Source organism: Stieleria mannarensis, from assembly GCF_014154935.1.
Lineage (GTDB): Bacteria > Planctomycetota > Planctomycetia > Pirellulales > Pirellulaceae > Stieleria > Stieleria mannarensis.
In genome coordinates this window covers 1-115343 of record NZ_JACEHH010000007.1, presented here as the reverse complement: position 1 = coordinate 115343, position 115343 = coordinate 1, and the positions used below count along the sequence as shown (strand labels likewise).

Genomic DNA, 115343 nt, shown 5'->3' with positions numbered 1-115343 from the left:
AGCTGGCCCCACCGACCACGACGACGTTGCAGGGGGACCTGGGGGCTGCGGCGACGTTCAGCGGACGAGCGACCGTTGCAAGCCTTGCCGCCGGAGAGACCAAGGCATATGCGTTTAGCGTCCGGCAAAGCGAAATCGATTCGACACCAACCGGCGAAGTCCTGGTCCGCGTGGTCGCCACGGGAACGCCCGGGATGTCGATCGACGTGCCTGAGATTGTCGGACTGACCCCACGATCGACATCGGTGGTCGATGATCGCAGCGAAGCAATTTACGCCGTTTCCCGAGAAGGGCTTTACCAGGTTCGCGTTCGTGAGGACGGCGCGGCCGGTGGTCAGGCCACAATTGAACTGATGGTTGCCGGCGATGCCAATTCCGACGGCAAGGTCGACGGCCTCGATAGCGATCTCGTCGCGTCTTTGTCGGGCATCGCGATCGGCCAGGCGGGATACGATGTTCGTGCCGACGTCGATGGTTCCGGCGTGATCGATCTGGCGGATCGTCAACTGCTTGTTCGTAACGGCGGGTTCCTGGCCAATCTCGCTCCCCAGGCCAACCCTGTCTTCGCCAACCAAATGACGCACGTCGATTTGGCGCTCCAGTTCGAACTCGATGCAGCGGTCGTTGATCCCGATGGGGACGATGTTTTCTATCGCATTGATTCGACCTCTGGCGGCGTGGCATCGCTCAGCCGCGATGGCCGGTTGGTGACGTTCACGCCGGATGCCGGTTACGTCGGACCGGCTTCCGTCTCGATCCTGGCCGACGACGGTTTCAATCAATCCGAGATCATCACGCTCGGCATCAGCGTCTCCGACGCGGAACTGTTGGGAATCGAGATCGTGAGCCGTCAGCCGGTGTATCAGGTCGGCGAGCGGGCGAAGTTGTTGGTGCTCGGTGACTTTGCCGACCAGCAAGACGTGCCGTTGATCGGCGACTACCTGACGTACCTGTCGACACCGTCGGGCGTGTTGTCGGTCGATGCGCAAGGCGAGTTGACTGCGGTTGCCGAAGGCTATTCAGCGGTCACGGTGTCCCGAGGATTCTTTGCCGCGGCGACGGCGGTGACCGTCGGCGATCCGGACGATGCACTGGCGCGGCAAGACGGCATCTTTGTTTATCCCTCGGCGGTCACGTTGCCGTTGTCGGCCGGCCAGCGTCAATACGTGGTGCAAACGCTCGACGGCGCGGTTGACTTGTCCGCGGCGATCGACGGAGCGGTTTACGTACTCAGCGATTCGAGAGTCGTCGACATTACCGAGGATGGATTTGCGACCAGCGCGGCACTGGGCGAGGTGGAGCTGACGATCATCAGTGGACCGGCCGAGCAGCACGTCACGATTCGCGTGGTTGAGCCTCAGATCGGCACCGCGACCTTCGGCGTCGAAGGCGGTCTGCTGCAAAGTGACGACGGGTCGATTCTGCAGCTTGCCCCGGGCGCCCTTCCCGGTGACGTGGAAGTTTCGATGCAGGAGATTCCGCTTCCACCGGCCGAGGAACTGCCGAACGATTTGGTGTTCAATTCCGGCAAGTTGCTTGAGCTGGATTTTGGCGGTGCAACACTTGCCGAACCGGCACAAATGATCGTGCCGTTGGGGGGCGATTTCGTCGAAGGCGATGAAGTCTTCTTTTTCAAGAAAGAACAGTTCCGGCTTGAAGACGGCACACTGCACGATTTGTGGTTGTTGTTGGAAGTCGGCAGGGTTGATGCCGACGGAAACGCGCGAACCACGTCGCCGCCCTATCCGGGGCTGAGCGCCGGCGGACAGTACCTGGCGGCCAAGGCGGATCAGCCGGAGGCGCTGGCGCGGATCGGAATCAATGCCCCGGATCATGTGGGCTACAGTTTCGGGATCGATTTCAATCTGGGCATCGCCAGCGTGATCGGCGGCGGTCTGATTCCGATCTTTCCTTCGATTTCGTTCGGGATCACGATTCCCTATTATCGAAGCGATCCCGATGACATCCCGTACGCCGCGCAAAGCGTCAACGTTGCCGACGTGGTGCCCGGTGAGTTGTTCCAGCCGACGATCACGCCGCCGCTGGTCGATCCGGCCGGCCTGCGACCGGTGATCGGCAACGTCGAGCTTGCCGCGCTCAATCCGCCGCGTATCCTGCTCTCGGGGCTGCGGATGGCCGACAGCGAAGTCATCTTTGTCCAAGGTGATCAGGAATATCCGGCCGACGGTGGCGTGGGCGACAGCTCGGCGTTGGTGAACGTTCCTCGCGGCGTCATTCTGGGGGCCGCGGAAATCATCCTCAGGCATCCGGACTTTGGCGATTCCAATTCAGTCGGATTGACGCCCGCCGGCGGGCTGGGCGCGGTCGGTGGCATCGGCGGCGGCATCGCGGTCTTTGACACCAACGGCAACAGCAACGAGATTCTAAAGAAGCTGACGGATGTCGAGTTCGGCAGCGACACGTACTTCTCGCCGGACAACACACGGTTGTTCGCCGCGTCGCGAACGGCCGTTGCCGTGTTCGACACGATGACGCTCGAACCGATCGACACGGATCCGTCGACTCCGGAAATCGACAAGATCTCGATTCCCTACGACACCTTCATTCACCAAATCACGATCGATCCGGCCGGCAATTTCCTGTACGCGACCGGGTTCGCCGGGACGGTTTGGGTGATCGACATCCGGCCGGATTCGCCGACGCTGCATCAAACGATTCGCTCGATCGCGTTGCCGCGAGAACGGCACAGTATTTCGGGGGCGTCGGTGACCGCCGACGGCAAGCAGTTGCTGGTCGGAACCGGTCAAGGATGGGAAGACGGCTACCTGACGGTGATCAATCTGGACTCGGACGAACTTCCCAGTGCAGAGAACTTGGAACCGGAAGGTTGGGGAGAGATCACCAACGATGTCGCCTTGGATGGCGTGCCCAACTACGTCAACACCACCAGCAACGCGGACTACGCGACGTTCTCCTATCGCTATCGCGTGTCGTCGTTTACCCCGTGGGGTAACTCGTTCCCCGTCCAGCCGAACCTGATGCGTTTCGGCACGGTCGATTTGAGTTCCGGTTCGCCGGTGATCGATACCGTCGGGACCCGAGTGGTCGGCGGCAACTTGAATCCGATTCAACAGCGATTCTATACCGGTTACTACCAGAGCGTTTTGACGCCGCGTGAAGTCGTCGTTTCGCCGGACTTGGAATACGCCTACATCGGCGAATGGCAGTTGTTCCTGGTGTTCGGCTATGGCGGGACGTACGGGGACAAGGTGGGCATCGTCAAAGACCCCTTCGGCACGCCGACGTATCTGGGGGCGACGACGCCGATCGACGGCGGGTACGTGACCAACGTCGCGCTCAATCACGACGGCTCGCGACTGCTGGCATCCTACGGCGGCTTCGGTGAAGTCTTGGTGATGGATACCGCGGCGTTGCAACAAGCCGGGGAGAGTTTGTCACCGTCAGAGCGTGAACGAGAACCGCTCGATCAGGTCAACCCCGGCGTTCACATCACGCCGATCACCGTCCAGGGGCTCCTGCAAGGCGTCTCGGCACAGCAAGCATCGATCGACACGGAATTGATTGGGGTCGATCGTTGGTGGGCCTATCCCGAAGAAGAGTTCTCGGTCGACGTCAAGATTCTGACCACCGAAGTCGGGCCGGTGACGCTGAACATCGAATTCGAAAACGGTGGTGACGGCTGGTCGCTCAGCGATGGTGCCTACGCGACACTCGACGGAGGCAGCGAACAATTCTCCTTCACCGGAACCGAGGTGCTGATCCCGAACATCGAAGATCCAAACACCGAGCACACGATCACCATTTATAACCTGATCGCCCCGGATGAACGTTCGCTCGAAAAGATCGATTTCCAGCTGAACGAAGGTTTCGGCAAAGAAAGCCAAACGACGATTTTCATCGTCGACCGCGAACCGATTTCAGCGGGCGGCCTTTCGATCTCGGTGCCCGGGGCGGAGAACGCTCTGTCGTTCGGAAGCATCGAGGACCTGGCCGCGGCGTTCTCGCCGACGATCTATTACAATCGCGCCGAAAAGTATCCACGACCGGTTTCCACTGCCGTCTCGATCAACGACGGCGTACTGCTTGACAAATTCGGATTCCCGATCACCAACCCGTCGACGATCGGGGAAGTCTCCAATGCGGATGCCCAAATCGACTTGCCGGGCGAGTCCACCGCCGACTATCCGTCCGGAAACTCCAGCCCCACCGTGTACGCGTCCGTCATCGGCGACGGCGAAGACGGATCGTTCGAGAACTTTGCGATCAATTACTGGTTCCATTACCCGTACAGCAATTGGAAAGATCACTCCGGATCCAACACGCACGAGGGCGACTGGGAAAGCATCACCGTGTTCTTCGAACCCGGTGACGGCGGTTACGTGCCGACCAAGGTCGGTTACGCCCAGCACGAACAACACAGCGGAATCCACAGTCAGCTTGACGGCGGGCAACTGGTTCCCTGGTCGGTGGCGACCTCCGGGCCCGGCGACGATCCGGACAATCCGATCACCAGCCCCAACGTGTACGTCGGTCTGGGCGCGCACGCCAGTTTCTTCTGGCCGGGCGTCTCCGAATGGTTTGGACTATCCGATCCGGGATCGATCCTGCCGATCGGAACGAGCGACGAACAGCACTTCGGAAATGGATTGAAACTTGAACCGGTCGACTATGACTTGACGACCATCGGACGGGTTCCCGAAGTTGCCGACGACGGCGATCCGAACAACGACTGGGTGCTGTTTGCCGGTCGCTGGGGACAAATGGATTTGCCCGGCGGCGAATTCATTAACCTGTCCGGTATCGTCGACGCGGCCAACGGCATCAGCCCGTTCCCGGACATCGAACTCGATGACATGACGCTGGGCAACGATGCCCCTCGCGGGCCGGCGTTCAGCAGCGGCGATCGCTGGTACGATCCCTGGACGTGGGCGGGGTTGTTTGACGAAGTGTCACTCGAAGACGTCGGTTGCACGGTCGAAGACGTCACCTGTGGCCCGGACGGCACAGGGCTGGAAGCCGACCACTGGACGGTGATTGTGCACGGATTGTCGACCGATCCATATGAGGATTTGATCGACATCGATAGCGGCGAAGAACTCGATGGCGGCTGGATGTGGCGGATGGCCGAACGCTTGGACGTCGCGTCCGGGAACGTCGTCGTCCACAGTGTCGAAATCATCGACGGCGCCGGGAATCCGACGCCCTTTGATCAAATCATCCGCCCCGGATTCAAACGCGATGAAGCGACCGGCGAGTGGCAAGACGAGGGCATCTCGATCGACGATGCAAACTACCACCACGTCTTACTCTTCGATTGGGCTGAAGTCTCCAATTACGGCGATTTCCCGGTCAATGCCTTCGTCTTGGAGACTCCACCCGACGGTGCATCCGGGGACGACGGGTACGCCGAAGGCTCGGGTGATTTTCTGTTCGCACTGTTGCACGGAGCGGAGATCGCCGAGCGGACCGATGCGTTCATCGGATACAGCCGCGGGGCGATCGTGACCAGCGAGGCGGCGCAGCGATTGTTGCTCGATGAAAGTCCGGAAACCGGCATCGATCAGATCGCATTCCTGGACGGGGAAGGCGGGCACTTTGGCGGATTGCTGTACCAGGATTACCAGTTCCACGCCTGGCAGAACATCCGTACCGACAACTACTACAAATTTCCGGCCGATCCGTTGGGGGCCCATTCCAAAGACGGTGCTCGCAACCATAACGACGGCTATGAATACAGCCACGCCGCGTTCCCACAATACTTCACCGGCATCGATTCGCCCAAGAACGGCCAATTCGACGGCGTGTTCATCGAAGGCGGCTTGTTGGCGACGCTTGATACACCGGATGAGATCGATGGCGATCCCGCCGATCCCAGCGAAGTCGATCCGCCACAGCCGCGTGAAATCTTCAACGGCGACTTTGAATTCAACAGCACCGCGGGATGGTGGTATCACGGTGCCGGGACCAATCCAACCGACCTGGGAATCGTCGAAAACGGGCACCTCGTGTTGGAAACCGGACAGTACCGGATGCACAATTGGGCTTACGCGCCCGAGGATGCCAGCGGCGTCGAATTCGATCTTGAATTGGTCGCGTTTGAGCCGACATCGTTCCTGGTCGTCCAGTGGCTGCGTAGCGACGGCACGTTCGACTCCGTTCAACTCAAGTTGGCGGACTACGAGAACAATACCGATCCGATCAAAGTCGCGATTCCTGAAGTCGGCGAGAAGGTCGGCCGCGTCCGGTTCGAAGTGACGGCGGCAAGCGGAAATGCGAAGGTCCACATCGACAACGTCAAGTGGCTCGCGCCGACTGTCGCGCTGCACGCGTTCGGCTCGGGGGATGATTTAGAGACGGTTCGTTTGGACTATGAGATCGCAACGCCTGACGACGAGCCGCTTGAAAACCCGCTGCGAATCAAGTTCACCGGCCAGCCCGTTGACGGTTCGGATCCGCAGTTCCTGGGAGAGATTCCAATCTCCCCGGCTGCGATCGGCGCGGGGATGCAACTCGGACTCGCCGACGGCGAGCCGGCCGAGGACGCGTTGAAGCCGGGACGCCATGTGCTGTTTCTCAACCCGGCCGCCGGGGGCGGGTATCTGCGATCGGCTCTGGAGGATGAAGCATTTGATGCGGTGATCGCCGAGGTCGTGCACTCGCTTGCCGACGGTGTCGATTCGGACAAAGGATTTGCCGGCTACTATCAAGCCGGATCGGGGACCAGGGCCGTCATGCGAAGTGGCGACGACGCGCAAGACAAAGTCGAAATCGATCCCGACAACACGATCCACTGGGATTCGGGCGGCTACTATCCCGACGGTCCGTACTCATTTGACTCGGTTCAGTTCTCTGACCCGGCCGACATCCTGGTCGCCACGGGCGACGAGCAGGATACGATCGAAGCGACCGAATCGCACGATTTGAAAACGGAAAAGCCGCTGTTCCTGCTCGGCGGAGCCGGGCCGGATACGATCGTCGGAGGACGAGGAGATGACTACCTGCATGCGGGCAAGGATACCGAAATCTTCGCCGCAAACGTCGTCGTGGGAATGGGCGGAAGTGATGAACTGCTCGGCGGCGACGGAATCGACGTGCTGTTCGGCGACGGATTCGATTTCGATTTTTCAACGCTGCAAGACATCGCAACCGATTTGCAGCAGCAACGCTTCCGAGCTTCAATCAACCTGGAACCGGTCGGGGCCGGTGACGATACGATCAAGGGCGGTGACGGGATCGACATCATCCTGGGCGGCCACGGCAGCGACGAACTTGAATCGGGGAAAGGCGCCGGAGGCGTGTTGATCGGCGACGCGTTCCGATTTGCCGCCGGAACGGACATCGACTTTAAACCGCTCTACGAGGCCACGCTGGATAATTTCCTGGCCGATCTGGCGACCTTTGCCACCTCGTTGGATGCCTTCTTTGAGTTTGAATTTGTCGGTGCCGGCGATGACGTTATCAAGGGCGGGTCACTGTTGGATCTGTTCTATGGCGACGAAGGCGAAGACCAAATCGACGTCAGTGGCAGCTTCGCGGCGATCGGACTCGGCGGACTCGGAAACGACACCATTGTGGGCGCTGGATATCGCAGCCTGATCTGGGGCGACGATCTGCTTGCCGATGCCAACTGCGGTGCGGACTGTGGAAACGACACCATCGAATTGGTCGAAGATTCACTGACCGGGGTCGTGATCGCCGGCGAGGGCGATGATACCGTGACCGGAGGAGCCCGACTGGATATCCTGGTCGGTGACGGGTTCAATCTGAAATTCGGCGACTCGCTGAAGTTCGCACAGAATTTGGAAGAGGGCAAGATTGGAGTTCCGATCCAGCTTTCGATGGTCGGAAAGGGTGCCGATCGGATCGACGGCAATACGGCAGCCGGCGTCGGTTTGGACGTGATCGTCGGCGGTCATGGCAGCGACAACCTGACGGGGACCGGATTGATCATCGGGTCGGGATTCAACTTGGAACCGATCGAGATCGAATTTTCGTTGCTGAGTTTCCTGGGCAAGAAGGACGACGCGAGTAATCAGTCCAGTCCGGATGACGTCAACAAGGCGGCCAAGAACAGCAAAAAGTTGTTGTCGGTCAGCGTCGGGTTTAACTTCGATAGTGATCCGGCCGACCAGGATGTGATTCAGACCGGCGGGGTGTTGAACCTGGTCTTCGGCGGCAAAGGCAACGACACCATCACCGGCGGCGGTTGGGGCGACATCGTCCTGTCCGGCGAAGGCGATGACACGGTCGATACGAGTGCCTCGATCCTCAGCTATATCGAAGGCGGCGACGGCACCGACACGCTGACCGGTCCGAATCGCAGCGCCGCGATCGGCAGCATCATCATCGGAGACCAAATCGATTACCCGAGTTTGAATCCCGCAGCCAACGTGAGTTTCGGGATCGATTTCAATTGGCAAACGCAGCTGCTGAAAATCACCGCGGGGGCAAGCCTGCTGGCGTTCCGTGGAACCGGCAACGACACGATCAAGACCGGCAACGGGATCTTCAATCTGGCCGTGGGCGGAGAAGGCGACGACACGATCACGGGCAGCGGCGGAGTCGACTTTATCCTGGCCGATGAATTCAACGTTGCAGCCGATATCGAGTGGGAATTCAGTTTTAAGGACTGGCAGACGAAGAAGCTGGAATTCAATCTGCCGGGTCTGCACGGCGCCGGGAACGACCGAGTCTACGCCCACGGCTGGATGGACTATGTCGTCACCGGTGACGGCGACGATCACATCACCGGAAATGACGAAGGTGTCCTGGATGTCATCTTCGCCGGCAAAGGGACCGACACGGTCGTTGGCGGAACCAACGGATTCAATGTTTTGTCCGGCGGCGACGGCAGCGACACGTTGACCGGTTCCGATCACGGCAACGTCATCCTTGGTGACACCTATTCGCTGGCAACGGGCAACCCACTCAATGACATCGACGCCCTGTTCAACGGTGAACTTCGCGCCGCCTTTGGGCTGATCCCCGAAGGAACCGGCGCCGACACAATCGTCGGCGGCGATGGGTTTGATTTCATCATCGGCGGTGATGGCAACGACCAGATCACCGCCAAGAATGGCCTGAACGTCGTCCTGGGAGATGAATTGAATCTGGCGCTCGGGTCGGCGATCGACATGAATCAATTGCTGACCGAACCGGACAAGGCGGGCGAGATCTTTGTGCCCTTCACGCTTCGTGGTTCTGGCAGGGACACGATCACCGGCGGCAGTGGGACCGACGTGGTCTTTGCCGGCGAAGACGACGACAACGTCCAAACGTTTGGCGGCCCACTGGACGTGGTCTTCGGCGGCGACGGCCAGGATGTGATCGATGGCGGTGCGGGTTTCAACGTCTTGCTCGGCGGTGACGGATCGGACCAAATCACCGGCGGCAATGACGGCAACTTGCTCTGGGGTGACGGTTTCTCCATCGGCGGAACCCTGCAGGCACGCCTGCCCGTCAGTATCACAGACATCCGCAACTTCCGCATCAAGGGCAGCGTCGACTTCAATCCCGCCGGGTCCGGCGCCGACACGATCGTCGGCGGAAACGGTCTGGATGTGATCGTCGGTGGTTATGGTAGCGACTTGATCGACGCCGGCGACGGATTCAATTTCGTCCTCGGCGACGCGTTCCGGATCAGTGTCGGCGGCGAGATCGACCTGCAGGGGCTGCGGAGCACGCTGCGATCGGTCATCAATTTCTTTGACGTCGAATTGACGCTGCTCGGGTTGGGCAGCGACCGCATCGACGGCGGGCTCGGTACCGACATCGTCGTCGGCGGTGGCGGCGCCGACGTGATCGTCGGCGATGCGTCCGATGACTACCTGTTCGGAAACGACGGCAACGATTGGATTTGTGGTCACGGCGGCGAAGACTGGCTGTTCGGCGGTGCCGACCAAGACACGTTGTGTGGCGGTGCCGGTGAGGACGTCCTGTTCGGCGGCGACGGGAATGACCTGGTCGACGGCGGGCCCAGCAACGATGTGATGCGCGGAGGCGATGGCGCCGACGAGTTTTACTTTACCGACACCTCGGCCGAACGAAGCGGCTGGTTCTCCTTGGCCGCATGGGCAAACGACTACGACACCGGCGAAGGCGACTACACCGGCCCCGGCACCTCATCCGGTCAGTGCGTCGCCCCGCCGTCGCCACTGAATCTTGCCCCGACCGGCCAGTTTGGAACGCCGGGCACGCCGACCATCGATCCGGGCCACACCACTGCGGGCAATCGTCATCAAGACGCAGTGGGCTCTCCATTGACTCTGGAGGTCGTCACTGAAATCGCCCAAGCGGCCGCTGAACGCTGGTTGCGAGTCCTCCCCGATCCCAAGCCGGATGTGCTGGCCGGTGTCGAATTGGCGATTGCGAACCTGCCGGGGACGTACTTGGGCACAGCGACCGAACGAGCCGACGGAACGCATCTGATCACCATCGATTCGGACGCGGTGGGCTATGCGTGGTTCGTCGATTTAACTCCGTATGATGATGTCGAGTTCGACGCCGTTTCAGAGATCACGATGCAGGCCGCACAGGATTCGCCTGCGCGAGGAAGCGTCGACCTGTTGACCGTCGTGACGCACGAATTGGGGCACGTCCTGGGCTTGCCCGATTTGAGCGACGAAATCGAAAGTCTGATGGCACGCACCTTGTCGCTGTCCAAGCGTAAGCTTCCCACCGCCGATGACCCGGCCTGGAACGCGGTCGTTGAGGGGGTCTACGGAGACGGCAATCACGTTCACGCGTTGCACTTGGATCCGCCACGTCAGGTGATCGATGGCGGGTTTGACGGGGCGTCGGGGGATCCGGATTTCGGCTGGATGACGCTGGGATCGGCATCGATCGAAGGCGGTGTCGGGGTCTTGCGCGAGCATGCGACCTTCAATAGTCGGCTTTCGCAAACGATTGAAATTCCCGCCAACGCGACAGCGCTGCGTTTCACGATGACCGCGGATCTGCCACCGGTTGAAAACGAAGTACCCGATGCGTTCGAATTCGCTCTGCTGGACACGCACACGGGGCTGCCGATCGCGGGCACCGCCGACGGAATCGGCGAAACCGATGCCCTGCTGAACGTGCAAACCGATGGCGTTACTTACTTCGGGCCGAAGATTGACGCCCCCGGTCTTTCAACCACCGGAGAGCCGATCGATCTCGGTCGATCCCACACCTTCTCGATTGATTTGACCGATCTGACCGAGGACACCGTCGCGACGCTGTATTTTGACCTGCTCGGTTTCGGTGAGTTTGACAGCACGGTCCGGATCGACGACGTCGCTTTGGTGGTTCCCGGAACACCGACGCTGAGCATTGCCCTGGACCCGGCATTTGATACCGGGACTCCCGGCGACGACTTGACCAGCCTTCAGCAGGTCGATCTGATCGGAGTGACCGATCCGGGCCAGGTCGTTTTGCTTGATGTGGATGGGGATGGATTTGACGACGCTGCAACGACGGCCGACGGTGCGGGCGAGTATCGATTCAGTACGCTGACACTGGTCGAAGGCACCAACGTGTTCCGAGTCCAGGCCAGCAACTCCGACGGCGACACGGTGCGAGAGATCGAAGTCGGCTTGGATTCGGTTCGTCCGACAGGGACGCTCGCCGATCCGCTTGCGGGTTCGATTTCGGCATCCCAGAGCGGATACATCGATTTGGTTTGGAGCGATCTTGGCGGGCAAGGCGACCTTGGATCGGGGATTGACCCGGCAAGCATTGATCCGTCGGACATCTCGGTCGCGGGGCTGACCTTCACCGGTGCGGCCCCCCACACCGGACCGGGGATCGCTGACGGAACGGTCCGGTACACGTACACCGGAAATCTGCCCGAGGGCGTGATTGTGGTCGAGGCGTCCGCCGGAGCGGTGATGGACATCGCTGGCAACGACAGTCTGCCGATTTCGGATTCGATTGTCATCGATCGAATCGGTCCGGCGGTCGAGATGCTGAGCCCGGTGGCAGGATCCACGATCACAAGTGACCCGGGCTACGTCGACATTGATTGGACCGACATCGGTTTAGCAGGCATCGATGTCGCCTCCATCGGCGTCGACGATTTGGACGTCGGCGGGCTTTCGGTGGACGAGGTGGAAACGCTGCCCGGAGGCGCGATTCGCTACTGGTACAACCGCGACAATCAACAACTGACGCCGGGACCGGTGACGGTCTCCGTCAACGCGTCAACGGTCATCGACACGGTCGGCAATCCGAATGCTGCGGCGAGCTTCACCTTCGAGTTTGCACCGCCGACCAACGAACCACAGGACGTGACCGACAAGGTCCATGTCCAGGTTTCGGGGCTCCGGATCAACCCCTTCACGCGAGCGTTCGACTTCTTCGTCACGGTCGAAAACACCTCGACCGATGTGCTCCAGGGGCCAATTCATTTGTTCTTCGAGAACTTGACCCCGGCTGGCGCTGTCGTGTTGGGAGCCGAGATTACCGGTGATGGTGTTCCGTACGTTGATCTGATCGATCGATTGGGTGATGGAAAATTAGAACCGGGGGAAACCTCACTGGCGCTTCCGCTCAGTATTCGCAGCGCGGGCTTCTTTGATTTTGATCCTCGGGTCACTGCGATGATCCCCCCGCCACCGGCGCCATTGATTCAGAGCATCAAGCGATTCGAGCCGCTCAGCGAAATGACGAGTGCTGACGAGTTGGCGTTCCATGTGACATTTGATGGTGAACCGGCCGAACTGGCCCCATCGCAGTTCTCGGTGACCGGCGGATCGACCGCCGGCGTCGAGCAGGTGACGCCGGTCCAGGGCACGGGAGAAGCGACCTTCCACGTTGTCGTCAGCGGTGGGGACTTGGCGGAATTCAACGGAACCGTTGGTTTGGAATTCATCGCTCCGAATCAACCCGCCGCAGCGACTCTGCTGGCACCTGCGGCGCCACTGCAGGCGACGTTCGAGTCGTTTATCGTCGATAACGTGGCACCCCGGGTCAGCATGCTTCCAGCAGACGATGGGGGAAGCAGCGTCGTCCGTTCGCTGACGGTTGAATTCAATGAAGTGGTGGTGATCGATGCGGGCGCGTTTGAACTGAGACGAGAGTCTGGCGATCTCGTCGAACTTTCGGTAAGCACCGCCCAAGTCAATGGAAAGACACAAGCATCAATTCGCTTTGACGGGCCGCTGGTTGATGAGAGCGGATCATTGACCGACGGTCGCTATGTGCTGACGACGTTGGACACTCACGTTACAGATGCGGCAGGTAACGCGATCGACGGGGACCACGACAACGCCAATGGCGGCGATGCGGTGGACGAGGTGTTTCGTCTGTTCGGGGATGCCGATGGCGACGGCGATGTCGACGGCCAAGACTACGGTCGGTTCGGATTGTCTCTCATGAAACGCGAGGGGCAGCCCGGATTCAACGCCGCGTTTGATTTCGATGACGACGGCGATGTCGATGGCCAGGACTACGGACGATTCGGCACACGTTTTTTAAAGAAACTTTAATGCGATGGAAATTTTAGTCGGATTCCGGGGGGGGAGTGCCGTGAGATGATTCACAAGACAGTACATCGGTTTACACTTAGACGGTCACTTGAAACGGGGAGACCGTCCATTCGAGGGAATCATGAGATTGACACAGAGATTCGTATTGCTTCTCGCTCTTGTCACGGTCGCGATCCGCAGCGATGCGGGAGTGATCACGAATGGTACGTTCGATGACGCAACGGATCTGGCGGGATTCACCGTAGTCGGCGAGGACTTCTTTTTCGCGCCGATTTCTGCCGGAACGGTCAGCGAACCCGGAGGTTCGTTCGCCCAGTTGCAGAACGACAATGCGACATTCCTACTACAGCTACAGCAGGAATTCACCGTACCGAGTGTGGCGTCAACGTTGTCGTTTGACTTTGCATTTTCGACCGAGGGATCTCCCAGTACCGTCGGGCCAGTTATCGACGCCTTCTCGGTGAATCTGAAATCCAGATCGGGATTGGATGACCTGTTGGATATCCTGGTGGTCGATGCAGTTGTGGGAGTCAAGATTGATCCTGCTGACGGCAGTGAAATCCCACCGAAGCGGGCGATTGATGTTTCTCTGGAAAGTGTCGCATTTGATCCGGGTTTCAGCGGGTTCACCGGTGGGACAGACTTTTTCGGACGAGTGTCGGTTGACTTGCCAAGCGAAGTCTTGGGAGACGAGGTGACGCTTTCGTTCAATCTGATCGATGTCGATGGACCGGGGGGATTCGGCCTTCCAGATCCCTTTGCAACGATTGCTGCGGTGGACAATATCACGCTGACGTCGTCATCGAGTGTGATTCCCGAGCCGGCGAGCGTTGCGACGTGGAGTCTGATGCTGCTGGGGACCACGCTGCGCCGCCGACGACGCTGAACGACCGGATCGTGATTCATGCCGTCGCGACGGATTGTTTGGCTGAGCGACGGCACACGCCACGCTACAATCAAGGTGGTTCATGTGTCCGCACGGTTCGTCGGGAGAGAGTGCAAGATGAAGATTCATTTTTGGTTTGTGCTTGCGGGGGCCTGCCTTCTGGTTGCTGCCTTCGGTCGGATCCCGTCTTCGGTTTGGGCACAAACCGGGGCCGGCGGTGTGGATTCCGGCAGCGAAATCCCGAAGGCGGCTTTGATGACCGATCGGGGCACGGAACTTGCCCAACAGCTTCGTGTGCTGCGTTGGAATGAAGCTCGAATGGGGCCCAAACACCCGGCGTTGCCCGATGTGCGACAACAGATCGCGGACGTCGAAGAATTGCTCAAGGCGTGGCAGATCGCCCCCAACCCGTTCCGTCTGTCCGATGTGGCCGGCGCAGACGATCAGCTGGCCGGCAATGCGACGGCAATGAACGAGGCGGATTTGCAGCAGATCGTTTTGATTCTGGCCAAAGAGGTCCAGGATTTAAATCATCGTCTATCCGTCGTTAACCGACGCGTGGCCCAGCTCGAACGACAAGCCGCACGATGAGTCGCCGCCGATGGTGACCGATCGGTCCGAGCTGTTCATCCCAAAACTCTTTCGATCGGCTGTCCATCGTGAGCGACGGTGAACGGTCTGCGCGACGGTGAATAGATGGTTTTTTCAATCGGCAACCCGAGGGCGGTGGCGATGGTGGCGTTGAAATCGGGCACGGTCACCAGATCCTCTTCGACCTCTCGCCCCTCGCGATCGGTTCGCCCATAGACTTGACCACCACGGATGCCGCCGCCGGCCAACAGGCAGGTGAACGCGGCCGGGTAGTGATCGCGCCCGGTTTGCGGATTGATCCTCGGCGTGCGTCCGAATTCGGTCGCCAGTACAACGAGCGTGCTGGCCAACAACCCCCGCTCGGCGAGATCCGCCAACAGCGTCGCGAGGGCGCGGTCCAGGATCGCCGCTTTGCGTGCCACGGCGGAAAAATTATCGCTGTGCGTGTCCCATCCGCCGTCACCGACTTCGACAAACCGGACGTCGTGCTCCACCAGACGACGTGCCAACAACGTGGCTTGTCCAAGCCTGGTGTCGCCGTAACGTTCTCGCATCGCAGCCGGTTCCTTGGTCAGGTCAAACGCCTCGATGTCCCGGCTGTTCATCAAATTGACCGCCTCGTCATACATCTCCGTGTACGCTCGCGCCGACGCCGGTGCATCGCCGACGGCACGCAACTGGTTCATCAGTCGGACGTGCCGAATGCGGCGGGCGAATCGGTCATCCGAGATGTGTCGGGGAAGCTTGCTGTGCGGAAGCCCGGCCTGGGGATCGCCGATGGGCAAAGCCGCGTATTTGGACTCCAGAAAACCGGCGCCAAGTCCGGAACTGTTGCCGCCGATCTTGACGTTGGCCGGCAGCGTTGGATTCAACCGGGGCAACATCATCGCGGCATACGCGCCCAGTTCGGGGTGCTTGATCGAACGGAGTTGGAAATAGCTGGTGTGCATGTAGTAGCGGCCCTGCGCGTGTGCCCCCTGAGTCGTCGTCATCGAGTTGATGACCGCCACCTTGTCCATCTGGCGGGCCAAACGGCCGAAGTCGCTGGCCACCCTGACTCCGGGAACGTTGGTGTCGATCGCTTCGACCGGTCCCTGAGTCGCCGCTCCCGGCTTCAGGTCAAACGTGTCCAGATGGCTCATGCCTCCGCTCATATAAAAGTAGATGACGCGTTCGGCTTTGGCTGCCGCGTCAATTTTCTGGTCCGCGGCGAAGGCACCCAGCGTCGGTAGCGTGGTCACGCCGAGCAACGCCTGGGCCGCACGAGTGGCAAACTCTCGCCGGTTCGGAAACTCGGCGTCGGAGGTTCGGTCTTGCATCGTTGTGAACCTGGAAAAACGGGAAAGCGGGCTGAGATCCGTTCAGTGAATGAACAGGAATTCGGTCGTGTTGGCCAACGTCCAGACCAAGTCTTCGATCGCTTCCTTTCCAACTTGATCGCCTAAATCAAGCCAGATGGAACGTTCTTGCGGCGTCGGTCGACGGCTCAACATGCACAAGTAAACGACTTCCAAAGGATCCGAAGCGGTGGCGGTTTGGTACATCAGTGCTGTTTGCGGGTTGCTCAAGATCTGGCTTTCGATTTGACCGTTCATCAGTGTCAGGACCTGATTGACGGCGGGATCCGTGTGAGCGTTGTCGACCTGTTCGCGATCCGACTGACCAAACTGGCGTAAAAAATGTGACGCCGGTGCGGGCGACGACAACTCGCTGGCGCGAACAAGGCTGGGGCTGATTTGCGCCGGGATGTGATTGAGTCGTCGGGTCAGCTCGTGGATTTCCTTCAACCAATTTGATCGCGCCGGGTCACGCGGATTCAATGAGGCCTTCAACTTTAATTTCGCCACCCGCCGCTGCAGCTCATTCAATTCCTTCGCCGTCCGCTCACCGGGCTTTTGCATCGCCAGACTCCGCTTTCTGGCACGCTCCGGATCACGCAACTCGTTTTGAATGGCAAGTTCGTTTCGTGCGAATTCGAATAGCTGTTCCAACGAGAGGTCACGAACCTGTTCATAACCATCGTACAAGTCCTCTCCAAAAATGCCTCTCCTGGCCGCTTCGGTCGGGTTGCCCCGTTGATCGGGAGCCATCACGGCCAACGTGACAAGCGAGTCCCAGAGTTGTTCGGCCGACATGCGGCGCAGCAGCGGACCCTGGAAGTGGTAGCCATCGGTCGCAAGAGTCACCTCGTCTGTAGTGGCCCGCTGGTAGGTCTTGGAGTTGTAGACCGCACGCAGGAATTGCTTGATGTCATAGTCCAGGTCGACCATGCTTTGAGATAAGAACTCCAGCAATTCGGGATTGGATGCAGGGTTGTCGTCGGTGAAGTCGTCGACCGGATCGATCACACCACGCCCCATCGCTTTGCCCCACAGTCGGTTGGCAATGACCTTGGTGAATCGCGGATTTTCCGGCGATGTCACCCAACGTGCAAATGCAAAACGAGGGCCGGAGCGCAGGTCCCGGCGTTCGCTGGAACTGGTCGGGAACTGGTTCACCAAATCGCGTTTTCCAAAGAGAGTTTTCGCCGTGACAAACTCTTGCGAACTGTCACGACCGCTTTGAACATTGCCCGGTAAACGGACCGTTCCATCGCCACCGCCGTGCACCCCATAGGACATCTCACCGAGCAACTTCTTGACGTTGTTGACCAGTTGCCGATCCTCGGGGGCCGAAACCCGCGACAGGCCGTCACTCTGGTTCAACTTCGTCCGAGTCGTCAGACCGGCCGTGAAGGCAACCAGCTCGTAGAAATCTTGCTGCGTCCACGGTGCAAAAGGATGGTCATGGCATTGAGCACACTCCAGTCGTGTGCCGAGGAACACGCGGGCGGTGTTGGCCATGTTGTCTTCGGGCATGCCGCGGTCGCGAATGTAATAGCCGGTCGCGCCGTTGCCGCGGGCCAGCGCCGCACCTTCGGCGGCCAACATCTCGTACACGAACTGGTCATACGGTTTGTTGCGAGCGAGTGAATCCTTGACGAAGTCGATGTAGGGTTGTCCCGTGCCGCCGTTGGGATGGCGGCTGACGACGCGCAGCAGGTCCGCCCAGAAGTTGAAGTGATGGCTGACATAGCCGCGAGAATCCAACAGACGGTCGATCAACACCGCCCGCTTGTCGGCGTCTTTGGAATCCAAAAACTCTCTCGATTCGTCGAGAGTCGGAATCCGACCGACGATCGCCAAGTGCACCCGTCGCAGAAACGTTGCATCGTCGACCGGTGGGCGAGGGGCGAGATTCAGACGAGAGAGATGCGCGTCGACATGGCGATCGATCCCTCGACGGATCGCTTCGATCGTCTCGCGAGGCACTTCGGTGACCGAGCGGGCAAACGGACGGTCGGCAACGACGCACGTTGGCGGCAGCGTCACGACCAAGCACAACAGCAACATTCGCATCGCCGGTTCCTGTGGATTTGCAGGAAAGCATTGAAACGCGGGGCCACTTACAGTGTAACGAATCCCAGGGTGACGATGGGGACAAAACGATGGAGGTGCGGGAATGACAGAATGATTCGGGGCAGAATGATGTCATACAGGGATGCCGCGTGAGGGCAGATTCTCGACGCGATGACCAAACACACCCCCGAAATCATGACGTTAGCGATGGATCCGTCGGGTTTTCCAGTTGCTTGATCACGGCGTTGTTGCGAAAGATGCGTCCGAAGTCATCTTCATCGGGAAAGATCTCGTCTTGCAACGGCAAGAACACGCCGGCCTTCACCGAGGAATCATTGGCGACCACCATCACCGGACGCCCGCGAACGCGGCCGATACCCACAATCACTCCCGCCGCCGGCACCTCGCCCCACTGGTCGTACATCCGCCAGGCGGCCCAGATCCCCAGTTCAAAAAACGTGCTGCCGGAATCCACCAACACGCTGATTCGCTGGCGAACCGACAGCCGGTCTGCAAATCCTTGTTTACCGGCATCGATCGCCCCTCCGCTCGCTTCGCGGATCCGACGCTCTTCACGCATCAATGCTTCGGTTGCGCAGCGCAGGTCATTCATGATGACACCGTGAACAAGCCGTGGATTGTCGACGTGTCCAACACGTCGCCGGAATGTTTCATTATATCCCGCTGCGGCTCGATGACCGGCGAATCACGGATTCTGTCGCGGTCAAACAGGCCTACAGCGATGCGGACCTGTCGCAGGTCGACGTGCAACAGGACATCGGCAGTCCCGGACAACTTCCCTTCACGCGCGGAATTCACGAAACGATGTATCGGGGGCGCTTGTGGACCATGCGGCAGTTTGCCGGGTTCGGCACCGCGTCGGAAACGAACCATCGTTTTCGGGTCTTGCTAAACAATGGGCAAACAGGCCTTAGCACCGCGTTCGATCTGCCAACCCTGATGGCGCTCGACAGCGACGATCCCCAGTCCTGCGGCGAAGTCGGACGTCTGGGCGTCGCGATCGACACGCTAGATGACATGTTGCTGCTGTACGACGGCATCGACTTGGAAAAGCTCTCCGTCTCGATGACCATCAACGCTCCCGCTGCGATTCTGATGGCGTTTTATCTGACGGCCGCGAAAGAGCGAGGCTTTGATGTTCGCGAGTTGCGGGGCACGATCCAAAACGACATCCTAAAAGAGTTCGCCGGCACGTCGACCGCGTCTGTTTGCTGTTGCAACCGGAGTCTGGCGACGCGATTCAATGGGAAAAGGCTGGTTTGCTGGAAATCGCCGACATGATCGTGGTCAACAAGTGTGACCTTCCCGGCGCCGACCGATTGGAAACCGAACTGCGAGAGCAGATCAACCTGCCGGGGGCTCGCCGCGTGTCGGTCGTGCGAGCCGGACAAGGCGAACCAGCGGGCTGGGATGAGATCTGCCGTTACGCAATGGGAGAACGGTGATTGCTCCGTCAAATCGCGTCAGAGGCACCTCGCCGCCCCGCGTCGCTAGCGAAGACGACATCACGCGATGGAGCCAATCGGACCAATAGGACGTATGGGACGTATCTGTCCTGTGTATCCCTCTTGGTCCGATGTCACGACAGTTGCCGCGTTCGATGTCATGGACCACCGTTTCGCGGATCATCATGTCGGTCGTCGGGCTTGGCAATCACAGGGCGTTCGACTTCGATCCCCCAGGCCCTGAGTGTTTGGTAAGCATCATTGCGGACGCCGTCGTATTTCGATCGGTTCCCATCGCCGGCCCGCTGTTGGCTGTATCCCGCGTCCCCGAGCAGCGTACGCAAGCGGTCGATGTTGGCATCGGACTTGAAGTACCGCAGGATCTTGGCGCCTTCGGATCGCCTGGAATAACTCTCGGATGTCAGGAAGCCGATCGCACGCTGCTCCAGCCGCTCGTCAACCGGGACGATTAATTGTCCGTAGGGTCCCAGTTGGGTGTCCACGAGCACGTTCGGTGGAATCACCAGACGAACGGTTTGCAATTGTCGCACATGAGTTGGCGTGTGGCGGATGATCTCTTTGGCCGCACGGACGACGGCGTCAGGTTCGTGCAGGACGGTAAAGTCAGCCAGGAAGAGTTCGACCTTGCCCGCAGTCAAATCGATCAGCTTCGGCGAGGACTGGCAACAATCGCTGTGCGTGATCAAGAGGCGGCTCGAATGCTTTTCAAAAGCTTTGTATCTTGCCGTCGGGGGTTCGACGAACAGCCCCATTCTCTCATGACGTTGCTCGTACAGCGGGTACTTCAGCGTTTCTTCAACGGCGATCGTGATGCCGGGCATCTTCGAACCACCGGGGATCGGCTCGTCTCGGACGTCAACGATTTTTGCGATCCAAACGCGATCCGCATTCACGACCAGACTTTCCAGACTCTCTGGCGTGTCGACCAAGGGTTGAGCCGGTGCGTCACCTCCACCAATGAGCGCGATTCCCAACACGACGACAGAAATTCGGCAAATGCGGCGCATGCGTACCATCTCCTCGCGTGGGATTCTCAGTTGGAACCTAGACGACGCCGTCCTCCGTTTCGCCAATTGTATTCGTCAAGAGGGGCAGGGGCATCAAGGACCAATCGATGGCGATGACGCTTCCGACGGTGGAGTGTTTGGTGTTCAATCGAATTGCAGTTAGAGGCCCTTGTTCCGAACGTCCGCGTCATTGACCTTGTCCTCAAGCTCGTCGCGAAGCGCTTCGTTGTACAATCCGTGCTCGGCCAGCAACGTGGTGGGGGCGGCGACCATTTTCGATTCGAAGACCCTGCGTCGCGTGACGCTGGCACATCGACCATCGCCGCCTAGTACGCTTGTCGGGTGGCATCAAATCGAGACTATTCAGAATCACGGTTAGGTTCGTGGGAGAGTGAACCTTCGTGAACCGGAGCAGGGCACTCCGGCACCCGTCCATCCCATTGACGTACCATGCTCGATGACTGGCTGATGACTGTCCCCGTTTGGCTTGCTCTGGCCGGCTGGTTTGTCGGCAGCTTTGCCCGTCGCCGCGACGCTGGTGTCGGCAATCCGACGTGGCAGACCGTCTACTGTTTCGCATGGCTGTTCGGCAGTGTGATGATCGCGTTTCACATCCTGGCCAGCTACGGACTCGCGTATGGCTGGAGCCATGAGGCGGCGATCGAGGCGACGGCGGAGGAATCCGAGCAGGTCACCGGGATCCGCGCCGGCTGGGGCGTCTATGTCAATTTCGCCTTTGCCGCTGTCTGGCTGGGCTACTCGACCGCGATGGCGATCAGCGGGCGGCGATGGCCGGGGATCGACCCGATCGTCTTTTGGTTCACCGCGGCAATCATCGTCTCAGCGACGATCGTTTTCGAAACCGGCGCCGTGCGCTGGATATCGGTTGCTGGGATCATCGGTCTGATGATTTCGATTTTTTTGCCTCGAACATCGGCCGGCGATCACTGAACCCCACCGCCTTCCCGGTTTCGCCATGCCGATGCATGACATTACGGCTGAGACGATCAGGGCGGCACGGCGTTTCACTTGATCACCGTAAACATCGTCGCCACCTTTCTACCGCCCAAACCCCACCGAAACGACAAAACCCCGCGAAACGCTTGGTTTCACGGGGTTTTCGGGAGTGGGCGATACAGAATTCGAATCTGTGACCTCTACGATGTCAACGTAGCGCTCTAACCAACTGAGCTAATCGCCCGCTTGTTTTTGATCAGCGTTGGTGCGGTTGGCGGTGGCTGATCGGCGGTGGTAGGGATTCTGATCGGACGTCGGGGGCTGAAACTTCAACTTTCTCTGCCGATCAATCGGATGCGTAGTCTGTAGCGATCGCGACGTGCCGTCAAGATGCCTTGGCCAAAGCTCGAAAAAAGTTCGGACTTGTCCCGGCGAGCGCCGGTGCCTAAGAATGTCTGGCGGTCTTTTGACAACGTCCCCGGCCGGTTTCTCGTGATCCCGACCGGTCGCCCTTGCCCGCGAATTCCTTGCCCGCGAATTCCTTGCCCGCGAATTCCTTGCCCGCCAATCGGGGGCAGCGGGGAAAACGACTCCGCGGCCGCTGCGGCGGGGACGCGTTTTGACCGCCAGTTTCCCCTTTTTCGATGGCCGCCGTGATGTCTCGATTTTTTGCCGGAATGTTCTGTGGCGCGCTGCTGTTGTTCGTGGTCATGCACTACCACATCGTGCGGGGTAAAAACGGCGTCGTCCTGGTGCCAAAAATCAGCAACAACCTGCAGGGGATCTACACCGATATCCGCGCCTTTGACCTGCAGGACTGGCAGGCCCACAAGCCGCTGGCGGCCGCGATCATGCGCAGCAATCAAGCCGATTTGCTGGAAGATTCCGCTCACCGCAGTTTCGGCGACGCGATGCGGCGGGTGGTCGACGACGTCTTTGGTGGACAATAGCACCGGACCGTCCAGCGTTTTGCGATCACCTTTCGGTGTACGAGGGCCCTTCCGAACCGTCACCCGTGGGCATTGGAGCGACGACCTCGAAGGGACGTCGTACACCCCTCCGCCGAGCAACTCCTGCCCAAACGGTCGGATCGTTCTTAGTTAGCGCGATCGGCCTCAGCCCTTAACGGGACGGTCCCGCGCGCCAGGCGGCGCGGTCGGCACGATTGGTACGTCCGATTTGATCTTGGCGACCTGTCACTTGTCGATGGCGTTCACGGTCTGACGCGGGCGGTGCCGATGCTAATCAAACGGTTTGCCGCCTGATGTCTGGTCGCCATTGGCCGAGGCCTCCGGCGGGCCAAGCCGCTGGAATGTTGGACGCGGGGCTGATCGTCGGTCAGTACACGATTGTCTCTCCCAAGACGATTACCACAGAGCTCGATCTATGTCTTTCTATCGAAATCGCTATTTCCTGAGCGGTATTTTGCTGATCCTGCTGGGGCTGCAATTCCGTCGCGTCGAATCCTTCGTGCTCAACGAACGCACGACGCGGTTCGTTGCCAAGATGACCAACACACCGTTGGTCGACAATTCGACGACGCTGGGGGCGATCTTCGAACCGGTCACGCCCGCCCCCAAGAAACGCGTGACGCCGCCTCGTTGGTTGGGGCTTTCGATGATCGCGTTCGGATGTGTGATCACCTTTCACGCATTGGTGATCCCGAAACAGGGAGAGGGTTAGCTTGCCAGGGACATCGCCGTTGCTGCGCTTCGCAGCCGATCGTGGTGTGTGTTGTCCACCGGTGTGTCGCCAGGCGTTGACGCTCCCATGAAATCGTCGACACAAAGACCACAGCATCTGGCAGCCCGAATGAGATTCTCTCTCTCTGAGAGGGGCGCGGAGGAGTGAGCGACGACGCGGGGAGGGTTCGCTGTGGCTCGGAAGCACTCAAGTACCACCAATCGACCCTCCCCTCGCTACGCTCGAGCCTCCCTTCCAGAAAGGGTTTCGTCTTGATTTGATGCCTATACGCCTCGCCGCCAGGCCCCTCGCCGCCAGGGAGGGGGTCGCATCGCCTTTCCGAGATCGGTGCGTTGGTCGCACGTCGTCGGTGATTGCGAATCTTGCTCGCGCGTCGCCGCGGGTAAGTGGGCCGATTCCCCCGCTCACCGAGTCCTCTGCGGTGGATTGCCACGCTCAGAGAATTGGTGCCGAGAAGACGCGGTTTTGTTTGCCATGGTTCGGCGATTTTGGTATGCTTGCATCTGTTTGAGTGCGGAAAACAGCGGGTTTTCGCATCGCCATCGGGCCGGGGGGAATCTCTCGGGGATGGTCGAGGGTAGCATTTCCACCACAGCTGCGACGCTCGGTAAAGTTACTTTCCCTTACTCACCAGAGCACTCCTGATCGATGAGTAGTCCTTCGGCCGTTGAGATCCATTTCCACGACTCGGCGATGGTCGTGTCGCCTTCGCTAAAGGTGATCAACCGCCGAAAATCTGCCCAGCAAATCTCGTCCCGGGTGAGCGCCGAATTGGACCAGCCACGCGAGTGTCTGGTGACCGAGGTGGTGGTCGATCTCGGACGTGTGACCTGGATCAGCAGCGCGGGATTGAACGAGCTGATTCGCTTACAGGCCCAGTCGCGCGCCTGTGGCGTGAATCTGCGTCTGCGTTCGCTGAGCGAAGTGGTGCGTGACGTCTTTCGGATCACCCGGCTGGAACGAATCTTTGAGATCGAGGGGCTCGGCACCGATGATTCCGCCCTCGGTGCCCCGGCGGTCGACGCTGACCGTGCAACGCCCCAGGCCACGGTTTCGGTCTAGCGCGAAGTCACTCGGATGTCAACACGATGACATCGGCGGGCGATCGCAGGCGACGACAGGCTTGTTTGCGATGCTGCAAAGGCGTTAACGCGAGGAAGGCTGGGCGGTGGATCTTGACGCGGTGGATGCTGACCCGCTCTCTGGTTGTCCGATCAGTTTCCAATAGGTCTCGCGACCCAGGGGTCTGGGGACGAGTTGCGGGCGCTCGGTGGCCGGCAACCGATTGCGGACCAGCAGGTAGAGGTCGTGCAGCATCGACGGTGCATCGCCGTAATAGCTGTGACCGAGTAGGCTGAGATCGATCCCGCTGACATCAATCGTTTCGATTCCCGGGACGACCACGATGTCGTCGCCACTTTCGCCGGCGCGGGGGTAGCCATGGACCTGCTTGGAAGCGATCAATGCCTGGTCGTCTGAGGAGGCGTACAGGGTGACGTGGTCGGCGATGGAGGTCAGCGCCGGAGCCAAATCGCGGCGGAACCGATCGGCGTCGACGTCGGGAGCGGCCAGCACGACACGGTCGAACAGTTTGTCTTGGTCGCCGCCGGAGACGCGTTGCTGCCAGCCGATTTCGACCATCGCCCCGGTCGTCGGGCGGTTGCCCATGCTGTGGGCCACGACGTTGATCGAACGCGCGCCGCTTTCTTGGGCCAAATCCAGTAGGAACTGTTTTAAGTGGGACTGTGTCCAGGCGGCGTTGTTTTCGTCGACGGTGTAGCCCAACAGCGTGCCTTGGCTGGGCCAGCTGTAGCAGACCGGGACGCCTTCGAATGGCAGGTCGACGGCGATTTGAGCGGTTCGTCGGACCGCGGATTGAAAGTCGACGTTGTAGCCGTGAACGAAGACCAGCAAATCTTGTCCCGGCGACAGCGCCACCGTTTCGGACAACTGCCGATGGAATTCGGTTTCGGAAAGCTCCGTCGCGCTGGTCAGCACGATGTGATCTTGTTGGTCTTCGCGGACTTCGAAACGCAGCAAACTGGGACGCTCGACGACGCCGCGCTGGTGCGTGTCGGGCACCGTCACCTTGGCGATCCCTTTGACCAAGCTTCCCCGTTCGGCGTTGTAGGTCACGCCATGTTTTTCGATGTTCGCCGTTCCCGAGAGCAGAACCGCCGACGCGGCGACGAGCGATACTCCGCCAAAGGCGGCAAACCCGAGCGCGACTTGCGAGCGGCGGCGTAGAAGATTGACCCCCGATAGCGTCAGGAAGACGAGCGCCGATCCGCCCAGTAGCACCAAGGCGTCGCGGTTGCCGGTGATGTCATAGGCGGACAAGGGAACCGAATCACGCTGGCGGTCGGTGGCGTAGTACACGGCGACGGTGGCAAACGCCTGGCCGGCGTCATGCGTCGCGCCGGCCGGCAATGTGCCGAAAGGGCCGGTTTGGCGAGGCAGTGGTTCTGGAGCCGAGGGCGCCCGCGCGGTCATCGGGGGCGGCGGTGACTGGGCGCTCGACTTGGGCACCCGTTCGTTCGACGGGGCTTCCATGGCCATGGCCCGCGGGGGCGCTGGCAGGGGCGCCGGCAGGGGCGCCGGCAGGGGCGGCGTCCCCGGCAGGAAGGGCGCCAGGGGCTCAGGCAACTGGTCGGGTTGGGCGGCGCGATTCTGTGGCGACGTGGCTGGATCGGGGATCGCCGTGGCCACCTCGGTTTCTTGTTCGATCCGCTCGTCGATGGACTCGGTGTCTCCGTCCGGTTCTCGCATTGTCATTTCGCCGCGTTCGCCGGAGCAACCGCAGAGGACTAACAATGCCAGCAACGTGATCGATCGGCGGACGTTGCCGGCGGACGGGAAGGTGGGCTGCTGGGCTGGGCATTGTGCAAGGTGCATGTCGATAGGTCTCGCGCGTGCGGAGGGGCAAGTGGGTTATCGATACCCTGCCGAATCGGTCCAGGTCGATGCCAATTGCGCCAGATCAATCTTTACCCGTGTCCGCATGATGCTGTTTACTAAGCCAAATTCCCCTTCTATCGTCCCGCCAAAAAGTGTTGTCGAATGGATTCGCACCGCCTCACCCCCGTTGTCCCCGCTTCCATTTCTGCGTCGGTCATCATGACGACGTTTCGATCGCCCCAGTACCTGCACCAGGTGTTGCAGGGATTTGCCAATCAGTCGGTCCGGGAGTTTGAGATCGTGGTGGGCGAGGACGGCCGAACGGAGCAGACGCGGGCGGTGATCGATTCGTTTGCGACGCGAGCCGATTTCCGAATCCGCTACGTTTCCCAGACGCACCAGGGGTTCGGCAAAACACGGATCTTGAACCGTGCGATCGATGCGACCGAGAGTGATTATTTGATCTTTACCGATGGCGACTGTGTGCCGCGTCGCGATTTCGTCGCCCAGCACCTCCGCTTGGCCGCGCCGGGCCGATTCCTGTCCGGTGGTTGCTACCGGCTGAATCGCGAGTTGACCAACCGCATCCTGGCCGGCGACGTGGCCTACAACGACTTTACCGATCCGGGCTGGTTGAAGCAGCACGGCAACGACGTGCCGGCAAAGTGGTTGTGGATCCAAGGGCATCCGGGACTTGCCAAGGCGCTGGATTTGGCCACCACGACGCGACCGACGTTCAACGGGCACAATGCATCGGCTTGGAAATCGGACGTGGTGCGGGCCAACGGGTTCAACCACGAAATGCGTTACGGCGGATTGGACCGGGAATTGGGCGAACGTTTGGAGAACGCCGGTGTCTTGGGAATGCAGATTCGGCACCGTGCCGTCTGCTATCACTTGGACCATGACCGCGGCTATGTCAACGACCAGGATTGGCAACGCAACCGCGAAATCCGCCGACTGGTTCGTAAGACAGGGGTGACGCGGGCGGCGGAAGGGTTGGACCAGATCCGGGCTGCTTGAGAGGGGATGAAGGGAGGCGGAAGGATACGGGGCAGAATGATGGGGGCAAAACGATGGGGGCAAAACGATCAACGGCAGAATGATGGTGGGGCGGCATGATGGGATGGGCCGATGCGGTGACGCTTTGTGGCGGGGGTGTTCGTTTGGAGTTGCTTGACCGACGCCACCATGATCAGCTTGTCGAATCGACTCGCGATGGTCGTTTGTGGGAGCTTTGGTACACGAGCGTTCCCGCACCCGAAGCGATGGCCGACGAAATCTCGCGTCGATTGGAGTTGTACCGGCGGCGGTTGATGGTGCCGTTTGCGGTCATCGACCAGGCTTCGGGCGGGGCGGTCGGCATGACCACCTACATGAACATCGATGCGACGAATCGGCGATTGGAGATCGGGTCGACTTGGTATCGCGAGTCCGTGTGGCGTAGCGGGCTGAACACACGATGCAAACTGCTGTTGTTGTCCCATGCGTTTGAAACGATGGATTGCATCGCCGTCGAGTTTCGCACGCACTTCTTTAACCGCCGCAGCCGAACCGCGATCGAGCGATTGGGGGCGAAGCTGGACGGGGTGCTGCGGAGCCATCAGGTGTTGGCCGACGGAACGCTGCGAGACACCTGCGTGTATTCGATCATCGCTGCGGAATGGCCGACCGTGAAAACACACCTGACGTTTGAAGCCAATTGGGCCGGTGACGGATCAACCGATGGATCGGTGTTGGGATGATCTGCGGGTAGCCGATGCATTCAGAGAGTCGCCGTGTTCTCCGAACTCGGCGCCCCAAAAAGCGAAGCTTCGCCTCACGCCGACCTCGGAGAGGACGGCGACTGTCCAGCCCAACCGACAATCAAGCTTCGGTGGAGTGCGGGGGGGCGGGACTCTTGGGAGCCTGTTGATTGACGAGCCCGCAGCGTTAACAAGGCGCGGGCCTCGACGCGGTGTAACGCACCAACGAAACACGGCCTTTCCGGTGGGAAAGGCCGTGTGGCGTTTGTCACGGTGGATCGTGTCGTTTTACTCGGCGGATTCACCAAAAATCAGCATGCGAGGCATGTTCATCGCTTTGGCGGAGTTGTAGGTGTAGCCAGCTTTGAGTGCCTGCTCGATTCGCATCGAGACTTCGTGCAGGTGGGCCCGCGAATAGGCGTCCATCTTGTCTTCGCACTTCTTGATTCGGTGGTCGATCTTTTTCATCAGGTCGACCAGTTGCATGCGGGCCAGATCACCGATCGGTTTGTAGGCCGCCGCGCCGTCGTTCTTTTCCAGGATCAGGTCGATCAATCGTTGGACGTGTTCCTGTTGCAGGTTCCGTCGCAGGGAGCTGATCATCGGCTGGCGGTTGCTTCGGTTTTCGGGGCATTCCGAATCGAGTTCCTTCCAGGCGGCGTCGCTGATCGCGTTGAGCAGTTCGGGCAGCGTCAACGCATCGTCTTCGGCCGGCAGGCGGAGTTCGTTGTCGTAGACACGACGCAGCGTCGTCGGGCTCATCAACCAGGTCAGCGCGGAGGCTTGCAGCCCCAGCACTCGATCGTGGATCGGCCAAGTCGCTTCGCCGGAGGTGCCGAAGTGGGCACCGCCGTCGAGCCATTGGTCGCTGGTCATGCGTTCGAGCAATTTGGGAGTCAGGCCGAAGGCTTCGTCGTTGAAGGTCTGGTCGATCACAAACTGCATCGCTTTGCGTTGCTGTTCGGCGGGCACAACGACGACCGGCGGTCGATCGTTCGGGTCGCCTTTCTTGTCACGGTTGACGAATGCGCCGCCGACCCAGTTGGCCATCATGCTAGCCGCGCGGGTTTGGATCGACAGCGTCAATTCATAGCCTCGACGCGCCTTGGCCCAACTGTCGCCGTCTTTGACAAACTTGTCCAAGATCCGGTCGCGATAGACTTTGACCAGCTTCATCTGCTCTTGGGCGTAATCGAGCGGATTGGCGGAGAAGTCGTAGCGACGGGCCAGCGGATCGGGGCCGTTGGTGTCTTCGTCGGTCGCGTATTGCAGTTCCGGTTCGACGCAACGTTTCAGGATTTCCGGCAGGGCTTTGGAGTCGAAGGTGTAACCGTATTCGATGGCCCAGTAATCGTAGGGGCCGATGTCGATCATGGTGTAGTCGCCTTGGACCTTGCCGCTTTCGTAGCGGAAGTTGATCGGGATGTAGTCCATCACCGAGGCCGAGAAGACTTCTTTGCCCTTGAGTTCTTCGCTGTTGATTTTATCAAGCGAATGCAGCGCGGAGCCTTTGAAGTTGTGACGCAATCCGAGGGTGTGCCCGACTTCGTGGGCGACCAGATCCGAGAGCAGCGGTCCGACGAACCAATCGGGCATGCCGTCGAGCATGTCGACGTTGTCCTCTTTCTTTTCGTCCTCTTTCTTTTCGTCGCTGTCCTTTTCGTCGCTGTCCTTTTCGTCGCTGTCCTTTTCGTCGCTGTCCGCGTCTTCGTCCTTGTCCGCGTCGTCGTCCTTGTCTTCGTCTTCGTCCTTGTCCGCTTCGTCATCCTTCTCCGCGTCGTCTTTTTCCTCTTCGTCGTCCTTCTTTTCCTCTTCCTCAGCGGCCTTGGGTTTGTCGTCCATCATGGCCAGGGCCCAGTCCATGCGGGCGACGGCCAGGTCCAAGCTGCGTGCGTTGGCGGCCATGCACATGCCGTTCTTTTGGCTCAGGTGGCCGATCAGTCCGTCGAATTCATCGTCGCCGATCAGCGAGGCATCGGCCGCGGCCATGGAGAACCCGGCGTAGGGCTTTCGGGCGTCGCGGGCGATCTGCTCGCGCAATTGCGGGACTTTGGACGGCGAGGTCATGCGGATGCGAGGGTCCCAGGAAGGGTGTTCGCTGAGCCAGGCCAAGGTTTCGGGGCTGGCGCCTTCCATCGCCAACTTGGGCAGCAGGTCGTCGTACTGGTAGTTGTAATGACGGATCCAGCCGTCGGTCAGGATGATGTCGGCGTCCAAGATTTCACCGGTCATGGGATGGACGCGGCTGGGGCCGATGGCGGTTCCGATATCGTTGTTCAACCAGCGGATGAAGTTGTAGCGAACGTCCTCCGGGTCTTTTTCCATGTGGGCGCCGCTTTCGGCGTCTTGGTAACGGATCTCGATCGCGTCGACGATGCCGACTTTTTCAAAGGCCTTGTTCCAGTAGTCGACACCGGCGCGGATGAAGCGGCGATAGCGGACCGGGGCGGTGTGTTCGACGTAGAAGATGATCGGGTCTTTGGGCGGGCTGAGTTTCAGCTTCGAATCCCGCTTTTGCAGGTTCCAGCGGTTGATGTACCGGATGGTGGTTTCGTCGTCGGTGTACTTGCTGAGGTCGCTGTAGGTGGTGGTGAAGTATCCGACGCGTTGGTCGGCCAGCCGGGGTTTGAATCCGCTGGAGGGGCTGGGGACTTCGCTGAAGGAATAGTGCAGGGTTTGGAACCGCCCGGAGCTGCCGACGGTTTCCATGGCGACTTCGACGTTGGACGGAAAGACTTTGATCGAGTCGATTTTCTTGATGCGTGAATTGGAAATCCGCACGCTGCGTCCGAAGAAGGTGCTGGCGTTACCCAACAGCAGCGCGTCCAGGTCGATAACCGGGCCGCCCGAGCCGCCTTTGGCGAGGATCGGAATGTCCAACAGCACGCGATCGGTGAACAAGCGTTCGACCGAGGCCTTGGATTCCGGGTCGCCGGTGGCGCGGATCGACAGGTTCGGTGCGATCAGGGCCAAGCGGTCGTCATACTGACGCCATTTGACGACCAGTTCACCGGATTGCAGGCCGGCGTAGGTGTCACCGCTGCTAATCGTCAGCGCGATGAAGTAGCTTTTGGTCGCGAAATTCTTGGGCAATTCGGCCAGCAGCTGCGCGTCCTTGGTGCGTTGCCAGACGTCGAAAAAGCCCTTCCGCTTCTCTTGGTCGGAAACGGGGACTTTCTCGTAGCCCTCGGAAACTTTGTCGAAAGTCGGCAAATCGGCCGCGACAACGCGACGTTCAGCCGCACTCACACACAATAGAAAAACAAAACCGGCGACGGCGTATTTCATTCCAGGCACTCAAACATCAGGTGAAAATGGAAACGAAGCAAGCGTAGGTCACGCTTTGGCGGGGCATCGGCCAGGGCGGGGGGCGGGCAGTCAAAGGCGATCCCCGGTGGGACCGGCAAAAGCTGCCTAAACCAATCCGTCGATTGTACCCTTTTAACGATTCCTGTGGGACTCTTTTTACGATTCTGCGGGCCCGTTCGGTTCGCGGCGGGACGCGATCACGGTTCACTTAGGACTCGGCGAGGGGCCGGGGATCCTTTCTGCCAAGGATTGACGGGTATTCATTCCGCATCAACAATCCTTACTTAGAAGCTTCGTGTGAACGATTTGTTCCCGAATTCCAATTTCCAGGTTTTTCTCACCGCAAGGCCATGATGAATCCGCTCCAGCAACAAGACCCCCAGATTTGGGACGCCATCCAGGACGAAGCCCGCCGTCAGCGCGATGGCCTGGAAATGATTGCCAGCGAGAACTACACCAGCTACGCGGTGATGCAGGCCGCCGGCAGCGTCCTGACCAACAAGTACGCCGAAGGCTACCCGGGACGACGCTACTACGGCGGATGCGAACACGTCGATGTCGTCGAAACGCTGGCGATCGATCGGGCCAAGCAGTTGTTCGGCGCCGAAGTCGCCAATGTTCAACCGCATAGTGGGTCCCAGGCTAACACGGCGGTCTATCTGTCGTGCTTGAAACCCGGCGACAAGGTGCTGGGGTTGGATTTGGCCCAGGGCGGTCACTTGACCCACGGCATGAAGCTGAATATCAGTGGCCAGCTGTACGATTTCCACTCCTACGGCGTCACCCAAGACACGAACCGATTGGATTTCGACCAGATCGCCTCGCTGGCCCGGGAGCACAAGCCCAAGCTGATCGTCGCCGGGGCCAGCGCCTATCCCCGCGAGATCCCCCACGACAAGTTCGCCGAGATCGCCGAGGAAGTCGGCGCGCGGCTGATGGTCGACATGGCACACTACGCCGGACTGGTGGCCGCCAAAATCCACAACAGCCCCGTCGGACTGGCGGATTACGTGACCACGACGACGCACAAGACCCTGCGTGGCCCCCGCGGCGGGTTGATCCTGTGCAAGGAAGAACATCAAAAACTGATCAACCGAAACGTCTTTCCCGGAACCCAGGGCGGACCGCTGATGCACGTGATCGCCGGCAAAGCGGTGTGCTTCGGCGAAGCGTTGACCGATGAGTATCGCGGCTACGCTCAAGCGGTCGTCGACAACGCCAAGGTCCTGGCCGAAACGCTGGTCGCCGCCGGATTACCGCTGGTCAGCGGCGGCACCGACAACCACCTGATGTTGGTCGACGTGACGGCCGTCGGATTGGGCGGGAAAGTCGCCGAGTCGGTGTTGGACAGTTGTGGTATCACGGTCAACATGAACATGATCCCGTTCGACCAGCGAAAGCCGATGGATCCGTCCGGGATCCGGATCGGGACGCCGGCACTGACGACCCGCGGCATGGGCGAGACCGAAATGCGCCGCATCGGTGCCTGGATCCACAGCGCGTTGTCCAACCACGAAGACACCGCGCTGCACGAAAAAATTCGCGGCGAGATCCGCGAGATGTGTGCCAGCTTTCCCGTCCCCGCCGACCAAGAGTCCAGTGCGGTGATCGCTTAGGCGGTCGCCGCAAATCGGCTGCCCGCCCGCCGGTTTTCTTTCCTACCCATCGCCCCCTCATACTTCAGTACGTAGACCATGTCCGACTCGACACTGCCAGAGGGCACGCATCGCATCCTGATCGCCGACGACAACGTCGCCAATCGAGAGTTGCTTGAAGCCTACCTGGCAGAGATCGATTGTGAAATCGAAACCTCGGTCGATGGTCAAGACACGCTCGACAAGATCGCGTCCTTCGAACCCGATGTCGTGTTGTTGGACGTGATGATGCCCAAGCTGAGCGGGTTCGAGGTCTGTAAACAGATCAAGGACAACCCCGACACCTCGCACGTCATGGTGTTGATGGTCACGGCACTCAATGAACTCGGCGACATCGAACGCGCCGTCACCGCCGGGACCGACGACTTCATGAGCAAGCCCGTGCAAAAGGTCGAATTGCTGAAACGTGTCGAGAACATGCTGAAGCTGAAAGGCATGAACGACGAACTGAAGCGGCTGCAGCAGTACATCCAGGCGATGGAAGATGCCCAGCGGGCGTCGTGATCGTGGCCGCCTTGCGGTTGAGGCGGGAGGGGCAAAACGATAAGAGGCAGAATGATACGGGGCAGAATGATGGGGGCTGAGTGATGGGGGCTGAGTGATGGGGGCTGAGTGATGGGGGCTGAGTGATGGGGCGGATCGACCATCAACGGGCGTTTCCGCGAGTCGCAGATCATCCAACCTGTTTTCCGTCACCCCTTTCGCTGCCGCACTCGCCTTCCCCTGCGTATCATTCTGCCCCGTATCATTCTGCCTTCTTCTTCGCGACCACGGTCGCCCGAACCGGTCCCGGGTAGCCTTCGACCGTCTTACTCGGGTCGTCCGCGTCCAGAAAATCCGCCAGCGACTGGAACGTCATCCAGTCCGTTGAGCGTTGTTCACTGGTGTCGGTCGCGGTGATATCGACCGTCTGGATGTCTTCGAATCCGGTCCGGCGGATCCACCGACGCAGCATCGCCAGCGAAGGGATGAACCACACGTTCCGCATTTGCGCGTAGCGGTCTTCGGGGACCAGGACTCCGGGTGGGGCATTGTCGGGGTGGTCGTCGTCGATGATCAACGTTTCTAGGACCAGTTCACCCCCGGGGGCCAGGGCTCCGTTCAGGCTGCGGAGGTGATCGATCGGGCTGGTCCGGTGATACAATACGCCGGCCGAGAACACGACGTCGAACGCTCCCAGTTTCTCCGGCAAATCGGTGTCGACCATCGGCACGACAAAATTGTGGCGCGGCGTGGGCTGGTAGCGATTGAAGACTTCAAACTGCATCAGGAACCGCAAGATCGGGTCGATGCCCATCACGATCGACGCCCCCGCCTCCAGCATCCGCCAGCCGTAGTAGCCATTTCCGCAGCCGACATCCAGCACGGATTTGTCGCTCAGATCGATGGCGTGGGCGATGCGGTCCCATTTCCAATCCGAACGCCATTCGGTGTCGATCGTCAGGTCCAGGAAGTCAAACGGGCCTTTGCGCCAGGGGTGAAACGCCATCAGGGTCTCGCGCAGCGCTGTCGTTTCGGCGGCCGGTCCGACCACAGCGACACGGCCGTCTCGGCACACCAGTTGGCGCCCCTCTGCCGACGGCAATGCCTCCAACGCACTGACCCAGCGTTTCAGATCGCCGTTGGTCGGTTGGTGCAGTCGCCGCGCGCAGATCTCGGTGACCGAGTCGGCGAAGGCGTCATGTCCGCGCTGACGAAGCCACTGGTCCAGGGGCCGGCGGTCGAACCAATTCGGGATCGCAGGAGTGGTGTGGGGCATGGGATTGCGAGCGTTTACTTCACGGCCAGGATGGACGCAAAATTGAAGCACTGGAACCAGGGCGCGACGACGCGGAAGCCGATCTCGGTCAGCCGACTTGAGTGCGCGGCGATCGATTCCGGGACCAAGGTGTTTTCCAGCGAGGTTCGTTTCTGGGCGATCTCCAGCTCGCTGTAACCGCAGGCGCGTTTGAAATCCAGGTGCAGTTCGGTCAGCAGTTCCTGTTGTCCGGGATCGTCGAAGCAGACTTTTTCGCTGATCAACAAACCGCCGCCGGGCAGCAGCGCGTCGAAGCAGGTCTGCAACAACCGGCGTCGCTTTTCCGCGGGCACGAATTGCAGGGTGAAATTCAGCACGATCATCGATGCGTCGTGCATCGCGACGTCGCAGATGTCGGCCAAGTGCAGTCGGATGTCGCAGGTGTCCGGGGCATCGGGTTCGGTGTCCAATCTGTCACGCAGCCGGTCGATCATCGCGGCGGAGTTGTCGATCGCGTGAATGGTGACGTCCGCTGGTGCCTGGTTGCGGATCAGCAGCGTGGCGGCACCGAGTGAGCAGCCGAGGTCGTAGACGTGGGTGCCGGGGCGGACGAAGCGTCCGGCCAATTGCTCGATCACCGCAAGGATCGAGGCGTAACCGGGGACGGAGCGCGAGATCATGTCGGGGAAGACGTTGGCGACATCGGCGTCAAATTGGAATTGGCCGACACGCTCACGCGGCAGAGAGTAGAGGTTGTCGCGAGACATCAGTTATCGCCAGTGGCGCTAGTCATCGCCACTGGCGCTCGGGGGCTTGAAGGAAATTTCCTGCCATTTGATGCCCTTGTCCATCGGTTCGATCTGCATCTTCAGGAATCCGTTTTGGTACAGTCGCACGGTCCCGGTGGATTGGCTGACGACGATGGCGACGGCCTTGGTGCGGCGAGTGATCGCGGCGGCGGCCCAGTGGCGTGACCCCAGGCCCTTGGACATGTTCAGGTCTTCGTGCAGGACTTCCAGCATTTGCCGACTGCGTTCGATCGTCCCGTCGGCGGTGATCAAGAAGGCGCCGTCCAGCTGGGAAAGTTCTTTGGCGTCTTCCTGGACCTTGGCGTCGAACAGGTTGCGGGCTTTCTTGTTGTATCCGCGGAACGGGTCGACGCCACTGTCGCTGGCGTGCCGGAGGACGTTGCGGGTATCGCCGACGACGAACAGCGCCCCGACCGGTTTGCCTTCGCGGCCTTCGACACCGATCTGGACGGCCAGGTCAACGACCACCTTCATCGTCTTCAGCGGAACGCTGCTTTCCAGGGATTGCAGATCGCGCGTCGTCAATCGACGCATGCGTTCGTCCAGTTTCAGGTGGCTGATCGAATCGAGCCGTCCGGAGGTGAAACCGCCATAGATCGCGACGACTTCGTCATTGGGCTTGATGAATTCGTCGGCCGCGGCTTCCAGCAAGGCGTGCTGCAACCGCTCGAGCAGCGGGGCCTTTTCTTTGTTGAGCGCGACCGGTTTCAGTCCGGCCTCGGCCGCCCCGTCCAATTCTTCGATCGAGTCGACCGCGACGATCAACGGTTTTTCGAACTTGTGCTTGTTGGCCAGCTCGGCCAACCGCTGCCAATCGGTCGCCCCTTCCAGCAGCAGCACGATCGCATCGGCGGAAATCGCGTCGACCAACGTCATCGCCGATGCCAGCATCGCCGTGTTGTGTTTGGTCAAGCGGAGAGTTGCCATAGCGCCGGTGGGTTGATCAATGAGCGAGAAACGTTGTCCCTAAACTGTAGCTCACCGTTAAAATCCCGCCCAGTGATGCGGGCCTGTTCGAGCCTGTTTTTTTGTGATCCAACGGCCGATCGGAGCCTCTGTTGGGGACGCCGGTTCGCAGTGGCGATGATGTTTGCAGTCGGACTCCCCAAAGCGTAGACTCGCGATGATGAGCACCGCCCCAAAACACGACCGCATTTCCATCCAAGACGACTTGGCCGGAGAGACGCTTTCGGATCAGCGTCACGAGTACGTCGCCGGGATCGTTTACGCACAGGGCGGCGGTTCGAACCGCCACAATGCGGTCGCGACCAACGTGATCGTTGCGCTGGCGAATCAGCTTCGCGGGCGACCGTGTCGGGCATTCAACTCGGATACAAAGGTGAGGATCCGCAACGCCCGCGAAACTCGGTTCAAGGGGTTCCAGCGGTCGATTGTGCGTGGGATGGATCAGACGATCGAGCTGCAGCAGCTTTCGCGGCGTTTGCCGCTGCGGGAGTTTTATGACGATGTGCAACTGGACGAATCGGACGCCTCGGACCAGTGATGACTGAGCACCTTCGCAACCGCAGATGGCGCCGCACCATCGTGACCCTGTCAGCGTGCTTTCCCCTGTTGCTGCTCTTGTCAGCGGGCGCGTGTCGTCGTCCGTCGCCGGAGCAAACGTCGACGGCATCGGTGGACGAATCGGCGACGTCGGAAATCGGCTTTGCTGAGCAACTTTCCGGCGGACGGTCGGGGCAAGCAGATCGAATCAAACTATCGCAAACGTCGGTCGATGACGCGGACTTGAGTGCCGTGGAACCCAGTGACGAGTGGCTGGAAGTGATTCAGTTGGATGCGGGGGCGGTCACCGACGCGGGGGCGGAGGCGATTGCCGCGCTGCCAAGTCTGGTGCATCTGCGGCTGCGGCTCTCGCCGCTGACCGATCGGGGGCTGAAGGCGATCGCCGGTTGCCGGTCGATTCAGATTCTGAACCTGCCGCACTGCGATGCCACCGCGGCGGGTGTCACCGAGCTGGCGGCATTGCCCCAGCTGCGGAACTTGCGTCTGGGCGGGCCGCGACTGGGGGCGGAGACGGCCGCGGCGGTGGCGGGGATCGACAGCCTGAGAAATGTTCACCTGATCGGTGTCCCGATCGATGACCTGGGATTGCGGCAGATCGCTTCGCTGCCCAAACTCCAGTCGCTCTATTTGGACGATAGCGCGGTGACGCAATCGGGGTGGGATTGGTTGTTTGACACTCACCCGGATCTGCACGTTCACGTCAACCAGAAACACCCCGATCGTGTGAAACCACATCACCCATGAACGACAGAATCCGAAAACTGAGTAGCCAGCTTGCGACGATCGAGGCGGACGCGTTTTTGGTGACCAATGAAATCAACGTGACTTACTTGACCGGGTTTACCGGCGACAGTTCGTCCCTGTTGGTGCATTCGACCGGTCAAACGATGCTCAGCGATGGGCGTTACACCGAACAGCTGGAAGAAGAGTGTCCGGGGTTGGCCGTAGCGATCAAATCGCCGTCGGAAAAGCCGATCGATTTTTTCGCCGAGGTGGTCGGCGGGGTCGGCGCGAACCGGATCGCGATCGAAGCCGATCAGGTGACGGTATCGCAGGTCCGCCAATTCAAAGAGCGGCTGCCCGAGGTCCAGTGGGTCGAGACGACGGGCGTTGTCAGCGGGCAGCGGATGATCAAGGACGCCGAAGAGATCGATATCTTGCGGAGCGCGGTGCGGATCAACGAGCGGGCGCTGCAGTCGATCCTGGCGAAATTGGGGCCGGACTGGACGGAGCAGGAGATCGCCTATGAATTGGAGGCGACGATCCGGCGGATGGGGGCGACCGGGTTCAGTTTCGAGCCGATCATCGGTGCGGGGCCCGGAGGGGCGAAGCCACATTATCGCAGCAGTCTGGCGGTGGTCGGCGATTATCCGACGCTGTTGGTCGACTGGGGCACCAAATTGGGGGGCTATGCGAGTGACATGACCCGCAGTTTTCATTTCGGCAATCCGCCGGCGCGCTTCCTGTCGGCCTATGAAGCCGTTTTAGAATCTCAGCTCGCAGCGATTGATGCGATTCGTCCTGGCGTGGATGCGTCAAAAGTGGACGCAGCGGCTCGAAATGTGCTGAAAAACGCTGGCTTGGGGGAATACTTTGTGCACGGACTGGGCCACGGCGTGGGACTGGAAATTCATGAGATGCCGCGGCTTTCGGCGGTCAGTGAGGATGTTCTGGCTCCCGGCATGGTGATCACGGTCGAGCCGGGGGTGTATTTTGGTGGCGAATTCGGAATCCGCATCGAGGATGACGTTTTGGTGACGGAGACTGGGCACGAGGTTCTCAGTCAAATGCCAAAGGGCCTCGATGATTGTGGGTTGATCCTGTAAAACCTCGCCCAATCTTTTTTTTTCGCGATCGAGATAGGCATGAGCAAAGGCAAACAAGCGGGCGACAACGTCTTCGATTTAGAACGCATCCGTGACATCGTGAAGCTGATGGAAGAGCACGAGTTGACGGAGGTGGATTTGCAGCAGGGCGACGACCGAATCAAGCTCGGTCGCGGTGGTACGGCGTTGGTTGCCCCCGCGGCAGCCGCCCCGCAGCCGGCCCCTGCGGCGGCGCCTCCGGCAGCGACCGCCTCATCGGCGGTCGATGACGGAACGATCACGATCAATGCCCCGATGGTCGGAACGTTTTATTCCAAAGCGAACCCTGAATCGGAACCGTTCGTCCAAGTCGGACAGATGGTCAGCCCCGACACGATCGTCTGCATCGTCGAGGCGATGAAGGTGTTCAACGAGATCCCCGCCGAATGTAGCGGCAAGGTCGTGGAGGTCTTGGTGGCCGATCAGCAGGCGGTCGATTTCGGAAAGCCGATGTTCCGAATTCAACCCAACCCCTAATCACCCATCCGGCCCCGATCCACCACGTCGCGACCACGTCGGCGAGCGGCCGATCGCCAGATCCCCTGCGGCCGCCATGCCGGGCGCGGCCGCGCCGCATCATTACCGGGTACGTCAGAGAGAGCTGTGTTTCAAAAAGTACTGATCGCCAACCGCGGCGAAATTGCGGTCCGAATCATCCGCGCCTGTCGCGAGATGGGTATCCAAAGCGTCGCGGTCTACAGCACCGCCGATGCCGATTCGATGCACGTCCAATTGGCCGACGAGGCGTATTGCGTCGGCGGTCCCAAGAGCGCCGAAAGCTACCTGAAGATCGACCAGATCATTGCGGCCGCCGAAGTCGCGGGCGTCGATGCGATTCACCCCGGTTACGGGTTCCTGGCCGAAAACGCCCACTTCAACGAAGTCTGTCGCGAGAGCGGGTTTGAATTCATCGGCCCCAGTCCGGCGGCGATGGAAAAACTGGGCGACAAGAACACGGCCCGATCAATGGCGATCGCCAGCGACGTCCCCGTGGTGCCCGGCAGCGACGGATTGATCGAAGACGACAAGGCGGCGATCGCGACGGCAGAGAAAATCGGATTCCCGGTGCTGATCAAGGCCACCGCCGGTGGTGGCGGCAAGGGCATGCGGGTCGCCCAGACCGCCGAAGAGCTGGAAAAAGCGCTCAACCAAGCCCGCACCGAAGCGCAAGCCGCGTTCGGCAACGGCGGCGTCTACTTGGAACGCTACATCGGCTCCCCGCGGCACGTCGAAGTGCAAGTCATCGCCGACACCCACGGCAATGTCTGTCACCTGTTCGAACGCGATTGCAGCGTCCAGCGTCGACACCAAAAGCTGATCGAAGAGGCGCCCAGCCCGAATCTGCCCAAGGAGAAACGCAGGGCGATCTGCGAGGCGGCCGTTCGCATGATCCGTGGCGCCGAATACAGCAACGCGGGGACGGTTGAGTTCATCGTCGACCAAAACGACGATTTTTTCTTCATCGAAGTCAACGCGCGGATTCAGGTCGAGCACCCGGTGACCGAAATGATCACCGGCGTGGATTTGATCAAAGAACAGATTCGTGTCGCCGCCGGCGAGAAACTTTCCTTCTCCCAAGATCAACTGAAGGTGATCGGGCATGCGTTGGAGTGCCGGATCAACGCCGAGAACCCCGACAAGAACTTCATGCCCAACCCGGGAAAGATCACGAAGTTCTATGCACCGGGCGGGTTGGGCGTGCGCTTCGATTCGCACGTCTACGGCGGCTACACCGTCCCGCCGCACTACGATTCCATGATCGGCAAATTGATCGTTCACCGGCCCACGCGGGAAGACGCGATCGCGACGATGCGCCGCGCGTTGGCGGAGATCCAGACCGACGGGATCTCCACGACCGCCAGTTTTCACGAGCAGGTGCTGCAACACCCCGAATTCGTTTCGGGCAAGCACGACACCCACTTCGTCGAACGCGAATTCACGGGCAAATAATCTCTTGGAAAATGCACTGATCGGATGGCTGATCGCATTGGCGGTGATTCCACCGATGTTGATCAGTCTGGTCAGTCTGTACCCGGTGCGTCGCAACGCCGTGCGACTGGGATTGGTCGCCCAACCGGTCGGTCACAGCACGCACACCCACGCAACACCGCTGGGTGGCGGCATCGGGATCTGGTTGGGGATCATCGTTCCGATGACCCTGGGCACCATCCTGGTCTTGATCGCCGATCGTGTGCCGATGGTCGCGGGCGTGGTGCCCGAATCGGTGCTGGGTTATTTTGAAGGCATTCAGTCGCGTTTGGCTCAGCTGTGGTGGTTGCTCGGCTCGGCGACGGTTTTGTTTGCGTTGGGGATTTGGGACGATCGCCGCGGCGCCCCGGTGCTGTTGCGGCTGGGCGTGGAATTCGCCGTCGCGGCGTTTGTGGTTTATTACTTGGGGTTCGGGTTCACGGCGTTCATCGGTGCGGCTTGGTTGACCAAGATCTTGTCGGTCGTCTGGATCGTGGCGGTGATCAATTCGTTCAACATGTTGGACAACATGGATGCGCTCAGCGGTGGTGTGGCGGCGATCATCGCCGGGGCGATGGCGGCGGTGATGTTGACCACGCCTAGCCCGGGAACGACCGAGCCTCAGTTGTTCGTCGCCGGATTGCTGTTGTCGGTCGCCGGATCGTTGCTGGGATTTTTGTGGCACAACCGGCCGCCGGCAAAAATTTTCATGGGTGACGGGGGCAGTTACCTGGTCGGGTTTCTGATCGCCGTTTCGATGTTGATGGCGACGTTCGCCAGCCCGCCGCGACCGCACGCGGTGCTGGCGCCGCTGTGCGTGATGGCGATCCCGATGTACGACATGGCGACGGTGTTGTGGATTCGGATTCGCGAAGGACGCAGCGTGTTTGTGGGCGATCGCAGCCATTTTTCGCACCGGTTGGTCGATTTGGGGCTGTCACGGACACAGGCCGTGATGACGATTCATCTGGTCACGGCGACGTGTGGATTGGCGGCGCTGCTGTTGGTTCACGTCACGGTTTTGCAAGCGGTCGCGGTGCTGGGGATCGTGGCCTGTATGTTGTTGTTGGTCGTGATTCTGGAATCGACCGGATGGCAAAAACAAAGCAACGAGTGAAGTCGCGAAAGCCGGCCGTCGACGCTGCAGACGCATCTGTGCCCTCGCGGCGGGATGTTGCCGCCGACGATGCCCCGGCTTGGGCCGCCTGGTGTCGTCGACTTGCCGCAGCCACGCTGGGTGGGCTGGTGGTGTTTGTCGCGTATTATCCCAGCGACAGTGTCTTGGTCGAATCCGGCGACGCGTTGTGGTTCTGCGCGTTGTCGTTGATCGTGTGGACGTTGACGATGGCAAGCGAGCCGATGGTTCGGCGCTTGCCGCCCGCCACGCCGGGCAAAGTCTCCCGTACGATTTCGACGTTGATCGGCAACGGATTGATTCTGGACCTGTCGGTGTGGGCGCTGGCGTTGTGGATGATGGCGGCCGCGTTGGCGTCGTGCCCACCGGGAAACCTGCGTCAAGCGACCAACGAAGCTTGGGTGTGGATCGCCGCGGCGGCCGTGTTGACCGCGGCGCGACGGCTGTTGGCAGACGTTTCGATGCGCGCGGTGCTGTTTTCGCTGTTGGCGGCGGTTGCCACGGCGATGGCCGCTCACGCGTTGCATCAAGAATGGATCAGTTTGCCCCAGACCAGGGCTGAGTACTTGGCCGACCCGGATGCGGTGCTGCGCGCCGCCGGGGTGGTCGCGCCGCCGGGGTCGGCCGCGCGGATGGTGTTCGCCAACCGGTTGTTGGATGGAGGGCCGACGGCGACGTTTGCGTTGGCCAATTCGTTGGCCGCGATGATGTTGGTCGCGGTGACGATACCGCTGGCGTTGCTACGTGGCGGCCTGGCTTCGCCGCGGGCCGGTGGCCGAGTCTCGATTTCCTGCGTCCCGGAGGGCTGGATTCGCGTGGCGTTGGTGTTGATCGCGTTGGTCGGCGCCGCGGCACTGCTGTCCACCCGCAGCCGCAGCGCGTTGATCGCGTGTTTGATGGCGGGGCTATGGATCTGGATCCGTGGCAATCGATCGGCCGATGCAAGGCGTTTCAAGACGCTGGCCACCGCGGTTTCGATCGCAGGGTTCATCGGTGGCGTGCTGTTGGTCGGATTGCTGTTGTGGGGCGACGAGGAGTGGATGGCCGCGGCGCCGGCGTCGCTGGAGTTTCGGTTGCAGTATTGGAAATCAACGGCGCTGTTGTTGTTGGATCATCCCGTGTTGGGGGCCGGGCCGGGCGGTTTTCAGGCGATGTACTTGCAGTACCGATTGCCGGTGGCCAACGAGTCGATCGCCGATCCACACAACTTTTTGTTTGAGACGCTTGCGGCCGGCGGGCTGGTCGGCGGTTGGTTGTTTGTGCTGGCATCGATCGCCGGCGTGTTGACATGTCGACGCGCCGGGATGCGTGAAGAATCCGAAGGAGCGGCTTTCGAATCCACCGCTTCGGCCGTCGGCGGTTCGCAGTGGATGGTCTACGGGGCACTGGTCTCGCTGGGATTGGTTTGGGGATTTGCGTTGTTGTCGGGCCAGTTGCCGGATTTCCAGGCCAGCGTGATCGCGGTGCCATCGGGCATCGCGACGGGGTGGGTGACGTCGCGCGGCTTGCGGGCTGCCGCGGCGTTTCAGGTTCGGTTGGTCGCCGGCGCGATTTTGTTGGCGGTGATGACCCACTTGCTCGTTTCGGGGGGCTGGACGGTTCCGGGGGGCGCCATCGTGATCTGGTTGGCGGTCGCCTCGCTGGGCAGCGTCGGGGGTGGCCAGGTCGAAGCGAACGCGGCGACGGACGCCGATGAAATTGCCGGCGAAGTCGATCGGAGTCGGCGGGCGAAGTCGTCGCTGGTGGCGTTGGGGGTGGGCTTGGTCTTGCTGGCGTGTTTGCGATACGAAGCGATCATGCCTGTTCAGCAATCGCAGCTCGCGTTGCGGCGCGGCGAAGATGCCGCGCGGCGGGGAATGCTATCGCGTGTGGAGTCGGAAAGTCGGCGTGCGGTCCAGGCCGATGACTGGGGATTCGAAGCCCCGCGTTGGCGTTCAGAGTTTCTGAAAGGGCGATTGATCGACCGGGGGAATGATCCCAACGCCCGAAAACAGTGGCAATCGGCGTTGCAGATTGCGTTGGACCGGGCGGGGGCGAATCCGACGCTGCTGCGGGCGGCGGGGGAACAGCACCTGCACCTGTATCAATGTTTCGGGCAAACAGCGGATTTAGAAGCGGCCGACCGCCTGGTTTCACAGGCCTTGGCGATCAATCCGACGGATTTGTCGCTGGTCGCACAAGCGGCCGTGATCGCCGACGAGCGGTCCGAGACGGCTAAAGCGGGGGTTTTGGCCGACCGGGCGCGGCAATTGTCTGGTTTGGGCGGCAACATCGTCCGCGATTTGGGGCTGCAGCAAATCCTGGTCGCCGCGAAAATCGGGACTCCCGCGCGGCGGCAACCGGTCTCCCGGTCGATCAAGGATCGATTTCGTCAGCGACCGGGGTTGGCGGGCGAACCAGAGCCGCATCCGGGGCGTAGCAACGACACCTCCGAATAGAGAATCTCGTCGAATAGGTTTGATCGTGAATAAATTTTGGCTCCTGCTCGGTCTGTCGTTTGTCATCGGAACCACCTGTGCCTGGACGATGAACTACATGGAATACGGACACCGGGAAGCTTATTTCGGTGAGATCACGATGGACGGCAGCGTGACGGCCGACAACGTGATGGCCAAGCTGAAGGAGTACCACAGCGATTCGGCGGCCCGAGCGGAGTTAGAGGGCAAGCCGATTTATAACTTCGGGGCGATGTCACCGGGCAGCAAGGGTTCGCACAAATTTGTCGTCAAGAACGTCGGCAACGGCGTACTGCGGCTGGAGCTCGGTGCGTCGACGTGCAAATGTACACTCGGCTCACTGGTCAACAATCAACTCGCCCCCGGCGAATCGACTTCGGTCGAGCTTGAATGGACGATTTCGAGCGACAAGACCACGTTCGAACAGTCCGCCGAGCTGCGGACCAACGATCCGCTGCGGCCGGCGATCCGCTTGGTCGTTCAAGGGTTGGTGATCAGCGATATCGAATTCGATCCCAAACAAATCACGTTCGGCGAAGTGCTTGCCGCCGAACCGTTCGAGTTTTCGACCAAGTTGTACAACTACTACGACACGGACATCGTTCCCCAATCCGCGAAATTCGGCAGTGAGGAATTGACGGAGCTGTCTGAAGTGGAGTTTGAACCCTTCGAAGTCAGCGAAGCCGACGGTTCGCACCAAAACGCCAGGCAGGGGTTCTTGGTCAAAGTCAACGTCAAGCCGGGACTGCGCCAGGGCCCGCTGGTGACGAATTTGCAGGTCAGTTTCAAAAAGGTTGAATCCTCGGAAGATGCCACGACGGACGCTGCGACCGATGAATTGAGCGAAGACACCTTTGTCGCGTTGGCCGAATGTGCCGGCCGAGTGATGGGGCCGCTAACCATCCTTGAGTCTTCGGCGATGAAGAGCACCGACAACGGGGGATACATCTGGACGTTGGGGCGGTTGGACGCCGACGACGATCTTGAGAAAAAATGTCTCGTGGCACTTAAGGGTAGCGAGAAAGACTCAACAAACCTTACGATTGGGGAAACTTACCCAAGTGACGTAGTTGAGGCAGAGTTTGGCAAGCCGATCGGCCGCGGCCAAACGAGGCTTTTCCCTCTCGTTTTGAAGCTCAAGGCGGGCGAGGAGTTGATCGACTTGCTGGGTAAGAACAAAGACGACTTCGGTTGGCTGTGGATTGAGTCCGATAATCCGAAGGTAAGCCGCATGAAAGTGGCGATAAAAGTTTTGATCGAACCGAGACCCTAGCCTTCGTCGCAGCCCGGCTGCGACATTTCATCGGATGGTGTTGTGAAACAGACAGTCCACTTCCTGCCGACCCCCTTGTCGCTCCCCAACCTTCGCCGCGGCGCCACTGCATTGAAACGAGTTGGATTGGGCCAGGCGTTGGCCCTGTCGGCCGGTTTGCTCGCCATCAGCGGTTGTGCTGACCGCGACGACCTGACGGCGATCGATTACCCGATCCAAGCGGAGGTCGACGCCGCGATGGCCGCCCGTACGCAAGGCGACCTGCGGCCAGAGATTCGAACGGATACGCCGATCGACGCCCCCATCCAGTGGCGCGGGGCGCCCGGTCGCTCCAGGGGCCAGTCGCGTCTGGCGAGCTTTGCCAACAGATCTCGAAAACCGATCGAATGGACGTTTGGCGGATTCAATCCCCGGCGGCAGCCTGCAGCTGCATCCGGGCAAGCCGACAGCGGGATCTTGCTGGTCCAGGCTCCCGCGTTGCCCGCCGTCCCGGCGGGCTACGACGACGAAGCGGTCGATGAAAACCAAGCGGGATCGAGTGCGTCGGATCTTGGTCCGGTGGAGGTCATTCCGACGCCGCCGCCGCGTCCGGAGGTCAAGGCGGAACTGGTTCCCACACCACCAGGAATCCGCGAAGAGATGCAGCGGACTGCTGATTCCAAGTCCGCACCGGTGGCCCGAATTGCAGCCGAAATCGAAAACGCCAACTCCGCAAAAGCGGGTGCGGAGGCGGCGGAGATGGAAGCCGTCGCAGCAAAGGAACAAGTGCCTGGAAAACCCGCGTTGATCGACCCGGCGTCCGAGATCGGATTGGTCGCGACCCAAGAGGGACCGGAAGATTACCGCAACTGGCCGGCACCCGACGCGGTGTTGTTCGTCACCGGTGACCAACACGGCTACATCGAACCCTGTGGTTGCACGGGGCTGGACAAGCAAAAAGGTGGTGTCGCGCGGCGGTTCACGTTCATGAATCAGTTGCGCGACATGGGCTGGTCGCTGGTACCGGTCGATGCCGGCAACCAGATCCGCCGGATCGGACAGCAAGCGGCGATCAAGTTTGAAAAGTCGTCCAGCGCACTGACCGAAATGAAATACCAGGCCGTCGGATTCGGTCCCGATGACCTGCGTCTGAGCCCGACCGATTTGATCGCGCACACCTATGCCGATTCGCCAGAGAATGCGATGTACGTTTCGGCCAACCTGATCTTGCTGGATCCTTCGCTGTTGCCGAGTCATAAAATCGTTCGAAGTGGTGAGTGGAACATCGGTTTGACGTCGATCCTGGATCCCGATGCACTGGAAGCACCACTGGGGTCGGATGTGACGTTGAAACCGATCAAGGCGTCGGCCGAAGCGGTGTTGAAAGAAATGGATTCTGCCGGCGCGAACTTTCGAGTGGTGACCTTCTTCGGCGATGAAGACGTTGCCAAGAAGCTGATGGCCGACGTTCCCGGGTTCGATCTGATCGTCGTTTCGGGCGGCTATGGCGAACCGACGTATCAGCCGCAGTCGATCGAAGACAGCAAGACCAAGCTGATCGTGACGGGCAACAAGGGCATGTTCGTCGGCCTGGTCGGGTTGTATCAAAACCAGCCGATGAAGTACGTCCGCGTTCCCTTGACCGATGAATTCAAAGACGCGCCGGAAATGAGAAAGTTGATGGCGGACTACCAACAGCAACTCGAACAACTGGGGCTGTCCGGGTTGGGGCTGTCTCCGATCCCGCATCCGTCGGGTGAGAAGTTCATCGGCAGCGAAGCGTGTGGAAAGTGCCACACCACGGCGTTTGACATTTGGGAAGGTTCGGGACACGCCGAAGCGACCGCCCATATCGTCGAACCGACCGAGGGTCGCGGCGACGTTCCGCGGCATTTTGATCCCGAATGTCTCAGTTGCCACGTCACCGGATGGAACCCACAAAACTACTATCCCTACGAATCGGGCTACTTGTCGCTGGAGCAGTCGGCTCATTTGACCGGCAACGGATGCGAGAACTGTCACGGTCCGGGCGCCAGTCATGCAGCGGCCGAAGCCGAAAATTCAGGGGTCAGCGAAGAACGCAAGAACAGTCTTCGATTGGCGATGCAGTTGCCGCTTGAAAAGGCAAAGGAGCATTGCATGGAATGCCATGACCTGGACAACAGCCCCGATTTTCACGACGAAGATGCCTTCGAAGACATCTACTGGCCCGAAGTCGAGCACTACGGGTTGGATTAGGCACGTGTCGCTGGGGGCCAATGCTAGCCCGATGCGGGAGCGACGAGTAGCGCGCGGCAGCTCGCTGACCGGCCTGTTGATTCAGCCGCCACGCGCTAGCGTGCGGTTCCGTCGCCAATCGCCGTGGAAGCACCTGAACCGTGAGCTAGCGCTCATCGGCTAATGAACTATCCGGGCTAGCCCTGGTTGCGTGGCGGCAAGAACCGCGGCTAGCGCCGTTCGGCTGCTCTATTCAACAGGCGGTGACGCTTTCCGCTCTCATCCCGCGGCATGCCGACTTCGATTATCATGCCGGGCAAGATTTGAAGGATGCCGAAACGCCTTCCCCTCTGCTTCCCACCGATTGCCCCCCGGAGTTTCTAGATGAGAAAGTTGTTGTTCGCCTGTTTGATGCTGCTTGCCGCAGCGCCTGTCTGTCTGGCGGAGATTCGCACCAGTGCCGTGTTCGGCGACTCGATGGTTTTGCAGCGTGAGAAACCGATTCATGTTTGGGGCTGGTCCGCTCCGGACCGCAGCGTCCAGGTTTCGCTGGCCGGTCATGCCGTGACGGTCAAAAGTGGTTCGGACGGTCGCTTTGATGCCCAGCTGCCGGCCCTGGAAGCCGGCGGACCGCACACGATGAAGATTGAAAGCGACGGCGAGACGCTGTCGTTCGGCGACGTGTTGATCGGCGAAGTCTGGGTGTGCAGTGGGCAATCCAACATGCAGTGGGCCGTCGAGCAATCCAACGACGCCGACTTGGAAGCGTTGGCTGCCAAATTCCCCAACTTGCGGTTGATCACCGTGCCTCGCGTCGGGACGCAGGAACCGCAAAACAGCTTTGACGGCCAATGGCAAAGCTGTACCCCGGAAACGGTCAAGCAGTTTTCCGCGGTCGGCTACTTCTTCGGCCGCCAACTTCATCAAACCCTGGACATCCCCGTCGGTCTGATCGACAACGCCTGGGGCGGTTCGGCGGCCGAAGCGTGGGTCAACCGCGACGTGCTGAAGGAATCGGGAGAGTTTGACGAGTTGTTGGAACGCTGGCGCAAGACCGAGTCGACCTACGACCACGAAAAAGAGATCGCCAAGTACAATGATCGTTTGGCCGCGTGGAAAGAATCGGGCAAGGGCCGGCGCCCGGCGGCGCCGCGAAACCCGCTGGTCGGACAACATCGACCGGCCAACCTTTACAACGGCGTGCTCTACCCGATCATCGGATACACGATCCGCGGTGTCGTCTGGTACCAAGGCGAAAGCAACGCCGGCCGGGCGTATCAGTATCGAGACTTGTTCCCGACCATGATTCAAAACTGGCGAGATGAGTGGGGACAGGATGAGTTCCCGTTCTACTGGGTTCAGTTGGCCGATTATAGGTCAGAGGCGTCACAGCCGAGCGACAGCGATTGGGCCGAACTACGTGAAGCTCAAACGATGACGATGGACAAGTTGCCCAACACCGGCGAAGCGGTGATCTTGAACTTGGGCGAGGCGTCGGACATCCACCCCAAGAACAAACAGGACGTCGGCAAACGATTGGCTCGTTGGGCGCTGGCGAAAGATTACGGCTATGACATCCCCTACCGCAGCCCGACGTACAAGTCGATGAGTGCAAAGGATGGAAAGATCGTGCTGGAGTTTGATCACGTCGGGGGGGGCTTGGACACGTTCGACGTCCCCACGCCGCTCGGGTTCACAATCGCCGGGGCCGACAAGAAATTTGTCGCCGCGAACGCCAAGATCACCGGCAAGACGACGATCGAAGTCAGCAGCGATGCCGTCAGCGATCCCGTCGCGGTGCGCTATGCCTGGGCGGATAACCCGGTGTGCAACGTCCAGAGTAAGGAAGGACTGCCGATGACGCCGTTCCGTACCGACGATTGGAAAGGGGTCACCGCGGACGCGAAGTGACGGTGTTGCAAATGTACGACGGCCCTGCCGGGCCGTCGATGGTCTTTATGACGGATTTGGTCGTAGCGGAAGTCGCCAAGACTTTCGCGAACCGCCGGCCCTCTCTGGCGTTTGCTTGCTGCGCAAACGCCGTCTCTCCCACAGGGAGAGAATCTTGATTGGTTGCGTGACGCTGCAGTAATCGAATTCACGTTCAAAGTCGACCGGAGCGACGGCCCGGAAGGGCCATCGTGCAGCCGGGGAAGCGAGCGTCTTTCACCGGACGCGTCGCCTAAAGGCTAGACACCAACGTGCGCTACTCACCCACTGAGGTGGTGACTTCGAATCCGAGGTCTTTGATCATTTGATAGTCTTCATCGGGGGCTTGGCCTTGGGTGGTCAAGTAGTCGCCGACGAAGACGCTGTTGGCGACGTACAACCCCAGCGGTTGCAGCGTCCGCAGGTGGATTTCTCGTCCGCCGGAAATCCGTAGCTCGCGGCTCGGATTGACGAAACGGAACATGGCCAACGCCCGCAAGCAGTCTTGCGGGCTGAGGTCTTTCTTGCCCTCCAGTGGCGTGCCGTCGATCGAGTTCAAGAAGTTCAGCGGTATTGACTGGACCCCCAATTCCTTCAAGTCGAACGCCATCGAGATGATGTCGTCATAGGTTTCACCCATCCCGATGATCCCGCCGCTGCACATCTCCATGCCGGCGTCGCGGACGTGACGAAGGGTTTGGACGCGGTCAGCATAGGTGTGCGTCGTGCAGATTTCTGCGTAGTACTCTTCGCCGGTGTTCAGGTTGTGGTTCACGCGGTCGACGCCACACGCTTTCAAGCGATCGGCTTGCTCCTTGGACAGCAATCCCAGGCAGGCACAGATGTCCAAACCGTATTGCTTCTTGATTTCCGGCACGATCTCTTCGACCGCCTTCATCTCGCGCTCGTTCGGCCCCCGCGCGGAAATCACCAGGCAATAGGTTTTTGCGCCCCGCTCGGCCGCCAACTTGGCGGCGTCCATCAGCGCGTCGCGCTTCAGGATGTTGTATTTGGGGACCGGCGCCTCGGAGATCTTCGACTGGCTGCAATAGTGACAATCCTCGGGGCACAAACCGCTCTTGGCGTTCATCAGGAAATACAGCTGAACGGTTTTGCCGAAATGCTGCTGTCGCAACCGGAACCCGGCCGAGAGCAAGCGGAGCAGATCGTCGTCGGACGATTCCAGGATCTGTCTGGCTTCCTCCCGCGTCAATTCTCCGCCGTCCAGGATCCGATCGGCCCAGGCATCGAACGGGATGGGTGATGCGTTCAGAGCGGCACTTGTGTCGGGGGTGGTCAGGTCGGTCGCCATATCGGTTCTATTCGGTCGGAATCGGTTTGCTTCGAAACGTGCAATCGGTCACTATGTTCTTATGGAATCGGCTTGTCGGCAAGCCGGGACGACACAATCACGCTCATTGGTTTGGGATCGCTTTGATCCATTATTTTGTTCGAATCGGCGTTTTAGGGGAAATTCGGCTCGCTTCGGCACTCGCACCGGTCCCGCGTGGACGCCGCGTGGTGGTGCGATCGCCGCGGGGAATCGAGGTCGCCGAGGTGATTTCTCAGCGGCGAATGGCTGACGGGGCAGACGCCGTAGACCGCCCAGGTTACCGGATCGTGCGGCCGACGACGGATTCAGACGAACTGCTGGTGGCCCGGTTGGAGCGGTACAAGGGCGAGGCGATGGAGACGTGTCGGGAGCGTTTGAGCCGGTCGGGGTGTGACGCGCTGCTGTTGGATGTCGATCAGCTGCTCGACGGCGGCACGCTAAGGATGCATTTTCTGGGCGAAGTGACCGCCGACGCCCAGCGGATCGCCGATGAGATCGCGGGAGAATACGAGTCGATCGTCCGCACCAATCACCTGGCAGAGTTGCTGACCGAGGGCTGTGGCCCGGAGTGTGGCACCACGGGCGGTTGTGGAAGCAGCGGCGGCGGCGCATGTGCCGGTTGCAGCGGGTGTGGGGTGTGAACGCGCCCCGTCACGTCGGTGGGAATCGGGACAGTGATGGCAGAATGATCCGGGGCAGAATGATCCGGGGCAGAATGATATGGGGCTGAGTGATGAGGCCTGTTTTTCAGTAGGAGGGGGCGTCTTCACTTGATGCCTATGCCCCTCGCTGCGCTCGACCCTCCTATCCAGAGGTCGTGCGGTTTTTAAACTCTGAAATACCGGGCGATTACGACTTCACCCTCCCTGGCAGGGAGGGTCGCGGAGGAGTGAGCGACGACGCGGGGAGGGTTGATCCACGATTCGATGTGACCAAAGGACAAAAGCTTGTTCGGCAATTCACCGTTCGACCTCCCCTCGCTGCGCTCGACCCTCCTGCCAGGAGGGTTTCTTCCAAAAACCGCACGGCCTCTTCCAGGGAGGGTGAGTTCTTTACCAGAGATCTAGGGCGGGCTTTCCGGTCCTTGCGCAAAGCAAGCGAGCGTTCCGCTACAGGATTTCCAGCAGTTCGACTTCGAACACCAGCACTTCGTTGGGGCCGATCGCACCCGGGCTGCCACGATCGCCGTAGGCCAATTCCGGCGGGATGTACAGCATCCACTTGTCGCCGACCTTCATCTTTTGCAGTGCCATCTGCCAGCCCTTGATCACGCCGCCGACGACGAATTCGGCCGGTTCACCGCGTTTGACGCTGCTGTCGAAAACGTCACCGTTGATCAGGGTTCCGGTGTAGTGCACGCGGACCGTGTCGCTTTGACTGGGGGATCCTCCGTCACCCGACTCGATGACTTTGTACTGCAGGCCCCCGGCGAGTTCTTTGACGCCTTCTTTTTTCAAGTTGGCTTCCAGCCATTGTTGGCCCTTCGCTTTATTCGCTTTGGCTTTCTCCTGGATCGCGGCTGCCATTTCTTGATGACGTTGGTTCAGCAAGGCTTGCAGTTGCTGTTGGACGCCCAGCAATTCCTCGTTGGAAAGTTGCAGTTCGTTTTGGGCCAGGGCATCGGTCACGCCGGCGGCAAACGCCTGCGGGTCAAAGTCGTCGGCCTTCAGGCCTTGTTGCCGCATTTGCTGGCCCATGGAGATGCCCAGGAAGTAGCCGATCGGGTTTTCCTTGGCGAGGTTGCCACCGGAGGCATCGGCGGCGGTTTGGTCTTGTGCGTCGGTCATCAGCGTCATCATTGAGACGGCGGTGATCACCAGCAGGCAACGATACATTGGGAGTGTCCTATAAGTGGAAGCAATCGCCGTTCATCACGAGGGAAGAAACGGAAGCGGGCTCCAAGGTGAAGCCCTTTGAGGGGGAAATGATAACAAGATCCGTCGCAGACGTAACGGACCGGGGTGGGGATTTCCCGTTCCTCGGACCATCCGACTTCACCCTCCCTGGCAGGGAGGGTCGCGGAGGAGTGAGCGCTCGGAGCGGGGAGGGTTGATCCGCGATTCGATGTTACCAAAGGACAAAATCTTGTTCGGCAATTCACCGTTCGACCTCCCCTCGCTACGCTCGACCCTCCTGCCAGGAGGGTGATTTCCAAAAACCGCACGACCTCTGCCTGGGAGGCGGGTGATCCGCGTGTGGCAGTAATGACAGGCTGGAAGCCTATCCCGTGTTTCACCCGACCATCGCGGGGGAACTGGTCGCTCGGCCGCGGGCCAGGAAGTCGGGCCAGACCTCGTCGCGGAGTTTCTGCTCACCCAACAGCAGGGTTTCGTTGACGTTCAGATTGCCTTCGAGAATGTGGGCCGAATTCAGGGCATAAAAACCCGGCACGCTGGTCACGACCGGCGGCAAACGGGTGCTGTAGTCGATTGTCGACAGGGCGGCGACGTACCTTGCCCGTGCGACCTTGAATTCCAACACATCGTCCCGTGAGAAGTGGTCGTACATCTTTTCGAGTGTTTCCAAGCAACGTCGCTTGTAGTCTTCGTCCGGTTCGGCCAGATCGGGATGGTCGTCGGTCATGTACTTGGGCAGATAAACCAGATGATGACCGCCCAACTGTGATTGTGAATCGACGATCGTCGACATCTCGATCACGCCGGTCAGCGGGACCCAGGTGTCGGTGATGTTGGTGACGTAGTAGGGGCTGATCGGTTTCTTCAGCAGCATCGATCCGCAGACGACACCCAAGTACTTGATCGCCCGCAGCTTCGATTTTTCATCCTCGCGCAGCTGGTCGCATTGTTCGGCGATCAAGGGCGAGGCGATCGTGGAAACGACGTTGTCAAAGGTCTCCACGCGGCCGTTGCCGAAATCGACTTCCAACCGCCCGGCCGCCGAGTCATCGGTCTTGCGAACACTGTTGACGCCGTGGCCGCTCAGTAAGCGGACGCCGCGATCAGACAGTTGTTTGGTCCAGACGTCCAAGATCCTGGCATAGCCGCCGGGGACGTAGCCGAACATTTCTTTCTTGGCCCCACTTCGACGTGCCTTGTACATCCGCTGGGTGTGGGCCCAGATGAACGCGGCGGAGGTTTGGCGATAGGCGTCGCCCAGTTTCGCTTTGAGCAGCGGCAGCCAAACTTTTTCGAACGCTCCCTTGCCCGACCAACGCCGCAGCCAAGTCTCGACGGACTGTTGTTCCATCTTGCGGAAATCGCGAATCTTGGACGCCAGAAAGATCGTGCCGCCCAATCGAATGCGTTGCAGTATCGACAGCGGCGGGAAACGCAGAAATTCCAGCGTGTTGCTCATCGACATCAATTTGCCGCCGGCGTAGAACCCCGTCTTGGTTTCGACCCATTGCAGCTCACGCTCCAGGCCCAATGATTCCAATTGGCGACGCAGCACCGAATCGCTGAGCAGGGTGACGTGGTAGAAGCGATCCCAGGTGACGTCACCGAGTTTCCAGGCGCTGGTCAATCCGCCGAACTTGGGCGCCGCTTCGGCGATCGTCACCTGTTGACCTTTGGCGGCCAATTCGTCGGCGATCTTCAATCCCATGACCCCACCGCCGATGACCAGCCATCGCGGCTGGCTTTGTCCGGGCTCATTTTCCAACGGCACGATCTACTTGCCTCCCAATCGGTGACGCGAGAGCAGCTTTAGCGTCAACCAGATCGTCTTGAAGACTTGCATCTTGCTCGCCCCGCCTTTGCGGTCGTATCGCAAACGCAACGGGGCTTCGCCGAACAGCGCGCCTTGTTTTCGCAGTTTCAGCAGGATGTCGGCCATGCAGGAGAAACCCGTTTCGCCGACGAACGCATCACCGTGGTCGGCAAAGCCTTGGCGAATGACCGAAGCCCGATAGGCGCGGAAGCCGGAGGTGTAATCGCGGACGCCGCGGGTGGGAAACAGGAGGGTGAACAGCAATCGTGCCCCGACGGACAGGAAGTGTCGTTCGATCGGAACCCCGACCGCGCAGCCGCCCGATTCGAATCGGGACGCGATCACGACATCACATCCTTCATGAATCATCCGCACCATGCGGTCGATCAGCCCCGGCGGGTGCGTGTTGTCGGCATCCATGGTCACGATGATGTCGCGTTCGCCCGCGCGATCGACGGCTTCACGCAACGCGTCGCGGATGGTGATCCCCAGTCCCTGATTTTGCGCATGCTGCACCAGATGCAACGGCATTTGGAATGACAGTTGGGAAACGATTTGGGCCGTGTTATCGGTGCTGCCATCGTCGACCACCACGACTTCGTAGGGCAACCGGTTGTCGGCAAACGCCTCGCCGATCCGCTCCAGCAACTCCGGCAGGGCTTCCTGTTCGTTGTACGCCGGAAGAGCTAGGAAAACCTTGGCCGGCCGAAATCGCGGGCCGCGACCGTCGCTTGCGGGCGTTTCCAGCGGAGCGACCGCGGGGGAAGCCTGGGGGGGGACGTCGCCAAGAGGGGTGGGGTCCATGGGGAGAATGACTGTTTGAAAAGGCCTGCGTGGGGAAGTCATGGAGATGGGGCGCAGTTTAAGTACGTTCGGGGGGCGGGCAAGCGATTTACATTGATTTGGTCAGGTAAATCAGTCCGGCGGTTCGGGTTATCGGCGATCTGCGAATGAGCAGCAAACGTGGGCGAAGGATTCGCACCAAGGGTTTGTAGAGACGAAGCGTGATCGGGGCCAAGAATCCGCCGCAGCCCTAAGTCGCCTTCCTGGTGAGCAGCACGCAGGTCATCACCAACGCGACCATCAACGCCACTCCGCTCAGGCTGGTGATCACGTTGAATCCCAGTTCGCCCAGGTCCAGACGCGACAGAAAACTCCGGGTCGAAAGGTAGTTGAATGCCGGAAAGACCAGCAAAGCTCCCAGCACGCCGCGGATCGAGGGGGAAACTGACATCCAAAAGTCCGTGTTTGCCAACAGCAGACCCAGGATCGGGGCGACGACAATCAACGCATCGTAAGACTGGTGGTACAAGCTGGTCAGTGTGGCGACCACGATCAGACAACCGGTACCGCCGACGATACCATCGTCCAACTCGCTTCGTTGACGTTGATACAAAATCCACATCGGCCATGCCAGGATCAGCATCATGGCAGCCAATTGAACGGCCGACCCGGGATCGCTGCCGGTCCATTTACAAACGGTCGCCAGGGCATCCAACCGGGTCCAGGATTCGACCGGCGATTCGCCGGGGGTATTCATGTGAATTTCTTGCGCGGTCGCGATGTCGTCGACAAGCTTTTCAAATCCCGCCGCCATGTCGACCGAACCGCTCGCGCGGATCCCTTCGTGGTACGCCAGGTAGGTCATCGGCAGCCCCGCCCCGACCACACTGATTGCCGCTCCGATCAACAACGCTTTGAAGTTGCCGCGAGCCAGCATCAGGAAACCCAGCGGCAAAATGAACGTCGGCTTTGCCGAGACAATCGCCAGGGCCAGTGCCGCGACCAGCGGACGGTGTCGGGCGAAGTGGATTGCGGCGATCGTCGCCAGCGCCAATTCGATCGTGAAGTAGCCGTTGTACAGCGAGATGTGTCCGCTGCGCGAAAACACCATTGCGGCGGCAATCCCCGCGATCCATCCCACGCGTCTGTCGACTCGCGCGGCCGCCGCGGACAGCATCGCCAGCAGCACCACCAGCACCAGCGAAATCGAAAAGTACAGAACGTCCGCGACCGGCAGTGGCAAGAACGTCAGCGGTGCGTGCAAGACCAGAATGATTGGCGAAAAGAACGGGATCTGACGCGAGACCGGGTACTCGTCGGCGTATTGCTGGCCGTAAGGACTTTTGCCGGCCAATAGCGCGGTGGCGGGGAAATACAGCCCGTTATGAAAGTCGCACATCCCTTGGGTCGAGAGATCGCGTGACCCAGGCGTCTGATAGCGCGAGACGGTGCGGATCGCGGTCAGGGCGACGCCGAGACAAAACAGCAAACAGACGATGGCGGTGATCGCGAGGTGTTTGCCGCGGTCGGTCATCCCAACAACTCTCTTACCGCCGCGGTGATGTCGTCTTTTCTCATCAGCGATTCGCCGACCAGCACCGCTTTGACACCGCCGCCGGCCAACCGCTCCAAGTCCGCATGCTCACGGATGCCGCTTTCACCAACGATCAAGCGGTCCGGAGGAATCGACGGGCAAAGATCCAAGGTGTGCTGAAGTGTGGTTTTGAAAGTCCGCAGGTCACGGTTGTTGACCCCGACCAGTTTGGTACCGGTGGCCAAGACGGCATCCAGGTTCTCGGGGGCGAACAGTTCGATCAAGGTCTGCATCCCCAGTTCGATCGCGAAATCGTGCAGCTGTTTCAGTTCTGCCGGCGGCAAGCATTCGGCGATCAGCAACACGCAGTCCGCGCCGGCATGACGTGCCTGCAGGATCTGGTAACGATCGACGATAAAGTCCTTGCGCAAGATCGGGATGTCGACCGCGGCGCGGACGTCGCGCAAGTAGTCCAGTGATCCTTGAAAGAACGGTTGGTCGGTCAGCACGCTGATGCAGGCGGCGCCGCCATCGACGTAGCACTTGGCGATGTTTACCGGATCAAAGTCCTCGCGGATCAGGCCCGCCGAGGGGCTGGCCCGTTTGACTTCGGCGATCAAGTTGACGCGCTGGCCGGCGGCAAGTGCGGCGTGAAAGTCGCGGCAGGGCGGCAGGGCGGCAAGCTCGGCTTCCAATTCGGACGCGGGGACGACTGCCTTATCGCGCGCGATCGTTTCGCGAGTTTTGACCAGGATGTCGTCAAGGATTGTCATTGCGTAGAAACCAGTGTGTCAGCCCAGTCGTCGTTGGTGCGCAGGATTAAGTACGATGGCCCTTCCGGGCCGTCGTCCGCGGACTCCCCACGACGACCTCGAAGGGACGTCGTACACCAACAGGTTACTCCGTGCGTTAGCGGCGCGGCCCCGCGATTGCGATTAATGTTTAAAGTGCCGACGCCCGGTCAACACCATCGGCAGATCATGTTGGTCGCAGGCTTCGATCACTTCGCTGTCACGTCGCGAGCCGCCGGGTTGAATGATCGCGACGATTCCCGCTTCGGCGGCCGCTTCGATCGAATCGGGGAAGGGGAAGAACGCGTCGGAAGCCAGGATGGCTCCCTTGGCGCGATCGCCCGCTTTTTCGATCGAGATTTCGACACTGTCGACACGGCTCATCTGCCCCGCTCCCACGCCGACCAGCGAGGTGTCTTGGGCCAACACGATGGCGTTGCTTTTGACGTGCCGGACCATTTCCCAGCCGAACACCAGGTCGTCCCAAAGGTCCTCGTCGACTTTGGTTTGCGTCGGGGTTTCCCACTGCACGCGGGGGCTGGTCAATCGGTCGGCATCCTGCACCAACATCCCGCCGCTGATGAACCGGCGTTGGATCGCCGGCGGCGGATCGTCCAGGATGCCGACTTGCATCAGCCGCACGTTCTCGCGCCAACGCGGACGCGTGGTCAGCAATCCGACCGCGCCGGCTTCGAAATCCGGTGCGACGATGGCTTCGATGAACAGTCCCGGTTCGCACAGCAATTCGGCCGTCGCCATGTCGACGGTCTTGTTGAATCCCAACACCGATCCGAACGCACTGAGCGGATCGCCGGCGAGCGCCTTGCGACAGGCGTTGGCCAGCTTGGCGTCGCTGGCGGCACCGCAGGGGTTGTTGTGCTTGATCACCGAAACCGCGGGATTGGACAGGCCGCGGACGATTTCTAACGCCGAATCCAAATCCAGCAGATTGTTGTACGAGAGTTCTTTGCCGCTGATCTGTCGCGCCGAAACCAAGTTGGCACTGCGGACGGTCGGATCGCAATACAGTGCCGCGCGCTGGTGCGGGTTTTCCCCGTAACGCAATTGGGTCTTGCGGCGCAACGCCAAGTGCATCGACGAGGGGAATTCGCCGGCGATGCTGTCACCCCGCATGTAGTCGGCGATCGCGCGATCGTAGGCCGCGGTGTGGTCGAACGCGTCGGCGGCCAATTGCTTTCTCAATTCCAGCGTCGTGCCGCCGCCGTCAAGCTGTTCCAACAGTTCGCCGTACTGCTCGGGGCTGGTCGCGACCGCGACGTCCTGGTGATTTTTGGCCGCCGCACGGACCAGGCTGGGGCCCCCGATGTCGATTTGCTCGACACATTCGTCGAAGGTGACGCCGGGCCGGGACGCGGTGGCGGCGAAGGGGTACAGGTTGACGACGACCAAATCGAAGGGAACGATGTCGTGGTCGTCGATCGCGTCCATGTGGTCGTCGCGATCGCGGATCGCCAGGATCCCGCCAAAGATTTTGGGGTGTAGCGTTTTGACGCGACCATCCAGCATCTCGGGAAAACCGGTGTACTCGGCGACATCCCGCACCTCGATGCCCGATTGTTCCAGGTGACGCCGCGTGCCACCGGTGCTGTAGATCGTGACACCGTCGCGCTGCAATCCCGCTGCCAGATCGGCCAGGCCCAGCTTGTCGCTGACACTAATGAGCGCGTTTCGAACCGGGGTGACATTTGACACGGGGGGCAGACCTAATGGGGGAGGTGCGACGGGTGAACATGCGGTTTTGACGCGAACCTCAAAACCGTTGATGGCAAATTAAATTCGCGGGCGCAGCGAAGGTCAACCGGACGCCGAATGCTTTGTCCCTGCTGGATTTCAGGATTACCAAACGAAAAAGGGATATGTCTCCGTAAAGCGAAGCACCCGGTGGGGCGTTTGTTTTTTGCGACTTGCTCCGAATCGCACGGGCTTTAAGTCAAAAGAGACAGCAGCGCTTCTGCCCGTGCCATTCGTGCCGGCCCGCTTTTCGCGCCGGCCTTCGAGTGGACCGCAGTTTGTCCTATAACACGTCGTTCTAGCCCCTGTTTCCCTGAATCGCCCCAATTAATCCCCATCCGATCGATGTTAGCTGCCCGAGTAATCCCCTGTCTGGACGTGCACGGCGGACGCGTCGTCAAAGGAACGAATTTTGTCAATCTGCGGGATGCGGGCGATCCGGTCCAGGTCGCCAGCCGTTACGAAGCCGAAGGGGCCGACGAGCTGGTTTTTTTGGACATCACGGCCAGCCACGAAGAACGCGACATCATCCTGGATGTGGTTCGCCGCACCGCCGACTGCGTTTTCATGCCGCTGACCGTCGGTGGCGGCGTGCGGACGATCGAAGATGTCCGAGACCTGCTGAACGCGGGCTGCGACAAGGTGTCCATCAACTCCGCCGCCTGTAGGGACCCCGAATTTGTTCGCAAGGCGGCCGATCGCTTCGGCAGCCAATGCATCGTCGTCAACATCGATCCCAAGCGGGTGATCAAGGACGGCCAGGAGTTTTGGGAGGTCCACATCAACGGCGGCCGGAAACCGACGGGTCTGGAAGCCGTCGCGTGGGCGAAAACCGTTCAGGACCTGGGCGCCGGCGAGATCGTGTTGACCAGCATGGACGCCGATGGAACCTGCGACGGATACGATCTGCCCGTCACCGCCGCGGTCAGCCAGGCCGTGTCGATCCCCGTGGTCGCCAGCGGCGGGGCCGGAAATCCGTCCCATTTGGCCGAAGCCATTTTACAAGGCAAGGCCAGCGCGGCGCTGGCGGCAAGCATCTTTCACTTCGGCCAATACACGATCGCCGAAACCAAGCAAGTCATGCGCGACGCCGGCATCCCCGTGCGGCTGTAGGCAAAAGGTGGCGGACACCCCCATCAAATCAGCACGGGTTTGTCGAGGACGCGTCGGACGGGCACGAATTGGCCGGCGTGCATCATCGGGTGCGTGGCGATCAGAATGAAAACGCCGCCGACGTTGGGGCAGATCTGACGCAGATGCTCGGGGGCTTGTTTGGCCAAGTCCTCGTCGGTTTGGGCATCCAGGGCTTTGAAGGCCGCTTCCTTCAGTTCGGCAAAGTAACCCAGGTACTCGTCTCTGCTGGCGAAGTCCGCCGGATCGTCGCTCGCGGTGTTTTCTTTGGAATGTTTTTCGACAAAGCCTTCCGGCAGCGCGACCGCAAACCCCGGTGCGATCGAATGGAGCAGTCCACACTCGGCGGTGATCAGGTGTCCGAGCTGCCAGGCGACGTGGTTACAGCCTTTGGCCGGCCGCGTCAAAAGCTCTTCGTCGCTCAAATCACTGACGTAGGACGATAGGACCATTCGGCTAAAATCGTACGTCTGGCGAATCGCGTCTTTTCCGTGCATGGTTGAATCTTGATGGATGGAGATGATGAAAGTCGTTCGCAGTGACAAGGATGTCTTTATAGCGGTTGGGGCCGCCGCCGGTGTGCCGACTTTGGATGTCAAACGGCGGATCATCGTTTGAGATCAATTGACGCGGCACTAATTGCCGACGAAACGATCAAACAAGGACCGCGCCCGGGCCACGTCATCGGTCCCGTCGACGACGACCCGTCCGTCACGAAACAACGTCAACTGGGTCGTGTCGTCGATCTGCAATCGGGTGAAGAAACGTGTCGACTGGACGGTGCCGATCGATTCCCAACGCCGCGCCATTTCGGTCAGATCGATTCGCAAGTTGTCGGTTTGCGGATTCAGTTGCACGGCGTCGCGGCCGCACAACGCGCCTTCGCTGCTTTGAAACGCATCGCCGCGCAAGAATTCGAACTCGCGGCCGACGCAGGCGATACAGTTGGGGGCGATGGCGGGATCGAGTTCGACTTGGCGGATGCGATTGTTCCACAAGTCGATCGACAGCACGGAGCTTGAAACGGCGTCGCGGTTGCCCGAGATCCACTTGATCGCCTCGGCCGATTGCAAACTGGCGATCAGGTGGGTCGCCGGTCCGATGACTCCGGCGGTGTCGCAGGTGTCGACCGCGCCGGCCGGCGGCAGCTGGGGAACCAAGCATCGAAAACACGGACGCTCGTTTCCATCGAACAACCGCACCTGTCCGGCCGCGCCGACGCATCCGCCGTGCACCCAAGCGGTGCCGGTGGCAAGCGCCCAATCATTCAACAGGAATCGAATCCCGAAGTTGTCGGTGGCATCGACCACCAGTTGCGCGCCGTCCAAGACGGACTGGATGTTTCCCGCATTGACATCGGCGACGATCGGCGTGAGTTGGACCTGGTCGTTGATCTGTCGCAGTCGATGGCAGGCGGCTTCGGCTTTGCTGGCTCCCTGGCGGGCGTCGTCGCTATCGAACAGTGATTGGCGTTGCAGATTCGTCCACTCGACAACATCACGGTCAACGATTCGAATTTGACCGACGCCGGCTCGACACAGGAGTTCCGCGGCGACCGTTCCCAGCGCGCCGCAACCCAGGACGGCCACGTCGGCTTGTTCAATCCGCTGTTGCCCCTCGGCGCCGATCGGGGCGAACTGGCGTTGGCGTGCGTAGCGGTCAGGCGAAGGTGGAATCACGAAGAAAGTTGCGTAGCGAGGGCGAACGTCAAGATGCAAAGGAAAGAGGTTCTGTCATGGCCAATGTAAACCATCTCGCCGCGCGTGCCGAGTTGCTTCGCCAGACCCGTCGCTTTTTTGATCAGCATGGTTTCTTGGAAACTCAGCCGCCTTGTCTGTCGCGCGACTGTGTGGTCGACGCGTACCTGGATCCGTTGACACTCGATTCGAGTGCGCTTGGTATTTCGGATCCGCGGCTGCCCGAACGGTTTTATTTACAAACGTCTCCTGAGTCGGCGATGAAGCGGATGTTGGCCAGCGGTGCACCGTCGATCTACAGCGTCGGTCCGGTGTTTCGTGGCGGTGAAGCCGGACAATGGCACAACATCGAATTCACGATGTTGGAATGGTACGAGGTCGGGGGGGACATCGAATCGGCGATGCGATTGACCGGTCAGTTCGTCGCGTCGATTCTGCAAGCCGACGGCTACGATTCGCTCCCGTACCGCGACGCCTTTGGGCGACAACTTGGTATCGATCCGATCGAGGTTGGCGTTGACGATCTGCGTGACCTGGTTGGCGGGATCGATGCGTCGATGGCCGCGACGGTCGGTGATGATCGCGATCAATTGTTGGACTGTCTATTGTCCGCGCGGATCGCGCCGACGCTGGGGTTGGAGCGTCCGGTCCTGTTGACCGATTACCCTCTTTCGCAAGCGGCACTGGCTAAACCGTCGGCGAAGGACCGCCACTGTGCCGCCCGGTTCGAACTGTATGTTCGCGGGATCGAAGTGGCCAACGGCTATGATGAATTGCTGGATGCCCGGACGTTGCTGGAGCGTTATGAGGTAAACAACCGAAAGCGGATCGCATCGGGGCGCGAACCACTGGAGGTCGAGACGACGTTGGTCGCCGCAATGCGTGCGGGTTTGCCGCCATGTAGCGGTGTGGCGCTGGGGATCGATCGGTTGTTGATGTTGAAGGTCGGTGCCGAAAAAATCGAACAGGTGATGGCGTTTCCGATTTTTGATGCATGACCAGTTTGGGCAATCGCGCCTACCCGTCTGTGGCGGGCCATCCAGAGTGCCAAGATCGACCAAAACGGCCTTGAAACGCTACGCCGCGTGGAAATGGTGGTTACAATAGTGGCAGCCTCAAAAACCAAAGGATCACACCGATGTCTGACGCGCTTGCGCCAAGTAACCAGCGGGCCGCTGGGAAATCATCAGGAGAAGGCTTAGCCAGCAAACCGGTCGGTCGATTGACCGTCAATGCGGCTTTTCTGAGGGAGATTAAAGACGACAACCGTCAATTAAAATCGCTCTGGGATCGCCTGATTCCGATGTTTTCGCATCCGGAAACTGTCAAGAACCATTGGCCGGAACTGATCGCCTCGCTGGCGGAGTTGAGAGACCAGTTGGCGATCCACTTTTCGCTGGAAGAGGCTTACGGTTACTTTGACGATGCCGTCGATATCGCGCCACATTTGAGTTTGAACGCCGAAACGCTGCGCTCACAACACTCCACGCTCTATTCACAGATCCGTGACTTGGCCGATGGGATTCTAGAATTGAACAGCGAGGCGTCCGAACACGTCACCAAGCTGATGCGTCGTTTCAAAGCGTTCAAAAAGAGTTTTGAAAACCACGAAGAGTCCGAGTTGAAATTGATTCTGGAAAGTTTCGACGACGATCTGGGCGTCGGCGATTGATCATTTTCCTACCTCCAAAATCTTCCTACCCTACTCCCCACTCACATCGTCCTGGTGCGTCGGTGGGGATGAGGGCACGGATGGCAGAACGATACGGGGCAGAATGATGGGATGCCCGTCGGTTGGGGACAGGGTGTATCAAGACCTTCCCACCGGTCAGGCGATGCCCTGGCCGCAAACCCGATTGCGGCCCTTGCGTTTGGCCTGATAAAGCTGCTGGTCGGCCCTTCGGATCAGTTCCATGCCGGTCTCGCCGTGCTGGTGGTCCAAAACCGCAAACCCGAAGCTGGCGGTGATCTCGAGCGGTCCGGCAGCAGTCTGGAAAGGTTGATCACAGACCGCATGGCGGCAGCGCTCGGCGACCTCGGCTGCTTCATCGGCCGCGGTGGCCGAGAGCAGCAAACAGAATTCTTCGCCGCCATAGCGGGCCAACAAATCGTCTTCGCGACACCCGGCCGAGACACGTTTTCCGAATTCGCGTAACACCTCGTCGCCGACCAAGTGTCCATAGTTATCGTTGACGCTTTTGAAATGATCGATGTCCAGCATCACGACGGTCAGCGGTTGCTGTTGGCGGACCGCGGCGGCGATCGAGCGATTGAGGGTTTCCAGCAGGTAGCGTTTGTTCATCGTCCCGGTCAACGCATCGCGCGTCAGCGCCGAGTAGACCGTTTCGTGGTACTGCGATTCGACGCTACCGGCGGAAAGGAATTTGAACAGAAAACTGCCCAAGCGAATCGTGTCCCCGGAATTCAGGCATGCCCGTTTCACTTGGTGACCACCGACAAACGTGCCGTTGGTGCTGTCGAGATCTTCGAGTTCAAAACCGGACTCGGTGCGCCGGATGACGGCGTGTTGTCGCGAGACACTGGTGTCTCGAAGCAACAGATCCGAACCCGACTCGCGGCCGATCAACAATTCGTCTTTTTCAATCAACAACATCCCGTCGACGACATCGGGCGGGTAGATCTGGACCAAACAGGATTGGTCGTTGCGATGGCTGAGCGACGGATCGGGCGAACGTTGCAACGTGGCTTCGGGTTCCAGATGCACCGGTGTGTCGATGGGACCGTCATGGACCGAACCGTTGGCGGAATCCTTTGCCGAGCCGAGCAGGCCGTCGGGATTGGTGTCACCCTTTAATGGGTCGGGGGTGGTTGCAGCAGGCATCGTGTCAGTTCATCAAGGTCGTTGGGGACGCTTTGGAGTCTGTCAATCGGGCTCACAAAGATGGGTCACACTTCGCCATCCGCCTGATCCGATTGTGTCGCCCGTGGCGGCTTGGTCGGCGAAACCGGGGCCACAAACCGATCGTTCCGCTGATCCGGATTGTATCAATCAATACCGCCATTCGGAACCGAAGTAGCCGCTGATGCCAGGCCGAAAGACTCCCAATCCGCTGCGATAATCGATGTGTTCTTGATAGAACTTGTCGGTCAGGTTTTCCACGCCGCCGGTCAGCAACACCGGGCCCATCCAGCGGTATCCGCGGATGTCATAGGTGGTGAAGCCCGGTGTCGGTTCTTCGTCCAGCGATTCGGCGACACGATCTTGATTGTCGACCACACGGGCAGAAAACTCGATCCCCCAGCGCTGGCCGGGACAGGGATCATGCAGCAAGAATCCGATGCGGGCTTCGAGCGGATGGATGCCCGGCAACGGTTCGTGATCGACACCCTCCAGATCGCTGCGGTCGGGCAAGTAAGAGAGTCGCGCCGGGGCGTTGCGAGACAGGTCGCGGCCTTCGGTGTAGCTGGTGATCCCGAACACGGTCAACCAGTTTCGCGCGGCATGCTGGGCGTAGAACTCTGCCCCGGCGATCGACGCCAAGTCGGTGTTGACGAAGTAGGCGCCTTGTTGGAAACCGTCGACGGTTCCCGCCGGATCGATCAGGTCATAGGTGATGTAGTCGTGAATCCAACTGTAGTAGGTTTGAACGCCCAACTGAGTCGTCGAATCTTCGTACTGTAAACCTGCGTCGACTTGCAGGATTTTTTCGCTCTCCAATTCCGGGTCACCCTGCAGAAACGTCAGCCCCCGTTGCAACGATCCGATGAACGAGGATTCGACGTACATCTCGGTCAAGGTCGGGTTGCGGTGTGCCGTGCCGATTCCGGTGTTCAGCGACCATCCCGGCGAGAAGCGATAGTTGGACGTCAGGTATGCCGAACCGAGCAAGAAGTCTTGGTCCAGGTTCGCGTCCTTGAGCAACGAGAGCGGGACCGGGACCCCGTCGACGATGTCATCGGAATCGGCGAACACGCCATCGATGCGGGCACCGGCGGTCATCGTCCAACAGGCGTTGATCTGTTCGACGTCTTCGACATAGACGCCGACGTCAATGGAATGACTGCGGGGGATGGGAAAGTTGTTGTCCGACGGCGGTGCCACCGGTTCGATGTCGTTGAGTTGTTGATTCAAAATAATCAAATCGGTGCCGACGGCGACTTCACCGTTTCCGGTCAGGTAGGTGCTTTCCAGCCGGTAGCCGCCCGACAATCCGTCACCGTCGGTCACCGCATAGCCGTCAAAGCCGCTGGTTGATTCCAGACTAAATCGCAACTCGGGAATCTGGCGGTTTTTTCCGGGCCGCAACGTGTCGCCTTCGAAACGCGTGCGGTTGTACCAGACCTCGGCTCGAAACCGGTCGGCAAACCCCGGCGCGGTGTGGGTGTACGTCACTTCGTAACCGTCGGTGACCAGAAAGTTCAAGTCATACACCAGGCCGGGAAATTCCACGTCGGTCTGATCCAATCGCAAAACATTGAATTCCAGCGATTGCGTCGGGGACAGGTCCACGCCAAAGGCGACGAAGATGTCACGCGACTTGTAGCTGGACGGCATGAAGAAATCCGATTCGCCGGTTTCATAGTCATTGCCGGTTGCATGTCCGTAGCTGACAAAGAAACCGTAGCGGTCGCTGCCGCCGTTGAACGACTGGCGGCCATACCATTGCTGGCCGTTGCTGTTGTACGTCGCGCTGGTGCTGCCGTGGGTTTGGAACCCGCCTTGATAGCGAGGGGCTTTGACAAAGTCCAAATCGACGAAGCGAAATCCAGGCCCGTACTTTGCCGCATACGGGCCTTTGATCAAGATCAGGTTGTCGATCAGCCGCGAATCGATCTTGCTCATCATCGTGTCCAAGTCCATTCGCGCCGGTGCCCAGTACGACCCCGATGCCAGAACCTGGCCGACGCGTTGTCCGCGAACCCGCGTGTCGCTGACGATCGGCGTGCGGTGCTGGATCGCGACCCCGTGGGCGGCTTTGGATCGTTCGACCAAGTGCCCGATATCGCTGGTCCGGCGTCCGGTGGCTTCGGCCGAAAACACCGCGTCGGCGGCCGGGCTGTGGGCTCGATTGCGCCGCGCCGGTGGCAGGTCATCGACTTGATTGACATCGCCGAACAGCTTTGCCAGACGCTCGTCCGGTTTCAGCGACGGTTGAGGGTTTTGCGACGCGTCTTTGGGGCGGGCGGATTGAAACGCAAGGTCGGATGAAGGATCCGGCAGGGGCTGTTGCGCACCGACCAGTGCCGCCAAAGCGCAACACATGGCCCAACAGGCAGCGATTCTCGTCGTGGTGTCCAAGCCCATGGGTGTCCTTTCCCGTTACAGATTGTGAGGTCCCTCGCGAATCGGAATGATGGCGCTGTGATGTCTTGGCGAGGGACGTAAGCGGGGAATCGTCTTGATCCAGCCGAGCGGAACGGTGCGGAACACGGATTTGACGGAAAACACTAACGGCAATTCGCTGGTGTGCAGGCTTTAGCCGCCCCGTCGCTGCTCCGCAGCGGGAAAAATCGCCTAAAGGCTAGACACCAACGTTGATGCCCGTGCGATTCGGGTCGGATCCCCCCTAAGCCCCAGCAAGGTGATGCACTGCTAGCCGGCACGCAACGAGCGAAGTTTCGCACGTTGGGATTCGGTCAATTCCTCGGCGTTGATCTCGTTGAGTAGATTCTGGATCGTTGCCTGATCGACCGCCTCGGGATCAAGGGATCGTCGATCGACAAGCGTTGTCGCCCAATTCAGTCGGTCGGCATTGTTTAGCAGTTGCTGGTCTCGCAAGATTTCGTACGCCAGCGTGGCATGCTGTAGATGTTCTAACTGTTCGGCGGTCGAGTCGCCGTCTGCGTCGCTGGCGTTGGTCGAGGCGCGGATGGTTTCAGCCATCGCGGTGTGCGTCTGTGCCAAACGCCGCAGAATGTCGGGGGTTGCCGATTCACTGAGCAGTTGTTGGTAGGTGGCGATCGAACGGGCGAACAATCGCTTTGCTTCTTGACGTTGCTGTTCGTTGCCGTCGGACCACAAACGGCCCAAATTATTTTCTGCCGTTGCCAGGTTCACCCGAAAGAACTCGTCGGCATCGGCCAGCAACCAGGTTCGTTCCAGGTCCTCGATCGAACTGGCGTAGTCGCTGGCCGCTTCGTCTTTGCGGCCGAGCTTCACCGCCACTTCGGCGCGACGGAGTTTGGCGTGGGCGAGTGATTGCATCCAATCGGTTCGCTGGCCGAGCGATTCCAAGCGATGGCCGAGGAAATCGATTAGGCGGGTCCAGGCTTGGAACGACGCGGGGTAGTCACCGATTCGGCTGTGGTGCTCGGCATGTTCGGTCGCGATCGTTTCGTACCGTTGGATGTCGCTGGGGTTGCCACGATGATCGGCCAGCCAACGCGCCCATTCGGCGGCGTTGTCGTAGCGTTCGGGCGAGAACACGCGTCGTTGTGCGGCGGACTCGGTTCGCTGGATCACCATTTCCAATCGGACCCGCGCAGAGATTGCTCGGGCGATAAAGATCGATGGTTTAAAGTCGGGGGCTGCGGGCGGTTCCCAGGGCAACCAATGTTGAAGTTCTTCACGGGATGCGATCGCGTCGGCCAACGGAGGCGACGTTTCGGTCGCCAGTGCGCGGCCGATGGTGGTGTTGATTCGTTCCAGATGAACCAGTTCATCCAGTTCCGGTTGATGCAAATGCCAGTCATCGCCAAGCCGGGGGACACCGTGCCGGTGCCCGGGACCGGATCGGTACAGCGAAACATGGGTGACCAGATCGACGGCGTGTCCCAGTTTGTCCAGGATGGAATCCGCAACGGCAAAGTGTTTTTGGGATTCGTCGCGTTGTCCGCGCATCCGATACAGATCACCCAGACGCAGATGGCATTTCACGCGTTCCAGCCAGACCAGAGTGTTGGTTTTGAACGTATCCTCGTCGACGTCGTCGCTGAGGTGATCGACGATCGGATCGATCGGTTGTTCGATCAAGCGTTGGTACTGGTTCAGTGCCTGGCCGATCAATTCGTTTCGTAGCGGCGTCATCGCCGGATGGAATTGCAAGGAACCGCTCAGGTCGACCAACCAGGTGTCGGCGGTGTCGCGTGCATCGACCAGCCGTTCGAGCGACTCATGGTGTGCCTGGCGGGCTTCGATTCTCGCTTGCCGTTCGGCCTGATGGGCCGAACGGATCACCAGGGCACTGATCACCGAGACGACCATCAGCAAGACCACCGCGACGGCGACCGTTGACGCGATTCCGCGATGTCGGCTGCACCAACGAACCGTCCGTTCGACCAGCGTTTCGTCGTGAACCGACACGCGGAGGCCCGTCATGAAACGCTGCACGTCGTCGGCCAAGGTCTCGACGTCCCGGTAGCGTCGCTCGGCACTGGGGGCCATTGCGGTGTGGACGATTTCTTCCAGTGGTTTGGGCACACAAGGTTGCATCTGACGCAGCGGCGTGCATTGGCCTCGGCTCGCTCGCCGCAGCACCGTTTTGATGTCCATGCCCTTGTGCGGATGGCTGCCCGCGATGATTTCATACAAGATCACGCCGAGCGAATAGATATCGCTGTGGCTGCCCATCGATGCCAGCTCGCCCCGAGCTTGTTCGGGGGCCATGTAGGTCGGTGTTCCGATCACACTGCCTTCGGATTCCATCGGCCCGGAAGAACGATAGCTGCCCGATCGGTCGTCCTGGTGTCCGGCACCGTGGACCGTGGTTTCGTCGGTCGCATCGTCGACATAGCGGGCCAACCCCCAATCGACGACGATCGTTTCACCAAACGCGCCGGCCATCACGTTGGTCGGTTTTAGATCGCGGTGAATGATGCCGCGGCGATGCGCATAGGCCATCGCATTGCAAACATCGATGAATCGCAGCAGCAGCGGTGTGATCGCTTCGAGCAACTCGTGCCTGGCCCAGCGCCGGTCGGGTTGCTTGGCATGTGCGGCGCGGATGTGATGACGCAACGTGTCGCCTTCGAGCAACTTCATCACGTAATAGGTTTCACCCGTTTCGTCGGCAACCAGTTCGTGGACCGGGACGACGCCGGGGTGCTGAAGTCCGCTGGTGATCCGCGCTTCGTGCAGAAACTGCTCGCGCTGGGCCGGTTGGATCTTACCGGGGTTGCTGATGCGTTTGACGGCGACTTCGCGTTGCAATTGACGGTCCAGGGCGCGCTGGACGATGCCCCAGCCCCCGCGCCCCAGTTCGCCCAGCTCGACGTACCGATCGGAATGGCGCGAATGCGGTGAATCCGCGGTGGTGGCATCGCCGGTGGATTTACCTGTCGCGGCGCGTTTGGACGACGTCGACCCGAGCGTGCATTCGGCGTCCGGCAGGTCTGCCTCGCGGTCGCGGTGGGACGGCGGCGGGCCCGCCGGATCCGCGTCTCCGGTTCCAGCGACGTGCGCCGGCTTGCCGGCTCCCCAGACGGTTGCCATCGAGTCCTCGGCGGCGGGGGCAGGCGATTGATCGGCGGGGTGAGGCGGTGCGGCGTGACCAGTTCGGGGCTGATTTGATTCGTCGGGCAAGAAGCGGCCGTTGATCGTTTCCATGTCGGTTCTAGACGGTTCCATGTCGGTTCTGGGCAGTGGATCGAGCCGCGCGAATCGATCGTCGGGATTGTGAGGGACGCTTGGGGGATCGTGGTTGCATCCTCCGGACGCATACGTAAACGTAGGCCGCCGCGAGCGGTCCGAACGCCGTTTCTGGTAATCCCCCAACGTCCACTCAAGTTTTTCCCGGGATCCGCAATGTCCGATGCACCCTGTCACGTCCGACCGGCCCGTCCAGACGACGTGCCGGAAATCTTTGCGATGCTTCGCGATTTGGCCGTCTTTGAAAAGTTAGAGCACCAATTGACCGCCGACGAAGACGACATGCACCAGGCCCTGTTCGTCGGCGGCCACGCCGAAGCCTTGGTGGCGGAGGTCGCCGCAGATGCCCCATCTAAACCGCAGTTGGTTGCTTACGCGATCTACTTCGAAAATTTTTCGACGTTCCTGTGCAAGCCGGGCATCTATCTGGAAGATATTTACGTCCGACCGGCTTTTCGAAAGCGGGGCATCGGAAAGGTCTTGTTGCAAACGCTGGCCGGGATTGCGGTGGAACGGAAGTGTGGTCGGATGGAATGGGCGGTGTTGGATTGGAACCAAAACGCCATCGACGTCTATCAAGCCATCGGCGGGGACGTGTTGCCGGACTGGCGAATCACCCGCTTGGGGACCGACGCGATCGAGAAGTTGGCCGGTGGATGCCAGGGTGACGGGTGAAGCGTGAAGTGGCGTTGTCACTCGAGCCCCAAGCGTGTGAACCGGGACGAAGACGAGATCGCAGAATCAGCGAAAGCCTTGGCGGCTTCCGCTACTGTTGGCTCTCTCCCACGATCACTCACATAACCATTGGGCGGCTTCGGGGGCGAAGTAGGTGAGGATTCCGTCGGCGCCGGCGCGTTTGAAACCGAGCAGACTCTCCATCGCGACGTCGCGTCGGTTGAGCCAGCCGAGCTGTCCGGCGGCGGATAACATCGCGTATTCGCCGCTGACTTGATAAACGAACGTCGGTACGCCGAAGGTTTGTTTGACGTTGCTGAGAATGTCCAGGTACGGCATGCCGGGTTTGACCATCACCGAATCGGCGCCTTCGGCCAAGTCGAGCGCCACTTCGTGCAACGCTTCGTCGGCTTGCTCGGGAGATTGCTGGTACGTCTTCTTGCTCGCCCCGGCCAAATTGCCTTTGGAACCGACGGCTTCTCGAAACGGTCCATAAAACGCGCTGGCGTACTTGGCCGCGTAGGACATGATTTGCACGTTGATGTGGCCGGCGGATTCCAGCGCGTCGCGGATCGCGCCGACACGGCCGTCCATCATGTCGCTCGGCGCGATGATGTCGCATCCGGCATCCGCCTGGACCACGGCCTGCCTGGCCAGGATGTCGACGGTTTCGTCATTGACGACGTCGCCGTCCCGCACAATTCCGTCATGCCCGTGGCTGCTGTAGGGATCCAGGGCGACGTCGCAAATGATTCCCAATGAGTCACCGACGGCGGATTTGATTTGACGCACCGTGCGGCAGACCAAGTTGTCCGGGTTGGTCGCCTCGGCCGCATCGGGGGTTTTCAATTCCGCCGGCGTGGCCGGAAACACGGCGATCGCCGGGATCCCCAGGTCGCGGGCGCGTTTGGCGGCATCGACGATTTCATCGGTTCCCAAACGATCAACGCCCGGCAACGACTCGATCGGCTGCAAACCGCTGCCCGGATGGACAAAGATGGGCCAGATCAGATCGCTCGGGGTGAGCGAGGATTCGGCGACCAAGCGGCGGGACCATTCGTAGCGGCGTTGCCGCCGCGGGCGTGTTCGCGGAAAGGATCCGCGTGAAAAATCATACATCCTGCGAAAACTCGATTGTTTGGCCCTCTCCTCGCCGCGCCCATCCACATCAAGTCAAGAATTCACCCTCCCTGGAAAGGAGGGTCGAGCGTAGCAAGGGGAGGGGCGTTTGGTGGTGTTAGAGTGCTTCCGAGCCACAACGAACCCTCCCCGCTCCGAGCGTATACTCCTCCGCGAGCCTCCCAGGGGGAGGGTGAAGATCACTGATTACCGATCACGGCAACGACGTGGCATTCGCCGTTACAAGCCACGTTCTTCGGCGAAAGACTGGATCCGATAGAAGCGTTGTTCTTCGGTCGCATCTTTGACCTTCAGTTTACCGTTGCTGTCGATCATCAGGAACATGCCTGGTTCGACGATCGTTTCGTCGTCGACAATTTCCATCGGTGCGCCGCCTTCGACATCGATCACGGTCGCGGACGATTTGATGACTTTGGGGGCATCCGTCTTTTTGACTTCCAGGGTAATCGGATCGATGACGTCGGCCGATTCGACTTCGGTACTCAACACGGTGCCTTCGGTCGCCTCCATCCGCGCCGGCACGAACACTCCCAAGCTCGGGTCAAAGCTGGATGCGACGACTTCTGCTTTGGGCGGTTCGGCTTCGATAACGATTTTTCGGTTGCCGGCCGTCACGACACGTGGTTTGGTCGGTTTGACGCTTCCGAACACTGCGCGGTCACCTTGCGGCAGTGCGGTCGGTGCGCTGGGGTCGCTCCAGTCGCTCCAGCGTTTGTAGTTGCGTTTTTGCGTCTGTGCGGCGTCGGCCGACAGGGTGACGTAGCGTTTGTAGGCCTCGGGGTCCAGGTTCTTGCTTTTCGGTTGCAGTTCCGGAGTCATGGGAAAGTTGGGATCGTTGACCGCGAAACGCACGCGATAGACATACTGGCGGCCCAGTTTTGGGGCCCGCGGGTCCATCGGCTCGACCCTGCCATTGACCTTGTAGGTTTTGCCAGGGATGTAGGCAAAGTCGTAGAACCGCAGCAGTTTGTAATCGACCGGGTTTTCTTCGGCGGGCTTGCCTTCGTTGGCCGGCCGGCCGCCGCCCATGCCGCCGCCCATGCCCATCATGTCATAACCCTCGTCCATCCCCATGTCCATGTCCATCCCCATGTCCATGTCATAGCCTTCATCCATGCCACCACCAAAGGATCGCGTTTGACCGCCAGCGATGTCGACTTCAAAGTCTTCTTGGCTGACCGGTCCGGCGTTCGCTTTGGCCGCTTCGGCCTCCTTTTCCATCTGTTCGGCCAGCAACACCCGCTGTGATTTCAACGGGACAAACGGGTGTGTCGCGATGTCGGTGTAGGGGTCCAGCACGATCGGGGGAATCCACATCGTGACCCCCGGAATCCGGTAGTCGTCGGGAACGATTTCAGGGGCAAATCCGGACCAATAATTAGCGGCATTCCAAATCGTGACATCATTACTGTCACGCAGGATCCAATCGTTTTCGGTCAATTGGTCGACGGACTTGTTGGTGACGTCGGCACGCTGAACTTGGTAGGACACGTATCGCGGGCGGTCACGCTTGTTCGGTTCGTACTCGGCGGCGTAGGAGAGCGCCTCTTGGTAGGCATCGATCAACTGCTTGTGAGGAATCACAGCGGTCCCGGCGATGAACAGACCGATCCCGGGAACCGGTGGTTGGTCGTCACCGGTGCTAAACGATTGAGTGGTTTTGGGGGTCATGCCGAGGTTCTTGTCGGCGGCCAGTTTGCGGATCGGTCCGGAGGCTCCGGCCGACGACTCCATTCCCATCATGTCCATCCCCATCATGTCCATGCCCATCATGTCCATTTCCATGTCCATGCCCATCATGTCCTCTCCGCCCATCATTGCGTCCATGTTGTTTCGACGGCTGCGTCGAGAACTGCGTTTGGGTTTGGCTTCGACGACCTCCAGTTCGTCGGCGGGTTCCAGATCGCTGAGCGCATACAGGCCATCTTTGGATCGATAGGCCAACGTGGCGATCACGCCGGTGGCCCGAACCGCTTCGGGTTTGGCGAGCACGGGATCCTTGCGTCGGACTTTCTCCTTGCTCGCTTTGGACAGGTCCCAGGGACCGGGCTGATAGAGACTGGATTTGATCGGCTGAAGGAACTTTTGTTGTTCCATCGCGATGTCGAACTTCGGCTCACGCGGTGCCTCAGGGTCGTTGACGATCGCTTCGGTGTGGTCGTCGTCGACTTGCCGTTTGACCTCGGTCGCATTTTGCGCCAACCGGTCCGGATCATGTTGTTCGGTGATGATGGGCTGGCCCATCCCACTGTAGATCAGGAAGCCGGACAATAGCACGACGATCACAACGATCAATTTTTCGAAATTGTAGACCGCAAAGTCTTTCAGTTTATCGGCGTCCATGGTGTTTCCCTGTCAGCGGGTACGTTGGTTCGTCGTGTGAATGGGTTTGTGTGTGCAGCGTGCGACCGGTTGGCAACTCAGGCGGGATGCCATGAGTGACCAGGCCGATCAGGGGATCGCGACGGGGATTGCCATCGCGGTCGGTGGTGTGGCTGCCGGCGGTGTGGCTGCCGGTGGTGTGGCTGCCGGTGGTGTGGCTGCCGGTGGTGTGGTTGCCGGTGGTGTGGTTGCCGGTGGTGTGGTTGCCGGTGGTGTGGTTGCCGGTGGTTCGGCTGTTGGCGGTTCGGCTGTTGGCGGTTCGGCTGTTGGCGGTTCGGCTGTTGGCGGTTCGGCTGTTGGCGGTGTGGGTTCGCTGGGGCCGGGCAGGGCGTCGATCACTTCGGCCGATTCGTCGATCGATACGTCGTCTTTGACCTTCTCGATACCGAGCGATTCTTCGCTCGGTGGGTTGTAGAAATAAATCAGGCCGTAGATTTCGACTTCCATGTCCATCGGGAACTCGTCGGGGGCTCCCGAAGTCATTCCGCCTCCCATGCCTCCCATGTCCCCCATTCCCATGCCGCCCATCATTTCGTCTTCCATCCCCATCATGTCGTACCCTCCGCCTCCGCCGCTACTGCTGGTGGCGCCGCCCTTGGGCATGACACGGACTTGGCGGACATCGACCATCAGCGGGGCGCTACCGCAGGCGGCCAGCAGGCGGGCGATACTTTGTTGGTTCATTTGCAGGTGCAACATGACGGGGACGCGTTTGGCGACCGCAATTGCGACCTGTCCGGGGTCGTTGCTGCTGAAGGCCCCTCGCAGGGACGAGGCATCGATAGGTTCGTTGGCGGTGTTGACGTAGCGACTGTCGCCGGGGTCGGAGCCTTCGCTGTCCGTACCGCCGCCCATACCACCCATGCCTCCATCGTCCATGGCATACATATCTCCCATGTCTTCCATCATCATCATGTCGTCCATGCCGCCGCCGAACCCGGCGGTGATGCGAGACCCAGGTTCGGAGATGCTGCCTTGGTTGAAGGTGACCGAGCGTCCGATGGAAAGTTTCTTGATCTCTCGAATTTCGGCTTCAAAGGCTTGCTGGGCACCACCGTTGACGGCGGCGACGATTTCCAGCAGCTGTCGCATGATCCAGAGGTTTTCTTGGGAGTAATAGACGTCCAGTTCCGAGGGATATTCCTTGACGCCACGCCACGGGAATAGGTCCTTCAGCACGGCTTCCTGGCTGCTGGTGCTCCACTTGACGACCGGTTCTTCGATCGCGCCGGTGATGTTGACTTTGGCGCGCCGCGTCGGTGCTCCCCCGCCCATCATCATCATGTCGTCCATGCCGTAATCCATCCCCATTCCGCCGCCGCGTTTCTTGAAATCGGCGGTCCAGTCTGCACCGGCGATCTCTGCATAGCTGGGCAGGACTTCGCCGATGTACTGCTCGTACCGCCGCAGCAGCGCGGGGTTGACCTGATAGGCATCGGACGAGGGTGGAAACTGCTCGTATTTTTCAAACGGCAGTTTCAGCCGATTCTTGTCAATCTTGCCGGTTTCCGGGTCACGGACATACTTGAACTCGTTGACAAACTCATCTTTCAACTTGGTCGGCCAAGTCAGGATGCCGCGTTGTGCGTCGAAGACGTTTTGCCAGGCGGTGAGGACTTCCTGTTTGCGGACTTCGATCTTTTCGTTCATCCATTGGTGTGAAAGATCGTTCGGCTGGGTCGACAATTCGCCTTGATACTGCCTCACCTTCTGAACATCACCTTCGATCTTGCGAATCTGTGACTCTGTCTGGGCATTCAGGTCGCTGGTGGACAGATACCAAACCGCCAAAGCCCCGATCAGGACGATCGAGCTGCCGATCCAGAATCCATGCTTGATGGCGACGGCCAGGTACTCTTTGACTTGGTCCATGATGATTGCGTGGGTTGAGAAAAGTGAAAGTGGATGGTGATCAGCCGGGCGAGTCGGCGGGGGGGCTTAGGGGGTGGCGGCGACGGTGTCGTCCAAGGTTGCGTCGGTGGTTTCCTCGGTCGGCGTCTCTTCCCCACGCAGTGCCGCTTCTTCCTCGGCTTTCAACCGTGCGGCTTCTTTGGCTTCCATCCGCTGCGAATGGGTGGTGGGGGTCCAAAGGAATTGGAAGGCAAAGTCCATTCGCCGCGCCGTGAAGAACTCCGGTTCGGCATCGGGGTCGGCTGCCGCGGCGGCGCCCGCGACTGGGCCGACGCCCACGGTGCCCACACCGGCGAGAGGAGGTTCATATTCTGGATTGGGGATCTTTTCTTCGATCGCCGTTTCGATATCCAGCATCAACGGGTAACTGATCCCCAGCTCGGCCGGCGTGTACTCGATCAAATCCGCCGACGGGTCATTCGGGTCGGGCAGTCGGATGATCCGGTTGGCCACGTCGTCGGGCAGTCGGCTGGGGTCCAGGAAGGCGGTGGTCAAGTACTTGCGGGTGTGGTTGTTTCCATCCAGACCGACTCGTTCCGGGTTGTTGTAGTAGTGGTAGCCTTGCAACTCGACGACCCAGAACGGACCGGTCGGCGGTTCCGGTTCGGCGGGCACCTCGCCGGGCTCCCGGGTGATGTCCATCAGCTTTTCCCAGTCCGCCTTCTCGTCGGCGAATCGTTTCTTCCGTTTGTCATACCATTCGGTGATGTCCTCGTAGTACTTGGTTTCGAACGATGTGATTTGGAAATCGATTCGGTCTTCGTAGGGCACGTCCTTGGGACTGGGCATCTGGCCGGGCTCGACACCTTCGTACACACCGCGTGGGATGATCTGATTGACGCCGCGGATCAGCTCCATCCACAGCACGCGATTCTCCGCATCGCCGGTGATCTCTTCGCCGACGGCGTTCAAATAGGTGAGTTTCTTTTCCAGCTCGCTATCGGTGTCGCGGTGCTCGTTGGCGTAGTTCGCCATGCTGGTGACGGCGCTATTGGCGCTCTTCCAAATGTCATCGTGACTTTCTTGCCAGCTGTTTTGGGCGAAGTAGAAATTGGCGGACATGCCGAACATCAGGATCGCCAATCCCGCGACGGTCCAGGGTTTCTTGGCACGAATCATCCGCTGGGTGATGATTTCTTGCGGGACCAGGCTGGCATGGATTTGGGAGATGCCCAGCCCTTGCAAACACAGCCCGTAACAGACCGCGAAGGTGGTCGCGTTATCGCGGAAAGTCGGGATGGCCAGCACGTCGTCGCCGCCCAAACGGTTGAAGCGGTCCAGGGTGTGGACTTCGAAGCCCAGGTTCTTGCCCAGGTAGGCCGCCAGTCCCGGCATTTTGACGGTGTTCCCGGTGATCAACAATTCGGTGATGTCGGCTTTGCGATCGATGCTGCGGAAGAAGCCGATCGAACGCTGGACTTCGGTGACCAGGTCGTTGAAGACCGGGCGCATGGTTTGGAAGATCAGCTTGGGATCGACCGCTTCCCGCGCGTTGCGTTTGATGTGTTCGGCCTTGGCGAACGTCATCTTCAGGTCTTTGGTCAGCTGGCGGGTGAAGTGATTCCCGCCGATCGGCATGCTGCGTTGCCAGATTCGAAAACCGTTGGTGACGATCAAGTCCGAGCTGTCGGTCCCGATCGACAGAATCACGCTGGACGGCGGCGGATCGTCGGAGTTGAAGATTTCACCGTCCAGCCGTTCGCCCAAGCGGTCATAGGCGACCATGTTGTACAGCGCGATCGGGGCCAGTTGGACGACGTCGACTTCCAGGTTGGCGGTGTCAAAGGGGGCCAGTTGTCGGTTGGCCTGTTCACGTTTCATCGCAAACAACCCGACTTCGCTGTCGAGGGCATAGCCGTCTTCGACCATGCTGCCGGGCATCATCTGGTAATCCCAGACCACGTCGGACAATTCGAACGGGATCTGTTGACGGGCCTCGTAGCGGACCAGATCGGCAATCTTTTTGACTTCGACCGGCGGCGGTTTGAAGAATTTTGACAGACCGCTCTGGCCGGGGACACTGATGCAGATCTTGTCGGTCATCCCCTCGTTGCGTTCCATCAGTTGGCTGATCGCGTCGGCGATCAACTCCTCGGGATCCGCTTCGGGCTGACTTAAGATTTTGGGGTATTCGATGTAGTCGAACGCGGTCGCGACGACTTCTTCATCGACTTTCGTACAACGCAGCGCCTTGAGGGCTGATTGTCCGATCTCGATTCCCCAAACTGAAGTGCTCTTGGCCATGGTTGAACGCTAACGAAAAAGTGATGAGTGAATGGCTCGGGCCATCAAACGTCCGCTCCGATCGACGGCAACCAACCTTCAACTGCAGGTGTGGAAGCGTCAGCGGGTAATCCAATAAACGAATGATGACAAAAATCCTTGGGCGATCTTTGCCGGAATTGTGACAGATTTTTCGCCCCCGTTGCAAAACGGCGCCAAAAAATGCACCTCGCCTCCGGCACGCAGAGTACTCCGACACCGCCATCTTCTCCACGCTTGGCCGACCGCGATGTCAAATTTACCCCGCTCTGCTCGTTCCGAATGTGCTGATTGACCCAAAATTGCAATCGCTCGCGCACACCGATTCGCCCATGCGAGATCGGTTTGGGCGACACCCGTGTCGAATGCGTCACAGCAAACGTTTCCAAGCGATACCTTCGCTAGGGGGGATGGGAGTGGAAAAGGAGGAGAAAAGTGGTCCCTGTATCGCAACGGCCTCTGGGACGTGCTCTCACGTAGCTACCTTCGCCAGAAGCTGGATTCCGGCCCTCTGCACGCGGAGGTGAATCGGGGGCTGGTGACCAAGGGCTGTGCTGAGTTCCGGTGTGGGCCGCTGCACCGTCCACGCTCTGGCGAGCGTAGCTACGGTTACGTCGAACATCCGCTACCCCATTAGTTTATCCGTCCGGCGGGGCGATCGTCAAATTATTTATTCGCCGCGGGCTTCGTCCCAGATGGTCTGGCGGCGTCCGGGGGGCGGCTTTGAAGGCCGGGCATTTTCGATCACACTCTGTCGCTGCCAGGTTTTCCCCGCAACGTCCCTTCCCCGCATAGATCACCGCGATATGGCTCCCTTTGACGAGTGTTCGGTTCTGCTGCCTTCGGCCACGTTGGAAGATTTTCCGGTCGGAGGATCAAACTCGGATGCGCGGAGCCTGTTGGCCGGCTGGACGGTGTTGTGGCATCCGCGATTGCTGGCCCAGACCGAACAGATGCCGACGTGGTACCGTGCCGAAACGCCGCCCAACCCCGAGGGGCCGCGCGTGATCGTGGTCCCGGATCCGTCGTTGAAACAGATCCCCAGCGATTTCCGGCGCAAGTGCGACGCCAATCCCGATTGCGTTTGGGTGACCGGGGCGGACCGGACGGAGATGCTCGCAGGGCTGGGGGGCGCCCTGGGGATCGCTCCGGAAGATCCAAGTTGCCAGCCGCTTCAATCGGGGCCGCGGACGTTGGGCATCGAAGACTTCTTCGCCGCGGCGTACCTGTCGCTGCAGGTCCAGATCATGACGCGGCGGCTGCGGTACACCAGCAACCTGGACGAACTGCATCTTCAGAATCGGATCGTCGCGGCGGCCAAGGCGTTTTGCCAACGCGATGCGACGGCCGCCGCCGAGGGGCTGCACGATGTGTTTGATTGTCTGTCCGAAGAACGCGACCACTATTTTTCCAGCGATCCACATCTGGTCGATCTGACGCTGTTGACTCCCGGGGTCTTGAAATCCGCGATCGAGGCCGGTTGGCTGGAGCGATTCGAAGCCAGCGCGGGGGCGGACAACGATGCCGACGGGGTGTTGGGCACACCGCGCAACGTCTTGATCGACGCCGCGGTGGCGACCGAAATCGACGCCGCCAAAGTTGATGCCGGCAACAGCGAGCGATTCGACCGGTTCGTGCACTTGTTGTCGATGGGAACCGTCGGCTGGGCCGGCGGTGGTTTGGCGGGCGATTCAAGTTGTCTCGACGCGATGACGATGGCCTCGGCGCGTCATATGGTTGAATCGGGAACTGCCCTGGCCACGCGGGCGATCGGCCGCGCCCCGTCAGTCTATGGCACGCTTTCCGGATTGACGCCCGCCGACTTGATTCCCTGCCTCTCGGCGCTGGGTTACCAAGGGGTGATTCCGATCGATTTCACCGCCGGGATCGGTTTCGGCGACGAGTCCAAGGTGATCGTTTCGGGTGGCCATCGCGAACTCGAGGCATTGACGGCCAAGCCGATCGATGCCGCCGGCGATGCCGCGTTTCTGTCGCTGGGGGCTCACCTGGGCGAACTGATCGATTCGGGCGAGGTCGCGACGGCTTTGCTGGTGCATTGGCCGGAGCGGGTTTGTGACAGTTTTCTGGATCTCTGTCGGGCCGCGACGTGGAGTGTCGCGATGGGCCGTTTCTGGACCTTGCCGCGCTACTTTACCGATGGCGAACACCCCTATCACCACGGCACACTCGATGCACTTTCCAAACACTCGGCATCGAGCGTGGTGGAACGTCTCGTTGGTCCAGCGCCCGATGAAACATTGCACTCGATGGCCGAGTCGTTTTGCCAGACGGTGCGATCGGAGGCCCGCCGCACGCTTCGTTCGATCGCGCTGCTGGCCAACCCGCGGTTGATCGATGCAGCGGACGAGGTCGACGATCGCCGGCTGATCTGCCAGGCGATCGGAGTCGCGCCTGCGAGCGGGGAGCTGCCGGCAAAACACGCGTTGTGTTTCAATCCCCACGCCGTCGCGGCCCGACGTCAAGCGAAATTGCGCGGCGGCGCGCCGCCCGCTGAAAAGTTCGTCTATTCGGCAACCGCTGCCGGCGGCGCCGATTGCGACGTGACCTTTGACGTCCCGGCGATGGGGTTCACCCGACTGTCTTCGACGCACCCGGTCAAGAAGAAGGGGCTGTTGAAACGACTGACCGGCGCAGAGACTGGGATCGCGGAACCGGCGGTGTTGAAAAATGCGTTCATGGCGGTGGCCTTGGATGAAACCGCCGGTGGCATCTCCGGCGTGTACAGCGCGTCGCGCGGCAATCGTCTGTCGATGCGATTGGTCGCCGCCGCCGATTTGTCCGGCGACCCGGACGGCGGCACGATGGTTTGCCAGCGGATGCAGGTCGAACAGTCCGATTTGACGGTCGGGGTGATCACCGCATCGGGCGAGTTGCGGAACCGCGACGGCAACGCGATCGCCGAATTCACGCTGCGTTATCAGCTCCAACGGGGCAGCCGGCTGTTGCAGATCGAGGGTCAGCTGACGCCGAAAACCGAGGTGCGTGTCGCGTCGGAGTCAGATTTTTGGAAGAACTATTTCGCCTTGCGGACCGCCGTGGCCGGCGAGGCGGCGATCCTGCGCCCTTTGGTCCGCGACAAGGTGCACAGCGCGTCGTCCAAAAAGCTGGTCGCACCGCTGGGGGTGGTGATCGATGAGGCGGAGAAACAAACCTTGGTCGCTGGTCGCGGCTTGCCACTGCATCGCAAGGTCGGCGACCGTTTCTTGGACACGCTGGTGGGGATTCCTGGCGGTGGTGATGCGATCGCGTTTCAGGTCACGCTGGCGTTTGATTGTCCGTCGCCGGTGGCGATCGCGCGGTCGTGCATCGCGCCGGCAGACGTGTTTGCCATCGACCTGTCCGATACCGGTTCATCCGGCGGCGAAACCGGTCAGGCCTGGCTGGTCCATGTTTCCTCCGCCGACGTGATGGTCACGGAGATCGAGACCGCGCGGCGCCGCGACGGCAAACTTGCCGCGCGGATGCAAGTGATCCAGACCCGGCCGAAAACGTCCAAGGTCCGGTTGCAGTTTTGTGCCGCTGCCCGAGCCGCCTTCGTCGCCGATGCATCGGGGATCGAGCGGTCGCTGGACGAGTTGCCCGACGACGTCCAATGTGACGACGGCGTGGTGACGTTGTCGCTGGGGAATCACCAGGCCGTCGACCTGGTGGTCGTCTTCGACATCTAGTATTGCCGAAACAGCTTCATCGCCAATTCGGTCATGTTGCTGACGTTCATTTTTTCGATGACACGTTTTTTGTGTCGATCGATCGTTTGGTAGCTGACGTTCAGTTCGCCGGCCAGGCGACGCGAGGTGACGCCCAACAGGAGTTGCGGCAGCACCTCGCGTTCTTTGGGAGTCAGTCTGCCGAAACCGCTGCGGAGATTACACAGCGAGTCTTTGCCGGCACCGTCGGCTTGAAAGGCGTCCTCGACCGCTTCGACCAACAGGCGACTTTCCAGTGGGTGTGGCACCAAGTCGATGAAGCCGTGGCGGAGGGCCTGATGCAGCGTCCGGCGCGAGCGGTCGGCGGTGACGCCGACGACCGAGTAGCGGATGCCTTGGTCAGCGAACCCGCGGATCTGCTGCAACAGTTGATCCCGATCGGCGTCAAAGTCGACCAACAAGCACCCGGGCCGAAAAGAACTGAGCTTCTTGAACACCCCTTCCCAGTCCTCGACCTCCAGCGTTTGAAACGGAAGCGCATCGGGAAGAGTCTCAATCGAAAGACGGTCGCTTTGAAGTACGACCATGAACGGACGGATCCCCAGCGCGGGATTGCCGCTGTGACTAGCCTTGATCATTGTTGCCCCTTGATCGAAGTTAGGTCTCGGTAGTGTGAATTAGCTTGTGTGTGCTATTCAGTTTCCTTGGTGTGATTGAAGTGCTGTTGTCAAGTTTGCAGACCGTGTGTCGACTGCCCCTGACGACGTTTGGCAGGTTACACAAGGCGGCTTTAGCAAATCTATAGCAATTGGTGGAAAAAACTCGGGTGTGTTTCACGGGCGTTGAGTTGCCGGGCCCGTGCCCCGTCGTCTGAGAATCCAATCGATCGCCAGCACGGCCAACAGCATCGTCCAGAGCATCCAGTGGTCCCAGGCCGGCAGCTTGTGAATCAAGACCTCTCCGGGCGCGATGTCCAGCGACTCCAACAAGGCTTGGAGTTCCAGTGGCGACGAAACCATCTGTCCGCCTCCGGCATCGACGACCCGCTGCAACCGTTCGGGATTGGCTTGGGGATGCAGCCATTCGGTCGATCGGTGCAGCAGTTGAAGCTGCAGCGATTCGGTCGCGATTTTCTGATTCCCCAGCCACGCATCGACGACCAAGTGCGCCGTCTGCATCGGGCTGGAGCGGTCGTCCGACGCGGCCGCCAACCGGGCGGGAATCGTCACGGTGTATTGTCGGCTAGCCGGTTGTGGATTCATCGTCACGGACATCGAACTCGACGCGGCGGGATTGTCGGCCGCGGTTGCGGTCGGTTCCAGTTCGGCAACCAGACGTGTGGTCAGGCGGTAGTTCGTCGTCGGCACGAAAGAATCATCAAACGCCTGGACGACCAACTCGATCGATTCGTCTGGCGAATAGATGACCTGATCGGCACGCAGGACCAATCGGTTTTGCGATGCCTGGGAGTTTTCGGCCAACCAACGGACAACGTTCCTCCAGAATTTTTGGTAGTAGCGGTTGTCGCCTTCTCCCCATTCACGCTCGAACCGGGCGCCCCATCCATAGGTCGTGTCGGTGGACATGGCAAAGGTCCGCCCGCGGCCATAACTTTCGCAGGCAAACACGGGCATGATCCCGACGCGGGCCAACGGTGTTCGCGTTTGTCCGAGCAAGGTCGCGGCGGGTTTGACCCGCGAGATCAGATTGGTGCCGCTGAACGGAGGCATCGCATCAAGCGCCTTGCGATTGCGCCGGGGATCGTCCAGCAGATTCCAGATCGGATGCGATTGCGTCTGCGGGGGCACGGCCACCCGAAATCCTTGGTTCAGGTAGTCCCGCCGACCGCTCATATCGAACGGGATCATTCCCTCCCACGGTGTGCGGTCCCAGCCGCCGGCACCAAAGCTGGTGAATCCGCCGATCATGACGAATCCGCCCCCGCGTTGATCGACCAATTCAACCGTCCAATCGATTTGTTCGGGGGTGAAGGCCCGGAACGAAATGTCGCTGCAAATCACGACGTCGTATTGAAACAGTTCGGCCCGCGTGGACGGGAACCCACGATAGGGATCGTCGGTGCGTTGCAGACGCGGTCGTTGGGCGTGCTGGTTATCGACCGTCATGGCGACGCACTTGATGTCCGAATCGGCGTGCAAGGCGTCTTGCAGCCAACGGCTTTCCGCTGCCGAGGTTCCTTCCATGTACAACACGTTGAGTGTGCGATCCTTGTCGATCAAACGGAAGGGCACGCGGTTGTTGGTGTCGACGGCCTCACCGGTTTGAATCGGGACGTCGATCGCCAATTCGCCCAGAGCGGGGTCGGCAGTCACGACCAACTCGCAGGACGTTGTCCCTTCGCGGAGTGTGATCGGGAGCGAGGCCAGTGGTGGTGATCGGGGGCGATTGTCCGGCCGAATCGAAACGACGACGCGTTCGTTTTCAAAACCGCGGCTCTCGATCAACGCCCGGACCGTCGCGCGGTCGCCTTTGGACACCCGCGACGGCAGTGACAATTCGGTGATCGCGACGTCACCACGCAAATCACCCTGATCGGGGAGCATCGCGTGGACGGGGATCCCCAGTTTGCGATAGGCCGTCGCCAGGTCTTCCAATTGGTCCGACTGGTCCACGGCACCGTCGGAAAACAACACCACGGCCTGCGTCCGATCGTCTGCGACGCGCGACGAAAGACGCTTGAGCGCATCGGACAACAACGAACGGTCGTCTGCGGCCGTCAATTCGGTCAGCCCGGGGACCTTGGCTAATCGGGATCCAAAGCGAAACATCGGAAGGTCGATGTCGCGTTTCCGCTGGACATTCCGAGTGACCGTTCCGATCGTCTGTTTGAGTTGATCGAGACGCGACTGACCCTGGCCGAGTCCCATACTCTGCGAACAATCGACCAACAACGCGACTGCCGGCCGACGCGGCGGCATGACGGTTTCACGACGTTCAATCGGATTGAGCAGCAGAACCGCCAGTGCGATCAAGACCGACGCTCGCATGCCCAACAGGATCGGGCGTCGCGTTTTGGGCGAGACCGAGATCCGTCGTGCGATCCAGACCAACGCAACAATCACCGTTGCGATCCCCAGATACACCGGCATCGGATATAGCGGATCCCAAAGAATCATGTCAGATCACTCTTCGCTGGTCCCTGGACGTGTCCGCACGGGGTCATTCCACATCCTCGGAAAGCACCCGGTAGTAGTCGTCGACCATGTCGACATACTGTGGCGGGACGGGGCCGGTCGCCTGCTGAATCACACCGCTGAGGATGGCTTCCTGGATTCTCCGCTGCAACAATGCGTCGATGGTTCGTAAGCCCTCGACGATGACGGTCGGCGAGGTCGCAAATTCGGGCAGCGTTTCGATCGCGTCGGCCAATTCAGAATCCTTGTCCGCCATCGATTGCAATGACTGGGCAAAGCGAGTTGCTTCCGCGGCGGCAAGTGATCGCTGAGCTGGGGTTCGCGCCCGACGCACTTCTTTTAGCAGCGACGCGGCTCGCTTTTCCGCTTGCGTCAGCCGTTCCAGTTGGATTGGTCCCATCGCCTGCTGGACTCGTTTCAACCCCTCGGCCAATCGCGCCATTGATTCGGCGGCACGCGCTGCGGATGCGGATGCCGTGTGAATCTGGCCGCGCTCCATCGCATCGGCCGCCGACCGCATGTCCGAGGCAGATTGTCCGGGCGGATGTTCGGCCAACACTCGGGCAAGCGATTGCTGAACGCGAGCGTCCTGCTGCATCGAATCGGCCAGCAGTTGGTCTGCCAAGTCCGCGAGCTCTTCGCCGCGATCGGCAAGCTCGCGTTGTCGCGTTTCTGTTTCACCAGAGTTTGTTTCGACTGCTGCCGCGTCGGACAATGATTGTGTGAGCTTTTCTTGGGTGTCCGCCAGATTCTCTGCATGGCGTTTGGCGACGGCAAGCTTGTCCTCGAAATCGGGGTTGTGCCGTTGTGCCAAATGCTCGGAAAGCTGTCTTAATTGTTCGGAGGCGATGGTGGCTCGCGCGATCGCATTGTCCAACGCCTGGTCGTTGAGATCGTCGTCGGAAAGCAACCGGACGCTTGTCTGGATCGATTCCGCGGCGCGGCCGGCACGGCGTGGGGCGAGTGGACCGAACGATCCGCTTGCAAGTTGCGCCTCAATCTCCCTCGCTTCGGCCTGGGCCTTCTGTTGATCGGCGGCGAGTTGTTGTGGCGAACGCGGAGGGTCGGTGGTGTCGGTTCGCGTTTGATTCTCAGAACGGTTCGATGTGGTCGACTGTTTGCACGCCCCGGCGGACCGGCAAAAATTCTGTTGGTTCTGGATCAGCTTTTTAATCTGGTCGCGAATCGAGGCGAGCTGGGGTGTTTGCGGCTTGGGTTGTTGTTGTGGCGGTTTTCGCACCTTGTCCTTCAACTGCCGATCGACGTTGCGGGCCAACTGAGACTTGGAATTGCCTTGTTTTAGAATTTCACGCAGATTGCGTCGCGCGGCGATCAAGCCGGCCAACGCTTTTTCCTCGGCAGTTTGCCCACGTCGAAACGCTTCGGATCGTAGGTCATCCACCGCGTCGGTCATCCAGTCGACGGCGATGGTCAGCGATGGCAGCGGACCGACCTTTTGCTCCAACGCTGCAGCCAGCACCCGCGTTTTTTCCAGCACGGATTGCTGTTGAGACGACAACTTGGTCGCGGCTTGCTTGGGATCGAACTGTGGACGCTCGGCCGATTGTGTCACGACAAACGTCTGCCCCAGCACTTCACGCTGCTGTTTGATCAGTTTTTCCAGAGTCAGACATTCCCCCTGGCACTGGCACTGGTTGTCGCTGAATTCGTACTCGCGAGAAAAGGGGCGAATGTCGATGAATCTCAACTCGCTGGTGGTCCGTTGCGGTGCTGGTTGGCGGTTGTCGATCCCGACGGCGTAGTAGGTGATCGCTTGAGGGTAGGCCAGATCCAGGTCTTCCAGGGGCAGCGTCACGGTTTGCGCCATCGCGGCACTGGTTCGCCCGGTTTCGGATCGCCAAAGTGTTTGTTCGGGGCCATCATCGATCCGATAACGAAGCTGCACGGACTGGAATCCGTAATCGTCGAAGGCTTCGAGGGTGAATCGGACCTCGCTGGTTGCGATCGCTTCGGCATCCGTTTCGGGACTTTGGAATTGAATCACCGGGGCGCGATCGCGCACCACGTTCAAGTGTAACGCTGCCTCGTCGGTGACACCGTCGTTGGTCCGCGCGTGGAGTGCCGCATCGAGCGGTGAAACGCCGGCATCGATTGAAAGCGTCGCTGTCTCGGCAGAGATCGCCGCGGACGACGCCTTGGACGTGTCCGGTGTGAAATCGACATTGACCATTGCCGGTGGTCGGTTGTAACGCACCGACAGCTCGATTTCAGAGCCCTCTGGAATCGAGATGCCGTCGGGGTGCCCGTCGATGGTGCCCAACCCTGTGTAGCTGGGCGGTTTGACTGTGACGCTGATTTGTTCGACCGACAGCGGCAATCGCACCGGGACGCGACAGACGCCGCTGTCAAACGGACCGGCGAGGATTTGGACGTCCAAGTCGGTTTCGCAATTCTGGATGATCGCCGTCAGATCGCCCCACAACGATGTCTCGCCGGATGAAGTGACTGGGACTTCCGACCATCGGTTTTTATCCCCCGTTCGGTATCGCATCACGGCCGAGTCGATCGGACGGCCTTCGACCCGAAGACGCACGACCAAATCGTCGCCCCGGTCCACGTATTCCGGAAGAGGATCAAGATCCACGTCGCTGTAGTGCAGCGGAAAAAACAGTAGGCGGCCGCTGGCGATCCGCCATTGGGGTGAAAGAGTGAAACAGGTCAGCCAAACGACCGTTCCGGCAAACAGAAATCCGGCCAACACGGCGATCGGCCACGATTTCCCTAGCGGTGCGATCGGCCGGCCAAGCACCTGTTGCTGAGTCTGTGTTTCGAGTGCGGCGAGCAATTCGGGGTCGGCAACCGACACCGCGTTCGGTTGGGATTGGTAGTCATGGCTGGTACGAAGGCGTTGCCCAAGGTCTGGCCGACGTGTTTCGGCGTGGCAGATCGCATCGGTCGCATGGAATTGTGTCCACCTGCGAAGCGAAACTGCCAACCATCCGGTCGCGGCAATCACGCAGCCCCAGAGTGCCATCCGCAGGCCTGCGCTCACTTCAAAGTGATAGTCGGTCAACGCAACCAGACCGATCAAGACGAACCCGCACGACACCAGAGTGAACGCAACGATCATCTGGCGACGTTGCTGTTCCTGGTTCTTCAACCGGTCCAACTGCTGGTGGTGTTTTCCCGGCTTGGGAAGTTCGAGTGTCGGGCTTTCGGCTGTCGCACTGACAAGACTCATGGTCAACCACTCTCACAAAGGAACGTAACTCTCGCGCCGGCCCGGAAGGGCCGGCGTACCGTGATTCTGCGCGACGGCCCGGAAGGGTCGGCGTACAGCGAGTAGCGATGAATGTCATCGGACCATTTCATCACTCATGGACCCGGCTTGCAAGCAATAATTCGGAACTCAAGATCCCGATCAGCATCCAGACGACCCATGGCCATTTTTCGTCGGATCGGGCAACGCCGTCGGGGGCGTACTGCTGGCGTCGATCTTCTTCGTCGGTTTTGACCACATGTTCAGGCAATCCCAAGACCTGGCGGAATTCGTCGATTTCATACCGATTGAGTTGCGATTCGGCGGGATCGACGTTTCGCACGACCAGTGATCCCGATTCCATCCGGATCCCGGGAATCTGATCTGGGTGGTCAATGGGATGGGTTTCAACCCTTTGCAGGTCCTCCAACTGGCCGGTCAACCAAGCGGCCAGCTGACGCATCAGCGGGACGAACAAACGATTTTGTGGCCAGTCATTCCAGCTGCGGTCGGCGGACGTTGCGATCAAGACAAATCGGCCCTTTCCGACCGAGTGGCTGACCGCCAACGGCCACCGACGGCCGCGCAACAGCACGGTCGACTTTGGGTCGACCGATTTGATCGGCAGCACACGGTTGGCCGTCAGGCTGCGCAGATCTCCGTGCTGTGGATCCGCAAATGGACCGAGGGCGGGATGGCTGGAATCAAACTCCGTCACCGTGGCAACGCCGTCGGTCGGGCGGCCGAGAGTGGCTTTTCCCAGCAGACCGGCGGCGACTATGCTGTCGTGCACGACGTCCGCGGACCGATCGCCGGGAAACCAAAGAGCATTTCCCCCGGACTGAACAAACGCTTTCAGACGTTCGGCGTCTCGATCGGTAAAGCGACCGACGTTGGTGATGACGATCAAACGAAAGCCTGCCAAATCCGGAAAACCCGAGCCACGGTCCCAGACCAAGCGTTCGACCTCAAACGTTCTGGGCGGTCCGTCGCCGACCGCCGTCTTCAACCGCAGCGCGGTTTCAACAAAATAGGTTTCGTTCTCCCATGGGTGCGCTCCCGCATCGCCGTCGATCAGCAACAGGCGGTCCGGAAACCTCGCTTCGAATGCCAACGCGCGTTGATTGTCCCAATGCATCGGATCGTCGTGATCGACCGAAACGATACCTTGATAGACGCCCGGGCTGTTGATCGGCAGTTCCAGGCGAATCGATTGTCGCTGGCCCGCATCGAGCGCCAGCGGTCGGACGTTGGCGATCGTACCGTCGGGGCCGTCAAGTTTGATTTCCAGTTCCGCGTCGACCAGCGGAAACGCTCCGTGGTTGACCAGTTGTACGTCCACGCTGACCGGAACGCCGGGGCGAAGTTCCACTTGGGTCGCGGTGACGGATTCAATGGCAACGTTCTGCGCGATCGCCGGAGCAGGATTCTCGATTCGAATCGGGACGTCGGTCGGAAATGCGGAAACGTCGACTGATGGAGCAGCGATCGACTGTAGATCGCTCAGCAGCATCAAACCTTGATCGGATCGCTGGGACGCAGCCAGCAAGTCCGTCGCCCAGGCAAACGCGTCGTCGTATCGTGTCGCCATCGCGGAGGGCGAGATGGCATCTAGGTCGGCGAGTGAAACCGGTTCAACTCCGCCGGCGTCGAACAGTCCCACATGCACGTGCACCTTTGACCCGAGCGAGTCGAGGAACGCTTTGGCTCGCTGGATTGCCAACTGAATCGCCGACGTGCCGCCAGCCGATCGGACCGACATGCTGGCCGATCGATCGATCAAAACAACGACTTCACGTGTGCTGCCGTCGGCCGGCGTCTGGGGAAAGAACGGTCTGGCAAATAGCAACCCCAGCAGCAAGACCGCCAGGGCTCGTAGGGCCAGCAGAATCCAACGCTGGATTCGCTGTCGGCTCTTGGTTCGTCGGACGACTTGTTTGACGAATCGGATTGATCCGATCTCCATTGCGATCGCCTTCTGACGCAGCAGCAGATGGATCCACAGCGGCAACGACATCGCCGCGGCGCCGGCCGCCAAAAATCCGAGGTGCATCAGGTTCATCGAAGGGATCGATTCAGGTGTCGCGTGTTAAAAGAGTTCGCTGCGGACTCGGAAGTAATCTCTCAACGCGGTCGGCAGCGGAGTGACTGCGTTGATCGTGACGTAGTCGATTTCGTGCAATTGGCACCGCGTCTTCAATTCGGCTTGCCACTGGTCGACTGCGGCGACAAATTCGTCGCGGATCGCTTCGGCCTGGGTGACAATTTCTTCGCCCGTTTCGATGTCGCGAAACCGCACCGGACCTGACACAGGCATGGAAGATTCCAGCGGCGTCAAAACGTGGAACACGATCATTTCGTGGCCGTAATGTCGGAAGTGGGCCAGGGCGTCGGCGAGCCTTTCCTGCGGAAAGTAGAAATCGCTGATCAGGACCTTCAAACCCCGGCGTGGCGACAGTTCCGCGATTTCATGCAACACCCGTGGGTGATCACAAATCGGATGTTCACGCGATTGAGCGAGCTGATGTAGGAATTCCATGCGATGATCCGCCGTCCCGCGAGGCCGCAAATGGGTCAGGATTTTGTCGGCGAACAGTGTCAATCCGATGGCGTCACGTTGACGAAATGCCAAATGGCCGAGCGACGCGGCCAACATCGCCGCGCATGACCATTTGCGTTCGGCCGTCATGCTCCGACTGGCGTCGACGATGAATTGAACCTCCACGTTCGTCTCGGCATCGTATTCCTTGACGAACAGTTTTTCGTGTCGTCCGAAGAGCCGCCAATTGATGTGCTTGAGATCGTCACCGGGCATGTACTCGCGATGCGACGCAAACTCGACGGAAAACCCGACGAAGGGACTTTGGTGCAAACCATGCATGAAACCTTCGACCACACGATCGGCGATCAATTCCAGGTCGTCGGTTGCGCCCAAGAGATCCGCCGACGTCAGTTGCTGCGGTGAGACTAGGGACGTGCTCATGACGGCGTCGGTACGGTTTGGACGATTTGCTGGATGATCTGGTCGACGGTGACGTTTTCCGTTCTCGCTTGGAAATTCACCGCCAACCGATGCCGCATGACCGGTGCCGCGACGGCGCGAATGTCTTCAAAATCGACGTGGTAGCGTCCCCGCAAAATCGCACGCGCTTTGCCGCCCAGGACCAGACACTGCGTCGCGCGGGGGCTGGCACCGTAGCGGATGAAACGGCTGATCTGTTGTGGCGAGTCGGGCGAATCGGGCCGCGAGGCGGTGACCAAATCGACGGCATAGTCGATCACGTGATTGGCAACCGGGACACCACGGACGAGCGACTGGAGTTGCAGCACTTCGTCCAGCTTTAAAATCGGGTTCAGTGTCACGTCGGCATCGCCCGTGGTCGCTTTGACGATCTCCGCCTCTTCCGTTTTGGACGGATAAACGACCGGAATATTGAACATGAACCGGTCCAGCTGTGCTTCGGGTAACGGATACGTCCCTTCCTGCTCCACCGGGTTTTGCGTGGCGACGACGAAAAACGGTGGCGGCAGGTGATAGGTTTCGCGGCCGACCGAGATTTCTCGTTCCTGCATCGCCTGCAACAACGCCGCTTGCGTTTTCGGAGGGGCGCGATTGATCTCGTCGGCGAGCAAAAAGTTCGTGAACAGCGGCCCGCGGAAAAACTCCAACTGTCGGCGTCCGGTTTCGGGGTCCTCTTCGATGATGTCCGATCCGGTGATGTCCGACGGCATCAAGTCGGGGGTGAATTGAATCCGGCTGTATTCCATTTCCAACATTTTCGCGAGCGACCGAGCGATCAGCGTCTTGCCCAGTCCAGGAACACCGATCATCAACGCGTGGCCGCGGCACAGCATCGCGATCAGCAGGCTGTCGATCACCTTGTCCTGGCCGATCACGACACGGCTGATCTCGGTCTTCAATTCGGTACGTGCCTGTTGCAACCGCGCGACGATCTCGGGATGGTCTCCCGCGTTCACATCGTCGGTGTTCGGATTTTCGTGATTCATTCGCTGTTCGCTTCGGATCCGGCGTTGTCGATGTCGTGGGGGGGCAATTTCTCATTCAAACGGATGCGACCGGCCAGGAATCCGTCGATCGTCGCGGCCGCGGCATTGCCGTCAGCGGAGAGTGTCGCAACGTCGGCCAGTTGGTCCGATTCCGATGCGTTGCCGTCACCGTTATCATCCAGCCGCGGATGCTCGGTCGGAACAAGCCCTTGTTCGTCATAGTAACGGCGGACTTGGTCGGCCGTGTCACGAAAAAGTTCCAATAGCGTCGTCGGCGTGGGATGATTAACTTGCGGTGCACGGTCGGCGTTTTCTGGCTGTCCCGATGAAGCGTCGTCGGACACGATCTGTGCTTTCATCACGTCGGCGAGGGCTTGAGGGAACCGTGTTTCGTTGACCTCTTCGTCATCGGTCGCCGCGATGACCACTCGGCCGGGCAAAGAAAACGCTTTGATGAACCGCCCCGAGGCCGAATGAGTCAGCCAAAAAACTTGCTCGCCGGCTTTGAGATCGGCAAATAGCCCGGCCCAATCGGAATCATGCAGATCCGGCCCCGGCAGGTGAAACCAGCCGTGGCGTTGATCTTGGCTGCCGTGCCCGAGCAGAAACACCCACAACGAGTCGCGTTTGCCAAGTTGCTGACAAAATTTCGCTGCCGAGTGCCGGATGTTTGTTTGATTCGCAGGCGGTCCCTCACGGTCTCCGCTGTGGCCGAGCGTCGTGATGTGGTCCGCACCAACACCGATCTTGTGTGTCAACCAATCATTCCACGCGGTCGCGATCGCATCGAAACGATCTCTCCGAGCTTCGTCACCCGGCAATCCGACAATCAATAGCACGAATCTCGAACCGTCCGGTCCCGACCCGTTCTCGTCGTTCGCAACTGCAGCTTCCAACGTCGGCTCTGCGGCGACATTCTTGCGATCATCCGTCGGTAAAGGGGCCTCCGCCAGATCCACGTTCCCTTGCGCAAAGCAACTTGAGTTGAAACTCGATGCGGCTAACAGCACCGACAGGGTCGCATTGCGGATCATCTCGCCAGCCGGCCTCATCGGTTCACCTCGACACCACGAACACCGTTGTCCGATCCCCGCCTTGGAAAGCGATGTTCCTGCCGGCGAGAGTTGCTGAATCGAAGGAATTCCGCAAAACAATCGAACCTCTTCATCGGAGAGAGCCTTCCTTCGTCGTCTCAGGACGGATGGTGGGAAAAACACGCCGTGGTTTTCATCATATCCTGCTCGGTGACGCTCATGTCCAAGCAGCGGAGAAGGACTCGTCGCGGAAATTCGCATTGGCCAGCGATTCCCGGAGAAAGCCGCGCCCCGCACGCATCTCCGACGTGCCAGGGAGGATGGGATTGCTTGAGTCATTGCTCGTCAGCCAAACATTCGGCGCACGTTCTTCGAACCGCTAACATGAACTCAGGTGATCGTTGCAATAACAGCCAACAGGCGGTCGATGCGTCGGCGCGACGTGTGATGGCTGTCATGTACACAAGACCAGAGGGCCCGAGCGATGAAACTTGTAGTTAGAATCCTTAATCGGGGAAACGGGGCGCTCGGGAACGCTCAGGTGACGCTGAATTGGGGCTCAAAGACTTGGAGAGTCGACGATTCGGCCTCGATGGGGTGGAAACGGGTGACGCGGTCGCGTGTCGGTTCGTTTGAGGTCAAGGACTGGAACGTCGTTTGGCTATGGGACAAACCCGGCGGCAAAGGACGTAATATCGCGGTGCTGTGGGACGCCCCGCGTGGTCTGGCCGACAAGAGTCGCGGCGACGGTTCGGGTAGGCTGTTCGATCCCGAGGACGCATCGCTGAAACAACGCGAAATCCAATGGACACTCGTCACACCGCCGCCGAATCAAAGCAAACAGCTCAGTCCCAGAAGGCAGAAGTTGGTCACATGGCTCAATACAGAGTTCAAATCCGATGTCAACTACGGGACGACCAAGTACAACGACCTGACCGGCGGCGAGAGTGGACTTGGCGGAAAGAGCAGCAAACCTGGCTACACCAACTGTCTGATCCTGCCGGGGATCGTGAGTGCCGAGATCGCAAAAGAAAAAGGGCACACGGGTAAGAAACTGCTTCCCTGGCTGAAGAAAAATTCTCTCACCGGAACCTACCAAGTTCGCGACCGCGGGAGGAAGCTTGGCGCGTGGATCAGTGCCGCCGACAGTAAGAAACGCCCGATCCCCGGTGACATCTTTGCTCTGCTCAAGAAGGGGGCGACCCATCACGAGACCGATGGGATCGGTCACGTCGGTGTGTTCTTGGAATATGTCTCTGATACTAAGTGGAAGACCGCCGACTTCGGCCAAGGTGATTCCGGATACACCGGCCGCACACTCATCCGCGACTACGATCCGACCACCGGAAAATTGACCAGCCCCAAAACCGCCAAGCCGCCTCGGGTGTTGGCCGGTTGGGTCGACCTGGATCTCTACTTCAAAGGATCAAGTTGACCGACATCACTCAATGAAAAAGCGTGGCCGCCGGCAAATCATTGCCAACGGCCACGCTGTCTTCGTTTTCGACAATCATTCTGCCCCGAATCATTCTGCCATTTCGTCCGCGTTCGATTCGTATGAATCGAAGATGGGCGGCGACGATCCGGTCAGGTTGCTTGACACGCTGGTGCGAATTAGCGACGTCGACGACGCATGCCCATGGAAAACAGTCCGACGCAGGCAAAGCTGAGCATGGTGGACGGTTCCGGAACCGTGCTGACCGTGATGGATGTTTGCGCGAGTTGCGATCCCCCTGCATCAAAGGCGGAGAGTCGGATCTCATAGATGCCGCTTTGATTGGAATTGAACGGGAAGCTCGCGCTGTCAAAGAACTCCATGTTCCAAGAGTTTTGCGCCAGGTTGTTCGCACCGATCAACGTCAGGTAATCGGCTCGATTTCCAGCACTCGTTCCGCCACCGTTGACCGTCGAGTTATCGCCGATTGCGTGATCGGCGTAGTCGGGGTCAGGGACGTTGATCGGGTCAAACGCCTGGAAGTTCGTGCCGATCGATGGATCAAAATCAATTTCCAGCAAGTAATTCAAGTCACTAAGGTTGCTCCCGCTGCTGGCAAGGTAGTCCGAGTTGATCGACCACTCGAAGTTCCACTTCGCCGAACTCGATGAATTCGGGGCAAATCCGAAACCAGGTGACGGTTGGCCTGGATCGAATGTGTAAACGCCCGCTCCGTTGCTGTTGAAAATGTTTTGTGGTTGGTTGTTGTCATCGAAACGAACCTTGGCTCTCAAACCAAGTTCAACGCCGTTGTTCTGGTCGATCGTCCAACTTCCGTTCAGATTCCCGCTGCCGAAAATCACGTTGTTTGTCACAGTGCCATCGTAGATGGTGCCGGCACTGGCGCTCGTGGCACACATTGCCGAACACAATACGAGAAACGCGACCGTCGTCTTTGTCATGAGGATTCCTTCTTGAGGTGGGTGGGGGAGAGAGAAGCGATACTGTACTGATCTCCAGGCCGAATGCGCGCGTTCGCGCCGCGTTTCTACCGGCTTCATCAAATCTTTTTCTCCGCCATAAACCAACAAGCTTGCGGCGACAATCACTCTTGCTGCAGAAGGTTACTCACAAAAATGGGGGCGTCGGGCGGAACAAGATGCCTCGATGGAATGGCGTTGAAGATGACGATCCAACGCCGGGAAGATCAACCATCCGCACCGCATCCGAGTCACACGGTGCACTCGCCGGTCGGGTGATCTTGATCTCGATTTCAAGAGATCGAACGGACAGGCGTCGGGGAATGAAAAAGCGTGGCCGCCGGCAGGTCACTGCCAACGGCCACGCTGTCTTCGTTTTCGACAATCATTCTGCCCCGAATCATTCTGCCATTTCCTTCGGCGATGATTCTTCGGTCTCAGTTCCGACGTTCGAGGAACGTCGATTGTCTAATTGACGGAATTGATCATAGCGGAAGTCGCCAAGACTTTCGGGTTTCGTTGGCCCTCTCTGGTGTTTGCTTGCTGCGCAAACGCCGTCTCTCCCCGAGGGAGCGAGTTTGGGATCGGTTGTCGAGTCCTGTCTGTCATTGAAATGACGTTCCAACAACAGTAGAACTCGACCCAATCGACGATGATGACTCCGCTTACTTGGCGAAGCGATAGATGCACTCGCCGCGCGTGTTTTCGGTGAAGTAGTAGATTTCACCGTTTTGATCTTCGCCAAAGCCGAGCACTTGGACGCCTTCGGGAATCACCTGCTCGTTGGCGGTGGCGCGTTTGGTTTCCGGATCAAACGACAAGGCCCAGACGACTCCGGTGACGTAGTCGGCATACAGGTACTTGCCATTGAGTTCGGGCAGCCGCTGGTTGCGGTAAACGCGTCCGCCGGTGATCGAGCGGCCGATGCGGTGGTCGTATTGCCAGACCGGATCGATCGGATCACTGACGCCGGGGACCGGCGGGCGGTTGCCGAAGCTGTTGGTGCCTTCGCGATTGCTCCAGCCATAGTTGCCGCCCTTGGTGATCACGTTGACTTCTTCCCACAACTCCTGGCCGACGTCGCCGATCCACAGCTCGCCCGTCTCGCGGTCGAACGCCAATCGCCAGGGGTTGCGAATGCCATAGGCATAGATTTCCGGTCGGGCATCAGGGGTTTTTACAAAGGGATTGTCGGCGGGGATGCCATAGCCTTTGTCGCCCGAGGGATTGTCAACATCGATCCGTAGAATTGAACCGAGCAGTTGCGAGCGGTCCTGGCCGGAGGCCTTCGGGTCGTTGCGATCGCCGCCGTCGCCGAGTCCGATGTACAGGTATCCGTCGGGGCCGAATTCGATGCTGCCGCCGTTGTGGTTCTTATACGGTTGAGGAATCTCCATCACGATCCGCTCGGTGGCGGCGTCGGCCGTGTTCGCATCGACGGTCGACATCCGAAACTCGCTGACGACCGAACGATTGTTGTCGGCGTCGGAGTAATAGACGTAGAACGTTTGGTTGTTTTTGAAATCGGGATGCATCGCCAGACCGAGCAGCCCTTGTTCGTTACCGCCGCTGTTTATCCAGTCGGCGACTTCGCGGCGCATGTCCATCACCAGATGCGACTTGACCGTTGCGGGATCATTTTCGAATGTCCAGATCCGGCCGTCCTGCGAGGCGATGAACACGCGGTTGGATCCGTCGCGCGGGTAGGTCAGTTCCAGGATCCGTAGCGGACGAATCTTGCCCTCGTCGTCGACAGCTTGCCATTGATCGAGTTCCAGATTCGGAAACGCGAGTTCGCCTTTCAGGTCAAGCTTGCCGTCGATCGGTTGGGGGACGCTGCCGTCGGCGTCGATGCGACGCACTTTGATGTTGCGAAACGCGACTTCGTCACCGTGGTCTTGCAGACAGATGTGCCCGCTGCCGGCTTTGCCAAACGAGGGGAACTTGGAAAACTTGCTTTCCGCGACGCGTGCGTTCCAATCCTTGTTGCCGATTTTGAAGGTGTAGTAACGCACGCCGTTCAGGCAGACTTCACAGCCTTGGGGGGCGATCCGCACGTAGATCTGGTTCCACTGACCGGCCGGACGCGAGGCGTCGACGGGGCCTTGGTTGGCCGACCAACGCGGCGCCGCGGGTTTGTACAACTGGTACAACCAACCCGCTTTTTGTGGGTCGTGACCGTCGACGTTGTCTTGGATTTGAATCTCCGGGCCGCTGTGCCAGGGTTTGGGGTTGTCTTCGGTGACGTGGAACATCAACCCGCTGTTGCCTTCGGGGCTGATCTTGTAGTCGATCAACATTTCGAAGGCGTCGAACTTCTCTTTGGTGATGATGTCGCCGGCACCTTTTGCGCTGCGAACCAGGGCGCCGTCGACGACTTTCCAGCCGTCGCTGATCGCGTCCTTTTGGTAATTCCGCCACGCGTCGGCGGATTCTCCGTCAAACAGCAATTTCCAACCGCTGCGTTTTTCGGCTTCGCTCAATTGGTTCACGCCCGTTTCCGCCCATGCGGAACTCGGGACGCCGACCAGACAGGCCAGGGCAAACGCGACGACACATTTGCCGACAGATTTCAATAACAACATGCAATGATACCGATCAGGGATAGGAGGTAAGGTGGGCAGGGGCGACCATTATTTCCCGAAAAAAGGCCGCCAACAACAACGGACCGTGTGAATTTGTCAACTCTCGCGGGGCCAGCGGGCCCACTCAGCCGTTGCGGAAACCATCGTCTCGCCGATTTGTTCCAATTCGCCGCTCGAAATCACCAGCGGGGGTGTGGTGTAGATGCAGTCCCCAAAGGGGCGGATGAAAACGCCTTGGCGGACGAACAAATCACGCAGACGGTCGACGTGATCGAGCGAATCGACTTGGATCACCCCGATCGCTCCCTTGACCCGAACATCGACCACCCGATCGATTTCGCGGCACGGTGCCAACAACTCGCTGAGGGTGGATTCGATGCTCCGGGCCTGGTCCAATCGCGGTTCCCGCTCGAACAGATCCAGCGAGGCGCCGGCGGCGGCACAGGCCAAAGGGTTGGCCATGAAGGTCGGGCCGTGCATCAACGCTTTGGCCGCGTCGTCGGACCAAAATGCCTCGAAAACTCGGTCGCGGGCCACCGTGGCGGCCATGCCGATCATTCCCGCCGAGAGTGCTTTGCCCAGGCAGATCATATCGGGAACGATGTCCGCCTGCTCGATCGCGAACAGCGTGCCGGTGCGTCCGAACCCGGTCGCCAGTTCGTCGGCGATCAACAGCACGTCGTTCTCGCGGCAGGCTTGGGCGATCGAGCGAAGCACGTCGGCCGAATGGAATCGCATCCCGCCGGCGCCCTGGACCAGTGGTTCGATGAACACGCCGGCGAATTGATCGCCGTGACGGTCCAGCAGTGATCGCAAACGTTCCAGCGAGGCATCGTCGCGGGGGATGTCCACGTTGAACTGCTGCAACAACGCCCCCTCGAACCGCGCGTGCATGCTGCGATCGGGATCACACAACGACATCGCACCGGTGGTGTCGCCGTGGTAAGCATTGGCGAACGACAGAAACCGCGTGCGGCCGTGCTCGCCACGGTTGCGGTGAAATTGAATCGCCATCTTCATGGCCACTTCGACCGCGACGGATCCGGAGTCACAAAAGAACACACGATTGAGATCTCCGGGAAGCATCCCGGCCAGGCGATCAGCCAGCGTCAGCGCCGGTTCATGATTGATCCCCCCGAACATCACATGCGGCATGGTGTCCAGTTGCCGGTGCATCGCATCGACCACGTGTGGATGGTTATACCCGTGGCAGGCCGACCACCAGGACGCCAAGCCATCGATCAGCCGCCGTCCATCCGAAAGGTGCAAGTAGACGCCCTCGGTCCGCTCGATCGCCAGCGGCATCGGCGCCGTTTTCATTTGGCAATACGGCATCCACAGATGTTGGTAACCCCGCTGTTGCCACTCGGGGATCTTGCCGGGGAAGGAATCGATGGAAAGGACCTCGATGGAGGATTGTGGGACAGGCATTTAGGTTGTGCGGGGGGACAGGATTCTGGTGCTCTGCCACAGCTTGGATTGATAGGTACCGGCATCGGAAGGCGAGACGGAAGCCTAACCGACAGGTTGCGTTGATGACAGGCTGGAAGCCTATCCCACGGCGTCTAGCCAAGCGCCGGGAACCTCTCATCGTCGTCATCGGACAAGAAGTCGCCGGCGAGGAAGTCGCTGGCCAGTGCGGCGTCGACCGATCCCATCGTCGCGTCCGATTCGACTTCGGCGGCATCATCCTCGTTTCGGAACAGACGCGCCAGATCGTTGATCACGTTCAATGCGTCGCGGGCGCTGATCAGCCCGTCGGCGTTGGTGTCCAGGCGTTGCATCGATCGCAGTTGCCGCTCCGTGTCCTCCGCCTCGGCTGCGTCGGCCAGGGCGGGCAGATCATCCACATCGACGGCGCCGTAGATGCCCAGGAAGTTGATCACGCGGAGGGCGTCTGAAGGGGTGACCGCGCCGCTGGCGTCGGTGTCGGTCGGTTGGATGCCGTCGATGTCGATTGTCAGCGAACCGAAGATCACTTCCAGCGGCGACACCTCATCATCACGGCCACGCAGCAACAGTTCGGCACCGCGTGATTCGGCCGGGTCGAGCCGGAGCGTGACTTCACCGCCGGCGATCGCGCGGACGCCAAATCGGACCACGGCTTGCGGTTCGCTGCCGGGATGTTCGATCAAGGCTTCCAAGGCGTGGAATTCGTCGATGCCGGACGCGGTGACCGGATCGCCAAAGTCATCGAACTTGCCCAGCAGGACGACCTCGCCGGTCGCTTCGAGTTGGTTGACCGGCAGCGGAAGATCAAACGCGACGGCAAAAACGCCGAAGCCGAATTCGCGCAAATCCCGCGCGGTCACTTCCAGAAAAAACTCGTCGCCGGTTCGGATCGATTCGATCGTGTGACCTTCGGCGTCGGTCGCTTTCAAACCCAGTTGCATGACCTGATCGAGTTGCCGGCTGCTCAGCTGCGCCACGTCGCCTTCGAAGTTTGCCGCGTAACGATACAGTTGGTCGCCGACTGCCACGTCCACGACGACGCCGAACTGTCCGCCCAGTGGGTTTTCGATTCGGTCGCTGTGATGGATCGGCATCGGGACGTCGGTAAATCGCCGCTGGGAAGAAACTCGAACCTCGGACTCGCCGACGCCAAGGTCTTCGGCGGTCTGGGCCACGATCTGCTGGACGGCGCGGCGAACGTCGGCGTCGTCGAATCGGTACAGGGTCAACGTGACGGTCGCGGTAGCACGCCGGGAGCCTTGTTGCAGGACGTACTGAAATTCAAACGTCCCTTCGCTGCCCAAGGCTTCGTCGGTCAGACGCAGCACGTTTCCGCCGGTCGCGATCTGCACGCCGGCCGGGGCGTCGATCAGTTCCGCGATCCGGGCGTCGCCCAGGGCGTTGACGACGTGGTCGTTTTCCAACACGTCCAAGTAACGGTCGCGCGCGTCGGAGTTGCGTCGGAAAACGTCATCGACGGCGTTGGGGGCTGGCAGCGGTTCGCCCAGCGGCGTGACGATCGTGTGATCGAGGTCGTCCCAGCGGTATTCCGTGAGCTGGTCGATGTGTCGCAACAGCAAGCGGTTTTCGTCGACGTCGATTTCTAAGACATGGGAAAGTTCGATCGTGGCCCGCTGGTGGAAATGGCCCGAATCGTCGATGTCGCCGACGACGATCTGTTTCGCTTGGTGGGCGATCTGTTCGGGGCCGAGTCGGACCAGGGTCGGAACGGATGACGAGGGGGAGAAAATGGCCAACGCCGCATTGCTGGGAATGTCGTCGGTGACGATCGAATGATCCTCCAGCGAAAGCGTCAGCAACTCCGCTTCCCGGTGCTCGACCGCGGCGTCTCCATCAAAGCGGGTGGTGTACGATTGCCGAACGATCGCATACCGGTCCGGCGTCAATTCGGTCACGTCGGTGATGCCGGGAAAGGTCTGGTTGGGAATCCCCGGCAATTCGATTCGCGTGACGCGGCTTTCGGCATCGATGTCGATCGACGGGTCGGTGTCAACGACCAACAGACTGTTCCGGCCGTCGGCGACGACCACCGCATGCTCGCCTATTTCGACCTTGACTTGGCTGTTACGTGTCGCGACCGGGACGGATTGGAACCGTTGCGGTTGATCGTCGGACAAATCGATCAGCGCGACCGAGAATCCCGCTTGCGGGCCGTCAACGACTGCGGGAAACAGCAGGCGTTGATGCTGTCCAAAAACCACCGCCGTCTGTCCGTCCTCGGAAATCTCTGCTTGCAGGTCCGAGTCCGCCGTCAACTGCAGCGAGGCAATTTTGACGATGCTGTCGTCGACGATGCGGTATCGCACCAGGAAGTGAGGCGACTCGTCGGGCGTGTAGGACAATCCGGTCACGCCCGCCGGGCCGTTCTCGTCGCTCGTTTCGGTTTGGATCATCTGTTCGACAACCAGCAAGTCGTCTCCGACGACCATGTTGTCCGTGACCGGGTGGGCGAGCTGGCCGGCGGCAATGGGTGAGATCGAGTCGCCGTCGACATCATAGACCGTGACGCGGACCGGCGGCGGCAGAAACGGTTGCGGCGGAACATTGAGCGGCTGGGAGGTCGAAACGAATAACCGGTCGTCGCGGTGGGCGACGCCCGCCAGTCCGCCGTCGAGCCGGACGGTGGATCGGTCGGCAAAATCATCGCGCGAGACGACCAGCAACACGGTTTGCAGATCCGTTGCGCCGGTCGAATCGCCGCGCGGCGACGGACCGATCGCGATCACCAACTGGTCGGTCAGAATGACGTTGGCGGGCGAAAACTGCAGGTCGATCGCGACCGCTTCGGCGAGGCTGTTGTCGTCTTGGCGATTGAACAGGTGCAGCGTCGCCGGTGCTTGTGCATCTTCCACGACACCCGACAACGCGTCGTTGCGGACCGCAGCCACCAGGTTTCCGTCTTCGGCCAACAGGTCCGTCCCAAAAACCGGCAGGATGAACGGCAGCTGGTTGGTTGCCCCGCCCAGGACACTCGGTGGGGTGTCGGCCACGGCCGAAAGACCAGCCGGTGCAATCATTCCGGCCACAGGAGGGGGCGGCTGGTCGGCACCAATCCGCTCGACCGGATCACTGGCCAAGCAGACATCGCCGGCAAGCAGCTGACGGGGTTCGAGGGATTCGAGCCGGAAGCTTCGCGAATTCATGGTGGAATCCGAGAGGAATCGGAGAGTGGACGGATGCGTTGAGGGTTCAGATGAGCGGGACCGGCAAAAGGTTCCGCCACCATCCTAATTGCTCACCTGCCGATTCAACGCTGCAACTCACTGGCGAAGTCCCAAGATCAGCGTCGGTGGTTCCGATGATCCGTCCTCCTTGGACGCGAAGGTGACGATTTCGTCGCCGACCGAACCGGTCAGGATCAGGGTCACGGAGCGATGGCTGGCCTGGGCGATGAATTTGGCCAACGCATCGCTGGAGATCAGCAACCGTTCGGTGCTGCGTCCGACCTTTTGTTCAGCCAGTAAAGGCAATTGCTCCAGTCCTTTCTCGGACAACGAATTGCCCCAAACGATCTTGGTTTCTGGCCAAACGTCGCTGATCGGATCGCTCAATCCGTACACGCGGATGGATGCATTGGGGTCGCGTTTGGTCCCGGCGAGTGTCAGGCTCAACTCCGCGGTCTCGACCGGTAGCGGTTCCTGTTTTTTGTTGCCCCCACGATTGCGGTTGTTTGCTTGCGCTCCGCCCTGGTCAGCTCGCAACGTCTGTATCCAAAACCGGGCGTAAATGTGTTGCACTTGGACGCCGCTTCGGGTCTGAATGTACAGGACCGGTTTTTCGCCTTGCGGATCATTGAATCCTCCGCCGCGTTTGACCGTGGCGTCGGCGCCATTGTTGTCGGATGTCTTGATCGCGACGGTGCGAAGCGAGGGTGCCTCCGCTGGCGGGGCCGGTTTGGGGGCAGGTTCTGGCGGGCCGGGCGGAGTGGATTTCGGGGGCGACTTCGCCATCGCCGGATCGGGGGTCGGTTTTTCGGCCGGTGTGGAAATCGAAGGTTTGTCGCCCGGCGGCGGACCGGTCGGTTTGGAGGCCACGTTGGCCTGATTGCGGACGGTCACGACGACGCGATCCAGCATGCCGAGTTTGCGCTTTGAGGCTTTGTTTGAGATCGTCAATTCGACGTAAGGAGCTTTACCGGCGACGTCCGAGTCCACGGCGTATTCGAAGATCGCTTTTTTCGGTTTTCCGCCGTTCCAGTTCTCGTTGCTGGAAAACTCGGCCAACTGATAGCGGATCGGCGGTCCCGACTTGTCTTTAAAACCCAGCACGACACGGTAGTCGCTCGCGCCCGGCCCTTGGCCACCTGTGTTGATGCTGATTCGGAACGCATCGCCGGCCTTGGTCTGATGATCAAACGTGTCGCTGACCAAGACCAGTTCGCTTTTCGCCCCGGCATACGCGTACGTCTTCGCTTGCTCGTTCTGCGCGTTGGGGTTTCGCTTCCAGCCGCCGTCCTTGCCCGAAAGCGTGGCCGTCCAGTGCTTGAGTTTCAGTGGTCCGGATGCCGGATCGCCCTGTTCAAACGAGCCATTGTTTTTCGTGTGGCTGAGCAGCCATTTGAATCCCGGTCCGCCGACGCCCTTGACTACGTTGGCTTTGACTTCGGTGGCCGGCGGCAAGGGGGGCTGGGCCGGCGGGGTGTCCTTTTGGGGTGGGCCGGATTGTTGTTTGGAGGGCTGCGGGCGCGAGGGTTCGTTGGGCGTGTTGGACGCGCGTGACGGCGCCGGTTCAGCTGCCGGTGCCGCGGCGACATAGACCGCTTCTTCTTGTTGCTGGCGGGCGATCGCGCTGGAGTCGCTGATGTAGACGATGGTCGGGATCAGCACCAACAGCAGCACGGCGACGACGCCGACGGTGATCCAGATGAGTTTCGAATTGGTGGTGGCGGCCGATTCGGCGGCGGGTTTCGGTTTCGCTGCGGTGTTGGCGGCGGCAAACGTGCCCGATCCCATCGGTCCCTGTCCCAAGGGACCCTGCGCCGCTGCGGTTTGTGGCACGGTGACGGCGGGGTGGGCGCCCGAGGAACCCACATCGCCGGCCAGCGGAGTCGCGGCGGCGAGCACGTCGGGCAGACTTTCAAAGGGGTTGGGCGGTGCTTCTTCGGAAATGCCCCAATCGGCGCCCTCGGATCCGTCACGATTCTTTTTGTTGACCGCTTGTTCCAGCCCCAGTTGCAACTGGCTGATCGCCTGGGCCACCTCGGATTTCTTTTCGCATTCGACTTCCACTTCGTCGAGCGCCTTTTCCAGATCCGCGGCGCTGGCGTAGCGATCGCGCGGTTCTTTGGCCATCAGCCGATGGATCAGGTCGGCCAGCGGTTGGGGGATGTCGCTGTTGCGTTCGATCAGCGGCTTGGGGGCATGGGCCAAAATTGCGATCAACTGTTCGGCGACCGTCTTGGATTTCAGCGGCAGTTTCCCGGTCGCCATTTCGTACAACACGACGCCGGCGGAATACAAATCGCTGCGGTCGTCCAGCGGTTCGCTCCGCGCCTGCTCGGGCGACAAATAGCCGGGAGTGCCCACGACCGCGCCCCGTCCGGAAAGTTGGTCGACGGGAGTGGAGGCGAGTGCCAGACCGAAATCCAGAATCTTGATGCGGTTGGTTTTGGTGTCCAACCAGATGTTGGCCGGTTTGATGTCGCGGTGGACGATCCCCTGTTTGTGCGCCGCGTCCAGTCCCCGGGCGATGTCGCGGGCATAGGCGATGATCTGCTGGTAGTCGGGTTTGCCGTGAAGCTGTTGGTAATTCTCCAGCGTCGCCCCTTGCAGCAACTCCATCGCCATGAAGGGCGTGCCCTTATGCTCGCCGACTTCAAAGATGGTGGCAACGTTGTCGTGGTGCACCGCCGCCATCGCTCGGGCTTCGCTGATAAACCGTTTTCGGCTGCCCGGCGTGCTGGCGATTTTCTTGTTCATCACCTTCAACGCGACTTGGCGTTTGAGCCGAATGTCCTCGGCCAGAAACACGTATCCCATGCCGCCCTTGCCGAGTTCGCAGAGCACGCGGTAATGGCCGAGCGTGCCGAGATGGTCCTCCGAATCTTTCGGCGGATCCAGAAAGTCGTGTTGGATGCCGGGCGACGTCATCGCTGGAAATTACGACCTGAGCGGTGAAAGGAAATCAGAAAAGTCGAGTCCGACTCGCTGCATCGGCGAACGACACGGGATCCCTAGTATACACGTTTCCCGCGCCGGGACCGCACCGGGGCATGGGGCGACAGAAATCGCCGTGCGAACGTAGCTACCTTCGCCAGAAGGTGGATCCCCCGTGCATCCCACGCGCTGGCGAGCGTAGCTACGGCCAAGTGACGCTATCCAGCAGGTGGTCGACCGCTACTCAATTCTCGAATTGACGCTTCGTTCCGAGCGTCGTCGCGTGCTCCGAACTCGGCGGATCGAAAAAGCGAGGCGTTTTCCGGCGCCGACCTCGGAGAGGACGGCGACTGCGCGCCCCTCCCCCTCACACGGGCCGATCGGCCGTTCCGTCCAGTTTTTCCTGCAGGTGATCGATCACCGTTTGCAGGACCTTGAGGCGGGCATGCGGTTTGTTGTTCGCCTCGACCAGGATCCAGGGGGCTTTTTTGGTGCTCGTGTACTGGATGATGTCCTGACCGTACTGTTTGTAGGCTTCCCACAGTTCGCGGTTGCGCCAATCCTCTTCGGTCAGCTTCCAGTGCTTGTAGGGTGATTTTTCACGCTTTTTAAAGCGTTTTAGCTGTTCGTCCTTGTCAATGTGCATCCAGAATTTCAGCAGCAGGACGCCGTGGTCGACGATTTGACGTTCGAAGTCGTTGATTTCGTTGTAAGCCCGCCGCCATTCGTCTTCGGTGGCGAATCCCTCGGCGCGTTCGACCAGCACTCGTCCGTACCAGCTTCGATCGAACACCGAAACATTTCCCGCAAGTGGCAGATGACGCCAAAAACGCCACAGGTAGTGGTGCGCCCGTTCCTCTTCGGTCGGCGCGGCGAACTGAAAGACCCGGTAGGTACGGGCATCCAGACTCCAGACCGTGCGACGGATCGCGCCTCCCTTGCCGCCGGCATCGGGGCCTTCGAAAACCAGCACGGTCGATTGCCCTTCGGCCTGTGCCTTGCGACCGAGTTCGCCGAGTCGGGCTTGGACGGCGGGAACCGTTTTCTTGTAGTCCGACTTCGGCACCGAGAGCGACAGATTCAGTGCATCGAAAACGGTATCGACCTTGGGCATGTCAGGGCTGGCGACGCGGGTCGGTTCATGCGGGTCGGCCGCCTTCCGCTCCTGGGCGTCCAAGTGACGGGCCAGTTCGGCGGCGATGATTTCGCCGACACGAAGGTGCCGAAAGTTCTCGTTGCCGCCTTCGACGATGTGCCATGACGCGGCGCCGCGATTGGTCCGTGTGATCAACTGCTCGGCGGCCGCGATAAAATCGTCATAGTGTTCATGGTTGTTCCAGTCTTCCTCGCTGACCTGGTAACTCCTTAGCGGATCGGCCTCGAGTTCCTTCAGACGCTCCTCTTGCTGTGTTCTGCCGAGGTGCATCCAGAATTTCAGGATCAAGGCACCGTCGTCGACGAGCGTGTTTTCAAAGCGGATGATTTCCGAAAGACGATTGTCGAATTCCCGCTCGTCGATGTGGTCGTAAACCCTGCCCAGTAACGGGCGAGAATAACGGCCGCTTAGAAACAGGCCGATGCCGCCTTTGGGCGGCATGTCGCGCCAGTAACGCCAAAACCGCGGCCGGGCCATTTCGGTATGCGTCGGTTGCTGGTAACCGATCGTGCGGATGAACCGCGGGTCCATCCACATGTTCAGCATGTTGATCGTGGTGGCCTTGCCGGCGCCCTCGACGCCGGCAAAGTCGATCAAGACGGGGAACCGTGCCAGTTCGTGCGTGCGGTACTGCAACGTCAGCAGCTTGGTCCGCAGTTGGACCTCCCGTTCCTTGAATTCGCGCTGGCTCACGCGCTGACCCAGTTCCGCTGCGTCGAACATGACTGCTCCTTGAAAGCCGCTGCTTGAAAACCGCTGTAAGTTCGTCGAGAATCGTTTTCCGGTTTCAAGCGGTAATCGATCGAGCTTTTGATAACCCGTGGACGGCCAAGCCTAACCGAAACCGCTTGCCGCTTCCACGTGTCCGTCCGGGCCGGTGTTCGCACCCACTGCTTCGTCGTCACAGTGACGTTTCGGCGGAAAAAGGGGTGAGCGGGGCGGCCAATCTTTATCTCGCCGCCACAAACCCGGGGCTTGCGCCCGTCGGCTAATCGTTAGATGGTTCATTTCGATTAAATCAACAGGCCGCTTTCGCCTCGTGCTCGACCGCTTCGTGCTCGCCAAGCTCATCGATCCGTTCCTCCGCACTGGGGATGGACTCTTTTCAGGCGTCTCGTCGGGAGAAGAGGCACGCGGCAAATCCGCGGCACTAGTGTACAATCTGGAATCCCCCAATCGCTTCTCCGCTTCTTGAACGGAACGACCGTGTCTGCAGACCGGTTCGCAGTGCAGCAATCAACACGAGCCCGACTTCCTCAGTTCTGTCGCTCAATGATTTTTAGAAGAGATCCTCGGCAGCGACTAGTACATCGTTCACTTCAACCGTCAGCCGGGCGTTGCGGATACAGTGCTTGACGAGAACGTGTCCCAGTTCCTGCGGAACATTTTTCGCAAGAACGTGCCGCCCGCTCCCCCCGCGCCCGGCATGATGATGATCAATTTCGACCGGGGATTTTGTGGCCGCTCTGGGATACTCGTGGCAGCTGTTGGACGGCTGCTCCGGTTGTTCAAGTGAAATGGACAGTCGACTTTCGCTCCGCGAAAGCTGCGTCATCGAATCATTTCGCGTTACTTTCGCGGAGCGAAAGACGACATTGATTCTGTCACGAACGACTGGGTGATGGGGGCGGCTTCTTAATCACAGAGGTCGTCGTTAAGGGCCTCGCAAATGTATTCAAGCTCTTCGGTACACTCGGGGCAGATTTCCAGGTGCTTTTGGATCGCCTGCAACGCTCCCGGAACTCCATCGCCAGTCAGTTGGGCTTCTGCGAATCGGCTCAGTTGGTCTTCGCAGGTCTGGCAGGATATTTCTTCGTCGGCCGTCTTGGCCACGAAGCCGAGCAACGCACGTAACTGTTCTTTTGTGATCTTCATCGCGCTGCCTTAATTGCTTCGAGATCTTCCGCCGAATACCCTGCTGCGATCAGGCCGTCCCTCAATCGTTTGCGAGCGTCAAATCCCAACTTGTAGACCGCGTTGCGACTAGTGTTCATTCGCCTGCCAATTTCGGCTTGCGGCATGCCATTCAGGTGAGCCAAAAGCACTTCACGCTGTTTGTCTGTCAGTTCGTAATTGATGATCCGGTACATGGATTCAACCATTTGTTTCGATAGTGCGATTGCTGCGGGATCGCTGCCGGATGGGCTGCGCGATTCAACCTTCGCGGGGTTGTGGCTGAGCATTTGATCCAGCGAAGTGTCCTGCCAATTGAGTCGTCTCATTTGTCGCAAAGCGGTACGAACCGCCAATGTCGTTGCCCACGAAGTGAATTTGCTTTCGCCGTCAAACTGGCGGATGGATGCAAGGATCGTTGCCAATGAATCCTGAACCACGTCATCGACGAACGACGAATCTGCTTTAGGGCGACTCTTGAATGCCCGTTTCACTCGCACTTTCAGCAGTTCGCCGAGTTCAACCAACGCGGCGTCCTGCTCCGGGCCGACCCGGGTCAATTTATCAACCCAATCATCCAATTTCGTATGCCCTCGTGACAACAACCGCGGCTAACGCTCGGCGGTCAAACTTACTCAGCACTCTGCCGTCCGAACAATGTTACCTGATACCACGCTTGGTCAGGAACTGGCGAACCTTCCTGGCAATAAAGACACCTTCTTCTTCCAGTGCAAAATGCCCCGTATTGAGGATGTTGTAGTCGACGTCGTTCACGTCGCGACGATACCCTTCGGCTCCTGGGACGGGAAAATATGCGTCGTGTTCGCCCCAGACAATCAATACGGGCGGTTGATTGTCTCGAAGATACTTTTGCCAGGCAGGATAGTGCTTGATGTTGTTCTGGTAGTCATAGAACAAACCAAGCTGGACCTGATGCTGGCCTGGACGTGAAATTTTCATGTAGTCCAGATTCCAGTTATCGGGCGAGATCCCGTCGGGGTTGCGGGTCCCGTGAGTGTACTGCCACTTCATTCCGTCAAGCGTAAACACGTTGTCGATAATCGTTTGTTCGTTCTCCGGCGTTTTGTCTTTCCAATACTTCATAATGGGAGCCCAGCCGGATTCAGCAATCCCTTCTTCGTATGCGTTTCCATTTTGAACCAACAAGGTCTGCACACGCTCAGGGTGAGTCGTTGCGATACGAAACCCGATGGGGGCACCGTAGTCCTGGATGAACAGTGAGTAGTTGGAGACCTTGCGCTGCTCAAGAAACGTGTTCATCGTTTGGGCGATATTGTCAAACGTGTATTCGTACTTGTCTGCTGAAGGGGAATCGCTTTCTCCGAAGCCCGGGTAGTCTGGAGCGATCAAGTAGTAGGCGTCCGAAAGGTCACGAATCAGGTTGCGATACATGTGTGATGACGTTGGGAAGCCATGCAGCAGCACTATTGCGGGCCTGGCCGGATCGCCGGCTTCGCGAAAGAAGATTTTGATCCCGTCCACCGTTTCATACCCGTATCGAACTTCTGGCAGGTTTGGTTTCGACTCGATGGGTTTTGCCTCGTCTGGGCTTGGGCTTGGGCTTGGGCTTGGGCTTGGGCTTGGGCTTGGGCTTGGGCTTGGGCTTGGGCTTTGAGCGTTGGCTGTGGCAGTCATGATGGATCCCACTAGCAGAATTGTTAAAGTGAAGTAGGCGGTCGTCTTTCGTTGCATGGTTCTCTCGTATGAGGGTGGTTGTTTTGGGCTGATGAGCTATCGAGCAATGCGCGTCCTGATGCTGTGAGCGGCATAACCGTTGGCACGAATAGTGGTGCGATGACTGAGAGGCTTCTTACTGCCGCGTCCAAAAAAAATGGTCTTCCGGAAGGTCGATATACAGCTAGCGTGACTCACCCGAACTACGCCGACGACCGTGCGGTGGGGTTGATTGTGGTCCCCAAGGCCGGCGATCAGACTTCCAACTTTTTTCTTCGCCGACGGACCGTTAAGCATTGATCGGTCAGGCGAATTCCGGAGCGAACGCGAGGGGCAAGTCGTTTTGCCCCTATCGTTTTGCCCCTCGTTCGTTGCCCACTCGTGCAACACACACTAAAAACGGACGGCGCGTCGGTTGCATCGCCCGCTGCGCCGAAACGTGTCAAGTACGCCGCGGCGGTCAGATTCACCGCAGTGCAGAAACGGGGGCGTGAGTATGCTTGGACTGGATCATCCGCGTGCGGTTCTGCCGGACGCGACTCGCCTCGGCGCGGTCAGGGCGAAAACGAATTGCCAACGAAAAAATCACGTTGCGGCGAGCAGTCGCCGATGGCATCCGAACAAGACTTCGTTCAGAATCGCGGTTGCGTTCGTGGGAGCGTGAACGTTCACGAACCGAAGCGGGGCACTCCGTCGGTCGTCCGATCCATTGGCCTGCCACGCTCGACGATTCCCTATTTGCGTTCCGGTTCGATTCGCTTCGGCAATCCTCTTCCCAGCCCTCTTCCCAACGACGATCATTTTTGAATCCGGTGACCTGCGTTGGCTGTCTGTCGCCGAGTTCATTTGCCTGGTGGTCACGGTTTTTCGGCCTCGGGCAATCGCTGTGCGTCGGCTATTTCGTTTGCCCCGAACCTGCCATTTTCCTCGATTGTCCTGCCCTGTATGCTTCGGTCGTCCAGGCGTCGACTTCGATCGCCCGCGGCGCTGGATGACAGGGCCTCCTCTTTCGTTTGGAGGGGCCGCCGAATTCCCGATCTTTCTGACTGAAACACAATGAGCCAATCCACTCCTGGCCCCGTTTCCGCCGCATCGGTCGCTTCCGATGCCGCCCCCCTGGCCCCGGTGACCGTGAAATTGCCCGATGGGACCACCCACCAGCATCCCGGCCACACTACGCCGATGGACATCGCGACCGGGATCAGCGAGGGATTGGCACGCAGCGTGATCGCGGCGGAAATCGACGGACGCATCGTTGATGCCGACCGTCCGCTGGGCGAGTTGGACGCCGATGGTCCGCTGTCGCTGCGGCTGTTGACCAGCCGCGACGGCGACGCGCTCGATGTGCTGCGTCACTCGGCCGCCCACGTCATGGCCCGCGCGGTGATGCGGCTCTACAAAGGCGTCTCGCTGGCCTTCGGACCGACCACCGAAGGCGGCTTCTACTACGACTTCGATTTGGACGTCCCGATCAGCGAAGACGACTTCCCCAAGATCGAAGCCGAGATGAAGGCGATCATCAAACAGAAAGAGCCGTTCGAACGGTTCGTGCTCGATCGCGACGAGGCGAGAAAGCTGTGCGATGACCTGGACCAGGACCTAAAGGTCGAACACATCGACACCGGGCTGGCCGACCAAGCGACCGTCAGTTTTTATCGTCAAGGCGAATTCGTCGACTTGTGCCGTGGCCCCCACATCCCCGACGCCGGCAAGATCAAGGCGATCAAATTGATGAGCGTCGCCGGGTCGCACTGGAAAGGCGACACGTCCAATCGCCCGCTGCAGCGACTTTATGGCACCGCGTTCTTTGACAAAAAGGAACTCAAGGCCTACCTGGCACAGATCGAAGAAGCCAAACGCCGGGATCACCGTGTGTTGGGCAAGCAGCACGGCCTGTTCGCGATCAACCCCGAAGTCGGCCAGGGGCTGTGCCTGTGGTTGCCCAAAGGCGCCCGGGTGCGCGTCACCTTGGAAGACTTCCTCCGCCGCGAACTGCTCCGCCGCGGCTATGACCCGGTCTACAGTCCGCACATCGGTCGGGTGGAATTGTACGAGACCAGCGGTCACTTTCCGTATTACCGCGACAGCCAATTCGCGCCGCTGTTTGGCAGCGAAGTCGGCGCGCTGTTGGATGCCTGGGCCAATCGACTGGAAGCCGGCACCATCGATACCGACGGCGAAGACAAACTGATGGCGGCGGCCGAAGTGCTGGGCGTCGAGCTGCCCGATTACAAGCCGTCGATGTCGGCCGAGCAAAAGCGCGAGGTACTGCACGAGTGGCAATTGAACAACGAGCGGTATCTGCTGAAACCGATGAACTGCCCCCACCACTGCCAGATCTTCAAAGCACAATCGCGATCCTATCGTCAGCTGCCGTTGCGGTTGTTCGAGTTCGGAACCGTCTATCGACACGAACAGACCGGCGAACTGAATGGCATGTTGCGGGTTCGTGGGCTGACCCAGGACGACGCGCACATCTTCTGCACCCAAGATCAAGTCGAAGACGAATTTCGTGCGACGATCGAACTGACCAAGTTCGTGCTGCAATCGGTCGGTTTGGATGACTATCGTGTCCAGCTTTCCTTGCGCGACCCCGACAGCAGCAAGTACGTCGGCAGCGAACAGCAGTGGGACGCCGCGGAAAACTCGCTGCGTGGCGTGTTGGAACAAAGCGGCATGGAGTTCAACGAGGAGCCCGGCGAAGCGGCGTTCTATGGCCCCAAGGCGGACTTCATGGTCCGTGACTGCATCGGACGTTCCTGGCAGCTGGGCACCGTTCAGCTGGACTACAACCTGCCCGAGCGGTTCAAGCTGGAGTACAACGGCAAGGACAACGCGGCGCATCGTCCGGTGATGATTCACCGCGCGCCGTTCGGTTCGCTTGAGCGGTTCACCGGCATGCTGATCGAACACTTTGCCGGCGCGTTCCCGATGTGGCTTTCGCCCGAACAGGTTCGCGTGCTGCCGCTGAGCGACAAGTCGATCGACTACGCCGTTCAGGTTGCCAAGCAGCTCGACGAAGCGGGATTGAAGGTGACCGTCGATTCGACCGGTGGAAAGGTGCAAGCCAAGATCCGCAACGCCCAACTGGACTTGGTCAACTACATGGCCGTCGTCGGCCCGAAGGAAGCCGAGACCGGCCAGATCGCACTCCGCGACCGGATCGACGGCGACCTCGGATCGATGCCCGTCGCCCAGGCGATCGCCAGGCTGACCGACGAAGTCAACAACCGCACCGTCCGTCAGGCCGTGACGGCCAAGTAGGGGGTGCAGCGCCCGCGGTGCGGAATACGCCGACGGGCAATGGTGGGCAAGCTGCCTGCCGGGTGACCGCCGCAGCTTGGTTATCGGTTGGGCTGG

73 protein-coding genes and 1 tRNA gene (1 of these 74 running past the window's edge) are annotated in these 115343 nt (G+C 59.9%); 31 read left to right on the top strand and 43 right to left on the bottom strand.

Annotation, left to right across the window (positions count from 1 at the left end; all coding sequences use genetic code 11):
- The 3 genes from H1B37_RS07025 to H1B37_RS07015 all read left to right on the top strand — a co-directional run.
- On the top strand, window positions 1–13448 hold the end of the coding sequence (locus tag H1B37_RS07025) for a CARDB domain-containing protein (protein WP_182865920.1). It extends 23398 nt beyond the left edge of the window; the window shows 13448 of its 36846 coding nt (coding positions 23399–36846); the start codon falls outside the window, past its left edge; it ends in the stop codon at window positions 13446–13448.
- A 145-nt stretch (window positions 13449–13593) separates the two neighbouring features.
- A complete protein-coding gene (locus tag H1B37_RS07020; protein ID WP_220498080.1) occupies window positions 13594–14334 on the top strand; it encodes a hypothetical protein in 741 nt (246 codons plus the stop codon).
- Between the two features lie 117 nt (window positions 14335–14451).
- Window positions 14452–14925 carry a hypothetical protein gene (locus tag H1B37_RS07015; protein WP_182865918.1) on the top strand — a complete coding sequence of 158 codons (474 nt, stop codon included), beginning with the start codon at window positions 14452–14454 and terminating at the stop codon, window positions 14923–14925.
- 35 nt (window positions 14926–14960) lie between these two features.
- Here H1B37_RS07015 and H1B37_RS07010 read toward each other — a convergent pair whose 3' ends face one another.
- From H1B37_RS07010 to H1B37_RS07000, 3 genes are all read right to left on the bottom strand, one after another.
- Complete coding sequence (locus tag H1B37_RS07010) at window positions 14961–16244, bottom strand: DUF1501 domain-containing protein (protein WP_182865917.1); 1284 nt, start codon at window positions 16242–16244, stop codon at window positions 14961–14963.
- 42 nt (window positions 16245–16286) lie between these two features.
- A complete protein-coding gene (locus tag H1B37_RS07005) occupies window positions 16287–18323 on the bottom strand; it encodes a DUF1549 domain-containing protein (RefSeq protein WP_182865916.1) in 2037 nt (678 codons plus the stop codon).
- Window positions 18324–18516: 193 nt separating this feature from the next.
- Window positions 18517–18936, bottom strand: coding sequence for a carboxyl transferase domain-containing protein (locus H1B37_RS07000; RefSeq protein ID WP_220498079.1), 420 nt, complete (start codon window positions 18934–18936; stop codon window positions 18517–18519).
- Between the two features lie 20 nt (window positions 18937–18956).
- Here H1B37_RS07000 and H1B37_RS06995 point away from each other — a divergent pair, with 20 nt between their 5' ends.
- Entirely contained in the window at window positions 18957–19625 is a 669-nt protein-coding gene (locus H1B37_RS06995; protein ID WP_353620796.1) for a methylmalonyl-CoA mutase family protein, read from the top strand.
- Window positions 19553–19789 (top strand): P-loop NTPase family protein, encoded by a 237-nt coding sequence (locus H1B37_RS06990; RefSeq protein WP_353620795.1) that lies wholly within the window; start codon window positions 19553–19555, stop codon window positions 19787–19789. Before H1B37_RS06995 ends, H1B37_RS06990 begins: the two co-directional genes overlap by 73 nt.
- A 158-nt stretch (window positions 19790–19947) precedes the next feature.
- Here H1B37_RS06990 and H1B37_RS06985 read toward each other — a convergent pair whose 3' ends face one another.
- Complete coding sequence (locus H1B37_RS06985; RefSeq protein WP_182865914.1) at window positions 19948–20817, bottom strand: hypothetical protein; 870 nt, start codon at window positions 20815–20817, stop codon at window positions 19948–19950.
- A gap of 468 nt (window positions 20818–21285) precedes the next feature.
- Here H1B37_RS06985 and H1B37_RS06980 point away from each other — a divergent pair, with 468 nt between their 5' ends.
- Window positions 21286–21768: a hypothetical protein gene (locus H1B37_RS06980; protein ID WP_182865913.1), complete on the top strand. Its 483-nt coding sequence runs from the start codon at window positions 21286–21288 to the stop codon at window positions 21766–21768.
- Window positions 21769–21944: 176 nt separating this feature from the next.
- Here H1B37_RS06980 and H1B37_RS06975 read toward each other — a convergent pair.
- A tRNA-Val gene (locus H1B37_RS06975) sits at window positions 21945–22018 on the bottom strand.
- A gap of 412 nt (window positions 22019–22430) precedes the next feature.
- Between H1B37_RS06975 and H1B37_RS06970 the strand changes: the two genes are divergently transcribed.
- From H1B37_RS06970 to H1B37_RS06960, 3 genes are all read left to right on the top strand, one after another.
- A complete protein-coding gene (locus H1B37_RS06970) occupies window positions 22431–22724 on the top strand; it encodes a hypothetical protein (protein WP_182865912.1) in 294 nt (97 codons plus the stop codon).
- 436 nt (window positions 22725–23160) lie between these two features.
- Entirely contained in the window at window positions 23161–23457 is a 297-nt protein-coding gene (locus H1B37_RS06965; RefSeq protein WP_182865911.1) for a hypothetical protein, read from the top strand.
- Window positions 23458–24126: 669 nt separating this feature from the next.
- A complete protein-coding gene (locus H1B37_RS06960) occupies window positions 24127–24540 on the top strand; it encodes an STAS domain-containing protein (RefSeq protein WP_182865910.1) in 414 nt (137 codons plus the stop codon).
- 84 nt (window positions 24541–24624) lie between these two features.
- Here the strand turns inward: H1B37_RS06960 and H1B37_RS06955 are convergent, their stop codons facing one another.
- Window positions 24625–26373: an alpha/beta hydrolase gene (locus tag H1B37_RS06955; RefSeq protein ID WP_182865909.1), complete on the bottom strand. Its 1749-nt coding sequence runs from the start codon at window positions 26371–26373 to the stop codon at window positions 24625–24627.
- 222 nt (window positions 26374–26595) lie between these two features.
- Between H1B37_RS06955 and H1B37_RS06950 the strand changes: the two genes are divergently transcribed.
- Window positions 26596–27399, top strand: a complete 804-nt coding sequence (locus H1B37_RS06950) for a glycosyltransferase (protein ID WP_182865908.1) — start codon at window positions 26596–26598, stop codon at window positions 27397–27399.
- Between the two features lie 95 nt (window positions 27400–27494).
- Window positions 27495–28121, top strand: a complete 627-nt coding sequence (locus tag H1B37_RS06945; RefSeq protein WP_220498078.1) for a GNAT family N-acetyltransferase — start codon at window positions 27495–27497, stop codon at window positions 28119–28121.
- Between the two features lie 288 nt (window positions 28122–28409).
- Here H1B37_RS06945 and H1B37_RS06940 read toward each other — a convergent pair whose 3' ends face one another.
- Window positions 28410–31409 carry a zinc-dependent metalloprotease gene (locus H1B37_RS06940; RefSeq protein ID WP_182865907.1) on the bottom strand — a complete coding sequence of 1000 codons (3000 nt, stop codon included), beginning with the start codon at window positions 31407–31409 and terminating at the stop codon, window positions 28410–28412.
- Between the two features lie 374 nt (window positions 31410–31783).
- Here H1B37_RS06940 and glyA point away from each other — a divergent pair, with 374 nt between their 5' ends.
- Complete coding sequence (gene glyA / locus H1B37_RS06935) at window positions 31784–33046, top strand: serine hydroxymethyltransferase (protein WP_182865976.1); 1263 nt, start codon at window positions 31784–31786, stop codon at window positions 33044–33046.
- 78 nt (window positions 33047–33124) lie between these two features.
- Entirely contained in the window at window positions 33125–33589 is a 465-nt protein-coding gene (locus H1B37_RS06930) for a response regulator (protein ID WP_182865906.1), read from the top strand.
- Window positions 33590–33830: 241 nt separating this feature from the next.
- On the opposite strand, the gene cmoB is transcribed toward H1B37_RS06930, so the two are convergent.
- From cmoB to H1B37_RS06915, 3 genes are read right to left on the bottom strand one after another with little or no spacing between them, the layout of a single operon-like run.
- A complete protein-coding gene (cmoB, locus tag H1B37_RS06925) occupies window positions 33831–34844 on the bottom strand; it encodes a tRNA 5-methoxyuridine(34)/uridine 5-oxyacetic acid(34) synthase CmoB (RefSeq protein WP_182865905.1) in 1014 nt (337 codons plus the stop codon).
- 14 nt (window positions 34845–34858) lie between these two features.
- Complete coding sequence (gene cmoA / locus H1B37_RS06920) at window positions 34859–35590, bottom strand: carboxy-S-adenosyl-L-methionine synthase CmoA (RefSeq protein WP_220498077.1); 732 nt, start codon at window positions 35588–35590, stop codon at window positions 34859–34861.
- An 18-nt stretch (window positions 35591–35608) separates the two neighbouring features.
- A complete protein-coding gene (locus H1B37_RS06915) occupies window positions 35609–36559 on the bottom strand; it encodes a DNA integrity scanning protein DisA nucleotide-binding domain protein (protein WP_182865904.1) in 951 nt (316 codons plus the stop codon).
- 196 nt (window positions 36560–36755) lie between these two features.
- On the opposite strand from H1B37_RS06915, the gene H1B37_RS06910 reads away from it, so the two are divergent.
- The 10 genes from H1B37_RS06910 to H1B37_RS06865 all read left to right on the top strand — a co-directional run bounded on the left by H1B37_RS06910 (window position 36756) and on the right by H1B37_RS06865 (window position 49960).
- The gene (locus tag H1B37_RS06910; protein ID WP_182865903.1) at window positions 36756–37136 is read left to right on the top strand and encodes a Uma2 family endonuclease; all 381 of its coding nucleotides are present in this window, start codon (window positions 36756–36758) and stop codon (window positions 37134–37136) included.
- Window positions 37136–37900, top strand: a complete 765-nt coding sequence (locus tag H1B37_RS06905; RefSeq protein WP_182865902.1) for a leucine-rich repeat domain-containing protein — start codon at window positions 37136–37138, stop codon at window positions 37898–37900. The genes H1B37_RS06910 and H1B37_RS06905 overlap by 1 nt, the downstream gene beginning before the upstream one ends.
- Window positions 37897–38982 carry a M24 family metallopeptidase gene (locus H1B37_RS06900; RefSeq protein ID WP_182865901.1) on the top strand — a complete coding sequence of 362 codons (1086 nt, stop codon included), beginning with the start codon at window positions 37897–37899 and terminating at the stop codon, window positions 38980–38982. Before H1B37_RS06905 ends, H1B37_RS06900 begins: the two co-directional genes overlap by 4 nt.
- Before the next feature lie 39 nt (window positions 38983–39021).
- Window positions 39022–39498 (top strand): acetyl-CoA carboxylase biotin carboxyl carrier protein, encoded by a 477-nt coding sequence (gene accB / locus H1B37_RS06895; protein WP_182865900.1) that lies wholly within the window; start codon window positions 39022–39024, stop codon window positions 39496–39498.
- Window positions 39499–39624: 126 nt separating this feature from the next.
- Window positions 39625–40971 (top strand): acetyl-CoA carboxylase biotin carboxylase subunit, encoded by a 1347-nt coding sequence (accC, locus tag H1B37_RS06890; RefSeq protein WP_182865899.1) that lies wholly within the window; start codon window positions 39625–39627, stop codon window positions 40969–40971.
- A 55-nt stretch (window positions 40972–41026) separates the two neighbouring features.
- The gene (locus H1B37_RS06885) at window positions 41027–42106 is read left to right on the top strand and encodes an MraY family glycosyltransferase (RefSeq protein ID WP_182865974.1); all 1080 of its coding nucleotides are present in this window, start codon (window positions 41027–41029) and stop codon (window positions 42104–42106) included.
- Window positions 42082–44562, top strand: coding sequence for an O-antigen ligase family protein (locus H1B37_RS06880; RefSeq protein WP_182865898.1), 2481 nt, complete (start codon window positions 42082–42084; stop codon window positions 44560–44562). Before H1B37_RS06885 ends, H1B37_RS06880 begins: the two co-directional genes overlap by 25 nt.
- 25 nt (window positions 44563–44587) lie before the next feature.
- Complete coding sequence (locus H1B37_RS06875; protein WP_182865897.1) at window positions 44588–45853, top strand: DUF1573 domain-containing protein; 1266 nt, start codon at window positions 44588–44590, stop codon at window positions 45851–45853.
- A gap of 42 nt (window positions 45854–45895) precedes the next feature.
- On the top strand, window positions 45896–48070 hold the full coding sequence (locus H1B37_RS06870) for a multiheme c-type cytochrome (protein WP_353620794.1): 2175 nt from the start codon (window positions 45896–45898) through the stop codon (window positions 48068–48070).
- A gap of 363 nt (window positions 48071–48433) precedes the next feature.
- Entirely contained in the window at window positions 48434–49960 is a 1527-nt protein-coding gene (locus tag H1B37_RS06865; RefSeq protein ID WP_182865896.1) for a sialate O-acetylesterase, read from the top strand.
- A gap of 295 nt (window positions 49961–50255) precedes the next feature.
- Here H1B37_RS06865 and bioB read toward each other — a convergent pair whose 3' ends face one another.
- Window positions 50256–51290, bottom strand: a complete 1035-nt coding sequence (gene bioB, locus H1B37_RS06860; protein WP_182865895.1) for a biotin synthase BioB — start codon at window positions 51288–51290, stop codon at window positions 50256–50258.
- Between the two features lie 122 nt (window positions 51291–51412).
- Here bioB and H1B37_RS06855 point away from each other — a divergent pair, with 122 nt between their 5' ends.
- Window positions 51413–51952, top strand: coding sequence for a hypothetical protein (locus H1B37_RS06855; protein WP_182865894.1), 540 nt, complete (start codon window positions 51413–51415; stop codon window positions 51950–51952).
- A gap of 468 nt (window positions 51953–52420) precedes the next feature.
- Here H1B37_RS06855 and bamJ read toward each other — a convergent pair whose 3' ends face one another.
- The 6 genes from bamJ to purH form a co-directional block, all read right to left on the bottom strand.
- Complete coding sequence (gene bamJ / locus H1B37_RS06850) at window positions 52421–53146, bottom strand: BamJ family beta-barrel-assembly machinery protein (protein ID WP_286177493.1); 726 nt, start codon at window positions 53144–53146, stop codon at window positions 52421–52423.
- Window positions 53147–53543: 397 nt separating this feature from the next.
- Complete coding sequence (locus H1B37_RS06845; protein ID WP_353620793.1) at window positions 53544–54938, bottom strand: NAD(P)/FAD-dependent oxidoreductase; 1395 nt, start codon at window positions 54936–54938, stop codon at window positions 53544–53546.
- Between the two features lie 3 nt (window positions 54939–54941).
- The gene (locus H1B37_RS06840; RefSeq protein WP_182865893.1) at window positions 54942–55784 is read right to left on the bottom strand and encodes a glycosyltransferase; all 843 of its coding nucleotides are present in this window, start codon (window positions 55782–55784) and stop codon (window positions 54942–54944) included.
- Between the two features lie 229 nt (window positions 55785–56013).
- On the bottom strand, window positions 56014–57297 hold the full coding sequence (locus H1B37_RS06835) for a glycosyltransferase family 87 protein (RefSeq protein WP_182865892.1): 1284 nt from the start codon (window positions 57295–57297) through the stop codon (window positions 56014–56016).
- On the bottom strand, window positions 57294–58070 hold the full coding sequence (gene trpC, locus H1B37_RS06830; protein ID WP_182865891.1) for an indole-3-glycerol phosphate synthase TrpC: 777 nt from the start codon (window positions 58068–58070) through the stop codon (window positions 57294–57296). Before trpC ends, H1B37_RS06835 begins: the two co-directional genes overlap by 4 nt.
- Window positions 58071–58232: 162 nt before the next feature.
- On the bottom strand, window positions 58233–59801 hold the full coding sequence (purH, locus tag H1B37_RS06825; RefSeq protein ID WP_182865890.1) for a bifunctional phosphoribosylaminoimidazolecarboxamide formyltransferase/IMP cyclohydrolase: 1569 nt from the start codon (window positions 59799–59801) through the stop codon (window positions 58233–58235).
- A gap of 384 nt (window positions 59802–60185) precedes the next feature.
- Between purH and hisF the strand changes: the two genes are divergently transcribed.
- The gene (gene hisF / locus H1B37_RS06820) at window positions 60186–60953 is read left to right on the top strand and encodes an imidazole glycerol phosphate synthase subunit HisF (protein WP_182865889.1); all 768 of its coding nucleotides are present in this window, start codon (window positions 60186–60188) and stop codon (window positions 60951–60953) included.
- 23 nt (window positions 60954–60976) lie between these two features.
- Here the strand turns inward: hisF and H1B37_RS06815 are convergent, their stop codons facing one another.
- The gene (locus tag H1B37_RS06815; protein ID WP_182865888.1) at window positions 60977–61468 is read right to left on the bottom strand and encodes a DinB family protein; all 492 of its coding nucleotides are present in this window, start codon (window positions 61466–61468) and stop codon (window positions 60977–60979) included.
- Between the two features lie 138 nt (window positions 61469–61606).
- A complete protein-coding gene (locus tag H1B37_RS06810; protein WP_182865887.1) occupies window positions 61607–62650 on the bottom strand; it encodes a ThiF family adenylyltransferase in 1044 nt (347 codons plus the stop codon).
- A gap of 56 nt (window positions 62651–62706) precedes the next feature.
- On the opposite strand from H1B37_RS06810, the gene epmA reads away from it, so the two are divergent.
- On the top strand, window positions 62707–63666 hold the full coding sequence (epmA, locus tag H1B37_RS06805; RefSeq protein ID WP_182865886.1) for an EF-P lysine aminoacylase EpmA: 960 nt from the start codon (window positions 62707–62709) through the stop codon (window positions 63664–63666).
- 140 nt (window positions 63667–63806) lie between these two features.
- Complete coding sequence (locus H1B37_RS06800; protein ID WP_286177492.1) at window positions 63807–64340, top strand: hemerythrin domain-containing protein; 534 nt, start codon at window positions 63807–63809, stop codon at window positions 64338–64340.
- Window positions 64341–64496: 156 nt separating this feature from the next.
- Here the strand turns inward: H1B37_RS06800 and H1B37_RS06795 are convergent, their stop codons facing one another.
- From H1B37_RS06795 to H1B37_RS06785, 3 genes are all read right to left on the bottom strand, one after another.
- Window positions 64497–65510 (bottom strand): GGDEF domain-containing protein, encoded by a 1014-nt coding sequence (locus tag H1B37_RS06795; RefSeq protein ID WP_182865885.1) that lies wholly within the window; start codon window positions 65508–65510, stop codon window positions 64497–64499.
- Between the two features lie 168 nt (window positions 65511–65678).
- On the bottom strand, window positions 65679–67892 hold the full coding sequence (locus H1B37_RS06790) for a TonB-dependent receptor (protein ID WP_182865884.1): 2214 nt from the start codon (window positions 67890–67892) through the stop codon (window positions 65679–65681).
- Window positions 67893–68222: 330 nt separating this feature from the next.
- Entirely contained in the window at window positions 68223–71195 is a 2973-nt protein-coding gene (locus H1B37_RS06785) for a serine/threonine-protein kinase (protein WP_182865883.1), read from the bottom strand.
- A 177-nt stretch (window positions 71196–71372) separates the two neighbouring features.
- Between H1B37_RS06785 and H1B37_RS06780 the strand changes: the two genes are divergently transcribed.
- Window positions 71373–71891, top strand: coding sequence for a GNAT family N-acetyltransferase (locus H1B37_RS06780; RefSeq protein ID WP_182865882.1), 519 nt, complete (start codon window positions 71373–71375; stop codon window positions 71889–71891).
- A gap of 114 nt (window positions 71892–72005) precedes the next feature.
- Here the strand turns inward: H1B37_RS06780 and hemB are convergent, their stop codons facing one another.
- The 4 genes from hemB to pilM form a co-directional block, all read right to left on the bottom strand.
- On the bottom strand, window positions 72006–73010 hold the full coding sequence (hemB, locus tag H1B37_RS06775; protein ID WP_182865881.1) for a porphobilinogen synthase: 1005 nt from the start codon (window positions 73008–73010) through the stop codon (window positions 72006–72008).
- A gap of 240 nt (window positions 73011–73250) precedes the next feature.
- Window positions 73251–75374 (bottom strand): hypothetical protein, encoded by a 2124-nt coding sequence (locus H1B37_RS06770; RefSeq protein ID WP_182865880.1) that lies wholly within the window; start codon window positions 75372–75374, stop codon window positions 73251–73253.
- A 108-nt stretch (window positions 75375–75482) separates the two neighbouring features.
- Entirely contained in the window at window positions 75483–77285 is a 1803-nt protein-coding gene (locus tag H1B37_RS06765; RefSeq protein WP_182865879.1) for a hypothetical protein, read from the bottom strand.
- A 66-nt stretch (window positions 77286–77351) separates the two neighbouring features.
- Window positions 77352–79568, bottom strand: a complete 2217-nt coding sequence (gene pilM / locus H1B37_RS06760) for a type IV pilus assembly protein PilM (RefSeq protein ID WP_182865878.1) — start codon at window positions 79566–79568, stop codon at window positions 77352–77354.
- An 824-nt stretch (window positions 79569–80392) separates the two neighbouring features.
- On the opposite strand from pilM, the gene H1B37_RS06755 reads away from it, so the two are divergent.
- Window positions 80393–83275 carry a hypothetical protein gene (locus tag H1B37_RS06755; protein WP_182865877.1) on the top strand — a complete coding sequence of 961 codons (2883 nt, stop codon included), beginning with the start codon at window positions 80393–80395 and terminating at the stop codon, window positions 83273–83275.
- Here the strand turns inward: H1B37_RS06755 and H1B37_RS06750 are convergent.
- From H1B37_RS06750 to H1B37_RS06720, 7 genes are all read right to left on the bottom strand, one after another.
- Window positions 83272–83892: a LuxR C-terminal-related transcriptional regulator gene (locus tag H1B37_RS06750; protein WP_182865876.1), complete on the bottom strand. Its 621-nt coding sequence runs from the start codon at window positions 83890–83892 to the stop codon at window positions 83272–83274. The two genes, H1B37_RS06755 and H1B37_RS06750, sit on opposite strands and share 4 nt — an antisense overlap.
- A gap of 195 nt (window positions 83893–84087) precedes the next feature.
- On the bottom strand, window positions 84088–86391 hold the full coding sequence (locus H1B37_RS06745; protein WP_182865875.1) for a glutamine amidotransferase: 2304 nt from the start codon (window positions 86389–86391) through the stop codon (window positions 84088–84090).
- Window positions 86392–86434: 43 nt separating this feature from the next.
- Window positions 86435–89611 (bottom strand): coiled-coil domain-containing protein, encoded by a 3177-nt coding sequence (locus H1B37_RS06740; protein WP_182865874.1) that lies wholly within the window; start codon window positions 89609–89611, stop codon window positions 86435–86437.
- A 130-nt stretch (window positions 89612–89741) separates the two neighbouring features.
- Window positions 89742–91691: a BatA domain-containing protein gene (locus H1B37_RS06735; RefSeq protein ID WP_182865873.1), complete on the bottom strand. Its 1950-nt coding sequence runs from the start codon at window positions 91689–91691 to the stop codon at window positions 89742–89744.
- 27 nt (window positions 91692–91718) lie between these two features.
- On the bottom strand, window positions 91719–92612 hold the full coding sequence (locus H1B37_RS06730) for a DUF58 domain-containing protein (RefSeq protein ID WP_182865872.1): 894 nt from the start codon (window positions 92610–92612) through the stop codon (window positions 91719–91721).
- Entirely contained in the window at window positions 92609–93637 is a 1029-nt protein-coding gene (locus H1B37_RS06725; RefSeq protein WP_182865871.1) for an AAA family ATPase, read from the bottom strand. Before H1B37_RS06725 ends, H1B37_RS06730 begins: the two co-directional genes overlap by 4 nt.
- Window positions 93634–94689, bottom strand: coding sequence for a hypothetical protein (locus H1B37_RS06720; protein WP_182865870.1), 1056 nt, complete (start codon window positions 94687–94689; stop codon window positions 93634–93636). Before H1B37_RS06720 ends, H1B37_RS06725 begins: the two co-directional genes overlap by 4 nt.
- A 523-nt stretch (window positions 94690–95212) precedes the next feature.
- Here H1B37_RS06720 and H1B37_RS06715 point away from each other — a divergent pair.
- Window positions 95213–96106 carry a hypothetical protein gene (locus H1B37_RS06715; RefSeq protein ID WP_182865869.1) on the top strand — a complete coding sequence of 298 codons (894 nt, stop codon included), beginning with the start codon at window positions 95213–95215 and terminating at the stop codon, window positions 96104–96106.
- A 179-nt stretch (window positions 96107–96285) separates the two neighbouring features.
- On the opposite strand, the gene H1B37_RS06710 is transcribed toward H1B37_RS06715, so the two are convergent.
- The 10 genes from H1B37_RS06710 to H1B37_RS06665 all read right to left on the bottom strand — a co-directional run bounded on the left by H1B37_RS06710 (window position 96286) and on the right by H1B37_RS06665 (window position 111944).
- The gene (locus tag H1B37_RS06710; RefSeq protein WP_182865868.1) at window positions 96286–97068 is read right to left on the bottom strand and encodes a PEP-CTERM sorting domain-containing protein; all 783 of its coding nucleotides are present in this window, start codon (window positions 97066–97068) and stop codon (window positions 96286–96288) included.
- Window positions 97069–97751: 683 nt separating this feature from the next.
- A complete protein-coding gene (locus H1B37_RS06705) occupies window positions 97752–99671 on the bottom strand; it encodes a PQQ-dependent sugar dehydrogenase (RefSeq protein WP_182865867.1) in 1920 nt (639 codons plus the stop codon).
- Window positions 99672–99767: 96 nt separating this feature from the next.
- Window positions 99768–101102 (bottom strand): adenosylmethionine--8-amino-7-oxononanoate transaminase, encoded by a 1335-nt coding sequence (locus tag H1B37_RS06700; RefSeq protein ID WP_182865866.1) that lies wholly within the window; start codon window positions 101100–101102, stop codon window positions 99768–99770.
- Window positions 101103–101236: 134 nt separating this feature from the next.
- On the bottom strand, window positions 101237–104287 hold the full coding sequence (locus tag H1B37_RS06695; RefSeq protein ID WP_182865865.1) for a dockerin type I domain-containing protein: 3051 nt from the start codon (window positions 104285–104287) through the stop codon (window positions 101237–101239).
- A 117-nt stretch (window positions 104288–104404) separates the two neighbouring features.
- Complete coding sequence (locus H1B37_RS06690) at window positions 104405–107233, bottom strand: serine/threonine protein kinase (RefSeq protein ID WP_182865864.1); 2829 nt, start codon at window positions 107231–107233, stop codon at window positions 104405–104407.
- Window positions 107234–107606: 373 nt separating this feature from the next.
- Window positions 107607–109118, bottom strand: coding sequence for a polyphosphate:AMP phosphotransferase (gene pap, locus H1B37_RS06685; RefSeq protein WP_182865863.1), 1512 nt, complete (start codon window positions 109116–109118; stop codon window positions 107607–107609).
- Between the two features lie 556 nt (window positions 109119–109674).
- Window positions 109675–109950, bottom strand: coding sequence for a hypothetical protein (locus H1B37_RS06680; protein ID WP_182865862.1), 276 nt, complete (start codon window positions 109948–109950; stop codon window positions 109675–109677).
- A gap of 80 nt (window positions 109951–110030) precedes the next feature.
- Complete coding sequence (locus tag H1B37_RS06675) at window positions 110031–110270, bottom strand: anti-sigma factor (RefSeq protein ID WP_182865861.1); 240 nt, start codon at window positions 110268–110270, stop codon at window positions 110031–110033.
- Window positions 110267–110869, bottom strand: coding sequence for an RNA polymerase sigma factor (locus H1B37_RS06670; protein WP_182865860.1), 603 nt, complete (start codon window positions 110867–110869; stop codon window positions 110267–110269). Before H1B37_RS06670 ends, H1B37_RS06675 begins: the two co-directional genes overlap by 4 nt.
- A gap of 79 nt (window positions 110870–110948) precedes the next feature.
- Window positions 110949–111944, bottom strand: a complete 996-nt coding sequence (locus H1B37_RS06665) for an alpha/beta fold hydrolase (RefSeq protein WP_182865859.1) — start codon at window positions 111942–111944, stop codon at window positions 110949–110951.
- 1095 nt (window positions 111945–113039) lie between these two features.
- Here H1B37_RS06665 and thrS point away from each other — a divergent pair.
- Window positions 113040–115247 (top strand): threonine--tRNA ligase, encoded by a 2208-nt coding sequence (gene thrS, locus H1B37_RS06660; protein WP_182865858.1) that lies wholly within the window; start codon window positions 113040–113042, stop codon window positions 115245–115247.
- Window positions 115248–115343: the final 96 nt, after the last annotated feature.

Bases quoted from the DNA above. Each gene is read 5' to 3' on its own strand.
- H1B37_RS06965 (WP_182865911.1), top strand. From the start codon at position 23,161: ATGTCTTTCTATCGAAATCGCTATTTCCTGAGCGGTATTTTGCTGATC.
- cmoB (WP_182865905.1), bottom strand. From the start codon at position 34,844: ATGCCCCACACCACTCCTGCGATCCCGAATTGGTTCGACCGCCGGCCC.
- hemB (WP_182865881.1), bottom strand. From the start codon at position 73,010: ATGTATGATTTTTCACGCGGATCCTTTCCGCGAACACGCCCGCGGCGG.
- H1B37_RS06900 (WP_182865901.1), top strand. From the start codon at position 37,897: ATGAACGACAGAATCCGAAAACTGAGTAGCCAGCTTGCGACGATCGAG.
- H1B37_RS06675 (WP_182865861.1), bottom strand. From the start codon at position 110,270: ATGAAGATCACAAAAGAACAGTTACGTGCGTTGCTCGGCTTCGTGGCC.
- H1B37_RS06710 (WP_182865868.1), bottom strand. From the start codon at position 97,068: ATGACAAAGACGACGGTCGCGTTTCTCGTATTGTGTTCGGCAATGTGT.
- H1B37_RS06725 (WP_182865871.1), bottom strand. From the start codon at position 93,637: ATGAATCACGAAAATCCGAACACCGACGATGTGAACGCGGGAGACCAT.
- H1B37_RS06720 (WP_182865870.1), bottom strand. From the start codon at position 94,689: ATGAGGCCGGCTGGCGAGATGATCCGCAATGCGACCCTGTCGGTGCTG.
- H1B37_RS06770 (WP_182865880.1), bottom strand. From the start codon at position 75,374: ATGGACGCCGATAAACTGAAAGACTTTGCGGTCTACAATTTCGAAAAA.
- H1B37_RS06785 (WP_182865883.1), bottom strand. From the start codon at position 71,195: ATGGAACCGTCTAGAACCGACATGGAAACGATCAACGGCCGCTTCTTG.
- H1B37_RS06800 (WP_286177492.1), top strand. From the start codon at position 63,807: ATGTCTGACGCGCTTGCGCCAAGTAACCAGCGGGCCGCTGGGAAATCA.
- epmA (WP_182865886.1), top strand. From the start codon at position 62,707: ATGGCCAATGTAAACCATCTCGCCGCGCGTGCCGAGTTGCTTCGCCAG.
- H1B37_RS06910 (WP_182865903.1), top strand. From the start codon at position 36,756: ATGATGAGCACCGCCCCAAAACACGACCGCATTTCCATCCAAGACGAC.
- H1B37_RS06740 (WP_182865874.1), bottom strand. From the start codon at position 89,611: ATGAGTCTTGTCAGTGCGACAGCCGAAAGCCCGACACTCGAACTTCCC.
- pap (WP_182865863.1), bottom strand. From the start codon at position 109,118: ATGTTCGACGCAGCGGAACTGGGTCAGCGCGTGAGCCAGCGCGAATTC.
- H1B37_RS06835 (WP_182865892.1), bottom strand. From the start codon at position 57,297: ATGACCGACCGCGGCAAACACCTCGCGATCACCGCCATCGTCTGTTTG.
- H1B37_RS06765 (WP_182865879.1), bottom strand. From the start codon at position 77,285: ATGGACCAAGTCAAAGAGTACCTGGCCGTCGCCATCAAGCATGGATTC.
- H1B37_RS06950 (WP_182865908.1), top strand. From the start codon at position 26,596: ATGACGACGTTTCGATCGCCCCAGTACCTGCACCAGGTGTTGCAGGGA.
- H1B37_RS06985 (WP_182865914.1), bottom strand. From the start codon at position 20,817: ATGCGCCGCATTTGCCGAATTTCTGTCGTCGTGTTGGGAATCGCGCTC.
- H1B37_RS06690 (WP_182865864.1), bottom strand. From the start codon at position 107,233: ATGACGTCGCCCGGCATCCAACACGACTTTCTGGATCCGCCGAAAGAT.
- H1B37_RS06865 (WP_182865896.1), top strand. From the start codon at position 48,434: ATGAGAAAGTTGTTGTTCGCCTGTTTGATGCTGCTTGCCGCAGCGCCT.
- H1B37_RS06940 (WP_182865907.1), bottom strand. From the start codon at position 31,409: ATGAAATACGCCGTCGCCGGTTTTGTTTTTCTATTGTGTGTGAGTGCG.
- H1B37_RS07005 (WP_182865916.1), bottom strand. From the start codon at position 18,323: ATGCGAATGTTGCTGTTGTGCTTGGTCGTGACGCTGCCGCCAACGTGC.
- H1B37_RS06945 (WP_220498078.1), top strand. From the start codon at position 27,495: ATGATGGGATGGGCCGATGCGGTGACGCTTTGTGGCGGGGGTGTTCGT.
- H1B37_RS07000 (WP_220498079.1), bottom strand. From the start codon at position 18,936: ATGAATGACCTGCGCTGCGCAACCGAAGCATTGATGCGTGAAGAGCGT.
- H1B37_RS06730 (WP_182865872.1), bottom strand. From the start codon at position 92,612: ATGAGCACGTCCCTAGTCTCACCGCAGCAACTGACGTCGGCGGATCTC.
- H1B37_RS06930 (WP_182865906.1), top strand. From the start codon at position 33,125: ATGTCCGACTCGACACTGCCAGAGGGCACGCATCGCATCCTGATCGCC.
- H1B37_RS06885 (WP_182865974.1), top strand. From the start codon at position 41,027: ATGTTGATCAGTCTGGTCAGTCTGTACCCGGTGCGTCGCAACGCCGTG.
- H1B37_RS06915 (WP_182865904.1), bottom strand. From the start codon at position 36,559: ATGGCAACTCTCCGCTTGACCAAACACAACACGGCGATGCTGGCATCG.
- pilM (WP_182865878.1), bottom strand. From the start codon at position 79,568: ATGGCCAAGAGCACTTCAGTTTGGGGAATCGAGATCGGACAATCAGCC.
- H1B37_RS06745 (WP_182865875.1), bottom strand. From the start codon at position 86,391: ATGATTCTTTGGGATCCGCTATATCCGATGCCGGTGTATCTGGGGATC.
- H1B37_RS06700 (WP_182865866.1), bottom strand. From the start codon at position 101,102: ATGCCTGTCCCACAATCCTCCATCGAGGTCCTTTCCATCGATTCCTTC.
- H1B37_RS06880 (WP_182865898.1), top strand. From the start codon at position 42,082: ATGGCAAAAACAAAGCAACGAGTGAAGTCGCGAAAGCCGGCCGTCGAC.
- thrS (WP_182865858.1), top strand. From the start codon at position 113,040: ATGAGCCAATCCACTCCTGGCCCCGTTTCCGCCGCATCGGTCGCTTCC.
- H1B37_RS06735 (WP_182865873.1), bottom strand. From the start codon at position 91,691: ATGAACCTGATGCACCTCGGATTTTTGGCGGCCGGCGCCGCGGCGATG.
- accB (WP_182865900.1), top strand. From the start codon at position 39,022: ATGAGCAAAGGCAAACAAGCGGGCGACAACGTCTTCGATTTAGAACGC.
- H1B37_RS06980 (WP_182865913.1), top strand. From the start codon at position 21,286: ATGACTGTCCCCGTTTGGCTTGCTCTGGCCGGCTGGTTTGTCGGCAGC.
- bamJ (WP_286177493.1), bottom strand. From the start codon at position 53,146: ATGTATCGTTGCCTGCTGGTGATCACCGCCGTCTCAATGATGACGCTG.
- hisF (WP_182865889.1), top strand. From the start codon at position 60,186: ATGTTAGCTGCCCGAGTAATCCCCTGTCTGGACGTGCACGGCGGACGC.
- trpC (WP_182865891.1), bottom strand. From the start codon at position 58,070: ATGACAATCCTTGACGACATCCTGGTCAAAACTCGCGAAACGATCGCG.
- bioB (WP_182865895.1), bottom strand. From the start codon at position 51,290: ATGGCGACCGACCTGACCACCCCCGACACAAGTGCCGCTCTGAACGCA.
- H1B37_RS07015 (WP_182865918.1), top strand. From the start codon at position 14,452: ATGAAGATTCATTTTTGGTTTGTGCTTGCGGGGGCCTGCCTTCTGGTT.
- glyA (WP_182865976.1), top strand. From the start codon at position 31,784: ATGAATCCGCTCCAGCAACAAGACCCCCAGATTTGGGACGCCATCCAG.
- H1B37_RS06750 (WP_182865876.1), bottom strand. From the start codon at position 83,892: ATGATCAAGGCTAGTCACAGCGGCAATCCCGCGCTGGGGATCCGTCCG.
- H1B37_RS06905 (WP_182865902.1), top strand. From the start codon at position 37,136: ATGACTGAGCACCTTCGCAACCGCAGATGGCGCCGCACCATCGTGACC.
- H1B37_RS06755 (WP_182865877.1), top strand. From the start codon at position 80,393: ATGGCTCCCTTTGACGAGTGTTCGGTTCTGCTGCCTTCGGCCACGTTG.
- H1B37_RS06705 (WP_182865867.1), bottom strand. From the start codon at position 99,671: ATGTTGTTATTGAAATCTGTCGGCAAATGTGTCGTCGCGTTTGCCCTG.
- H1B37_RS06695 (WP_182865865.1), bottom strand. From the start codon at position 104,287: ATGAATTCGCGAAGCTTCCGGCTCGAATCCCTCGAACCCCGTCAGCTG.
- H1B37_RS06795 (WP_182865885.1), bottom strand. From the start codon at position 65,510: ATGCCTGCTGCAACCACCCCCGACCCATTAAAGGGTGACACCAATCCC.
- H1B37_RS06955 (WP_182865909.1), bottom strand. From the start codon at position 26,373: ATGCACCTTGCACAATGCCCAGCCCAGCAGCCCACCTTCCCGTCCGCC.
- H1B37_RS06680 (WP_182865862.1), bottom strand. From the start codon at position 109,950: ATGACGCAGCTTTCGCGGAGCGAAAGTCGACTGTCCATTTCACTTGAA.
- H1B37_RS06790 (WP_182865884.1), bottom strand. From the start codon at position 67,892: ATGTGTTGCGCTTTGGCGGCACTGGTCGGTGCGCAACAGCCCCTGCCG.
- H1B37_RS06960 (WP_182865910.1), top strand. From the start codon at position 24,127: ATGAGTAGTCCTTCGGCCGTTGAGATCCATTTCCACGACTCGGCGATG.
- H1B37_RS07010 (WP_182865917.1), bottom strand. From the start codon at position 16,244: ATGCAAGACCGAACCTCCGACGCCGAGTTTCCGAACCGGCGAGAGTTT.
- H1B37_RS06780 (WP_182865882.1), top strand. From the start codon at position 71,373: ATGTCCGATGCACCCTGTCACGTCCGACCGGCCCGTCCAGACGACGTG.
- H1B37_RS06970 (WP_182865912.1), top strand. From the start codon at position 22,431: ATGTCTCGATTTTTTGCCGGAATGTTCTGTGGCGCGCTGCTGTTGTTC.
- cmoA (WP_220498077.1), bottom strand. From the start codon at position 35,590: ATGTCTCGCGACAACCTCTACTCTCTGCCGCGTGAGCGTGTCGGCCAA.
- H1B37_RS06840 (WP_182865893.1), bottom strand. From the start codon at position 55,784: ATGGACCCCACCCCTCTTGGCGACGTCCCCCCCCAGGCTTCCCCCGCG.
- H1B37_RS06815 (WP_182865888.1), bottom strand. From the start codon at position 61,468: ATGCACGGAAAAGACGCGATTCGCCAGACGTACGATTTTAGCCGAATG.
- H1B37_RS06665 (WP_182865859.1), bottom strand. From the start codon at position 111,944: ATGACTGCCACAGCCAACGCTCAAAGCCCAAGCCCAAGCCCAAGCCCA.